Source organism: Thalassotalea insulae, from assembly GCF_030161395.1.
GTDB classification, from domain to species: domain Bacteria; phylum Pseudomonadota; class Gammaproteobacteria; order Enterobacterales; family Alteromonadaceae; genus Thalassotalea_E; species Thalassotalea_E insulae.
This window is the reverse complement of sequence record NZ_BSST01000001.1, coordinates 1555694-1671036: the sequence shown is the minus strand read 5'-3', so window position 1 is coordinate 1671036 and position 115343 is coordinate 1555694. Positions and strand designations below refer to the sequence as shown.

The window sequence follows — 115343 nt, the reverse complement described above, 5'->3', positions numbered from 1 at the left end:
TTAAACTGGGCACGCCATAGTAACGAGCTAATTTTCGTGCTTTGCTGTGGTTGGTGGTGACGCTGTCAACAAATATCAGTTTGTGATCTCTTAAGTAACGCATGGTCCAAGCCATAGGGGCATATAATTGCGTGAGCTTACTGCCCATATGATTATTAATGCCAATGGCAAAGGGAATTTCTTCAAATGATGCTTGCAGGCTGGCACGAATTGCCTGCTCGTCCATCTCGGATACTAATGCCCCTGGGCCTAATTTTTTGCCATTTTCAGCTTCCATCGGAATGTGCAAAATTATGTCTTTATGAGCCTGATTGGCTTGTTGTGCTAAGGTAGGGCCAAATGGGGTGTGAGGCAAAATGGCATAAGTTAAAGCACCGGGTAAACTAAGCGCAGCACTATCAGTTTGACGATAACCAATATCATCTATAATGATGGCAACTTTTGCATGCTCAGCATTGCAATTGGTTGAACAATATAAGATAAATAAAAAAAACAGAATGCGCAAAATGGAATAAATATTATTATTCAAATAATTTAATAGATTAGCAGCAAGTCTTTGCTAAATCGAGTAATAACTGAGCCGATAGTCAGTATATTTATCGGCACCAGAGTTTAGGGTTAACCGCCTGGCCGTTATGACGGATCTCAAAATACAAAGCAGGTTGGCTTTGTCCACCACTTTGGCCAACCAAAGCAATCGGTTCGCCAGTTTCAACCCTGTCACCAACAGACTTGAGTAACGCTTGATTATGACCATATAAGCTCATATAACCTTTGCCATGATCGACTACTGTTACTAAACCATAACCTTTGAGCCAATCGGAAAACAAAATGGTGCCGTTATGAATAGTCTTTACTTCCCGGCCAATAGGCGCGGACAGTAACACACCTTTCCATTTTAGATAATCTTGCTTACGAGAACCAAAGCTACGGCTGATCCTACCTTTTACTGGCCAGGATAGCTGGCGTTTCAGTTTGCCTAAGCCATTAAGATTCACTTCCTGTTTGCTTAAGCGGGCTATACGCTCCAACGCTTCGGTTAAATTGGCTTCTTCAGCTAATAATTTTTCCAATTGTTGTTTTGAATTGAGTAGTTGTTGGTTGAGCTCAGTAACGGTTTGTTTTCTTTGGCGACTACTCTTTTCTAATGCCAATTTTTGTTGCTGTTGTTGTTGTTGTAATTGTTCCAGCTGTTGTGCTTGTTGCTGTTGTTCATTCGTGACATCAATAATTTTTTCTATCGTTTGTTGATAATTAGTGATCTCTTTAATTCGTGCTTTGTTAAGATATTGATAATAACTAATGGTGCGTTGAACTTTTCCGGAATCTTCCTGATTTAATAACAGTTTAAGGTAGTCATGATGTCCAGTGGAATAGGCTGCTCTGAGCTGTTTCGCTAAAATATCTTCCTGTCGCTTTTGCTCTGAGGTTAATTCTTTTTTCTCTTTGGCAAGCTTGGTAATCGTCTGCTGAGTCGCAGTTAATGATTTGTTTGTTGTATTTAATGCTTTACTGGCTTTTGCTATTTCAAGTTCGTCATGTTTGAGTTGGTTAACAAGTTTTTGTCGTTTTGAGTCAACTTTTTTTATGTTAGTTTTTTGTTTGCTGATCGCCTGTTTGACTTGTTTAAGCTTATCGTCTGTGGTTTCTTGCCCGTTAACATGGCTGCTTGTAAAGATAATAACCAATAAAGATAAAATAAAAAAAACTAGCATCGGCGGCTTTTGCGCTGATGCCAGTTGTTCAGTTAAATAGCTGAAGTGATTCATTGTTATTATTGTCGAGTATTGATTGAAACCGACGGTATTATGAATCAAGCTCCATTAAATTAGAACCTGTCATTTCTTCCGGTTGTGTCATGCCCATTAAATTTAGGATAGTAGGAGAAATATCACTTAAGGCACCATTTGCTGCCGGTGTTGCCTTACGGCCAAAGTAAATTAACGGTACTGGTTCACAGGTGTGTGCTGTGTGTGCCTGACCAGATTGATTATCGACCATCTGTTCGGCATTACCATGATCTGCGGTGATTAAGCATTCACCGCCACTTTGTTTAAGTGCTTCAATAACTCTGCCTATACTGCAATCAACCGCTTCACACGCTTTGACTGCAGCGTCAAATTTACCTGTATGACCGACCATATCACCATTAGGGTAATTACAAACGATAAAGTCATAGTCACCACTGTTAATCGCATCGACTAATTTGTCAGTTAACAGGCTTGAATTCATTTCCGGTTGCAGATCATAGGTCGCCACTTGTGGTGATGGCACTAGAATACGTTGTTCGCCGTTAAAGGTGTCTTCCTTGCCGCCACTGAAGAAAAACGTGACATGGGCGTATTTTTCAGTTTCTGAAATACGAAGCTGAGTTTTGTTATGTTTTTCCAGCCATTCGCCTAAGACATTGTTTAATGGCGCTGGCGGAAAAGCACAGCTGGTATTGATGTCAGCAGCATATTCGGTCAGCATAACAAAATCTGCTAATGCAGGTCTGTGTTTACGACTAAATCCATCAAATTGATCGTTAACAAAGCCACGGGTAAACTGACGGGCACGATCTGCTCGAAAGTTCATAAAAATTAGGCTGTCACCGTCGACTATTTTAATTGCTTTTCCTTGGCTGTCAGTAATGGCTGATGCTTTGACAAACTCGTCATTCTCATCTCGCTGGTAAGCACTATGAAGGGCTGAAACCGCATCTTGATATTGAAATTCGCTGATACCGGCGGTTAGTAGGTTATAAGCTGCTTCAAGACGTTCCCAGCGTTGATCTCTGTCCATCGCGTAATAACGTCCGATAATAGAAGCGATTTGTCCGCAGCCGAGTTCAGTAAATTTTTCTTGTGCTTTTATTAGTGATGCTTCTGCACTTCTAGGTGGCGTATCACGACCATCGAGAAATGCATGTAAATAGATTTTTTTCGCTCCTCGTTGATGAGCAAGCTCGATCATCGAAAAAATGTGATCTTCGTGGCTGTGAACGCCGCCGGGTGACATTAAGCCACAAATATGCACGGCTTTGTCATTAGCTACAGCTTTATCTACGGCCTGGCATAAGGCTGGATTATGATAAAACTCCTGATCTTCAATCGCTTTGGTTATACGGGTAAAGTCCTGATAAACAATGCGTCCGGCGCCCAAGTTAACGTGACCAACTTCTGAGTTGCCCATTTGTCCATCAGGAAGACCAACCGCCATACCAGAAGTTTGAATGAGCATATTAGGATAATTAGCCGTTAAATCGTCCAACACTGGGGTGTTGGCATGATAGATAGCGTTAGCTTCTTTATTTTCACGGTAACCCCAGCCATCTAAAATAATAAGCACAGTTGGTTTTTTATTCGACATACCACTTCCAATAATAAGTTTAAGATCAAGAGTTAATAATGACCGCATTATACCAAGCCAGCTATGGAATTGCTTTAGCCTTGCTAGACAAAATTGTTCTATTGAAATAGCGAATAGCAGCTAGAGCGTAGTCTTGAGAGAAATATCGGATTTATTCTGTAAAAAACAGGGAGTGAACTGTATACTGTCGGCAAATTTTTGTTGATGTCTACTGAACTATTTATGGAACAATTTATTGAGTTTTTAGCAAACCATCCAATGTTGGCTGCGGCTTGGGTCGGTATTTTTATTGCAATAGTGGTGACCAGTATCAAAATCAAGTTATCACCTGTTAAGCAATTTAGTCCGCAGGAATTAACGTTAGCGGTCAATCGTGAGCAGGGCGTTGTTTTAGATATACGAGCTGAAAAAGAATTTAAAGCGGCGCATATTATTGACGCTATACACCTTGCAAAGGAAAAGATCGATAATAATGACTTTGCCGCCCTTGAAAAGCACAAAGATAAACCCATTATAGTCGTATGTACTGCAGGGATCACAGCGGCAAAAGTAGCCGAGCAGCTTTTTAAAGCAGGCTTTACCCAAGCAAGCTTATTAAAAGGTGGTATGAATGCATGGACTGGTGCGGGTTTACCTGTAGTAAAAAAATAACAGGCTTGTAAGTAGTAGGTCGATAATGGCAGTAGAAATTTATAGCAAGGTGACATGTGGTTTTTGTATGCGGGCAAAAATGCTGTTAAAGCAAAAAAATGTCGCATTTACAGAAATAGATATCAGTCATGATACTGAATTACGTGACAAGATGATTAAACGTAGTAATGGGGCTTTTACTGTGCCGCAAATTTTCATTGATAACCAGCATATTGGCGGTTGTGATGATTTATATGCCTTACATTATCAAAATAAATTAGATCAACTATTAATGGCATCTGCTTGATTGGTTAACCAATCATTATTGAAATAATTAAAATTAACATGCGAAACGCATAGCAATAGGAAGAAAAAAATGGCTGACGAAAACCAAAACAGCACAGAAGGTAACGCAGAACAAGCTGGACCACAATTTGCAATTCAACGTGTCTATACAAAAGATATTTCTTTTGAAACACCTAATTCACCAGCTATTTTTCAAAAAGAATGGAAGCCAGAAATTAAGTTAGACTTGGATACCCGTTCAGCTAAATTAGCCGATAATACTTATGAAGTGGTCCTAGCGTTAACTGTTACCGCAACAGTAGAAGATCAAACAGCATTTTTAGCAGAAGTACAACAAGCTGGTATCTTTACTATCGGTAATTTACCAGAAGCGCAATTAGCACATACCATCGGTGCTTTCTGTCCTTCAACGTTATTCCCGTATGCCCGTGAATCTGTGGCCAGCTTAGTGAATCGTGGTTCATTCCCACAAATTAACTTAGCACCTGTTAATTTTGATGCGCTATTTGCCTCATATGTTCAACAACGCGCTAAAGAACAGGCTGATACGCAAGCACCAGCTAGTTCAGAAACTCACTAATTTATGACTCAGCCATCGGCTAAAATTAGTGTTATCGGGGCGGGATCATATGGTACCGCCCTCGCTATTTGTTTTGCCCGCAATGGTCATAAAACCTTGCTTTGGGGACGAGAGCAAACTCATATCAATGAGATGGCAAGCTCCCGCAGTAATGAAAAATATCTGCCGGGTAGCCACTTTCCTGAATCACTAGAACTAGTCGCTGATTTAGCAAGTGCAGCTCAAGCAAGTGATAATATCTTAATCGTTGTGCCGAGCCATGCGTTTGGCGATATGCTCAATCAGATTAAACCATTTTTGCGCAAGAATGCTCGAGTTGCCTGGGCAACTAAGGGCTTAGATCCAAATACCGGTAATTTATTGCAAGATGTTGCTCGTAGTATTTTAGGTGATGATATTTCATTAGCGGTATTATCCGGGCCGACATTTGCCAAAGAAATGGCTGCTGGCTTGCCGACAGCGATTTCGTTATCCTCGACCGATGATAATTTTGTTAATGAATTATCAGATCTGCTGCACTGTGAAAAAACCTTTAGGGTTTATTCTAATAAAGACTTTATTGGCGTTCAGCTAGGAGGCGCGGTCAAAAATGTGATTGCTATAGGTGCCGGTATGGCGGATGGTATCGGATTTGGCGCCAATGCTCGAACAGCACTTATCACCAGAGGTTTGGTTGAAATGACTCGCTTAGGAGCGGCATTAAACGCTGAGCCCGCGACTTTTATGGGCATGGCTGGCTTAGGTGACTTAGTACTTACTTGTACCGATAATCAGTCGCGTAATCGTCGATTTGGATTAGCCTTAGGCCAGGGACAAAATGTCGAACAGGCAATGCAGGATATCGGCCAGGTAGTTGAAGGCTATCGGAATACTAAAGAAGTCTATATGCTGGCACAGCGGATGAGTGTGGAAATGCCAATTGTTGAGCAGGTTTATCAAGTGCTCTATTGTGGTAAAGATGCCAAAGCAGCTGCTTCAGATTTATTATCACGTGAACGTAAGTTTGAATAATAGGCTAATCAAACTTACGTCCCTCTCTATAATTATATTGAATTTTCAAATCCCAACTGACGCCAAGCTTCATAGATAAGCACGGCTGTGGCATTGGATAAGTTCATGCTGCGACTGTCTTTTAACATCGGAATACGAATTTTGTCCTGTTCGGGGATTTGCTGCCTGACTTCCTCCGGTAATCCTGCTGTTTCTGAACCAAACAATAAATAATCGCCTTGAGTGAACTCGATATTCTGATAATAATTGGTCGCTTTAGTGGTTATTGCTAGCACTCTCTTAGGTTGTTCACTTTCGACAAAGGCGTGATAATTACTGTGACGTTTAACTGCGGCAAATTCATGATAATCTAGTCCTGCCCGGCGCAGCTTTTTATCGTCCAGATCAAAGCCTAATGGCTCAATCAGATGTAATCTAAAGCCGGTGTTGGCGCATAAGCGGATAATATTGCCGGTATTAGGCGGGATTTGCGGTTGAAACAGGACAACATCTAACATTTGGTGATTCTCGCTATTGATTCTGACAAGATTATAACCTGCACTTTATATAGAGCAAAGGCTTGCTATCATTATATTAATTGCTATTTAAGGGCTATTAACTAGGAAAAGATTATCAATGGAACAAACAAAGTCCACTTATGATTTTTGGGTAAGGTGTGCAGCATTCACTGCCACTAGCGTTGCGTTTTTGCTCGTTATGCTAAAACTCTATGCCTGGCTGATGACGGATGCCAGCGCAATGTTGGCTTCTGCTACTGATTCATTATTAGACTTATTTGCGTCGGTTATGAATGTGGTGATTTTAAGGTTTGCTTTAGCTCCGGCGGATCAGGAGCATAAATTTGGACATGGTAAAGCTGAAAGTTTGGCGGGGTTAGTGCAAGCCGCTTTTGTATTAGGCTCGGCGTTATTACTGATCATAAATGGTGTTGAGCGTATTATTAGTCCGAAAGTCATTGTTCATACCGAAGTCGGTATTTGGGTGAGCATTATTGCGATTTTCTTAACGCTGGCATTAGTGATATTGCAAAAAGTGGTCATTGCCAAAACAAATTCACTAGCGATTAGTGCTGATTCCCTGCATTATCAATCGGATCTTATCTTAAATTTAGGCGTGCTGGCGGCGCTGTTCTTAAGTCAGGGCTATTGGATAAAAGCAGATGGTGTATTTACCTTATTGGTCGGTGGGCACTTGATGCTCGGCGCAGCGAAAATAATTTGGCTTAGTGTACACCACTTGATGGATCATGAATTAGCAGCCGAGGAAGTGGATAAAATTAAGGACATTATTCTTAGTCATGAAAAAGCGTTAGGTATGCATGAGTTGAGAACACGGCAAGCTGGGCATCAACGCTTTATTCAGTTTCATCTCGAGCTGGATGATAATTTATCTTTGTTAGATGCACATAGTATTGGTGAAGCGATTGAGCGAGAAATTGAACTTGCATTGGCACCTTGTGAGGTCTTTATTCATCATGATCCCTCTTCGGTTGTTGGTAGTGAGCTGAGTACTAAAGAAATTGTTTAACAGCTTAGCTATTTATTTTGAGCTAACCAGTTACTGACTTCAGTCATTACCTGATTGCGGTAGCTATCTTTTTCAAAAAACAGTTCATGATAGGCATTTTCAATCACTTTCGGTTGTTGGCAAAGTTGAGTATCAATTTGCTGTAATTGCTGGCAAAACTTATTTTGTGCCTGATTATCGACGATAGTATCTGCGCTGGCTTGCAAGATAGTGATTGGAGTGTTCAGCTGTTTTAAATCAGTAAATATCGCCTGATTCACTTTTATCGCTTGTTGTAACCAGTTGAAGGTTACACCGCCGAGCTGTAATTGTGGGTGTTTTTGGTAGAGCTCAATAAATGTTTGATACCTTATTTTAGAATGCATCAGCTGATTATCGCTAAATTGTCTGGCTTGATAATCGCCTTGCCCGAAGAAATACCAAGCTTGCTGATTAAATAAGGAATTGAAAAAATTACCTGTACCTATCACTATTTTGGCAAGCCACAGCGGTAACCCACCGCTATTAATTGCGATCATCGGTGATGACAATAAGGCACTTTTTATTGTGTCAGGATATTTTTGCATCGTTCTGATAGCAATTGCACTACCCATAGAGTGTGCCAATAATAACGGGCGACTTTTTTTGCTACAACTTATCGTAACTATTTGATTAATAAATTGATATAAATCATCAGTATAATCATCGAATTGTTCAACATGTCCCTTATGAGGGTTATTTAATAAGCGTTGAGATAACCCTTGTCCCCGATGATCTATGATGAAAATATTTATGTTATGTTGAGAGAGATCGTAGATAAGTTCCTGATATTTTAAATAGCCTTCGACCCGCCCAGGAGAGATAACTAGACATTGAGCGTCCGGGTCAGTGATAAAAGCGGCGTAGTTAATCCGGACATTATCTTTGGTTTGGAATGATGAAAATAGACCTCCCTGCCAAAATCTAGCGATCTCTTGTGCTAATTTTTCTGGTAATTGCTGCTCTTGAGTATAGGCGGTTGAATGAGTCATAAAAGAAGCGATTAAAAAAGCCAGCGACAGCAAGATAACCTGAGGTAATTTTGGCATAAAATTTGGCTTTTTATTTGGGTTAACCTGAAAGTTAATTAGTAAGTTTAGTGGGTAATTCTAAGGTAATTATTAAGCCGCCGCTATGATTATTTTCTGCGCGAATTTGCCCATGATGAAGCTCAATCGCTTGCTTGGCGATTGCTAAACCTAATCCTGTGCCGCCAGAATCTCGATCTCTGGCATCAGACACGCGATAAAAGGGGTGAAATAATAACGGTAGCTGTTGTTCTGGTACGCCAACACCACTATCGGCAATAGTTATTACAATGTTATCGTTATTCGTAGTAGCGTTAATATCGATAGTTCCTTGGCTATGTGTATACTTGATTGCATTACCTACTATGTTATTGAGTGCACTATAAAGAAGTGTTTCGTTAGCGTTGAGCATAAGTTGTTCAGGGCAATTGAGCTTAATATGAATAGACTTTTCGCTAACTAAGTAATCATTATCAGTTACTATCTTGTGTAATAATTCATTTAGCATTACTCGAGTAAACGCTAGCTGCTGAAAACTATTTTCCAGTCTGGACAGCGACAATATATTAGTGATTAATTTGTCTAATTGCGTTACTTCCTGCTCGCAACGATTTAGATGCTTATCTATTGTAGGGTTATCAGTGCTTGCTTGTTGAATCAACCCTAAAGCCATTTGTAGGCGGGTCATAGGTGAGCGTAGTTCATGGGAAACATCTGCGAGTAAACGCTGATGGGCACTGATATTGGCATCAAGCTTTTCAGCCATTTGATTAAAACTGTTCGCCATTTCACCTATTTCATCATTGCGTTTAACAGCATGGGCGACTCGGACCTGATAGTTACCATTACCTATATCGGTAGCTGCTTGTTTAATTGCTATTAATGGCTTGGTTAAGGTCCGAGCCAACAGCCAGCATAAAAGCAAACTAACAACTAATGGGATGCAATAACGTAGCCAAACAGGCAATTGCATTATTATCGAACCTATAGCTGGTGGCCTAGTTTTATGGGCGATAAAAAGCTGATAACTATGGTTATTGAGTATTATCAATTCAGGCCCGGTTAATCGAACAAAGGGAAATTGCACGGTAGTCTGATGCGTAAGTTCATTTTTATTGAGGTAATCTTTAATGCCTCTTAGGTGTCTTGTTCTATTTAAGAACACTTGCTGTGATTTAGGATCTTTAATCACGAAATCAATGTCATGAGGTGTCGGTAGCTTATTTAATAATACTTTTATATTGGTGGCTGGTCGGGTTGAAAGTCTTTGACTGGCGTAGTGAAGTTGACGTAAATCACCATGATGTATTGGGGCGATGATACTTTCTTGTTCTAATTGATTGGAGATAAAACGTGTAATAGTGATGGAAAGTAGAGTGATCAGCCAAAAAGATAAAAATAATTTGACCGCAATAGATGACAAGCGTTTTTTAATCAATTGCAACACCCTAATAGCCTTAGTCTCGACCTGACAAGAAAATATAACCAGCACCACGTACTGTTTTTAACTTATCATTATCGCTAAAAGGAGCTAGTTTGCGACGTATATTACTGACATGCATATCGATACTGCGATCAAACGGGCTTAGTTTACGTTGTAACACTTGTTCTGAGATAGTTTGTTTACTGACAATATTGCCGACATTTTCCATCAACAAAGTTAAGATTTGATATTCAGTACCGGTTAATTCAATCAGTTGCTGCTGACAAAACACCTCTCGTGTTGCGGGATTAATGGTGACGTGATTAATATCTAGCGCTGGTGTAGCATTATGCTGACTCTGGACTATATTAATTCTGCGTAGTATGGCGTTGATTCGGGCGAGCAATTCTCGATGCTGGAAAGGTTTAGCAAGGTAATCGTCAGCACCAAGGTCTAAGCCTAATACTCTATCGGCTTCATCTCCTTTTGCTGTCAGCATTAAAATGGGGGTGGTATGTTTCCCTCCTAGAGCTTTTAACACTTCAAATCCGGTAAGCCCTGGCATCATGACATCGAGTAAAATCAATGCGTAGCTGTTTTTACGTGCTAGTGTTAATCCAGATAGACCATCGTGACAACAAGATAGCTGAAAGCCTTCCTGCGATAAATATTCTGATAATAAAGTCGTGAGCTCTTTATCATCATCTATGATCAATAAATGCTTTTGTTCTGTCATGTTTATCTATTTGCCTAGTTTGCTATGTGAATAATAACGCAGATTATCGCCATTGCCTGCAACTTTACACAATATTTACACGGCTTTGCGTTTCTTTGCATTGCAGCGACTAGACTAGGAAGGGAATTTTAAGCAGGAGTAGATTAGGATGAAAAAATCAATAAAGTTATTATCAAGTATGATCTTGTTATCGACTATGGCAATGCCGGTTTCGTTTTATGCCAATGCTAATGGTTATGACGAGCAGCAAGTCGCACACTGGCGTGGTCATGGTAAAGACAAAATGCAGCACCTTGTGCGTAAGTTAAATTTAAACGTTGAGCAGCAAGTAAAAATTAAGGCGATTGTTCAGCAGCAAAAAGCTAATGGTGAAGCCAACAGAGAAACAATGCGGGCATTTAGGGACCAAATGGAAAGCCTGTTATCTGCAGCTATCTTTAATGATGATGCATTTACTAGTTTGCATAATCAATATCAGCCTCAACTAGCTGAAGCAGCATTACAAAGAGCCAAAACACACCATGCGATATTGCAGGTGTTAGACGCATCACAACAGGAAAAGTTTAAAAGGATGAAACAACGCGGTAAAACGTTATTTCATTAAGCTAAACGAGAATATTTTCGACATCTTGCTTTCTACCGGTTGACCATTAATCTTAGCTGGTAGAAAGCGCCACTTTGCCATCGCTGTACGAATTGCACTCCGGAAGAAGCTGACTTTACTTTTTTCTTCAAACTCGATATTTGCCACTCGGCCTTGAGTATCAATAATAAAATTAACCTGAACATCTAATTCTATGCCACGACGTTTTGCGGTTGACGGATATTTTGGGTCAGGAGAAGCTATGATTTTAGCCGCTTTGCGTATCGCGAGCTGAGGTTTTGCTTTTGATTGCTTAATCACAGCTGGTATGACTAATTTGGGATTTTTTAGCTTAGGTTCGCTTGGTGTGAGCGGTTTATCAATAATGACTTTGTTTATCGGTTTACTTGTTTGTTGATAAATCGGTTCATTCACTAGCTCTGCTACTTGCTGTGCATAAGGGTTTTTCATACCATGCACTTGTTGGCTGGCATCTGTGCGTTTGAAAGCAAGCTCAGAGAGCGACTCTTTCGGTTGAGTGCTTAGTAACTGCTCTGTCTGGGAAATACCTGGATTCGTCTTTTCTACTAAAGCGTCAACTTCTTTCTGTTTTTTAACTTCTATTTTACCGTGACTGGCAGTCGGAATCGCTTGAGGTTTGACAGTTTCGGTTAGGCTTTCTTCTTTTATGCTTGGTGCCGTTTGAGCTTGGGTGCTATTTATTTGCACAACATTAGACATGCTAACTGGTTGCTCTATTTCACCATTTGTGCTGACTTGCTCATTTTTCAATAATAATTTGGCAATAGAAGTTGCTGATAGGTTTTCATTATTTATCGGTTGCTGCTTGATGAACTCATTTGCCGTCTGTATAAAAGAAATATGACCAGAGCTAAGATCAATCAGTTCTTTGTTTAAATATGGCTTAATGAGAACTGCGACTACAGAAAACAGGATTAACACTGTCGCTAAAAACTTGCCGGAATCATCTGCTGACGAGCAATGCTGTTGATCGACTAAACGCACCACCCGTTGTTTTAAATCCCCTCCCGAAGCTGCCATTGCCATTGTTGGTATCGCGTGATGACGATGCTTACTGCATATAGTGGCAGTATCAGCTAGGGTTCTGGCATAAGCTATTGGAGTACCACTGACGCCCACCGCAATATCATCGCTGCAATATTCGCGCTCATTGCGCATTTGTTTTGATATCCAGCGAACACAAGGGTGAAAGAACAATAAAATTTCTACCAGAGTCTGGATAAAGTTCACTAAGTAATCGTGTCGACGAATATGTGCTAATTCATGTAAAATCAGCATATCCAGCTGAGCTGGCGTTAACCCGGATAACATAGCTACGGGTATTAAGATCACAGGTTTTATCCAGCCGAGTGCCATAGGAATTTCAGCTTTCAAAGATATTAATAGTTGTGGCGTTTTTGTTAGCCCTATTTGAGACGCTAAATGTTCTACTCTCTGGCTTAATTCTTCGCTGGCAGCAACGGTTGCTATATTAGGCAATTGATTAACATGATAGATTTCAATCAATAATTTTGCCGCAAGTAAACAGACGATAGCCAACCATAAAATAGAAACATAAGGTAACGTGTCAAAGACATCCTGGTACCAGGTGATCACTTCTTGATTGCTCAAGTTCTGAGTACTAATAATTGCAGCGATATCATTGGCAAAATAACCAATGGGCTCGGCAATCGGTTGATAAATCGCGATGAAAGTGACAATAGGTGCTACCAGGCTTGATAGCATAGCTAAGCTTGCCCAGGTGTAGCGTAGTTGAGCTTTACTATATGGTGTGATCGCCAGCAATAATTTTAACACGAGCGCAATCGCGCACCCTTGCCATAAAAAGTGGATAAGGGTTAAAGCTAAATTGTGCCATTGTGGGCTACTGATAAAGCTTTCCATCATTGTCTGCAACACTTGCTAGTGCAAATTATTCCTGCTGTTCAAGTTCATTTAATAATTGACGAATATCTGCGATTTCTTGTTTGCTTGGAGATTCATTCAATGCTCGCATTACTAAGTTAGAAGTCGAGCCGCCAAAGGCCTTACTGACTAAGTCTTTTAATAGTGATGATTGAGTATGAGTTTGACTATTAGCTGCTGCATAGACATGGGCACGGTTACTCTCATCACGGGTAACCAAGGCTTTTTCATGCATTATCTGCAAAATTTTAAGTACTGTGGTATAACCGGTTTTTTGAGTTTCGCTAACCGCATCATGTACTTGGCGTACCGTTGCTGGGCCTAGCTTCCAGAGTACATTGAGTAATGTTAACTCCGCCTCAGTAGGCTTGATACCAAGATTATCTTGAGCCATCGAAATTCCTTAATGCATGATTAAACTATTAGAATATTACGAACTTAATCGTATCTTGTGTTGTTAAAATGAGCAACTATTAATGAAAAATTTTTTTCATTAAGCTGTCATTCGTTGACGGCTGCGCAACGGGAAATTGGTAAAGATTGCATCAACGGCTAAGGCTTGACAGTGTTTAATTTCTTGAGTTCGGTCGACGGTATAAACCCACACCTTTAGGCCATGTTGGTGAGCATCTGTAATTAATGATTGATTGATAAAACTAACATCCAAGTTAAGGTAATCGCAGGCTAATTCCCGGGTAAAACTGGCAAAGTTAAAAGGAATATGAGCAATTAGGGCTCCTGTGGCGATATCTGGCAGAGCTTGTTTACATTGAGCAATAAAAACATGATTAAAAGAAGAGATGATGAATTGCTGGGAATTAAAGCTATTTTCATTAACGGCATAATCAAGGGTCTGCTCTAATACCTTGAGCTGCTGAAATAAATCGTCTGGGGTAGTTGCAGATGATTTTATTTCGATATTGACTAAACAGCGACCGCCAATAAGTTCCAGAGCTTGTGCTAAAGTTATCAGGTATTGTTCTTGCCCAATAGGCAGCTGACTGAGCTGAGCAAGGTGGAAGTCATTAAAGTGCCCCAGGTTAGCGCTTACTTTGTCGAGATAATGATCATGTAGCACAATAAAGGTTTGGCTGGCGTGATGATATTGAACGTCGAGTTCAATGCCATCCGCTTGCTGAAGAATGGCTTGTTCAAAGGCTAGCAATGAGTTTTCAGGAAACTCGCCGCTAGCACCTCGGTGAGCAATAATTAACATTATTGTTCTATCACTTCCGTTGCTTGTGATGAGTCAGTGACGTCAGCAAAGAATTCGCCAAGTCGTGTTACTGTTTCTGGCCCAGCATTAGCTGCAAACTCAATCATGTCGGGCTCAAAAGTAGCAACCACGGTAGAGCCAAGTTTAAAACGGCCCATTTCATCTCCTTTGTTAAAAGTAATAGCATCTACACCCGTTGCCGGGTATGACCAACGGAAAATATCTTTACCCGCTGGTGGCGTAATAGTACCTGCCCAGGTGGTTTCTATGCTGGCAACAATAGTAGCACCCACTAATACCATAGCAAATTTTCCGAATTCAGTATCAAAGATAGTAACCACTCGTTCATTACGGGCAAATAAATCAGGCACATTATTTGCCGTTAATGGGTTAACCGAGAACAGTTCACCTGGCACATAGATCATTTCTCTTAAAGTGGCGGCCATTGGCATATGAATGCGGTGATAGTCTTTTGGTGCCAGATAAATACATGAAAATTTGCCCCCTTGAAATGGCGCAGCTGTTGCTTCATCGCCGCCTAACAGGCTGTTTAGGCTATAGTTAAAGCCTTTTGCCTGAATCAACTGGCCGTCAACGATATCACCTTGCTGGCTAATAGCACCGTCAACCGGATAACAAAGGGTTTGAGGATTATTGTCGATAGTGCGTGCGCCATCGGCTAACTCGCGGGTAAAAAAATCGTTAAAGCTGCTAAAGTCTTCGGCGTGTTTTAGTTTTGCTTCACTCATATTGATATCATAAGCTTTGATAAACATTTTGATCGCCTTAGTGGTCAGCCATCCTGCTTTTGCGGCGGCAAATTTGCCAACTAATCGGGAAATAGCATGTTTTGGCATGATATATTGCAGAGCAATTTTAATCTTATTTATTAGCACTGAGTGTTCCTATTTATGAGTTGTTAAAACGAGAGGTTAATGTGTTTTCATTTAGGCTGTTTAAAATACGCTGAAAACTGGCTAATCGTTTTGGATGAATTTCGTTGGCTTGACCGGCGGCAATTAAGGCACAACCCGGATCATTCTGATGTTTACAATCTCTGAATTTACAGCAGCCAAGATAATCGGCAAATTCGATAAAGCCATGTGCGACCTGTTCAGGGGTTAAATGCCATAAACCGAACTCTCTGATCCCCGGAGAATCGATAAGTTCACCACCTTCAGCAAAGTGATAAAGACGAGCCACTGTTGTGGTGTGCTGTCCTAAACCTGAATTTTCTGACACTTCTTGGGTGTAAACTGATAAGTCAGGGATTAAGGAGTTAGTGAGTGTTGATTTACCAACGCCAGACTGGCCGACAAAAATACTGATATTATCTTTTAACTGTGCTTTAAGTTCATCGATGCCTGCCTGACTAAGATTGCTTACATAGATCACTTGATAGCCAATAGCACGATAGATATCTAATTGTTGCTCAATTTCTGTCGTGTTACTAGGGGTTAATAGATCGGTTTTATTCAGTACTATTAGTGGTTTGATACCAGTTTGTTCGGCGGCAACTAAATATCTGTCAATAATATCACTGTTAAATGCCGGTAATACCGATGAAACGATTAAGATCTGGCTAATATTGGCAGCGATAGGCCTGACGCCGTCGTAAACATCGGGACGTGATAATACCGACGTGCGTTCATGTACCGCTTCAATGACGCCGGAAATGCTATGTTGCGTTTCTTTGCCCTGGCGCCACAATACTTTATCGCCGCAGATCAGTGAATCGATACTTCGCCTGATATTGCAACGAAAAATCTTGCCATTATCCGCTTCAACGTCAGCATGTTGACCAAAACGGCTGATCACAGTGCCGGGCTGAGCTTCGCCTAGTTCATCGTCTTGCCAATGTATTTTTTCTGCCTTGTTTTTCAGCTTTTTTGCTTGATTTGCTTTAATGCGTCTAACTTGGCCTTTGGTCAGTTTTTTAGCTTTTGCCACGTGATGTTTTCATTTTGTCTATAGTTAAGATAAATACTTTGATAGATAAAGTATTTTAATCAGAGTGAATTCTCACGTATTATACTGACAAAATCATTTTTCATCTAATACTTGTGATGGTTTAAGCAAAACAGGTGTTAAGCAGAGTTAAGGGACAGGTATGTCTTGCAGTGAGACAAATTTAATTTGGTTAGATCTTGAAATGACAGGATTAGAGCCTGAGCATGATGTTATTCTAGAAATAGCCAGTATAGTGACAGACAGTCAATTGAATATTCTTGCTGAAGGCCCGGTGTTTGCTATTCATCAAACGGATGCTGTGCTTGATAATATGAATGAATGGTGTATTAAAACTCATGGTGAGTCTGGCTTAACACAACGTTGTCGGGAGAGCCAGGTAGACTTAGCTAGGGCGAGCGAAGCAACCATAGAGTTTTTGCAACAATATGTGCCAAAAGGTGCTTCGCCTATGTGCGGTAATAGCATAGGACAAGATCGCCGTTTTATTAATAAATACATGCCGGAATTTGAAAGGTATTTCCATTATCGCAATCTGGATGTCAGTACGGTTAAAGAATTGGCTCGTCGCTGGAAGCCTGAAGTATTGGCAAAGGTGGAAAAAAAGGGCGTTCATTTGGCACTAGATGATATCCGTGAATCGATTGCCGAATTAAAAGTATATCAAGCTCATTTTTTTAATCTTTAAGTGATTCCCGCTTTAAGACGAATTTATGACCCGTCCTAGTATGGGTCACTAAGATTAAATAAGTAATAAAAAGCGCGTTTGTGCTTTTTTTTCTGATCACTATTGATGGTCAGACCAGTTTAGTTCACAATGAATAATCTTTTCTTTGTATGGATTGATTATGAGTAATCGTTTTAGTCGTTTGATCAGTAAAGTACAGTTATTACCAAAAAGAATTCAGCCTTATGTGTTGACTAAGTTTTTTTGTTCTAAAGTAAAGTTTGCCGGGACATCAGGTATTGATATTCGTTCAATAGCTCATGATCGGGTTGAAATTAAGCTCGCGAATCGTAAAAAAGTGCAAAATCATATCGGCGGTATCCATGCGGTTGCTGCTGCTGTGTTAGCTGAATCCGCGACTGGCATTGTTTTTGGCATGAATGTGTCGGATAGCTGTTTGCCATTACTTAAGTCTATGCGTATCGATTATCAAAGAAGAATGCAAGGAAGTTTAACCGCGATTGCTAAGTTGTCTGAGCAGCAGCGTCAGCAAATTAATGAAGTAGAAAAAGGAGCAATTATAATCCCGGTGGAAATCACCGATGAAAGTGGCCAGCAACCCATTTGTTGTCAAATGGAATGGGCTTGGGTGTTGAAAAAGCGATAAATAACCTGAAGTTAAAATAATGAATATGTGATGGAGCGGATAAATCGCTTTGATTCTTGCAGCTAATTCCCTACACTGAGGCAATTAATTTAACCTAATAATGAATCTTACATTATTTTCGATAGGTCGTTATTGTCAGTATGAGTTCGTCGACTCCTTTTTATCAGCAGCTTAACTCTCGGTTTAGTGCACTCTTTTTTCTTTTTATTTTAGCATTAACATTGCTAGGCGCTTTGCTTTATTGGCAAACACAGCAATTATCCAGCGTGCTTGAACAAGACTTACCACAAGTTGCGACCGTCTACCGGCATCAGCAAAATATCTATCAAGCTCAGAAATTGTTAATAGAGCTGCGCAATAGTCAAACTGCGGGTCAATTACAGCAAGGTTACCTAGCGTTAATTAGCGAACTGGAAGCCATTCTAAAGTTGCCTTCAACCAAACAGCGTCAGTTAGCAGCAGCCAATAGCGCATTGAAAGCGCAGCGTATTACGGTTAATCGTTTGGCGGCGAATGAAAATAGAAATGCGTTATTGCGGGAAAGTACTGAGATTCAGTTACAGTTAGTGTTGGATGGATTAAAAACAAGCGAAAATGCATTAAAAGACAAGCAAGATAAGTTATATCAACAACTGGCGCAGGATAAGGTGAGTGACAGAGTCACTACGGCGCGGTTAAAAGCATACCTTGCTTTGGCACAGCAAAAAGATTTAACGATGCAAACCCGGATAGCGGTACAGCGGGTGTCTGAGTTATTTGAACAAATAACACTAGCTTATCCCTTGGTGGAGTTTGATCACGTCAGTCAGCAATTATCGGATGTGTTAACCTTGTGGCAGCAGCAATTTGAACAGATTGAGCAAGTGCCAGAGGTGGAAAAACAGCGGATTACTAATCTTATTGCCTTGCGCAATCTGTTATTTACCGAGCAAAGTATTATGGCGAAGTGGCGAGGTCATATTCGGGTCGCGCAAGAATTTCTTTTGTTACTGGAGCCAATTTCTATTGCGTTACAGCAGCAACTGAATCCTATGTCCGTTACGGCACCGCAGTCGGAAAATCTGGCAAGCGTATTTAATCGGTATTTACCGGCAAATATTTTAGTATCTCAGCGACAAGTTGAATATCTGCTAATCGCGTTGTTCATCGCTATTATTTTCTTTTTTGTCCTATTGCTGCGTCATTTGCGCTTTGGGATTAAACGTTATGATGAAGCTAATTTGTCATTATTAGAAAAGCAATTAGCTGGCTCAGATGAGTTGTTTACCAGAACTTTATTTCAGCAACAGTTAACTCAGTTATTAGCGCAGGTGACGAAACCTAAATATAGTGAGCAGGATTTTCTCCAGCTTCAGCATAAGTTTACTGAACGAGCAACGCAATTATTGGAGCAGGGGGGCGTGATATTGGCGTCCAGTGACTATGAGCTTTGTCGTCAGTTACAACCATTGTTATTTAGTGATACTGAGAAGAAGAAATCGTGGCGCTATGCGTTTACGACAACAGAGATAAAACAACTGCTGGCAGTGGCGAAACAGGCTAAAACAACTGGTGAAAAAGTAAGTGTAGCTGTGATGACATTAGCACAGCAACCTCTGCTGGTAAGCGTAAGTTACCATGAACATCATTACAGTATCTTGGTGGCAAAAAATGATGCGCAACATCAACAGGCTCAAAAGCTTGAGCAGTTACAGCAAACAATAACTCAGCAGCAACAGCAACAGCACAAGCAGTTAGTGAGTTATGCTGAGCAGCTGAGTCAGATGCTGATCCGCGCTATGCTGCAAAACCAAAGCACTTCTATTGGCAGTGGTGAGCCTTCTTTGCAAATAACTCGCCAGCTACAACGAACGCTTGACTGGTGTCATCAACTAGGTATCGAACAGCAAATAAAAACACAACAGCAGTTTCAAATAAACGATGCTTGGGTGCCTGAAGAAATATTATCAGCTATTCATAATATTGCCCAACAGGCGAATTGGCAGCGTAATAAAGTTATTTTTATTCAAGACCCGTTATTGCTTCACGGTGGGCAGTTGAAGCTCTCCTTGTTTCATCGTTTAATCGCTAGTATTGCGAAACTGTGCTTGCAGGATAAATTTAATGTCAGACTTGTGATAGAAGCTAGGCTTGTTGACAAAAATGCCGGTCAACAAAAGGTAGAGTTAGCGTTTAAACTTTATGCAGAACAAGAGAATTGCAATTTACCGGATAGCTTAAAAATTCTTGCCAGTTTAACGTCGGAACAACAAGATAATTCCCTACCTGTTAAATATTTACAAGCACTAATTAAGGCCAATCATGCGGATAATTTGCGGGTGAATGAAGCAGAAAATCAATGTGATATTCGTCTAGATTTAGCCATTGCATTGACGCAAGCGCAGCGGGGCAAGGCGGTAGAAGATACTGATTTAAAAGAGGCTAATTTTACCGTCTTTAGTCGTGAATTATTGATGGCACAGCAGTTGACTACTTTGCTTACTAAGGCTAACGGCAAGGTTGAACATATAGAAACTATTGAACACTTGGTTAAGGCGTTAACCCGTAAGCACCTTAATCGCACTCCGGTAGCTGCGGTGATTGTCACTGCTGAAGATGCTCATCAGCATTATGAAGCTATTACAAATCATTTGAATACTTTAGCTAAACCTATTCGGCCTCAGGTCATGGTATTGCAAGCTCAATATAATACTAAGTTGCACCAGCTTGGTTTGTTTGAGCACAGTGAATTAGCCATTCGTAGCGTTGATTTTGCTAAGCAATTAAAACAATTTATTCAAACTCAGCAAGCGAATAATTTAGTGGCGGCGGCGGAAGTATTTAAGCAATATCAGTTTAGCCAATCTCAAGTCGAAGTTTTAGTCGCTGCTGAACAACCACAGCAGGTGTTAATGTTAACGCGAATATTGCATTGGTTAGGTTTGCAGGTACATTTAGTCAGCCATCAACAGATGTTATTAGAACGATGGCAAAGTGGTCGGTACTTAGTTTTATTTAATCAGCTTGCTGTTGACCCTTTCGTTGAGATGACGGTAGGCAAGAAAGTCAGTCGCGGTGTTTTTAACTTAGCGATTGATGGGAAGGACAATCAACCTGCAATAAAAAAAGCAAAAGCTTTTTCTCATTGGCATGCTGCTGTTATCGATAATATATTAGATATCGATAAACTGGTTAAATTATTATCGCCTTGGTTAAAAATAACCTATCGAGAAGCCCAGATTGTAGATAACAAACAAGTTGTCACGGTAAAAAATGACGATAAATCGTTGCAGGTTTCAAAAACTCAGGTGCAATCAGTTGAAGGTGGCTCTAGTATAGAGCAAAGTGACGTCTTTGATTTGGCTCGTTATGTGCAAAATCAAGGTTCATTAGAATTGGCGGTTTTTATGCTCGATGATTATATTGAAGATATCAATCGAACGATTGTAGAGCTTGAACAAAATATAGCAGCACAAAATATTGAGCAGGCGAAGCGTGATAATCAGCAATTGGAAAAAACAGCTCGAATTATCGCGGCACAGAATATACAGCTGTTAACGAATAAGTTAACTCAGGTGCTGGCGAGCAATGCGCTTAGTGATAGCAAAGCGCTAATAGCAGAGTTAAATGTCGCCAAAGCAACCTTGATAGCGAACGTTCAGGCGATATGATGACTATTGAAAAAAAGCTACCGGATAATAAATATCTAAGCCCGTGTGTACGAAATTGCTGTTTGGATGAAAGTGATATTTGTCTTGGATGTTTTCGTCACTTGGATGAAATTACTGGTTGGCAACGCTTTACCGAGCAAGAGAGAATCGCTATTTTAGATTTGTGCCATGAAAGAAAAGTTAATCGGAATAATGAAAGTTAATCAATTATTGGACGTGTATTAATGAAAACTCAGGAGAAAACCTTTTTTGGTGAATACAGTGATCTGAAAGTTCTGATAATTGATGACAATACTTTAGTGCAAGATGCTCTTAAGCATACCTTGTATAATATGGACATTCGAGAAGTTCGCTGTGCACAAAACGCTTATTTTGGTTTGAAATTATGTAGTGAGACAAAGTTTCACATCATTATTTGTGCGTTTAACGTTAAAAGTGATAAAGATGGTTTCCATTTGCTGGAAGAACTGAAGTTTAAGGGCTATGTCACTAAAACGACCGTTTTGATATTTTTATGTACGGAAACCAAAGAATCGTTAGTTAATTCTATTATTGAATTACAACCGGATGATTTTTGGGTTAAACCTTTGCAACCGTTACGAGTACAGAAGCGGTTAGAGCACACACTGAAAATAAAGAATCAGCTGTTTAATATCTATCAGGCATTGGATCAGCGAGAATTTTCCAAAGTGATTTATTATGCCGATCGTCATCTGCTTAATAAAAAATTAGCATCATTTCATCCAAATATCCTACGAATGAAAGGCACAGCATTATTAAGTTTGCTTGAATTTCAAGAAGCGGAGAATTTTTATAAAGAGCTACTTAATACTTATAAATACTCCTGGGTCTATATCGGTTATGCCAGAGCGCTACTCAAGCAAGGTCGTATAGAAGATATTGAAGATCTGATCAAAACGTTAGTCAACAGGCCGGAAACCCGCTTTGCTACTCATGATATGCTGGCTCAGTATCATATTGAAAATGAAAAATATGATTTGGCTTATCAGGAAATTAAAAAAGCGACGGCATTAGCACCACGTAATATTGATCGTAATAAAAAATCCTGGGATCTAGCCAGGTTAAACCATGATCATCAAGGGCAGTATCAGGCGACAAAGAGCATTGCTAAGAATGCTAAGAATTCGATTCATGATTCACCTGAGTTATTGCTCAATGTCATTCGTTCTGGCATTGATTTAGCCGTGACAATTACTAATGGCGGGGCCGAGCAAATATTGCAGCAAACGGATAAATATATTCAACAACTGGAAGCTGAATATGAAGATGCGGATTTGTTTAAAGAGCAAATAAATGTTGCCAGAGCACGAGTGTTTAACGCTCGTAATGAATCAGCCAAAGCGCAGCGCATCGTTGATAATCAGGTGTCTATTCGTCCAACCGCACTAATTGAAGATAATCTGGACAAAGTCAAAGTGTATCATGAGCTTGGCATGCGAGAAGAAGCCATGCTATTACTCGAGTCAATCAAAAATCAGATTTCAGGTGACTCATTGACTAGCCAAGTGGTTAATCGCTATATTCAACAAGAAACTCAAGAACGTAGCGACATTCATTTTACGCCAAAACAATTGCATGACATGGCGGTTGAACACTTTCAGAAGCAGCGTCTACAGCCAGCATTGGAGGCGGTTTTACAGGCGATCCAACTGGCACCAACCAGCGTAAAATTCTCAATTAGCTTGTTAAAAATTCTGGTCATGTTAAAACAAAATGATGAATTTGAAGAGCAATACCTTGAAAATGCTAATAAAGCGTTAGCATTGTTTGAGCAAACAAAACTGGATGAAAAAACGCAAGGTTCAGTGGCTCAGGTCAAAGAAAAATGGCTGAGTTTAATGGCAACTACGGAGCAAGAAAATGAACACTAATATGCTTTGTCAAACTTCACTGTCTTGATAAAGCCTCAGGCATCTCGCGGTAAACCTTTTTCAACTGAGCGAATCAGTCGTCCAGATAAGCGTTGATTAACTTCTGTGATAGTGATGGCTTGCTCGGCCTGTTGTTTTTTTGATTCTTGTTGTCTCAATGCCCACTCAATATGTTCTGCTACCATTGCAGACGCAGCTGCAAGCTGGCTTTTTAAAGCGCTAACTATTTTATCCGCATAAGGTGCATTACCTAGGGCGACAGCAATATTACGTTGCCAGCATTCAAAGCCGATACGACGAATTGGTGAGCCAGCGGTACGGGTTAAATATTCTTGTTCTGTCCAGAAAAATAAGGTTAATAATTGGACATCGTCCAACTGCTGGCGTGCTTGGAAGTCCTGTTCGACGCTTAGCTGACCGTATTGGTTCCATGGGCAAATTAACTGACAGTCATCACAACCATAAATACGATTGCCGATTAAGGGCCTGAATTCTTCAGGAATTGCGCCTCTTAACTCTATTGTTAAATAAGAAATACAGCGTCTAGCATCGACAACATAAGGGGCGACAATAGCCTGCGTCGGGCATATTTTCAGACAAGCGACACAAGAACCACATTGCTCGGCTTCTGGTGTGCTGACAGGTAATGGAATGTCCACCAATAATTCGCCAAGAAAAAACCAGGAACCGGCTTTTTGGTTAATTAACAAACTATGCTTACCGACCCAGCCAAGCCCGGCTTTTTCCGCTAACGGCCGTTCGAGTATTGGCGCTGAATCAACAAAAGGGCGATAATTAAATTGTTGGCAGTAAGTTTGAATTTTGTCTCCTAACTGCTTAAGGCGCTTGCGCATCAATTTATGATAATCGCGTCCTAAAGCGTAGCGGCTGACATAAGCCTTTTCTTTATTTTTCAGCGTTTGGGCAAATTTCGCCTCTTGAGGTAAATAATCCATACGCACACTGATCACCCTGATGGTATCTGGTACTAATTCATGGGCTCTAGCACGCATTAATCCGTGTTTAGCCATGTAATCCATCTCACCGTGATAATGATTCGCTAACCAATTTGCTAATGGTTGTTCGTGTTTTGTTAAGTCAATATCGCTAAAGCCAACCTGAGAAAAACCAAGTTCTTTTCCCCAGGACTTGATTTTTTCTGCTAATTCTAGATAGTTGGTAGCTGAGGCTGTCATTAAAGGTCGAATTTAAGATGCTAGTAACAAAATTGCTGGAGAGTTTACCACAAAGAGCCTATAGCGCGACACAAGTGCTGGAGAATGAGGCTAAGATAGCCGCAAAAATTCCTATTGCGATGACCGCTTTAATGGAAAAGGCAGGAAGTGCGGTGTTTAATCTGCTTCATCATAGCTATCCACAATTGTCGTCTTTACTTGTGATCGCCGGTAAAGGTAATAATGGCGGCGACGGTTTTGTTATTGCTCGTTTAGCGGCTGAACTCGGGGTGCAAGTGACGGTTTATTTATGCTGTCAACCTGAGCAGATAAAAGGTAATGCGAAAACTGCCTTTCAACGTTTGCTCAGGTCAGATATCACTATTATGTATCAAAACGACCTTACTATTAGTCAAGAATTTCTTCAGGGCGAGCAATTTCAGCTTATTGTCGATGCAATTTTCGGTATTGGCTTTAAAGGGCAGTTAACCCCAGAAATAGCACAACTTGTCGAGCAAGTGAACCAAAGTGGGATTAATGTATTAAGTGTCGATGTACCGTCCGGTCTGAATGCAACCACCGGCGATGTTGCTAATAATGCTATTATTGCTCGGCAAACTGTGACCTTTATTGCGCCGAAGCAGGGGTTATTAACCGGTAAGGCGGCACATTACTGCGGTGAGCTCTATTTTGCTAGTTTAGGCCTGGCGGATACGTTTCAATCCGTTATTCACTCTAATGTTTATTTGCAAGGTGGTGCTAAATCGTCGCAGCTAACGTTACCTAAATTGCCACAACGCAGCGCTGTTAGTCATAAAGGTGATATAGGCCGGTTGCTTGCTATTGGCGGTGGCCAAGGCATGCCCGGAGCTATCCGTTTAGCGAGTGAAGCAGCGTTACGGTCTGGCGCTGCACTGGTTTCTGTTTGCTGTCACCGAGATAATCGGATGATAGTGATGAATGGTCGGCCCGAACTTATGCTAATTGAGAGCGATAATAGTCAACTAGTCGAACAGAAGGCTTTTCAAAAAGCCAAGGTGTTATTATGTGGTCCGGGACTTGGTCAGGACCATTGGGCACAACAAAATTTTCACCAAGTGATGGCGTCGGGTAAGATTTGTGTGTTAGATGCCGATGCATTACATTTGCTTGCCGCTGCACCCAAAAAAGATGATAACTGGGTGTTAACACCTCATCCGGGAGAAGCTGCTGCGTTGTTACAATCTAGTGTTGCAGAAGTTGAACAAGATCGCTTTACGGCCGTTAATAATATTGCCCAGCAATATGGTGGTATTTGTCTGTTAAAGGGAGCCGGCAGTTTAATTTGTGATGGTGAAAGTACGTGGATAAATACCAGTGGTAACTCAGGTATGGCTTCTGGTGGCATGGGGGATGTATTATCAGGTATAATTGCTGCTTTATTGATGCAAATGCCAAATGCAATCGATGCGGTACGTTTAGCGGTTTATTTACACGGTTTAGCCGCAGATCACGTTGCACAACACCAAGGGAAAATAGGTATGCTGGCCAGTGATTTACTTCCTTATATTTGGCAACTTTTAAATCAGGAGTCCAAAACCTAATTATGACCACATTAGCTAATAATGACATAGCACAACATTCAGACAAGAATTATCAGTTTCAGCTGGCAAATGAGCAAGCGACGGTTGATTTTGGTCGACGTATGGCTAATGCAGTAAAATCAGAACTTAATTGTGGTATTGTGGTCTACTTGAACGGAGATTTAGGCGCGGGTAAAACCACGTTGACTCGGGGGTTTGTCCAGGGCATGGGACATCAAGGCAATGTCAAAAGTCCGACTTATACTTTAGTTGAGCCTTATGAATTAGCTGAATGGCAGGTTTATCATTTTGATTTATATCGTTTAGCGGATCCTGAAGAATTAGAATTTATGGGGATCAGAGAGTATTTTCAGGGTAATTGCTGTTGTTTTATTGAATGGCCGGAAAAAGGCAATGGTCTGTTGGCAAAAGCGGATGTTATCATTAATATCTGCTATCAAGAGCAAGGACGTGTTATTGAGCTTTGTCCGCAAAGTCAATTGGGCGAACGATTGTTACAGGTGTTAAAGTAACCATAGCGTTAATAAGAGGTTGGTTTAAATGATATCGGGCGTAATTAAAAAGCTCTTAACTACCACGGTATTTACTGTACTGATACTTGGCACTTTTGCTAATGCAGCTAGTGATAATCGTATTGATGGTATTCGTGTTTGGCCTGCCCCTGAAAATACCCGCGTAGTTTTTGATTTGAAAGAGACTCCAGATTACAGCTACTTTCAGCTGTCCTCACCCAATCGTCTAGTAATCGATTTCAGTAGTACACAAAATATGGTGGCGTTAGCTGAACTTGCGAAAAAGGATCAGCGAATTTTAAAGATTCGAAAATCTAAACCCAAGGCGAAAGGCGGTACACGCCTAGTATTGGAATTAAAAGAAAAGTATAAGCTCAGTATCTTTCCATTAGCGCCTGCTGGCCAATATGGTAATCGTTTAGTGGTCGACCTATTCGATCAAAATCGTGTGGTACGAAAAGTTAATCCGCAAAGTAATAATAAGCGGGATATAGTCGTTGCAATTGTCGCTGGTCACGGCGGTGAAGATCCTGGTTCCATCGGTGCACGAGGAAGTTATGAAAAACACGTGACATTGAAAATTGCCAAAAAGCTTAAAAAACTGATTGATGCAAAAAAAGGGTTGTCGGCAGTACTGGTGAGAACAGGGGATTATTATGTCAACCATAACCGTAAAACGGTAATCGCACGTAAAAATAAAGCGGATCTTTTAGTGTCAATTCACGCCGATGCCTTTACTTCCCCTAAACCTAGTGGAGCTTCCGTGCTGGTGCAATCAAGTAGGAGAGCAAATTCCGAGTTTTCACGTTGGATAGCTAATCGTCAACGGGAATCTGAATTGCTTGGTGGTGCAGGTGAAACCATTAAAAAAACGAAAGATTTTAATCTAGCGCTTACCTTAGCGGATATGAAAAAAGAATACACTATGGCAACAAGCTATGCATTTGCCGAATACCTGTTAAGTGAACTAGGGAAAGTTACCAAACTACATAAGAAAAAGCCTGAAGGGTTAAGTCTTGCGGTATTAAAGTCTTCAGACATTCCTAGTGTCTTAATCGAAACAGGCTTCATTTCTAATCCATCAGAAGAAGAAAGACTAAATTCAAGTTCACACCAGTATAAATTAGCAGAGGCTATTTTTAAGTCTATTGATAGGTATTTCGTTTCTAATGCACCTGATGGTACGTATTACGCCTCTGTTGGATATAAAAAACACCGCGTATCGAGAGGAGAGTCACTCTCTGTTGTGGCACAACGTTACAAGGTATCGGTTGGTCAATTAAAATCCGTCAATAATTTGAAATCTAATGTTGTCCGTATCGGTCAAACCCTTAAGATCCCGAGAGCAGATTAATAATCAATGACCATAGAAATATTACCGGCCCGGCTCGCTAACCAGATTGCAGCGGGGGAAGTTGTCGAGCGTCCGGCCTCGGTGGTAAAAGAGCTGGTTGAAAATAGTTTAGATGCCGGCGCTACCGCGATTAAAATAGATATCGAAAAAGGCGGTGCTAAGCGTATTCGCATTAGTGACAATGGCTGCGGTATTGCTAAAGAAGAATTAACCTTAGCGTTAAGTCGCCACGCCACTAGCAAAATTAAAAATTTGACCGATCTCGAAGCTATTTGTTCACTGGGGTTTCGTGGTGAAGCATTAGCGAGTATTAGTTCGGTAGCCCGTCTAACTTTAACTTCAAAGACCGCAGAGCAAGAAAATGCCTGGCAAGCCTGTGCTCAGGGACGGGATATGGATGTCGTTGTGCAACCAGCAGCGCATACTAAAGGAACTACTATTGATGTTGTCGACTTATTTTTTAATACGCCGGCACGGCGCAAGTTTTTGCGTACTGAAAAAACTGAATTTAGTCATATTGAAGAAGTGATCAAGCGTATTGCGCTAGCACGCTTTGATGTTGCATTTACACTTACCCATAATCATAAAACGATCCGTCAATATCGTGTGGCAAACAGTGATAGTCAAAAAGCAAAACGAGTGGCTCAGGTTTGCGGCCAGGCATTTATCGAACATGCCATTAAGGTCGACTGTCAGCATGATGGCTTGCATTTATCTGGCTGGATTGCGCAACCTAGTTTTAGTCGTAATCAAAACGATCTTTGTTACAGCTATGTCAATGGTCGTATGATGCGGGATAAGTTGATTAATCATGCGATTCGTCAGTCTTATCAGGAAATGCTACCAAGTGATGGCTATCCGGCATTTGTGCTGTTTTTAGAACTAAATGCCAGAGAAGTGGATGTTAATGTTCATCCAGCCAAACATGAAGTTCGCTTCCATCAGGGACGCTATGTTCATGATTTTATCTATTCTGTTTGCCATCGGGCATTAATACAAACGCTGGCAATGGATACCGATGAAGCTACAGATGAACATGCAGAGGTTGAACGTGGGCAAGCTCAAACTCAGCGCACGGTCGAGCATGCTTATCAGCAAAGTCGGGACTATGTTACGAAACTGCAGCCGAGTGATAACTCCTACGGGGTTAAACAACCTACGAGCCATTATAACCAGCAGCGCACTTCGGTGGTTAACAGTGCCAGTAGTCAGGCATATCAGCAGTTAATGACGCCGCACCAAGATGCTTTGTCAGTTGAGCAGGCTTCGCCAGTACACCAAAGCGCTATAACTACTGATAGCGGTTTGCAATTTGTTGCTCCGGCTTATGCATTGTATTTTGCCGACAATCAGCCGAGGTTATTGTCGTTAGTTAAATTGAAACGTTATTTTGATCAAAAAAATATTGCCCGGCAATGGCAAAGTGGCTTAACCAGTCAACCCTTATTATTACCAGTAAAGCTTGTTTTTAGTGCGGAAGAAATTATCTTTATCGAAAATAACATCACACTGTTTAAACAAGCGGGCATTGTGGTGCAGCTGCTGGCTAATAATGCAATACAAATTCGTCAGTTTCCGGCATTACTTCGTCATCAAGATGTTAGTGCCAGCTTTAATGCACTGATAACTAAATTAATGGAATTACTGCAGGAAAATAAGACGTTAACGGATGAAAGCTGGCAGTTCGCTGTTGCTGACGTGATGAATTTAGCAGAGATTACAGAACATTCGTTCGATCAGAGTAAAATGAATGCTTTATACTATCAACTAGTGAAAGTAGAGACTGAACAAATTAATCAGCAATTACTCTTGAATTCGGTGGTTATTGACCTTACATCTGCAATACAAGCATTGAGTTGAGCTTATATGTCATCGTTTACTTCACATTCTGCTAAACAGCCACCGGTTATTTGTTTAATGGGTCCCACAGCTTCAGGGAAAACTGCGTTAGCATTTGAACTGGCAGATGCATTACCTTGTGACATTATCAGTGTTGATTCGGCATTAGTTTATCGTGATATGAATATCGGCACGGCGAAGCCTACGGCGCAAGAACTGGCAAAATATCCGCATCGTCTGATAGATATTCGAGATGCCGGTGAAAGTTATTCGGCGGCAGAGTTTTGTCAGGATGCTTTGGCTGAAATTGCTGAGATTCGTGCTCAGGGCCGCATTCCATTGCTGGTTGGCGGCACCATGATGTATTTTAAAAGCTTGATTGATGGTATTTCACCATTACCGCAAGCAGATGAAGCGGTTCGTCAGCACATCGAAACGCAGGCAAATCAGCACGGTTGGGTATGGTTGCATCAAGAATTAGCTAAGGTCGATCCGCAATCTGCTGAGCGCATCCACCCTAATGATCCTCAGCGTATTACTCGAGCGTTAGAAGTATATCGCATAACGGGTAAAACTTTATCACAATTGACTGCGATAAAAGGTGATAAGTTAGCGGGTGACGTTTTACAGTTTGCCATTGCGCCGAAAGAACGTGCAGATTTACACGATCGAATTGCGTTACGATATGAACAAATGATTGCTCAAGGTTTTGAGCAGGAAGTCGCTAAACTGGTAGAGCGTAAAGATCTACATCAGGATTTGCCGTCTATTCGTTGTGTCGGCTATCGACAAATGTGGCAATACTTGCAGGGTGAATTTGATCATAAAGAAATGATTTATAGAGGGATTTGTGCGACCCGGCAATTAGCTAAACGGCAATTGACTTGGTTACGTAACTGGCCGAATTTGCAATGGCTTGATATGGAAGATAAAAATAACTTACAACAAATTTTATCTGCGGTAAGCAAACTTTAAACATTGATGTATAATTAGTTTTATTAGATAGTAAACAATGAGTTCGTTTATTATCGTTTAAAAAGAGCACCGTAAAATCACAGTTCATTTTGAACTATTAGTTTTGACAACAATAACAAAAGGGGCCAAATAATGGCAAAGGGGCAATCGTTACAAGACCCATTTTTGAATGCTTTACGTCGTGATCGCATTCCAGTCGCAATTTATTTAGTAAATGGCATTAAGCTACAAGGACAAGTAGAGTCGTTCGATCAGTTTGTGATATTGCTGAAAAATACTGTCAGCCAGATGGTGTATAAGCACGCCATTTCAACTGTTGTCCCGGCAAGAGCGGTTAATACTGCACCTCAGCCAAATCAAGCCGGCTACAATCAACCTATGGATCAACAAGATTAATGAACTTAACTGGTATTGTATGGAGTCGCTCATTTGTTTGATAGGTATCAAGCAGGTGAGCAGGCGATACTTGTTCATATAGATTTTCCTGATGAAAATGCCCGAGAGGATTTACAAGAATTTGAAATGCTTGTTGATTCTGCGGGTATTAAATCGTTAACCGTTGTTAGTGGAAAGCGTAATACCCCTCATAGTAAGTATTTTGTTGGTAGCGGCAAGGCAGAAGAGATCGCCGATGCCGTTAAACTTTATGATGCCAACGTTATATTGTTTAATCACAGTTTATCACCGTCACAAGAAAAAAATATCGAAGCTTTGTGTGAATGCCGGGTTGTTGACCGTACTACGCTAATTTTAGATATCTTCGCGCAACGGGCCAGGACTCACGAGGGTAAATTGCAGGTTGAACTGGCACAGCTTCGGCATATTAGTACTCGATTGATCCGTGGCTGGACCCATTTAGAGCGACAAAAAGGTGGTATTGGTTTACGTGGCCCGGGGGAAACCCAGCTGGAAACTGATAGACGCTTACTACGTGAACGTATGATCAGCATTCGTAAGCGGCTAGAGAAAGTAGAAAAACAACGTCAGCAGGGGCGTCGGGCGAGAAATCGAGCGGAAATACCGACGGTTTCACTTGTGGGTTACACCAATGCTGGTAAATCTACATTGTTTAATCGTATTACAGAAGCTGACGTTTATGCTGCAGATCAACTGTTTGCCACTTTAGATCCGACATTACGCAAAATCGAAATTGCGGATGTTGGACGGGCAATACTAGCTGATACTGTTGGTTTTATTCGTCATTTACCACATGATTTAGTCGCGGCGTTTAAGGCGACGTTAACGGAAACCCGAGAAGCTGAATTATTGCTACATGTTGTCGACATTGCTGATGAAAGACGAAGTAAAAATATTGATCAGGTACAAGAAGTGTTACAAGAAATTGAAGCAGATAAAGTGCCTCAATTGCTAGTGTGTAATAAAATTGATTGTCTTGAAGATATTGAGCCTCGTATTGATCGTGATGAAGCTGGTCTGCCGATTCGGGTATGGTTATCTGCGCAACAAGGCATAGGCATTGATTTGTTGTTTCAGGCGTTAACGGAGCGGTTAGGTAAGCAAATAGTTAAGCATAGCCTGTGCATTCCTCCTAATTACGGTAAGTTACGCGGTGCTTTATACCAATTAAATTGTATTGCGGATGAGCAATATGATGAGCAAGGTAATTGTTTGTTAAAAGTAAAATTACCGGTTCGAGAATGGCAGCGATTTATTAAACAGGACGAAGCATTAATACAAGGCTTTATTGAAAGTTAACAGACTGATATATTAAGCAGATTGTTTGACTTATTATGTCAATTTTCCAATTTTTAGTTTGAATAGCGGAGAGCATCATGGCTTGGAATGAACCGGGGAAAGACGATAAAGATCCCTGGAAAAACAAAGGTGGCAAGAATCAAGGACCACCAGATTTAGATGATTTATTAAAAGACTTAAGTAATAAAGTTGGTGGCATCTTCGGCGGCAAATCATCCGGTGGTGGCAGCGGCAAAAGTTTTTCTTCAATCGGCATAGGTTTAATACTGATAGTTGCAGTGTTAGTGTATGTTTTCAGCGGCTTTTATACAGTTAAAGAAGCGGAAAAAGGCATAGTGCTGCGTTTTGGTCAATATGCAGGTACGGTTGAACCAGGCTTACGTTGGAAATGGACCTTTATTGAACGCATTATTCCGGTTGATATTCAAACCACCAGAGACTTACCAGCTGCCGGTTTTATGTTGACGCAGGATGAAAATGTGGTTCGCGTTGAGATGCAGATCCAGTATCGCGTTGTTGACCCTCGCAATTATATTTTTAGCGTTACTAATGCTGATGATAGCTTAAGCCAGTCACTTGATAGTGCATTACGCTATGTGGTTGGTCATGCCCGAATGGATGATATTTTAACCAGTGGTCGTGAAAAAGTACGTCAAGAAGTATGGACTGAACTTGAGAAAATTATCGAGCCATATAACTTAGGCTTAATTATTGTTGATGTTAACTTTAAAGATGCCAGACCGCCGGAAGAAGTAAAAGATGCCTTTGATGATGCGATTGCCGCACAAGAAGATGAAGTGCGCTTCTTACGTGAAGCAGAAGCTTATGCTCGCGGTATTGAGCCTCGAGCGCGTGGTCGAGTGAAACGTATGGAACAGGAAGCCTTAGCGTATAAACAGCAAACGGTATTGGATGCAGAGGGTGAAGTGGCACGTTTTGAAAAACTATTGCCGGAATATCAGGCTGCGCCAGACGTGACTAGGCAGCGGTTATATATATCATCTATGGAAAAAGTTTACAGTAACACCAGTAAAGTTATGATCGATGTTGAAGGTGGTAATAATATGATTTATTTGCCGCTAGATAAAATTATGGAGCAACAATCAACGGTTCAACGGAGAATGCCTCAATCGGCAACCAATACTGGTAACAGTACCAACACAACAAATACTGCACCATCCATTTCTGGTCGTTCAGATCGTTTTAACGGCGGGAGAAACTAACAAATGAAAAATTTTACTATTGCGATAGTCACCATATTATTTGTGTTAGTGGTCTCTTCAGTATTCGTTGTTTTTGAAGGGCAGCGAGGCATAGTTTTCCAGTTTTCTAAAATTAAACGGGATGATGCAGGACAAATGATAGTATTTGAACCTGGTTTGCATTTTAAAATCCCATTAATAGAATCGGTCCGTAAAATTGATGCCCGTATTCAAACCCTGGATGAGGCGCCAGATCGTTTTGTAACCTCAGAGAAAAAAGACTTAATGGTCGACTCCTATACTAAGTGGCGTATTGTTGACTTCTCTACTTATTTCTTACGAACCTCTGGCTCTATTGAAAATGCTAAAGCGTTACTGAAACAAAAAATTAATAATGGCTTACGAACTGAGTTCGGTTCTCGTACTATTAAAGAAATTGTCTCAGGTGATCGCGATGAAATCATGAGTAAAGCGTTAGATAGTGCAGCAAGTAGCCGAGAAGATCTGGGTATCGATGTTATTGATGTGCGTGTAAAAGCGATCAACTTACCACAGGAAGTGAGCAACTCGATTTATGATCGGATGCGTGCAGAGCGTACTGCGGTAGCAAAAGAGCATAGATCGCAAGGTCAGGAGCAATCTGAAATTATTCGCGCAACAATCGATGCGAAAGTGACGGTCATGTTAGCAACCGCTCAGAAACAAGCATTTGAAATTCGTGGTGAAGGGGATGCGCTAGCGGCTAAGGTCTATGCGGATGCTTACAGTAAAGATGCTGAATTTTTTAACTTTGTTAGAAGTTTAGAGGCTTACGAGAAAAGCTTTAGTTCTAAGAATGACATTATGGTAGTTAAACCTGATAGCGATTTCTTTCATTATCTAAAAGACAGTACTAAAAATAAATAATCTTTAGTACTGAACAATAAAAAGCCATGGCATTGTCATGGCTTTTGTTTTTTCTTAGGTATAATTATTATTATGAATATCGAATTACTAATGACAGCTTTGGCAATTGCTTTAATCATTGAAGGATTGATCCCGGCATTGTTTCCCAATAAGTGGCGCGCTTATGTATTAAAATTGGCGGAAGAAACGCCGCAAGCGATTCGTTCCATCGGTATTACTATTATCCTAGTTGGTGCAATCATTCTCTGGCTAATTTAACTAACGGATTAGCAAGTTGGCATAGAAAATATATGCTAAAGATTAACACGCCCTAAGCCTTTATTGATCTTTGATATTTTCAAATTGTACTAAAAAGCAGCAAATAATTGCTTGGACTCAATTTGTAATTTTGATAGAATCCCCGCCTAATTTTTTTTCCAAAATGTGAACATGGGTAAAAACGTTGTAGTTCTCGGCACTCAATGGGGTGACGAAGGTAAGGGTAAGGTCGTAGACCTACTGACAGATAAAGCTAAGTATGTGGTGCGCTATCAAGGTGGTCACAACGCTGGTCATACACTAGTTATCAATGGTGAAAAAACCGTTCTGCATTTGATCCCATCTGGGGTATTACGTGACAATGTTAAATGCTTGATAGGCAATGGCGTTGTGCTCTGTCCAAAAGCATTAATGACAGAAATTAAAATGTTAGAAGAACGCGGTGTGCCAGTTCGTCAACGTTTATTAATCAGTGACGCTTGTCCGTTAATTCTTCCTTATCATAACGCGCTAGACGTCGCGCGTGAAAAAGCTCGTGGTAATAAAGCGATAGGTACTACTGGTCGTGGTATTGGCCCGGCATATGAAGATAAGGTGGCCCGTCGTGGCTTGCGTGTTGGTGATTTAGTTAATGCTGAAACATTTGCTAGTAAATTAAAAGAAATTGTTGAGTATCATAATTTTGCATTAACGCAATACTATAAAGTTGATGCGGTTAGCTATGAAGAAGTATTGGCCGATGCCTTATCGGTTCGTGAAGTGATTATGGATATGATCGCTGATATTTCTGAGATAATTGATCAGTCGCGTAAAGCGGGTGACTCTATTATGTTTGAAGGTGCGCAAGGCACGTTATTGGACATAGATCACGGCACTTATCCATACGTTACTTCATCAAATACGACTGCTGGTGGTGTTTCTACTGGCTGTGGTTTTGGTCCTCGATACTTGGATTATATTTTAGGTATTACTAAGGCCTATACTACTCGTGTTGGTTCAGGCCCGTTTCCAACAGAACTTGATGATGAAATTGGTGAACACTTAGGCACTGTCGGTCATGAATTTGGTGCAACAACTGGACGCGAAAGACGTTGTGGTTGGTTTGATGCCGTTGCCATGCACAGAGCTGTTCAGATTAACAGTATCACTGGTTTTTGTTTAACGAAACTTGATGTTTTAGATGGCCTGAAAGAGTTAAAAATCTGTACTGGCTATCAAACTAAATCAGGTGAAGTGATCACTGTGCCGCCGACGGCTGCAGAAGGCTATGATGAGATCACTCCTGTTTATGAAACACTACCTGGTTGGAGTGATTCGACTGTTGGTGTGACATCTGTTGATGCCCTACCAGAAAATGCCAAAGCTTATATTAAGCGTATTGAACAAGTTACCGGTGTACCAGTGGATATTATCTCAACCGGACCAGATCGTAACGAAACTATTATTTTAGTGAATCCGTTTGACGAGTAGTTAATCATTCAATGTTATTGAAAAACCGCCTGTTGGCGGTTTTTTTATATTTATTTTTTGTAATTTATATTGAATACTTTGCTGATTATTTATGCAAAATAGCATGGTTTTCGCTTTTTATCAGCTGCTATCGTGTGAAAGATAGCGGCATGTTAGCCTCTTTTTTTCTTTATTTTTCATAACTTCGTTTATCTTCTGCAAAAATCAGTGTTAATGATAATGAATATTATCGACATCTATTTGCAATGCTATGCAATGGCATTGGCGCTAATGCTAGTAAAAATGCAGGGTTTAGCCGATCAAGCTGCTTGAATTAACGATAATAGTTAGGCTATTATCTAAAATAATAATAAAAAGAAATAAGCATCATTAAATATATAACCAAATTGGTATAACGCCCCTAGGACAGACTAATGACAGACTTTAAACAACAAGCGCTTGATTATCACCAGTTTCCGTTACCCGGGAAAATTAGTGTCGAACTGACCACTCCTGCTGAAACCAGTCAGGATTTATCTCTTGCCTATAGCCCTGGAGTTGCCGAACCAGTGCGAGCGATTGCGGAAAACCCTGATGATGTTTATAAATATACCGGTAAAGGTAATACCGTCGCTGTGATAACCAATGGCACCGCTATTTTGGGCTTGGGCAATCTAGGTGGGATGGCGTCTAAGCCGGTGATGGAAGGAAAAGCATTATTATTTAAGCGCTTTGCTGGTATTAATTCATTCGATATTGAAGTGAAACATAAAACCCCTGATGAGTTTATTAATACTGTGGCTAATATCGCTGATAGTTTTGGTGGTATTAACCTTGAAGATATTAAAGCGCCGGAATGTTTCGTGATAGAAAAAGCGTTAATCGAGCGTTGTAAGGTACCAGTATTTCATGATGATCAACATGGTACCGCGATTGTTACAGCAGCCGGAATGATCAATGCGCTGGAAATTCAGGGCAAAGAATTAAGACATGCTAATATCGTTTGTATGGGCGCTGGAGCAGCCGCTATTGCCTGTATGGAGCTGCTAATTAAATGTGGTGCTCAGCGTGAAAAGATTTATATGTTAGATACTAAAGGGGTGATTCATACTCGTCGTGATGACCTGAATGAGTACAAACGCTTATTTGCTAATAACACCGACAAACGAACGTTAGAGCAAGTGATTGACGGAGCAGATGTTTTTGTTGGGGTTTCCGGACCGAATTTATTGACGGCTGAGCATGTTACGATGATGGCTAATAATCCGGTAATATTCGCTTGTTCGAATCCGGACCCTGAAATCAAACCTGAAGTCGCGCTGGCAGCCAGAGATGATGTTATTATTGCCACTGGTCGTTCAGATTATCCAAACCAAGTGAATAATGTCTTATGTTTTCCATTTATTTTCCGTGGCGCATTAGACGTAAGAGCACGAACCATTAATGATGAAATGAAAGTTGCCTGCGTTCATGCGATAAGAGAATTGGCGAAAGAACCGGTGACTCAGGAAGTGGTTGATGCCAGTTGTGAGCAAGCACTTACTTTTGGTAAGGACTATATTATTCCAAAACCTATGGACTCTAGATTATGTGCTCGGGTGGCCAGAGCCGTTGCTCAGGCTGCCGTGGATTCAGGTGTTGCGGCGTTGGAAATGCCAGAAAATTATATGCAGGAATAGCTGTGGAAATGAAGGAAAAGGCACTAAAGCCTTTTCCTTTTATTGATTATTCGTCGTCGATTTCATACTGACTAAAATCAGTTACGCCATTTTCCGCTAATATTTTTCTGACACTTGCCGGTAATTTTTGCTCATTATCTTTTGCCAAATCTTGATCATCCGGTAAAGGCTGACCAGTAAAAGCATGCAGAAAAGCCTCACAAAGTAATTCACTATTAGTTGCATGTCTTAGGTTATTAACTTGTCGACGGGTCCGTTCATCGGTTAATACTTTCAAAACACGCAAAGGTATTGAAACGGTGATTTTTTTTACTTGTTCACTTTTTTTACCATGCTCGGCGTAGGGGTTTATATATTCACCATTCCACTCTGCCATGAATTACCTCTATTTATATTTTTATTCATTTATCGCATTATCAGGCTAGGCTATGATAACGCAAGGTATCAGGTATAGATTTTACTGGTTAACGCTTGCTAGTCAATAATGAATGTGTAGAAGTTTAGATGTCTAAAGTTCTTGACCCCTATATTTAAAACATTTAGACTTTTGGACGTCCAAACATCTATTTGGTTTTGGCATGATGCGATATTAACCTAATTGGAGCATATGATGGCAGCGAATAAATTATCGACTACCGCAGTAAGAGCAGGCATAAATACTGATGAACACTATGGTGCGGTAATTCCGGCTATTCATCTTTCTAGTACCTATGCGCTCAAGGGGTTTAATGAAAAACGTCAATTTGATTATTCGCGCACCGGAAACCCAACCCGTGCAACTTTTGCCAGTGCAGTTGCAGAGCTAGAACAAGGTGCTGTTGGTATTGTTACAAGTACGGGTATGTCCGCGGTTCATTTGTTATGCCAACTACTAAGCACCGAAGATACTGTCGTTATTCCACATGACTGCTATGGTGGCAGCTATCGATTGTTTACTCATTTAGCAAAACGTGGTCAATTTAAGTTAATTGTCGTCGATCAAAATGATCCTCAGGCATTAGCGGACGCATTAGCCCATCAGCCTAAATTGGTGTTAATAGAGACGCCAAGTAATCCGTTATTACGCATTGTAGATATTGCTGCTGTGACAAAAGCAAGCCAAGAGGCAGGCGCTTTGGTTGCTGTTGATAACACCTTTTTATCGCCGATATTACAACAACCGCTATTATTAGGCGCTGATATTGTTTTTCATTCCACCACTAAATTTATCAATGGTCATAGTGATGTTGTTGGTGGGGTATTAGTCACTAAAGAACAAGCTCTTGGTGAAGAGCTAGCGTGGTGGGCCAATTGTATCGGCATTACTGGTAGCGCCTTTGATAGCTATCTTGCATTACGTGGCCTGAAAACCTTGCCGGTAAGGATGAAACAACATCAGCAAAATGCAGAGGCTGTTGCGCAGTTTTTACGGGCTCATCCGGCTATTGACGCTGTTTATTACCCAGGTTTTGTTGATCATCCAAACCATGAAGTTGCGAAAAAACAACAAGCTGATTTTGGTTCTATGATGAGTTTTGAAGTTAAAGGTGGGATCGACGCAGTTAAGAAGTTATTTGATCATCTATCCTTGTTTACCTTAGCTCAATCGCTAGGTGGTGTTGAAAGCTTAATTAGTCACCCATCGACTATGACCCATGCTGGAATGGAATTGTCTGCTCAGATTGAAGCAGGGATCACTCAGTCGCTAGTGCGTATTTCTGTTGGTATCGAAGATATTGATGATATCTTAGTAGACCTTGAACAGGGATTAGTCGCCAGTCAACAAAGTTAGCTGTTAACCAGCATATTTAGTAAAGAATTCGAGAAATCATGAATCAGGTCAATGTAGTAGAGCAGTTAACTGCGGAGCGCAATCAATTAGCTAAGCAAGCGGTACATGTGCACAAATTTGGTGGCAGTAGTTTGGCAACAGCACAATGTATTGAGCGGGTCGTTGATATTATTCGTCAGCACTGCCAATTAAATGATTTAGTGGTGGTATCCGCTAATGGTGATACCACAGATGCTTTGTTTGCTACTTATCAGTTAGCGCTGGAGCGTCAGGATACCCTGACATCAGCAATCGCACAGTTATATCAAGCTCAGGTTGAGCTGATTAAAAGTTTGTTATCTGCAGCGACTGCTGAGCGTATGATTGATTACCTTAAATCAGATATTCAGCAATTGACTCATTGGCTAACATCGACACCCGAACAATATCAGGCGGATTTCCTGTCGTTTGGAGAATTATGGTCAGCACGTTTACTCTCAGCAATATTAAGTGAGCGGGTATGCCCGAGTTATTATCTCGATGCTCGTGACTTTTTAGTGATTAATAATGATCAACAATGTGTTGTTGACAACGGGATAAGCTTGGAGCAGTTTAATCAAGTTACTCAACTAGGTAAGCTCGGTGTTGTCACTGGTTATATCAGTAAAGATAGCGCAGGAAAAACTTGCACTCTGGGACGCAATGGTAGCGATTATTCAGCTACCATTATGGCATCACTTACTGGTGCGCTAAATGTCACTTTATGGACGGATGTCGATGGTATTTACAGTGCTGATCCCAGAGTTGTGCCAACAGCCCGTAAATTACATCGTTTACCGAATGGCGTAGCAAAAGAGCTAGGACGGTTAGGTAACCCGGTGTTACATGCGAAAACCTTACAGCCGTTAACCGATCATAGTACCCATTTACACGTTGCCAGCAGTTTTGATTATCAAAATACTGGTACAGAAATTGGGAAATTTGGTCAAATTGCGAAACAAGAGTTGTCGGTAACTTATTTAAATGACTTGTTACTGGCGCAATCTGAAAGCTTTTTAGGTCAACAGGGAGAGCAGGCACAGCATTTATTTGCTGCAATCTGTAGCGACACTGAGGCGGGCTATATTGTTATCTCTCAAGCACAGCAAAAAGCGGTCAGTCAGTGGTTAGCCAGTCATGATACTGAAGTGTCATTTACACCTGTAGCTATTTTGGCAACCGTTGGCCATAAAGTTGTCCATCATGGTGATGTAAAAGCGCGATTTAAGCGGGCATTAAAACATGAGCAGGTTTTTGCTATTGCTAACTCCCCGTTTCAACATAGCTTGATCGCGATTTTACCTCAGGCTTGTTCAGTTGAGCTGCTCAATCATGTTCATCATGATATGACCAAAGACGCTCGTCACATCGGGTTAGTGGTTGCGGGATTAGGCAATATTGGTGAACGCTTTTTACAATTATTACCAAAACAGCTGACGCAGATCCCGTTATTAGAAAATTTACATCTAGTTGGTTTAATTTCATCAAAGAAAGCTTTGATAAATAATGATGGTATCGAAGTTTCACAAGCATTTGCCTTATTTGAGCAAGAGGCAAAAAACTATGATCATCAATTATTAATGTCTTGGTTGTCCAATCATCCGTATGATGAATTAATCGTCGTTGATATCACTCCCAGTGAAGCATTTAGCCTGCTGTATGGAGAATTTTTCAAGCAGGGAATTCATGTTATCGGTGCGAATAAATGGGCGGCATCTTCGAGTACTGAGCATTACAATGATTTGCTGACAACGGCGCAGCAGCATAAGAGTTTATGGTTAGGGAATACTACGGTTGGTGCTGGATTACCGATTAACTATGCTATTCAAGACTTAATCAATAGTGGTGATCAAATCATCGAAATCTCCGGGATTTTTTCCGGCACCTTATCTTGGTTATTCGAAACCTATGATAACAGTGTGCCTTTCTCACAGTTACTGCTTGATGCCCTAGCGCAAGGGATCACAGAGCCGGACCCAAGAGAAGATCTTTCTGGGCGAGATGTTCAACGTAAGTTATTAATCTTGGCACGTATGGCGGGATTTGAACTGTCATTAACTGATATAGATTGTCAAAACCTGGTGCCGGAAGCATTACAGCAACTGTCAACCGAAGAGTTTTTAGCACAGGCGGCAGCGCTTGATAGTTATTTTGCCGATGCCTATTTGCAAGCCGCTGATCAAGGATGCTGCATTCGCTATATTGCAAAATTTTCGCTCCAGGATAACGGGCAGTTATGTGCTAGCGTCGGGTTAGCCGTTTTAACTGAAAATGATGCGTTTGCCAATTTAACACCCTGTGATAATGTTTTTCAAATCAGAAGCCACTGGTATCAAGATAATCCGTTACTTATTCGTGGCCCCGGTGCTGGAAGAGATGTTACGGCGGGGGGCTTGCATTCAGATCTTGTAAATATTTGTCGCCAGTTAGTACATCGTCAGCAGCAGGTGAAATTAAAAGGGATCAATACCTTATAAATTGTACTATGGTTATATATGGTTGCATGGTTATTGCTTGATAAACGCTTGAGTGTTCTTGCAATATTCATTAGCATGAAAATAATACTGTTAATAACACAATAGAGCCCGCTATTTTATGGCAAGTAAAGTTTATAGTGATACCCGCTTCACTACTCAGGTCAAGAGTTTGCTGAATAAAGTTTATGGCAGGAGTATTTTAAAGGACTCTTTTCTCGAAAGAGCGATTAGTTTTTATGATGGTCAGCCATTTAACCAAAATAAATTGGATAAACTGAAAGGGCGTATTGCAGAACTTAAAGCACACAAGGATGATGAAAAAGTTCAGCGGCAAATTGATAAAGTCGAGCGTGAATATCGCGAATTAAAGCAAGAACTGAAAGATGAAAGTAATGAGCGCAATAAACAGCTAATGGCGGTATGCCGTGAAATTATCGATTTATCTGAAGGCGTTACCTTTAATGAATCTTGCCGTAAATCCGCACAACTGCTCGGCACTATCCAGTTATTAAGTCCGACAGAAGGCAAACGGGTCGCTGAAGTTAATGAAAAGCATAAGCCCTTATACAAGGCGGTGTTATGTTTACGCCTATTGGATAAGCTTTGTCTCGATAATGCATTTACCTCCAAAGATGCTCATTTAAAAGAGTATTTGCAAGAAATTAGCGGAGAAAATTATCGGCAATGGCAAAAAGTAGATGCTGATGCATATCAGGCCTTTGTCGACAATGTCAAAATTCCGGTGGTAATGGCAGCACTTATTCAGGATATCGGTAATTTTCACCCCGAGGCTCAGAAAATTTTGGCAGGGGAAACTGGTAAGTTGGATGTACATCGCACTTTGGCAGTGGAAGAGCGTAAAGCGCTTTTACAGGTTAATTATAGAGAAACGATTAGTTTTTTAGTTGAAGGCATCGGTGCGCCAATTTATATAGGTAATTCAAAAACGGATAGAGACAAGTTTAATATTGCAGAGCATAAAAAATTAGTTTTTATTAAGCACTTGTTAAAACATGCGATTTCCCCTAAACAGGGCATTGGTAATCTATTAAAGGTGCCACAAATTTATGCTTCGATTGTTTTATCTACAAAAGCTAGTTATAACTACAAGCTATTACCTAAGGTTTATCAGGCACTAAATCAAAATGCCGAACGTGGCACTTGTAGTCAGTATGTTGTAGATGCATTAAGGGAAATTACCGGCGACTTTCCGCAAGGCTTTGGTATTGCCTTTATTCCGAAAGACAGTGACGGTAAAGCGGGAGAGCATTATGAGTATGCGATCGTTAATCAGCTTTATCCGGAGAATGTCGAGTTCCCGCTCTGTCGGACTGCAACTCGCAGCCTGACCTTTATCGGTCATGGTCAGGATATCGAAATACCACTTAGCTCAAATCTGTATCATACCGAAACGGCGAAAGCATTTTCATCGATGAGTAAAGACAGATTGAATGAGATTTTGGAAAAACTCGCATCGAATTACCAAGAGCGAAAAACCTTAGATCTGTTGCCTAGATGCTGGCATGCCGGTGATTTCTTTTCGAAAAAAGTTCATCAAAAACTGTGGAATAAAACCTAAGCAAAGCCCTAAGCGTTAATAACAGTAATGCTTGATCATTGCCGCCAGTATCTTATTTGTTTGTTGTATTTGATCATGGGACAAAAATTCATCCGGTTGATGCGCTTGGTTTATTGAACCTGGGCCTAATACTATTGTTTGACAACCCAGTTGCTTAATAAATGGCGCTTCGGTCGCATAGTTGACTGCACAGCAGCTATGGCCACTGACTTGTTCTGCCAGAGTAATCAATTCAGATGGTTGTTGTTCAAAGCTAGGGGAGCTAGGGTGTAATTCGTCAAAACTAATCCGCCCTGGGTATTTTTCTGCCAACGGTTTTATTGCTTCTGCCAGTAGCTGGATCAGCTCGTTATCCGTCATACCAGGCAAGGAGCGCATATCAAGGTCTAACTGACAATGACCACAAATGCGGTTGGCATTGTCTCCCCCGCTTATCGCGCCTAAATTTAGTGTTGGCGCACTAACATCAAAAGCTTGGTTTTGGTAATTTAATGCTAATTTTTCTTTTAAATCAATCAGCTGGCCAATAACCTGATACATGATCTCAATCGCATTCACCCCGAGGCTAGGTTTGCTTGAATGGCCTGACTGGCCTTGGACAAGGATACGGTGAGACATATGACCTTTATGCATAACAACTGGGACTAAGCTCGTTGGTTCACCAATAATTGCAACATCTGGTTTGATATCCTTACTTTCAGCAAAAAATCGTGCCCCTGCCATAGTGGTTTCTTCATCTGCGGTTGCTAGCACATATAAAGGCTTCTGTAATTTTTCTCTCTCTAGCTGTTTACTTACCTGTAAAATAAAAGCAAAGAAACCTTTCATATCACAGGTACCTAAGCCAAAAAATTTATTTTCTTTTTCTACAACCGTTAATGGATCTGAATGCCAGCGGTTTTCATCAAATGGCACGGTATCACTGTGACCCGCAAGTAATAGCCCTCCTTCACCTGAGCCAATTTTTGCCAGCATATTAAATTTGTTACGTGTACCCGGTACAGGCTGAATGCTAATAGTAAAGCCGAGCTCACTAAACCAGCTGGCGAGTAATTCTATGATTGCCTGATTTCCCTGATCCCAACTTTTATGAGTTGAGCTGATCGAAGGACTGGCAATTAACTGGCTGAGTGATTCAGTAAAGTTTGGTAAGTTAGTCATTAGCATGCCTATAAAAAATAATTATAGGTAGTTATGCTAATTTGTTGCATATCTACCCATTCGGTGTTAAATTCCTGTTCATAGTGTAATCAAGCTGAAATGATCTGGCTATGAATTTTATATTCTAACTTACATTTTAAGCTGATATCCCTTGTTATACTTGGTTAGTGCGGTTAGTTTTTTGCGCTTTTTATATAACTTTTTTTCTGACAGTTATAAAAGCATTAATCAGGTGGTTACGAGGTTTTTATGTGAATAGAATTGCAAAATAGGTAGATATTAAATGAAAGTAGCGGTTATTGGCGCAAGTGGTTATGTTGGAGCAGAGCTTATTGCTTTGCTGAATGCGCACGATCAGATATCCGTGGAGCATTTGGTCGTTTCTGAGCATAGCAGCTCGGCAGGTATGAGCTTTTCAGAGCTTCATCCTAAATATCTGGGTCTTTGTGATTTACCTATCGTGCCATTCACCAATAGCTGGTTACAACAAGCGGCACCTCAGTTAGATGCGGTATTTTTTGCTACTCCTCATGAATTTAGTGCGGATTGGGCGCATGCTTTTATTGAATTAGGCGTCAAAGTCTTTGATCTTTCAGGTGGCTTTCGCTTGAAACAGGAGAGTGATTATCCTGAATATTATGGCTTTGAACACCAACATCTGGATACATTAGCAAGCGCAGTATATGGACTTGCAGAATGGCAGCATCAGGATATTGCCCAAGCTTCAATAGTGGCAGTGCCAGGCTGTTACCCAACGGCGAGCTTATTGGCGTTAAAACCGATAACGGCTAATCAGTTGCACGTTAAAGGCTCGTTAATTGTGGTGAATGGCATAAGCGGTGTTAGTGGAGCTGGCAGAAAAGCATTGTTAGCTACTAGTTTTAATGAAGTAAGTTTAACGCCATACAATATTTTACAACACAGACATCAGCCGGAGATTAGCCAGGAAGCGGGGGCGCAAGTGATTTTTAATCCTCATCTCGCGCCTTATAAAAGAGGCCTGCTTGCTACTGTAACCTTACAACTTAAAACGGGTGTTAGCTCTGAGCAAATCGACCAGGCCTTTATTCAAGCGTATCAGGATGCCCCTTTAGTGCGTTTATCTGCCAGCTGGCCGAAAATTGATAACGTCGCATATACGCCATTTGCCGATATTCACTGGCAATTTGATAGTGACAAACATGTGTTAGTGATCAGTTGTGCGATTGATAATTTACTCAAAGGGGCAGCTGCACAGGCGGTGCAATGTGCCAATATTAGTTTAGGTCTGGCAAGCCATTACAGTTTAGTGACTCCGATAAAGGGGGGCGCGATATGATTAACTTAGCTAAAAAGCCACCATTAGTGATCAAAATAGGTGGGGCAATACTTGAAAATGTATCGGCGCTTGATGCCTTGTTAGCTGTGCTTAAATCGATTAAAGATCAGGCGATAGTATTAGTACATGGCGGTGGTTGTGTGGTTGACGAAATGCTAGCGCAGGCTGGTTTTTCTACCGAAAAACAACATGGCTTGCGGGTAACGCCAAAAGAGCAAATGCCGATCATTGCTGGCGCACTAGCAGGCACGGTCAATAAAGCGATTGTGGCATCAGCCACTAGTTTAGGTTTATCAGCCGTTGGTTTATCACTAAATGATGGTGATATGGTGACTTGCTACTTAAGTGAAAAGGGCTTAGGGCAGGTTGGCGAGCCGAAAGCCCATAGTAGTAAATTACTTGATACATTGTTAAAAGCACAATTTTTACCGGTAATTTCTTCCATTGGTGCATTGGAAAATGGTGAGCTAGTTAATGTTAACGCTGATGATGCGGCTGTGGTTATTTGTCAGCTGCTTAATGCAGAATTGTTACTTTTAACTGACGTCAACGGGGTTAAAGGAGAATCTGGTGATTATATTCATTCGCTAGATCAAGTATTAGCTCAGCAGTTAATTGCTAAAGGTATTATTGCTGGCGGGATGACAGCGAAAGTTAATGCGGCGCTTTATGCGGCAAATCAATTACGACGAAGTATCGCGGTGGCCAGTTGGCAATCACCAGAGCAAATTATTAGTCTGCTTAATGGTGACAACATTGGCACCCGCATTCAGCCTACTACTCGTCATAGTTAAAACTGTAGTGGCTTAGGGTTAGATTTACTAAGGTTATCTCTAAGCGCTGCGCTACATTTTAATTATCCAGAGTAATGATACCCATTTTAGTTACTAACAGTCCGCTAGCTTGCTAGTGGCAAGGATCAGACAATGTCATTACCAACAGATAAATTAAATCACTTTGTCGCTGACCACCAGCTGACAAAACAACAACTTTTAAGCTTGATCGATCTAGCGATCACGATTAAACAAAATCCTGCCAGCTACCGTCAGGCATTAGCGGGAAAATCTATTGCTATGGTGTTTGAAAAACCTTCGCTGCGTACTCATGTCAGTTTTGATATGGGGATCGCTAAGCTTGGCGGTCATGCACTGTATTTAGGTCAGCAAAATGGCAAACTTGGTGAGCGAGAGCGGGTATGTGACTATGCTAAAAACCTCTCTTGTTATGCCGATGCAATTGTTGCCCGGGTCTTTAACAATAGTGCAATTGAACAGCTCACTCAACATGCCACTGTGCCAGTAGTGAACGCCTTATGTGATTTATATCATCCGTGTCAGGCGCTCGCTGATTTCGTTACCTTAACTGAGCAATTTACCGACTTATCGCAAGTGAAACTCGCCTATGTTGGTGATGGCAATAATGTTGCTAATTCTTTGATGTTAATGGCGGCGACTTTAGGGGTAGATTTTACTTTAGTTTGCCCTGACGGCTACCAACCCAAGCAGACGGTGCTTGATCAAGCATTGACGTTAGCTCAAGCCGGAGGTGGGCAATTGACGATCACGTCAGATATCAATGCGCTAGGCTTTCAAAACGCCATCTATACTGATACTTGGATATCTATGGGGGATGAAAATGCCAAAGATAAACAACAGGTGCAAGCGACTTTTAAACCGTATCAGGTTAATCATCAATTAATGGCTGCATCCGGAGCCGATATCGTGATGCATTGCCAGCCAGCGCATCTGGAAGAAGAAATTACCACTGCATTATTTGATGATGAAGCAAAGTCGGTGGTGTTTCAGCAGGCTGAAAACAGAATGTGGGCGCAGGCAGCAGTATTAGTTTCCTTATTAGCAAACTAAGTGAATAAATAACTTTATAGGCTGAGTGTTAACTTGGTCGTGAATTAGAATTTAATGAATTTTATAGGTAAATAACATGGCTATAGCAGCAAAAAAACAAGTGAAAAAAGTAGTGTTAGCGTATTCAGGCGGTTTGGATACTTCGGCGATTATTCCTTGGTTAAAAGAAAACTATGATGGTTGTGAAGTAGTCGCTTTCTGTGCCGACGTTGGTCAAGGGGAAGCTGAGCTAGAAGGTATTAAAGAAAAAGCGATTTCATCTGGTGCGTCTGAGTGTCATGTCGTCGATTTAAAAGAAGAGTTTGTTCAGGATTATATTTATCCAATTTTAAAAACCGGGGCTGTCTATGAAGGACAATATTTATTAGGTACTTCAATGGCGCGTCCGGTGATCGCTAAAGCACATGTTGAAGTGGCGTTAAAAGTGGGGGCTGATGCGGTATGCCACGGTTGCACGGGTAAAGGTAATGATCAAGTGCGTTTTGAGTCATGTTTTGCGGCACTAGCGCCTGAATTAACGGTGATCGCACCGTGGCGGGAATGGGATATGGTCTCGCGTGAAGACTTACTCGCCTACCTTGCTGAGCGTGATATTCCATGCGCAGCATCGCTCACTAAAATTTATAGCCGTGATGCTAATGCCTGGCATATTTCCCACGAAGGGGGTGAGTTAGAAGATCCCTGGTGTGAGCCGTCAAAAGAAGTCTGGACCATGACAGTGGATCCTATGGATGCCCCCGATACTCCGGAAACGGTTGAACTCAGTTTTGATAAAGGCGAATTAGTTGCGGTGGATGGTCAGCAGTTGTCTGCTTATCAGGCGTTAATGTATTTAAATGAGAAAGCAGCGGCACATGGTGTTGGTCGTATTGATATCGTTGAAAACCGTTTAGTGGGTATGAAATCACGGGGGTGTTATGAAACACCGGGTGGCACGGTATTAATGGCGGCATATAAAGGCTTGGAAACATTAATATTGGATAAAGAATCATTGAAGTTTCGTGAGTCGGTTGGTTTAGAGTTTTCTCATGTTATATATGACGGTCGCTGGTTTACTCCGCTGGCAAAAGCGCAGTTGGCAGCAGCGGCATCATTTGCCGAGCAGGTGACTGGTGATGTAGTGGTGAAAATGTATAAAGGTAGCGCAACCGTGACTCAACGTCGTTCACCTAATAGTCTATATTCAGAAGAGTTTGCCACGTTTGGTGCTGATGATGTTTACGACCAAAAACATGCGGAAGGATTTATTCGTCTGTTTAGTTTATCGAGTAGAATCACGGCGCTTTCGCAAAAAAGTACTCAACAAGACAATTAAGGTAAAACATTATGGCGTTATGGGGCGGACGGTTTAAAGAAAAAGCCAGTGTGCAATTTAAGAAATTTAATGATTCTTTGCCGGTAGACTACCGTATGGCGGTGCAAGATATTGTTGGTTCAATTGCTTGGGCGCAGGCGATTCATGAAGTGGGCATTTTAACGGCTGATGAGCTAGCACGTTTAACTACGGCATTAAATGAGTTGAAAGCATCAGTTGAGCAGAATCCTAAACAAATACTGGCATCCGATGCGGAAGATATTCATAGCTGGGTAGAGATTCAGCTGATTGAAAAAACAGGTGACTTAGGTAAAAAGCTCCATACCGGACGTAGCCGAAACGATCAGGTAGCGACTGATTTGAAGCTTTGGTGTAAAGAATCAGGCGGTGATTTACTGTTCGCTTTGGTGAATTTGCAGCAGGCGATGATGAATTTGGCTGAGCGGGAAAAAAATACAGTCTTGCCTGGTTATACCCATTTGCAGCGGGCGCAACCGGTAACGTTTGGTCACTGGTGTCTAGCTTACGTGGAAATGTTTAACCGTGATATTGGGCGGTTAAAAGACGCGCTTTATCGTTTAGATGTTTCGCCATTAGGTTCTGGTGCCTTAGCTGGCACTGCTTATCCTATTGATCGTAACGCCTTGGCGCATCGTTTGGGTTTTAGAACTGCAACCATGAACAGCCTAGATGCGGTATCAGACCGTGATCATGTCATTGAACTGTTGGCGGCTGCCAGTATATCTATGATGCATTTATCGCGCTTTGCCGAAGATCTGATTTTTTATAACTCAGGTGAAGCTGGCTTTGTTGAAATGAGCGATTTGGTGAGTTCAGGTTCATCGTTAATGCCGCAAAAGAAAAACCCTGATGCCTGTGAATTAATTCGCGGTAAAGCTGGACGGGTATTTGGTTCTTTAACCGGGATGTTAACCACGATGAAAGCGTTGGCACTCGCCTATAACAAAGATATGCAGGAAGATAAGGAAGGTCTGTTTGATGCACTGGAAACATGGCAGGAATGCATGGAAATGGCGGTATTAGTGGCGGATGGTTTAAAAGTTAATCGCTCTCGCACCTTGGCGGCAGCGCAGCAAGGCTATGCTAATGCAACCGAATTGGCGGATTATCTGGTCAGTAAAGATATTCCATTTCGTGAAGCGCATCATATTGTCGGCGAAGTCGTATTGGCTGCGATTGATAAAGCTTGTCCGTTAGAAGATTTAACCTTGACCCAATTACAGGAATTTAGTGAAAAAATAGAGCAGGATGTTTATCAGCACCTTTCGATTGAATCTACGTTGGATAAGCGGGAGGCCTTGGGAGGGACATCGCGCAACCAAGTAGAAAAAGCACTGGCGAGTATTCAGTCAGGTAATGAAGAAATACTGAATGAACAAGTGGTAGGGGCGCCGGGTAAGCAGCAAATTCAGGTGGCGTTAAAACAGGTCAAGCAGCGCTTAGATGCTCAGCGTGCAGCCGCTATGTCGGTGCGTCGTGCCCGGATGTCAGACGTTGATAAAATTTATCAGCAAGTTAACTATTGGGCGGATAAAGGCGAAATTTTACCTCGTAGCCGTGACAATATTATTCATGACATTCAAAACTTTGTTGTTGCAGAGCTCGATGGTCAAGTGGTTGGCTGTGCGTCTTTGTATATCTACCAAACCGGTTTAGCGGAAATTCGTTCTGTGGTAATTGAGCAGCAAGCGCAAAATCAGGGACAAGGGCAAGCGTTAGTACAGTATTTGTTGGAATTTGCACATCAAATGGAATTAGAGCAGATCATTGTTTTAACTTACATTCCACAATACTTTGCCAAACTGGGCTTTAGCCTGATTGATAAAAATTCGCTGGCAGAAAATATCATTGAAGACAGCGAACCCAGCCCAGGGAAAGATCCTGCTGACGAAGTGGCGATGCAATATCTTTTGGCTCAGAAGCAGTAATGACGGAATAGTTAATAGCTAATGAATAACAGTGATCAAAATTATGTAAAGTGGTTTAGAAATGCCGCGCCTTATATCAATGCTCATCGCGGAAAAACTGTGGTGTTAATGTTTGGCGGTGAAGCGGTGTTACATCCAAACTTTGCCAATATTATTCATGATATATCTTTACTGCGCAGTCTTGGCGTCAAATTAGTGATAGTGCATGGTGCACGGCCACAAATAGAAGACCGCATTGCAGGACGTGGTATTGAGCGGCATATTGAAAATAATATTCGCATTACTGATGCTGAAACTTTAGTGGCGGTAAAAGATGCTACAGGTTCGCTGCGTCTGCATATTGAAGCATTATTAACTACTGGATTAGTCAATTCACCGATGCATGGGTCGCAAATTCGCGTCAGCACCGGAAATTTTGTTATTGCTAAGCCAATGGGTGTACGTGATGGTATTGATTACAAGTATACCGGCTCTGTCAGAAGAGTTGATGCTGCCGGTATTAATATGCAGCTTGATTACGGCTCGATTGTACTATTATCACCGATCGGTTATTCACCAACTGGCGAAGTGTTTAATCTGGCGTTAGAAGATGTAGCTACCCAAACAGCAATAGCACTTAAAGCAGATAAATTGATCGCCTTAACTGAAGACGATGGTTTAATTGATGAGGACGGACAATTGATCCGTAGCTGTAGCGTTCGGACGGTAAAAACCTTATTGGATGAGAAAGACTGCCATGTTCGTCAGTTGTTATTGCGCTCTATTATTCAAAGTGGTGAAAATGGTGTTGAACGTTGCCACTGTGTCAGTTATCAAAGTGATACCGCATTATTGCAGGAATTATTTACCCGTGATGGTGCCGGCACCTTAATCGCTAAAGATCATAAAGAACAAGTTGCGGTCGCGACCATAGATGATGTTGCCGGTATCTTGGAATTGATCCAGCCGCTGGAAGAGGAAGGTGTCCTGGTGAAGCGTTCGCGCGAATTACTGGAAGTGGAAATTGACCGTTTTACCGTGATCAAAAAAGAAGACGTAATTATTGCCTGTGCCGCACTATATCCTTATCCGGAAGCACACAGTGGTGAAGTGGCCTGTGTTGTGATCCATCCGGATTACCGCAATGGTAACCGTGGTGAACGCTTGATTGCGGCAATTGAAGCAAAAGCAAAACAGTTAGGGCTAACAAATGTTTTCGTGCTGACAACAGTCAGTGGTCACTGGTTTATCGAACAAGGCTTTGTCGAACAGTCAATCGATAAGTTACCGGAAAGCAAAAAACAGATGTATAATTTTCAGCGCAAATCTAAGATCTTCATTAAACAACTTTAGGGGGTGTTGGGCTTTATTAAACAGCCCCTCAAAGGCATATCAATAGTTCACTATTTATTCTCCAGTAAAAAGCGCAATAATGTAAATTTTTTGTAACATTGCTGCGCGATAATGCCATTCGGTTTAATCTTGATGCTAAATAGTTATTAGCTAACCAAGTCTGACTTACTTTCTGTTGCCCTAACTTATTACTCATAGTTTGCCGTAATGATTATTTGGCGTAACGCAGGGAAGCTAGGAAAGTTCTATAGCGCAGCGCATTATTATGGCCAGGTTTGTTACTGCTAACACATAGCAGATTGACTGATCCAGTTGCCCGCTATCCCTGCATTTTTACCAGCCTATGGTTGTGTTGTTAGTAAAGTGTAATATTTCAGTATAAAACTTGTATTTTTTGCCGAAATAAGATGCAATGGCCGCCTAATAAAAAAACATAATGAGTAATAGAAAGATGTCGTCCCTAAGAGCTGTTATCCGGGTTTGCAACGCTTTATTGTTGCTGGCAAATGGATCTGCCTTAGCCGAAGAAATGTTTACTCGTCATTCAGGTAATGAATTTCAGCTGTCACTGGCACCTGAAATTGGCACTTTAGATAATTTTTTTTATCAAGCCAATAATAAGCAAAGTACTAATTATCTTGCACTTAAAACCGAAGTCGAGTTGCAATTTCAGGCGGAACAACAACTGCTGGCTCTTGATAGTAAGTTTCATCACCTAAAATATCAGCAGTTTTCACAAGATAATCATACAGACTATTCGCTAGCGCCGAGCTATCAATACAAATTTGCGGTAAATAAGGCGTTTTTTATTGAAAGTGAGCTAAATGTTAATTATGAAGCAAGAGGCACTGGCTTATCGTTAGGTAAAGCAAGCTCATTAACCGTTGGAGATAGCAAAGAACAACGACAAATAACCGCGGGGTTGTTATATGGGCAAAAAGATTCCATCGCGAAATTAATCTTAGCGCTAGGGCTCAATGACAGTCGTTATCAGACTCGGCGAGCGACTACCCAGGTTCTTGACTACCAGACACAGTTTGTGCGTAGTAGCTTTGACTATTTATTATCAGATTATTCCTATTTAGCGACAGAGCTGGCTTATCAAGATCTCACTTTTGACCACAATCCATTGCAGGATAAAGATAAATTGACGGCGTTAGTGGGAATTAAATGGCAGACAACAGCGGCAACTCGGCTCGCTGCTTTAATTGGCTATCAACAAGTGAAGTTTGCGCAATCAAACTTTAAAGATGATAGCGCGCTCAAGTGGCAGCTTGATTGGCAGTGGCATCCGGTCGAGCAAATCAAATTTCTACTGCAATCTAAAAGGGATTTTCAGGAAGCGAATCGACTAACCGATAGTTATCGCTTAATCGATGCACACCGTATAGATGTCCAGTATCGTTTTAATCGTTCTTTGGCTGGTTCAATCGCACTGGCGTTAAATCAGGAAGAAATTGTGTACCAAACGAGTGCCACTGAAGAAGAGTATTTTAAGGCTGAAGCACAGTTAGATTATCAGCGTTTGGATTGGCTGGCTTTTTATCTACGCTATGTTGTTTCTAACTTAGATGCACAACAATCTACGCTGGATTATCAGCGCAGTAGTGTTTCTATTGGTTTTAGTGTTACTATCTGACAATAACTGGATAATAAATATGCAATTTATTCTTGCGTTACTGATTGTTTGCTGTAGTTGCCTGGTTCAGGCTTCAGATTATCGCTTGGGTGCTGGCGATGAAGTAGCCATTTCAGTTTATGGCGAGCCTGATCTCAGTATCAATGTCAAAATCAGTAAATCTGGCGTGATAACCTTTCCATTTTTGGATGACATAAATGTACTTGGGTTATCAACAAAAGCATTAGCTGAAAAAATCAGAGCTGGCTTGCTCGAGGATTATCTAGTTGATCCGCAAGTGACAGTGTCTATTGTGGAATATCGGCCATTTTTTATTCATGGCCAGGTTAACCGTCCTGGTGGCTATCCTTATCAGGATGATTTGACCTTAGATAAAGCGATTGCGCTGGCTGGTGGGTTGGCGAGCCGGGCATCAAAAAGCGAATGGAAAATCACAAGGAAAGTTGATGGTAAAAACAAGGTAATTCAAGGGGTTGTGATGACGCAGATATTGCCTGACGATATAATTGAAATAGAGCAAAGTTTCTTTTGAACGAAAACAATAAGTTACAGCAGACAGCAACTTCTGAAGAAGTCGTTTTAAAGGAGGTATTAAGTCCGCTGTGGGATCGACGATGGAAAATAATATTACTGACACTGCTAATTACCTTAGTTGTGGCTGTTTATGCGTCGTTATTAAAGTCCTCATATCGTGCCAGTGCGATATTACAGATTGGCAGCCACAAGCCAACGAATACCTTATCGATTAAAGATGCATTTAATGAGTCGACGGCTAGCTGGGAACAGATCAAGACCCAGTATGAGCTGCTACGTTCGAGAAAGTTTGCTGAACGAGTGGTGACCCGTTTAAATTTAACCGCTCATCCGGATTTTAATTCCGGTAAATATCAAGAATCGCTGATGTTTTGGCGTAATAAATCAGATGATAAGGAAACTCCTTCGTTTAATAAGGTGGTTGAACATTTTCAACGACAGTTAACTATCTCGCCAATTGTAGATACCGAATTAGTTAAAATCAGTTTCACTTCTTATGATGCGGAATTAGCCAGTAGAGTTGCAAATCAAATTGGCCAAACTTATCTGCAGTATCAGGATGAAATACATCGAGCGTCAAAAGAGTCTGCTTCCCAGTGGCTAGTGGATCAACTGGAAGAGTTAGGGAAAAAACTTGAAGCGTCAGAACAGGCATTGCAGACGTTTAGGGAGCAGGAAGGGATAGTCGAAGTTAAAGGTATTGCTGGTTTAATTGAATCTGAGCTAACTGAACTTACTTCTTCGGCGTTAAAGGCATCGAAAGCAGTAGATGACTTGAAAGTGACATACCAGTATATTCAAAAAAATCGTGGTAATAATACGCAATTAGCTGAGCTTCAAGAAATTAACCATAACCCAAGTTATATTCAGCTGCGTCGTTCAGAAGAACAGCTGGAAAGAAAAATCGACGAACTATCACAGCGTTATGGTCCTAAACACCCGAAAAGGACATCTGCTGAAGCTGAGTTAAGCTCTTTAAGACAAAATATTGTTAAACAAGTAAATGAACAGATATTCGCGATTGAAAAAGCGTACTTTTCGTCACTGGAAAAGGTGAAAGCCATTAGCACGCGTCTTAACGAAACAAAAACCGAATACTTACGTATCAGCCGACTAAATAATAAGTTCTCGCAATTACAGCGGGAAGTGGAAACTAACAAAGAGCTCTATAATAACTATTTGATCCGTCTGAAAGAAACGGATGCGATGGGGAATTATAAGTCGAATTTCTATGTGCGTTTTATTGATAAAGCGATCACGCCTAAAGCTCCGGTTGCGCCAAACAAGCGCTTGATGGTGCTGATGAGTTTTGTCTTGTCTGCGGTGCTATTATCTTTGATTATCATTGTTAGAGAGTTGGTGATGGATACCTTAAATTCACGCCGTAAGCTGGATAATTTTCAAGAAGCGGATATTCTCGCAGTATTGCCTAAGTTTAAAACCACTAAATCTCGCTGCGATAACTATCAAACAGATAATCGCTTTATCGAAGCAATTCGCTCGTTAAGAACCTCACTGTTATTAGGGCAGAGTAAAAAACCGCCGCAGGTCATCGCGATCACTTCTTCTGTACCCAATGAAGGCAAATCGACGGTTGCTTTGGAGCTAGCGCGCTCATTCGGTGAAATGGAGAAGGTACTATTAATCGAAGCAGACATGCGTCATCCAACCTTATATAAGACTTTAAAGGTAGATAAATTTCGCCCTGGTTTATCAAATCTACTGGCAAAAACTCATCAAATTAATGAATGTATTGTTCGTGATAAGCAGGTTAGACTGGATATTCTAACCTCCGGGATCACGCCTGCTAATCCATTGGCTTTTCTCTCGATGAAACGCTTTAATATGCTGATTAAAGTGTTTAGTAATTTTTATGATCGCATTATTATTGAAACACCACCGGTCAATGCGGTTAGCGATGCCGTCATTATTTCACGTTCAGTTGATAGCGTGCTATATGTTGTTCACGGTACTAAAACCAAAAGAGAGCATATTACTTCTGGCCTTCGTTTGCTCAATCAAGTGGATGCACCAGTTAGTGGCGTTGTGGTTAATCAAAGTGAAAATGTTGACAATGAAAAATATCACAATAAGTATTACCTCGACACCAGCAACATTATTAAACTCCCCGTGCGTAAGCATGGCTAAAGAACGGCGATTGATACCCATAATCTGTTTTTTCTATTACAATATGGCAAATTTTTTCTGATTGTCGCCATGAACACACCGCAAGCATTACAACTGAATCCCGAGAACAGTTTTTCTATTAGCAGTTCTTGTCCGGCATTTTATTCCCCAAGTTCTATTGAAGAATTAGCAAATATTGCAAAAGCAATGGATAAGCCGTTCTATGTTTTAGGGGCTGGCACTAATACCTTGTTTGTCAATAACGTAACTCCCGCGATTATTCATCCGAATTTTCATGGTATTGAAGTTAAGGACTGTGGCGATAGGGTGTTAGTCTCCGGACAGAGCGCGGAAAACTGGCACGAGTTTGTGCAATTTTGTCTGAATCGTGGCTATTATGGCATAGAGAACTTAGCGCTGATCCCCGGTAGTATTGGTGCTGCGCCCGTGCAAAATATTGGCGCTTATGGGGTTGAACTGGCAGACGTTCTCGATAGTGTGAGCTGGTTTGAATTTAGCAGTCAAACATTGCGCCATTTTACTAATGAGCAATGTCACTTTGGTTACCGTGATAGCATTTTTAAGCACGCCTTGTTTGGCAAGGGCATTATTGTTTCGGTAACGTTATCGTTGAGTAAAACATGGCAGCCAAAACTGAGCTATCAGGGACTGGCACAACTCGGTGCTGATGCAAGCGCAGAGCAGGTTTTTAATCAGGTGGTGCAATTGCGTCAGTCAAAATTGCCAGATCCCAAAGAATTACCTAATGCCGGCAGCTTTTTTAAAAATCCTGTTGTAGATGAGGACGTTTTTAATACTTTGCAGCAAAGCTACCCCGATATGCCGTATTATCCGCAGCGAAATCATCAGGTGAAGCTCGCGGCAGGCTGGTTGATTGATCAGTGTGGTTTAAAAGGTTATAGACAAGGTAATGTTGGTGTCCATCAACATCAGGCATTAGTGTTAGTAAACTATGGGCAGGCAAGTGGTAGGGAACTCTATCAATTAGCGCAATATGTTCAGCAGCAAGTGAAGCAAAAATTTGCCATTTGCTTAGAACCGGAAGTGCGCCTGTTAGATAGTGCTGGTCTGATTCATTTAACTGAAGTTAATAATTGATACCGTATGGCTAATTCAGTAAAAGAACAACTTATTAAGCAACTGGCAACGGGTCAGTTTGTTTCAGGTGAGCTTTTTGGCAAAGAACTTGGAATTAGTCGGGCGGCTGTCTCTAAGCATATAGCCGGTTTAAGCGATATTGGTATTGATGTATACCGAGTTACAGGTAAAGGCTATCGTTTAGCATCTCCGCTATCCTTGCTTGATAAAGCTAAAATACTCTCGCAGCTAGCGTTAAATGATTATGCCAGTAAGTTAGAAGTGCATACCTTAATCGATTCTACCAACAGTTACCTCATGCGTCGTATCCCTAATCAGGTCAAGCAGGGGCAAGTGATTATTGCGGAACATCAAAGTGCTGGGCGTGGACGACGTGGGCGACAGTGGGTATCACCATTTGGCTCTCATATTTATATGTCGATGTATTGGTATTTAGAGCAAGGAATGACCGCCGCAATGGGCCTAAGTGTCGTGACAGCGTTAGCGGTGAGTGATGCGATTAGTCATTTATATGATATCGACGTCGAACTTAAGTGGCCAAATGATATTTATCTCAATGGTGTTAAGCTGGCGGGAATTTTAATTGATCTCGAAGGGCAGGCACTGGAACCTTGTCATAGTGTTATCGGTATTGGCTTAAATATTGAAATGCCCAAAGATGTCGCACAGAACATCGACCAGCCGTGGACAGATTTGCAGTCCCATAGTGATATCGCTGTTGATCGTAATCGGCTATGCGGTGAAATCATTAAGTGCTTAAATCGGCGATTGGAAGTGCATAAACTCCATGGTATCGCAACGATGGTGGACGACTGGCTTGCACAAGATCTCTATTTAAACAAGCCAGTCAAGTTGATCACTGGTGATAAAGAAACACTTGGTGTATGTCGTGGCATAAATAATCATGGCGCATTATTGTTGGAAGCTGATGGCGATATTAAGCCTGTTTATGGCGGCGAAGTCAGTTTAAGGGCTCGTTAATGAAACTATTATTCGATATTGGTAATACTCGTACTAAATATGTGTTGCTTAATGATGGCGAATTATCTGATATTCATTATCTGGACACTTCAATGATTAGTGCAAACTGGTTATCGGAACATTTTGCTGATATCACTGAATGCGCAGTGGCCAATGTTTCGCAAGATATAGTGAGTCAAACTATTGTTAGCTGGTGTCAGCAACAAAGTATTGGCTGTCAGGTGTTAGAAACAGAAAAGCAAAATTTTGGTATTCGTTGTGCTTATAGTGAACCGAGCCGTTTAGGGGTTGACCGCTGGTTAGTGTTAGTCGGTGCTCGCCAACTGTTTGCTCAGCAAAACTGTTTGATTGTAGATGCCGGGACAGCAACTACGGTGGATTTATTAACTGCCAATGGTGAACATAAAGGCGGTTGGATACTGCCGGGCATCAAATTACTGTTTGATAGTCTTTTAAAAAATACCGAAAAAATTGCCGCACAAGCTGAATTAATCGACGAGGTTACTTTCGCGGATAATACTTCTGATGCGGTTAATCAAGCCTCGTGGGCGGCAACGCTTGGTCTTATTAATAGTGCAAAACAACTGAGTCATGATCAATACAGTATTGAGCTCAATCAATTAACGGTTATCTTAACTGGAGGTAATGCCAGACAGTTGTCTCAACTCTATCTGGGGGAAGTTAAACTGGTTGATAAGCTATTGTTTGTTGGTATGCAGGCATATTGTTAACGAGAATAACTGGCTTTTGTTCATTGTTTGCATAAAAAATCGTCAAACAGTAAAAAACATTTATTTTTTTAGTTTTTTTTATTGCAAGGGGCAAAACATTACTCTAGAATTCGCACCACTTAATGCAGTGCCGACTTAGCTCAGTTGGTAGAGCAACTGACTTGTAATCAGTAGGTCGCCAGTTCGACTCCGGCAGTCGGCACCATTAATACACTACTAGCATAGGCTAGTTGTGTTAAAAAATTTGGAGGGGTTCCCGAGTGGCCAAAGGGATCAGACTGTAAATCTGACGGCTCCGCCTTCGGTGGTTCGAATCCACCTCCCTCCACCATTTTTTAGAGAGATATTCTGATAGAATATGCGGACGTCGTATAGTGGTAATACCTTAGCCTTCCAAGCTAAAGCTGCGGGTTCGATTCCCGCCGTCCGCTCCATCTTTACGTCGTGCTGATATAGCTCAGTTGGTAGAGCGCACCCTTGGTAAGGGTGAGGTCGGCAGTTCAAATCTGCCTATCAGCACCACTTCTTGTATGCTATCTGATATCATTAACTTTTTATAAATTATTACATTTGTTAACACCCTAGAGGTATTTAAAAATGGCTAAAGAAAAATTTGAGCGTTCGAAACCGCATGTAAACGTAGGTACTATCGGACACGTTGACCACGGTAAGACTACGTTAACAGCTGCTATCTCTGCGGTATTAACAAAAACTCACGGTGGTGATGTACGCGATTTCGCACAAATCGATAATGCTCCAGAAGAGCGTGAGCGTGGTATTACTATCAATACTTCTCATATCGAATATGACACAGCAACACGTCACTATGCACACGTAGATTGCCCGGGTCACGCGGATTACATCAAAAACATGATCACAGGTGCGGCTCAAATGGACGGCGCTATCTTAGTAGTAGCGGCGACAGATGGTCCAATGCCACAAACACGTGAGCACATCTTATTGTCTCGTCAGGTAGGTGTACCTTACATCATCGTATTCTTAAACAAATGCGACATGGTAGATGACGAAGAGTTATTAGAATTAGTAGAAATGGAAGTACGTGAATTACTTTCAGAATACGAATTCCCAGGTGATGACTTACCAATTATCCAAGGTTCAGCATTAGGTGCATTGAACGGCGAAGCGCAATGGGAAGAGAAAATCATTGAGTTAGCAGACCAATTAGACTCTTACATTCCAGAGCCAGAGCGTGCGATTGACGGTGCATTCATTATGCCAATCGAAGACGTATTCTCAATCTCAGGTCGTGGTACAGTAGTAACAGGTCGTGTTGAGCGTGGTATCATCAAAGTAGGTGATGAAGTAGAAATCGTTGGTATTCGTGAGACACAAAAGTCAACTTGTACTGGTGTAGAAATGTTCCGTAAATTGCTTGACGAAGGTCGTGCAGGTGAGAACTGTGGTATTCTTTTACGTGGTCTTAAGCGTGAAGACGTAGAACGTGGTCAAGTATTGGCACAACCTGGTTCAATCACACCACACACGAAGTTCGAATCAGAAGTTTACGTATTATCTAAAGATGAAGGTGGTCGTCATACACCATTCTTCAAAGGCTACCGTCCACAGTTCTACTTCCGTACAACTGACATCACAGGTGCAGTAGAGTTACCTGAAGGTGTAGAAATGGTAATGCCAGGCGACAACTTGAAGTTTGTTGTCGAGCTAATCAACCCGGTTGCGATGGACGAAGGTTTACGCTTCGCGATTCGTGAAGGTGGTCGTACAGTAGGTGCTGGTGTTGTATCTAAAATCATCGACTAATTGATGATTAGATAGAATATCTACACTGAATGAAAAAGGCGCTTAGGCGCCTTTTTTGCTATCTGTAACTTGCGTAAGTTCTATCACTAGCCCTAAATGAAGCATCGCCTAGTATCGGTAGTTAGATAACATTGAAACGTTTAAAAGGATGCTTCGGTATCCTTTTTTGTTATCTACAGTTTGTTAACGCATAGCTAGCGTTTAGCTCTATTCTCGTTTTCCACACAGCCAGGTTATATTGTAATAAGTTAATTCTATTGATAAGGTACAAGAATTATTAAAGGGAATTATCGTGGTGTCTGTTTTTAAATCTTTGATTTGGCATAACCCGAAATGCTCGATAATAAGCTGTTATATGCTTAAAGTTCACAATGAAATATTGTGCTAAATGCAAAAGTAAAGTTGTTGTAAAAGACGTTGATTACTCCGCGGATATAAATGAAAGCATTTACCGTTGCCTTTGTCCTGTTTGTGGTAATAGTCTCTCGCATTTGAAAATTGGACGTATTATTGGCTTGGTATTTTTAGTATGAGTATTACTATTTGTTTTTCGGAATTATTAGGAAATATATTAATTAGCATATAAGTTGAATGCATATAATAAGCAAATGAATCAGGAAATTACAGATGGCTCGCGCTTCGTGCATTATAGCCAAACTGCATTTTCCGCTTAACATAGCGTTATACGGTTATCAAACATGGAAGTAGATTATGAAAAATAAGTTTACGGTTATTGTATTTTCTTTTTTATTCACGTTTTCTTTGAAGGGATTTGCATTTGATAATAGCCCAACAATAGTAGCTCAGGTTTTGGGAGATACAATATATGTTACTGATCTAGAAATAGATATGAGGTTATTAAAAGAGTATAAGCTGTCTTATCCTGATTTATCAGAAGAGGATGTTCTTGATAAAATGAGAGAGAATAAATTAACCTCAATCATTTGGAAGCGAATTATCCAAAAATTATCAAAAGAACATGAGTTGGAACCAACGGCTGAAGAAGTAGAAAGTTTTACTAAAGCCATTCATCGTTTCAGTTCAAACTCTTCATCTGAGAAATTAACTCCAGAAATGAAAGAAGCTTCACTCAAGGTAAATAGAAAACTCGTTAAAACATACAAAATTAGCAAGTATCTTTATGAAACGTATGGTGGCACAGTTATTTTCCAACAGGGAAACCCTCAAGAACCTGTAGGTGCGTATCGTAAACTTTTAGAAGAGTATCAAGCTCAAGGATACTTTAAAATATATAACCCAAAATATGAAAAGGCTTTCTGGGAGTACTACTTGCGTGAACATCCAATGGTTACTCCAGAGGATAAAGTCGATTTTTCTAAACCATGGTGGGAAAAAGCAAGAGATAAATAGTGTGTAAAACCATACAAGATGTTTAAGCGCAGGACTGTTAAAGTTTGACTCGGTTTCGCTTCGCTACACATTTTAGCCAATCATTAGCAGCCCCTTAACAGGGCTAGATGAACTCCCCAAATTATCAATTTTCTTACTTTGAATTATCTTTCCGACAGCCTTTATTCTTGCTTTGGTCGCATGGGGGCATGCGGTCTATTTTATTTACAAGGCGTTGGCGGGGATTCATAAGAAAGGCAAGAAGACTGGGGCTTTTTTACCCCGCTCAGGTGAGGTAAAAAAGCCCCACTTATTCATTTGAAACTATTGGTCACCCATTATTGTACTAGTTTACTTCCATACTACAGGGGCAAATGCCTGTTATAAGATGATTATGAAACAGGCATGGAGTTTGCTTTTATTGTCATTAATCTGCAACAACCTATTTAATATAAAATAGACCGAATTCAAAAAAGATTATAAGGGAGATTAAATATGTCAGGGAATAATACCGGTCGTAGAGCCGATCCGTTTAGACCATTATTAATTGATTCACTTGAGCAAACAGGAAATAGCCATAGTCAGGATTGGGCTAATCGTTTGAGATCGGAACATTCTATAGAAAAGGGCAAGTTGGAGGGCCCTAAGGGTGGTATAACACCTGAAATGCTGGTGCAACAACATGGGAAATTAAGAAAAGTTAATGAGGTCAATACGCCTTGGGCTGATAACCTTAAGATCAAGCGAGACGGCCGCTTCACCACTCACACGTCGGGGGCTGCATTTACTGATTTTGTCCGCCAAACCCGAGATGACCTGACTACTTTGGCATCAACCTCTTCTGGTCAAGATATCTTTAACAAAATTAAAACCGCTCCCAAGCATTCGGTGGCCATTCAGGATGCAGGTACCTCCCCTGGGTTACGAGAATCCAGTAGAACTCTTGACCTAACAAATTCAGTATATGATCCATTACATATCCCTGGTTTTTCTAAACCGTTAATGTATCACGGTAAAGGTTCTTCCGCAGAGGTCGCGCATCATACCGATTTTCAGAAGCGAACCTCTGGGATTGATGGTGTTACTACTCCCAATGCAGTGGGGTTGGGGCATGAGTTAATTCATGCCGCCCACGCCGTGCAGGGCCGAAGGATGGCCGAAGACCAAACACAGTCAGTACGCCCAGAAGAGCGGGAAACTGTTGGTAAAACGGACGGCAGCCGTGGCTATGGGGGACATCCCACTGAAAACAGTATTCGCAAGGATTTAAATGAGCAGGTCTATAACGATTCAGGTAAAGTAGGGAAAATTGCCATGCGCAAGAAATACGGCGGGCAAAATCTGTGATTAGGCCCATTGCTATTGGCACATGATTCTATCATTCGCTATAAAAGCAGTAATAACTACTGAGAAAGAGGCTGTAGTAAAAGTCGGTATGTATCGTTCAATATATTTAATTCTCTTTGGGGACCATACGCATTAACTCATCAAGGTCTTGTTTTTAGAAATAAGGTCTTGGTCAGTATCTCTGTTTTCGTTGTTATAGTATGTACCATGCATATAATTGAGCCGTCTCTAGTAACACTTAATAAAACCATTAAGGTGCGCCAGCAAAGACAAGCTGGCTGGACAGCCACACTCCAGTTGCTTTGTGTTGTCGCTGCACTTTAAAATAACATAAAGCAACCTACGTATTGTCTGCCTATTATGAGGGCGTTAGATATAAAAGGATGGTTAGTCGTGAACGGCAAGTATTTTAATATGGTTTTATTACTCCTTGCATTTTTCCTTACTAATGCAATGTCATATTTTTTGGGTGAAAATAACAAAGACACCTCTATTACTCATGCAATCACCCATACTAAAATTATCACTATTACAAATTTAACTGATACTCTGGGTTATGTTTCTGATGGTGAATCGCATGAAAATATGGAAGTTCTTGAACATTATGATATTAAAGATTTGCGTTATTACATAGTAAAGCTCAATGGTGTTAAAACTTTAGCGCTGCACGCGATGTAAATAGAACAAGTTGTTTAAGCGCGGGACTGTTAACGTTTGGCTCATTTCCGTTTCGCTATATTTTAGCCAACAATTTTTATTGCCTCTTAATGAGGCTAGGCAGCAGTCACAGTATGCGTAAAACAGATAAGAAAGTTGATAATAAACTTAGACTTGTATTAACGGATGTGTGTGAAACTGCATTAAAGGAAATTAACGGCTTTCAATGGTTAACTCACTTAGTCAATTATTCAAACTTTCCACAAAGTTTAAAAGTTGTATGTGTTTTCGATACCAATGATCACCTTGCAACTTTTATCGCCAGTAGTAATAAAAATTTGTTTACTTCTCTCATTGAGAGCAAGCTAAACGAAATTGATATTAAATTGAAAAATGTGGCAGCTCAACTTTTATATGACACTGAAGAGAATTGTGCAAAGTTCCATAATGGAAATTGGGCTAACCGCTTGGGGTAAATACTAACCATACAAGCAAATTAACGTATGGGCTAATAACGCTTGGTTTTTGTTCCATCCTCGTTTACTTTAACCAACTATATTTGTCCATTATTTGGGCATCAGCAGTATAATCATTTATCAAAACAAGGAGAGTTACATGAAAATTCAATTACACAATCAAATCTTTCCCATTGCAGGTTTATTCTTTGGACTATTAGCTACATTATTTGGCCTTCACATGTCGTCTGCAATCGAATCAACTCCTACATTAATGGGTATGGTTTCTGCTGTATGGTGTGCAGTTTCTGCGAGTATTATCGGTGGCAGAGGTAATAAAGACTCAGCATAGTAAATACTGCTAACAAGGCCATTATGGATGAGGCGTCTAAAGCTTGGCTGGCGTTCATTCTTCGTTAATTTTAGCCAAGTATTTATACGCCCGAGATAGCGGCGTTATAACCTACGGAGAGTATTGTGATAAATAAAGGAAGTTGTTTATGTAATCAAGTTCAATATGAAATAGATGGTGAATTTGAAGATGTACTCAATTGTCACTGTAGTATGTGTCGTAAATTACACGCATCGGCATTTCGCACAAGAGCAAAAATAAAGACGCAGAGCTGGAAAACTATACAGGGTGAAAAATTCATTAAGTTTTATGAATCATCACCGGGTGAGCATAAAGGCTTTTGCTCTGAGTGCGGCTCTAGTTTATTTACAAAGTTTGATGCAGACCCAAATATACTGGGCTTTCCTTTTGGCACTTTAGATACCGATCCTAAAGTAAAACCTACCCGTCATGTTTATGTTGGTAGTAAAGCTGAGTGGCATGAAATTACAGATAATTTACCTCAACAACAAGAGTTTGAGTAAGTATAACAAGTTCTCAAAAGAAAAAATTACCGTTGGCTCGCGCTTTGCGCATGATAGCCAACGTTAGTTTCTTTTAAGCAAGCGCTATATTTTCAAAAGATCTTAATACTGGATTTAGAGTTAGATCACGTTTTTATACCTACCGATAAACCCAAAGTGACGGGTGAACTTTTAATTTCTATGGAACTTGAGGAAAGTGTTCGTCGGGATCATAAGGGGCTGGGTACTTCAAATCGTCGATTTGCTTTTTCGAATGGAATGCTAGAAATACTATATCTACGTGATCGTGAAGAGGCTATTAACGGCCCGGCAATTGTTGCGTTATGTTCTAGGAGAGTTTAGTGATTCATAAAGGACGTTGTCATCGCCAAGCAATAAGGTTTGAAGTAGAGGCTCCAGAAATAATCTAAGCTGATTATTGCAATTGCTCAATCTGCTCCAAATCTGGATTTCTTCATATGATAGTGCAGCTAAGTAAATTTAAATTATTAAGTGGCAAAGAAATGCTTTTAACTTATACATTTAATCCAGGTGTTGCTAAGCATACGTTTTGCATAAAAATGTGGGGTAAAACCATTTTATACACCTCGTTCAAATCCTGATGGTATTGATATTAATGTAAACTGTCTGGACACCGAGAATTTGTCAGTCAATATTACTGAGTTTGATGGTAAAAGTTGGGAACAGAATGGACATAAAAGTAAGGAGATATAATAAGTACAGTCACAATTACCACTTCGTGGCCTGTGCTGCGAGCGTTATAACATAAGATCAGGTGTCTAGAGGTTCTATTAATGAAAGTAAAACGAATAATTTCAAACATTGCAGCATCCAATCCGGGTGATGGCAAAATATTCTATGAGTCTATATTTGGTCTAAAGCTTGTGATGGATCACGGATGGATTAAGACCTATAGCTCAGGTGAAGAAATGACTACACAAATTAGTGTGGCATCAGAGGGAGGCTCAGGGACTCCTGTGCCAGACTTGTCCATAGAAGTTGATGATCTTGATACCGTACTAAAAAGGCTCAAGTCTGAAAATATTCCAATTCAATACGGTCCAGTATCAGAACCTTGGGGAGTACGCAGGTTTTATGTTCGTGACCCATTTGGCAAGCTAATCAATGTACTTCAACATCAGTAACGGCATTGAAAGTATTTAACATGTAAAAATATTCTGAGTAAAGAAAGCATGAAATACACCGTTATTTAGGGGTGGTCGCTGTGATAAACCATGCACTAGATGGTGCCCAAATGGTACCATCGTCACGTTTATACTTACAAATAACATCAGCTAATTCGCGTTCAACTTGTGCTTTTAATCGTTGTCCTTCTTCTTCAGCAAGACGAATAACTTCACCGGCTGGGCCAATTTCAAGAGCAAACTGAATGGCTTCATCCAAGTCACGACCAATACAAATATCTGAATCAAAACGTTCAAATTGAATATTCTCAAACCCTACGGCTTTTAGCATATCACTGACCATATCTGGTCCCGCCATTGAAAAAGGACCCGGGCCACAATGAACAGCATCCGTTTCATCATGAGAAATAACCGGTACGATGTTTTTTACACACAGCTCTGCATCATGTAACCAAGGGTTAGCCTCTCTTTTGCGCCAAACTACCTGAGTGAATTTTCCGCCGGGTTTTAATGAGCGGCGAATATTTTTCATCGCTAAACTGGGCATATTAAAGAACATGGTACCAAAGCGAGCAAAGGCTTGATCATAAGGACCAGCTAAGTCATCAACTTCAACATCTGCAACAAAAAAGTGTGTGTTGGTTAGAGATTCTTGCTGTGCGGCAAGTTTACATTGTTCAATAAAGTTAATAGCGCAATCAACGCCGCTAGCCATACCTTCTTTACCAACTAACTTAGCGATACGGATTGTACAATCACCAAAGCCACAGCCAACATCTAAAATTTTTGCACCAACTGGCGGTGGATGCCGCTCAAATACTTGTTCACTAATAGCCGCATAGCCTTCTACAAACAGGTATTTAAATCGGGTAAATTTGTCAAACAATACGGTATTCCATGCTTCTATTACTACTTCGTTAGCCATGGTGCCCCCCTTTATTGATTGAAATTGCAATGTTGCGGAAATCGGTTAATTCAAGTGTAGACTAATTATTCGATCTTTAAACGTGGTTTTAACTGTGACAATATAATTCTAATAAATAACCGTAACTTGTAAGAGTTTTACTTATTATCATTCACCTGATCTTAATGGAGGATGCTAAAATGAGTGTTGCATTTAATTCGTAGGACTTTGGTCAAGCGGGGTAAACATGACGATATAATGGTCTGGGATTAGATAATTACAGACTTCAGAGTAAACGCGATAACGAACGGTACCGTTGAATTTGGTCCTGATGTTTACCTCCATTGAAACGTAATTACCTTTACTTTTATCAAAAGATTCAATAACTAATTCCCATTGGGCTGCAACTACTTTTTGGTAATCTTCATCTGGGTAGGCTGTTATCCACCAGCTATTTTTATCAGGTACCTCCGCAAGTGACCAACCAATATCTTTTTTAAACTGTTCGTTTATAAATGTGATTTTGTGGTTCAAAGTTTGGCTGTCATTTTTTACTATGGCTGCGCCAAAAGGAAGTTTGTTTAGATATTCTTCAGCAGTGAAAGTAACGGGCATCAACAATGAAATCCTTGGGTTGTTCATTATTACTTATACATCAGAATATCAAATTATTCGAACGGTTAGTGAAATATTGCATTTTCTAAGAAGGTAAAGCTGCTTTAGAGTTTAATGTTTGTGTTCTGTTTATTTCTTGATGTTGAAATTAAGAAATAAATAGGCACTTAATCCTGAGAATTAAGCGCCTTTTTGAAAATAATTTTAGGCAAAAATTATTCTATTCTTCTTCCGTAGTTTCTACGGCTTGATCTTGTTCATTTTCTTGGTTTGTTTGGTGGTTTTCACCACCACATTGACCACAACAACCCATAATATAGTCCAGTTAGTGAATGTTAAATCATCATACTGCGTTAGCGATATTAGGTATTGATCAAGATCAGTTAACTGGCTTTATTAGGAATTATTTGGATTTCAACGCGGCGGTTTAACGCGCGGTTTGTTACCGTATTATTGTCAACAATTGGCATTTTTTCGCCAAAACCAGACACTTTTAAGCGCGTATCTTGCACTGTTTTGCTGACAAGGTAATGCTTGACGCTTTGAGCTCGTTTTGTTGATAAGGTTTGATTATATTGTTCACTGCCTGTGTTATCCGTATGACCTTCAATGCTCAGTAGCGTTTTATCAAATTTAATTAAGACCTTAGCGACATCGTCTAGCGTTTGATGAAATCCAGGGGAAATATACGCTTGGTCTGTTGCAAAGGTAATATTTGATGGCATCACTAAGCGAATGTTGTCACCTTCACGAATGACGTCGATTCCCGAGCCAGATAATTCTTCGCGAAAGGCTTGTTCTTGTTTATCCATATAATCACCAATGGCTGCACCGGCGATTGCACCAATTGCCGCTCCCCAGACTAAGCGTTTATCTTTATGGTTACTGGTAGATTTCCCTAAAATAGCGCCGGCAACAGCACCAATAGCAGCGCCTTTTTGCGTGTTTGTTGAGGCACAACCGGAGAAGATAAGCGCACATGACATAGCGCAAACTAACGATTTTTTTAATAACATAATGACTCCAATATCGGAAAAGAAAAATTAAAAAAGAGAGTATATACTAAGCGAAGTTTATCTTAATAAGATCTTATAAATATCCCTTGAGTAATCTGTTTTCATCAGTATAATAGCCCCTCACTTCTCGTGTTAGTCTTAATTTTCCCAAACAAACTAAGAATCACCCGACAAGTGCAACCAAATTTTGGTTAAATTGATAAAGGGGTATAGTTCCAATTGGTAGAACAGCGGTCTCCAAAACCGACGGTTGGGAGTTCGAATCTCTCTACCCCTGCCATATTTTATTATAAATATCCTGGATATTTATAATTAGAGTGCGCGTTGAGCAAATGAGTTGTCTACGATAGACAGGTAATTACAGGTTTAGAATTATGAATGCAAGTACAGAAAACCAGCCAAGTGGTTCTCTAGATTCTTTAAAGTGGGGGCTCGCTATTCTTTTACTAGCGGGTGCTGTGGTTGGTAATTATATTTATGCCGAACAGTCAGTGTTGTTAAGAGCTGTTGGTGTTGTGATTGCTGTGATTGTTGCTGGTTTAGTTGCCGGGCAAACAGAAAAAGGCCGCACTGCAATTAACTTTGCTAAAGAAGCTAGAACAGAAACCCGTAAGGTTGTTTGGCCAACTAGGCAAGAAGCTGTACAAACAACTATGATTGTTTTAGCCGCCACATTCATTATGTCATTAGTCATGTGGGGCTTAGATTCAATATTATTTGAACTTGTTGGTTTCATTACTGGATTAAAGGTTTAATATGTCTGAAGAAAACTCAATCACTGACGGCGATTCAGCCCAAGAAAATAAACCTAAGTTACGTTGGTATGTTGTACAAGCGTTTTCTGGTTATGAAGCGCGCGTACAAAAAACATTAATTGAGCATATTGAAATTCACGGCTTACAAGATAAATTTGGTCAAATTCTTGTGCCGACTGAAGAAGTGGTAGAAATGCGCGCTGGTCAAAAGCGTAAAAGTGCACGTAAATTTTTCCCTGGCTATGTATTAGTTGAAATGGCGATGGATGAAGAAGCATGGCACTTAGTGAAAAGTGTCCCACGTGTTTTAGGCTTTATCGGTGGTACAAGTGATCGTCCTGCGCCTATTACGCAAAAAGAAGCTGATCGCATTTTACAGCGTTTAGAAGATGGTGATAAACCGAAACCTAAAACATTGTTTGAGCCAGGTGAAGTGGTTCGTGTTATTGACGGTCCATTTGCCGACTTTAACGGTGTAGTTGAAGAGTTAGATTACGAGAAAAACCGCATCAAAGTTTCTGTGCTTATTTTTGGTCGCTCAACACCTGTTGATTTAGAGTTTGGTCAGGTAGAAAAAGGCTAAATCTCGTTATACCGAATTTAACGCAAGTTTAAATTGACTGGTATTTTATAAAAAGCGAAAGATTCATTCTTTCGCTTTTTTTATGGACAGAAATGACGGTATAAAGCGATCAGATGGATGTGAAAGAGAACATGTCTACATGGATTTAAACGATAGAGTGAAGTTGGTAACAGAACCGAGGAAGTACGGCCTAGGACAAACGCTAAGTATCGGCATCTTTGTGGGGAATATCGTTAGCTTGCGAATGGAATTAAAGCTGATGTATATAAAATTAAGAAAAATCTTGAATCGGTTGCGCTGATTAATATATAATCCGCTGCCGATTTTTTTTGATTCAGTGAAACTGGGTAATAAAAAAATCGTTTTTTAATCCACGGGGAGCTCACCTAACAGGTTTTATGCTTTTAATAGCAGGGCGTTTGCACCCAAATATAGGAATTTTTAAAGATGGCTAAGAAAGTCCAAGCTTTAATTAAGCTACAAGTTGCTGCTGGTGCAGCAAATCCGTCACCACCAGTTGGTCCTGCATTAGGTCAACACGGTGTGAACATCATGGAATTCTGTAAAGCGTTTAACGCGAAAACTGATTCTTTAGACAAAGGCGCTCCAGTACCAGTAGTTATTACTGTATACAATGACCGTTCTTTCACGTTCGAAACTAAGACTCCACCTGCTTCTTACTTGCTTAAGAAGGCGGCTGGTATCAAGTCAGGTTCAGGTCGTCCTAACACTGAAAAAGTGGGTACTGTTACACGTGCTCAACTTGAAGAAATTGTTAAGATGAAAGAACCAGATTTAACAGCAGGCGATATGGATGCTGGCGTTAACACTATTGCGGGTTCTGCTCGTTCAATGGGCTTAGTGGTAGAGGGTTAATCAATGGCTAAATTATCAAAGCGTGCTCGTCTAATCCGTGAAAAAGTAGACGTATTAAAAGATTATGAAATCAACGAAGCATTAGCGCTTTTAAAAGAATTAGCAACAGCTAAATTCCGTGAAAGTGTTGATGTTGCTGTAAACCTTGGCATTGATGCTCGTAAATCAGATCAAAACGTTCGTGGCGCAACAGTATTACCAAATGGTACTGGTCGTGATGTACGCGTTGCTGTATTTACTCAAGGCGCTAACGCTGATAAAGCGAAAGAAGCTGGTGCTGACGTTGTCGGTATGGAAGATTTAGCAGAGCAAGTGAAGAAAGGCGAAATGGACTTTGACGTTGTTATCGCTACTCCTGATGCTATGCGTGTTGTTGGTCAGTTAGGTCAAATTTTAGGCCCACGTGGTTTAATGCCTAACCCTAAAGTTGGCACGGTAACTCCAGATGTAGTTACTGCGGTTAACAATGCTAAAGCGGGTCAAATTCGCTATCGCAACGACAAAAACGGTATCATCCATACAACTATTGGTAAGGCTGATTTCGACGACGCTAAGTTGAAAGAAAACTTAGAAGCATTATTAGAAGCGCTTAAGAAAGCTAAGCCTGCGAATGCTAAAGGTCAATTCATTAAGAAAATTTCAGTATCAACAACTATGGGCGCTGGTGTATCAGTAGACCAAAGTAGTTTGACACTTTAATTTTTATTGTGAAACACTCGCTTTGAGTGCTTTACTTTGGCGAAATTGTAAACTATAATTTCGCCCCTTAAATTTTGGTAGGTGTTGCTTTAGACAAAATTTATTTTTGAGTTAAAGCAACCCCGTCAAAGACCGTAGGTGTATTTATTTCTTCTGATTTAAATACTTAATATTTCCTACGTAGATGGTGATTACCCAGTATTTCCTTAATTCTGGTCCTCGCCGTAACGGCCTAAAATAGCAAAAGCTGTTTTAGGGATAGTAAATGCCGGAATTTCCGGTTGAACCAGGAGTAAAAGCCAATGGCTATCAATCTTGATGACAAAAAAGCAATTGTTGCTGAAGTTCAAGAAGCTGCCACTGGCGCTCAGTCAGCTGTAGTCGCGGATTCTCGCGGTGTAACAGTTGAAGCAATTACTACTTTGCGTAAACAAGCTCGTGAAAACGGTGTATGGATGAAGGTTGTCCGTAACACATTAGCACGTCGCGCATTAGAAGGTACTGACTTTGAATGTGTTTCTGAAACACTAGTTGGTCCATCATTAATTGCATTTTCAAACGAGCACCCAGGTGCAGCAGCGCGTTTATTCACAGACTTCGCTAAAACTAACGAAGACTTCGAATTAAAAGCAGCCGCATTTGAAGGTAACGCTGTAGACGTAAATATGTTAGCTAAGCTACCTACTTACGACGAAGCAATTGCACGTTTAATGAGCGCTATGAAAGAAGCATCAGCAGGCAAACTTGCCCGCACACTTGCTGCAGTACGCGATCAGAAAGAGCAAGAAGCTGCTTAATTGTTGGACTAATATATTACCAACGCACGCTTTTTGTATTTATAGTTATTAAAAACAATCAGTTGATTGTTTATTGAAACAGGAAATTTAAAATGTCTATTTCTAAAGACGATATCCTAAATGCTATTGCTGAAATGTCAGTAATGGACGTAGTTGAATTAGTAGAAGCAATGGAAGAGAAGTTCGGCGTATCTGCTGCAGCTGCTGTTGCTGTAGCTGGCGGTGACGCTGGTGGTTCTGCTGAAGAGCAAACTGAATTTGACGTAATCTTAACTGGTTTCGGCGATAAGAAAGTTGCAGTAATCAAAGCAGTTCGTGGCGCTACAGGTTTAGGCCTTAAAGAAGCTAAAGAATTAGTTGAATCAGCTCCTAAAGCACTTAAAGAAGGTATTGATAAAGCTGAAGCTGAAGAACTTAAGAAGTCTCTTGAAGAAGCAGGTGCTTCTGTTGAGATCAAATAATCTGTTTAATAACAGATTATTTGCCTGAAAAAGGCAATGGCTGGTGATTTAAACGTCACCGGCCTTTTTGCGCTAAAGAATAACGTTTTTTTAAAAGCTGTACTAAAGAGGTTTTTTTTTAAACGAAAACAGTGCATTATTTGATACTTACGATTAAAGTATCACTGCAATACCCTGTCTGATACCAATTGGATTAGATAAGTGGTCATATTATGAACGCATATTGACTAGTTATTTACTCCAATTGGTATTTTTAGGCAGATTCGGCCATAACCAGCAAGCTGAGGAACCCCATGGTTTACTCTTACTCTGAAAAGAAACGAATTCGAAAGGACTTTGGTAAAAGTGTACAAGTAATGGATTATCCATTCTTGCTATCTATCCAGCTCGAATCTTTCCGTAAGTTTATTGATATTGATCCGACAGGTGAAACAGGCTTAGAAGCCGCGTTTCGTTCTATTTTTCCAATTAAAGCCTACTCAGGTAGTTCAGAATTACAATATGTGAGCTATCGGTTAGGTGAGCCATTATTTGATGTCAAAGAATGTCAAATTCGTGGTGTGACTTATTCAGCTCCGCTTCGCGTTAAATTGCGTTTAGTTATTTATGATAAAGAAGCGCCAGCGGGCACAGTAAAAGATATCAAAGAACAAGAAGTTTACATGGGTGAAATCCCATTAATGACAGACAATGGTACGTTTGTTATTAATGGTACTGAGCGTGTCATTGTTTCACAATTGCACCGTTCACCAGGTGTGTTCTTCGATCATGATAAAGGGAAAACACACTCTTCTGGTAAAGTATTGTATAACGCACGCGTTATTCCTTACCGTGGTTCATGGTTAGATTTCGAATTTGATCCTAAAGATAACTTGTTTGTTCGTATTGACCGTCGTCGTAAATTACCTGCGTCGATTATCTTACGTGCGTTAGAGTATTCAACAGAAGAAATTTTAGCGATTTTCTACGATAACACATCGTTTGAAATCAAAGGTGACAAGTTAGTAATGGAACTTGTGCCTGAGCGTTTACGTGGTGAAACAGCAACGTTTGATATTAAGATGCCAAATGGCGATGTCTTGGTTGAGCAAGGTCGTCGTATTACTGCACGCCACATTCGTACTTTATCAAAAGAAAATGTTAGCGAGTTAGAAGTACCAGCAGAATATATTGTTGGTAAAGTGCTATCAAAAGCTTATGTTGACGAGTCAACAGGTGAAGTGATTGCGGAAGCAAATGCTGAGTTAACCTTAGAGTTATTAGCTGAATTGAGCCAAGCAGGTCATAAAGTGTTATCAACACTTTATATGAACGAGTTTGATGTCGGTTCATATATGTCTGATACTTTACGTATCGATAGCTCAACTAACCGCTTAGAGGCATTAGTAGAAATTTATCGTATGATGCGCCCAGGTGAGCCACCAACGAAAGATGCTGCTGAAACGTTGTTTGCTAATCTATTCTTTTCATTAGAGCGTTACGACCTTTCAACTGTAGGTCGTATGAAGTTTAATCGTCGTGTTGGCCGTGACGAAGAAACAGGCGAAGGCACTTTGTCACAAGATGACATTATTGCAGTAATGAAAACTCTTATCGGCATTCGTGATGGTAAGGGTGAAGTGGATGATATTGACCACTTAGGTAACCGTCGTATCCGTAGTGTTGGTGAAATGGCTGAAAACCAATTCCGTGTTGGTTTAGTACGTGTAGAGCGTGCGGTGCGTGAACGTTTATCATTAGGTGATCTTGATGCGGTAATGCCACAAGATTTAATCAATGCTAAGCCGATTTCAGCTGCGGTTAAAGAATTCTTTGGTTCATCACAACTTTCACAGTTTATGGATCAAAACAACCCGTTATCAGAAGTAACGCATAAGCGTCGTATCTCAGCGTTAGGCCCAGGTGGTTTGACTCGTGAACGTGCTGGTTTCGAAGTACGTGACGTACATCCAACTCACTATGGACGTGTTTGTCCAATCGAAACGCCTGAAGGTCCAAACATCGGTTTGATCAACTCGTTGTCTTGTTATGCCCGCACTAACGACTTTGGTTTCTTAGAAACGCCATATCGTCGTGTTGTTGATGGTCAGGTAACTGATGAAGTTGATTACTTATCAGCAATTGAAGAAGGTAACTTTGTTATCGCACAAACAAGCGCTGAAGTAGATGAAAACGGTAAATTAGTCGAAGGTTTGGTTAACTGTCGTCATAAAAACGAATTTACTTTAATGGCGTCTGATCAAGTGCAATATATGGATGTTTCGCCACAACAAATCGTATCAGTGGCGGCATCACTTATTCCATTCTTAGAACATGATGATGCTAACCGTGCCTTGATGGGATCGAACATGCAACGTCAAGCCGTTCCTACCTTAAAAGTGGACAAGCCACTTGTTGGTACCGGGATGGAGAAAATTGTTGCCGTAGATTCAGGGGTAACAGCAGTTGCTAAACGTGGCGGTGTTGTTAGCTATGTTGACGCATCACGTATCGTTGTAAAAGTAAATGATAATGAAATGCACGCGGGTGAAGCGGGTATTGATATTTATAACTTAACGAAGTACACACGTTCTAACCAAAACACTTGTATTAACCAACGTCCTACCTGTCGTTTAGGTGAGCCAGTAGTACGTGGTGATGTATTAGCTGATGGTCCTTCTACAGATATGGGTGAATTGGCGCTTGGTCAAAACATGCGTATTGCGTTCATGCCGTGGAATGGATACAACTTTGAGGATTCAATGTTGTTATCTGAGCGTGTTGCTCAAGAAGACCGTTTTACCACTATTCATATCCAAGAGTTAAGTTGTATTGCGCGTGATACTAAATTAGGTAGTGAAGAAATTACTTCAGATATTCCTAATGTTGGTGAGTCTGCGTTAAGCAAACTTGATGAATCTGGTGTTGTATATATCGGTGCCGAAGTTAACGGTGGTGATATCTTAGTGGGTAAAGTTACTCCTAAAGGTGAAACACAATTAACACCAGAAGAAAAACTATTACGTGCGATTTTCGGTGAGAAAGCCGCAGATGTGAAAGATAGCTCATTACGTGTACCTAACTCAGTGTCTGGTACTATTATCGATGTGCAAATCTTCACTCGCGATGGTGTTGAAAAAGATAAGCGTGCATTAGAAATTGAAGAAATGCAGCTGAAAGAAGTGAAGAAAGATTTAGGTGACGAGTTTGCCATCTTAGAAGACGGTATTTATGCTCGTGCTAAGAAACTTCTTTTATCAGCAGGCCTAAACGATTCTGACTTAAATAGCATGTCACGTGATAAGTGGTTAGTTCAAAACTTATCTGACGAAGGTCAGCAAGGCGAATTAGAGCAAATCGCTGAACAATACGACACTATCAAAGCCGATTTCGATAAGAAGTATGAAATCAAGCGTCGTAAGATCACTCAAGGTGATGATTTAGCACCAGGCGTACTTAAGATTGTTAAAGTTTACTTAGCTGTTAAACGTCGCATCCAGCCGGGTGATAAGATGGCGGGTCGTCATGGTAACAAGGGTGTTATCTCAAATGTTGTGCCTGTTGAAGATATGCCGTATGACGAAAACGGTGTACCAGTAGATATCGTACTTAACCCATTGGGTGTACCGTCGCGGATGAACATCGGTCAGATCCTAGAAACTCATTTAGGTATGGCGGCACGTGGTATTGGTGAGAAAATTAACCGTATGCTCGAAGAGCAACGTGAACTTGCCAAGTTACGTGAATTCTTAAAAGACGTCTATAAGTTAGGTGATTCACGTCAGCAAGTGGATATTGACAGTTTTTCTGATGATGAAGTATTGCGCTTAGCTGATAACTTACGTGCGGGTTTACCAATTGCCACACCAGTATTTGATGGTGCTAGCGAAAAAGAAATCAAAGATCTGTTCAAATTAGCGGATATGCCAGAAAGCGGCCAGTTTGTCTTAACTGATGGTCGTACTGGTCGTAAGTTTGAGCGCCCGGTAACGGTAGGTTACATGTATATGCTGAAACTGAATCACTTAGTTGATGACAAAATGCATGCCCGTTCTACTGGTTCTTATAGTCTGGTTACTCAGCAACCACTAGGTGGTAAAGCACAGTTTGGTGGTCAGCGTTTCGGTGAGATGGAAGTATGGGCACTTGAAGCATACGGTGCCGCGTATACCTTACAAGAAATGCTAACAGTGAAGTCGGATGACGTGAATGGTCGTACTAAGATGTATAAAAACTTAGTCGACGGCGATCACCGTATGGAGCCAGGTATTCCAGAATCATTCAATGTATTACTGAAAGAGATCCGCTCATTAGGTATTAACATTGAGTTAGATCAGGAATAAGCCAGAGCTTCGTAGCTGAACGTATCAGTACATGGAGAAGAGCGAAAACGCTCTTCTCCGAAGGTTAACTCCGACAGGAGACAGAGTGTGAAAGATTTACTTAAGTTTCTTAAGCAACAAAATCAAACAGAAGAATTCGATGGTATTCGCATCGGATTAGCATCACCGGACATGATTCGTTCATGGTCATTTGGTGAAGTAAAAAAACCTGAAACCATTAACTATCGTACTTTTAAGCCAGAGCGTGACGGTCTATTCTGTGCGCGTATCTTTGGCCCGGTTAAAGATTACGAATGTCTTTGTGGTAAGTATAAGCGCCTTAAGCATCGTGGTGTTATTTGTGAAAAATGTGGTGTAGAAGTTACATTAACTAAAGTTCGCCGTGACCGTATGGGTCATATTGAACTAGCAAGTCCGGTCGCCCATATTTGGTTCTTAAAATCATTACCATCACGTATTGGTTTACTACTTGATATGACGTTACGTGATATTGAGCGTGTACTTTATTTTGAATCTTATGTTGTTACTGAACCAGGTATGACAACATTAGAAAAGAGCCAGATTTTAACGGAAGAAGAATATCTTGATGCGTTAGAAGAGCATGGCGATGAATTCGATGCCTTAATGGGTGCTGAAGCAGTACTTGCATTGTTACAACAAATCGATTTAGACGCTGAAGTCGCGCAAATGCGTGAAGAGCTTCCAGAAATAGGTTCTGAGACTAAGCGTAAGAAGATCACTAAACGTTTAAAATTAATGGAAGCGTTTGCTCAGTCAGGCAACAAACCTGAGTGGATGATCATGTCGGTTCTGCCGATCTTACCACCTGATTTACGTCCGTTAGTACCACTAGACGGTGGACGTTTTGCGACCTCTGATTTGAATGATTTATATCGTCGTGTAATCAACCGTAATAACCGTTTGAAACGTTTATTAGATCTAGTTGCACCTGATATTATCGTACGTAACGAAAAACGTATGTTACAAGAGTCAGTCGATGCGTTATTAGATAATGGTCGTCGTGGTCGTGCCATCACTGGTTCGAACAAACGTCCATTAAAATCACTTGCTGATATGATCAAAGGTAAGCAAGGTCGTTTCCGTCAAAACTTACTTGGTAAGCGTGTTGACTATTCAGGCCGTTCTGTAATTACCGTTGGTCCTACTTTACGTCTACATCAGTGTGGTCTTCCTAAAAAGATGGCACTTGAATTGTTTAAACCATTTATCTACGGTAAGTTAGAAGCGCGTGGTTTAGCGACAACGATTAAAGCGGCGAAAAAACTAGTAGAGCGTGAAGGCGCAGAAGTATGGGATGTATTAGACGAAGTAATTCGTGAACATCCAGTGATGCTTAACCGTGCACCTACACTTCATAGATTGGGTATCCAGGCGTTTGAACCTGTATTGATTGAAGGTAAAGCGATTCATTTGCATCCATTAGTTTGTGCGGCGTATAACGCTGACTTCGATGGTGACCAAATGGCGGTACACGTACCGTTAACATTAGAAGCACAGCTTGAAGCCCGTGCGTTAATGATGTCAACCAACAACGTGTTATCACCGGCAAACGGTGACCCGATTATCGTTCCTTCACAGGATGTTGTTTTAGGTCTTTATTACTTAACTCGTGATCGTGTTAACGGTTTAGGTGAAGGTATGATCTTTGCCGATACTAAAGAGGCAGAGAAAGCATATCGCACAGGTGCGGCAGAATTACATGCCCGCGTTAAAATTCGTATCACTGAACATATACGTAATGAAGAAGGTGAGTTAGTACCTCATACTGAATTACGTGATACTACTGTTGGTCGTGCTATTTTATGGCAAGTTTGTCCTAAAGGCTTACCTTATGAATTAATTGATCAACCATTAGGTAAAAAACCTATTTCTCGTTTGATCAACCATGCATATCGTAACTTAGGTCTTAAAGATACTGTTATCTTTGCTGACCATATTATGTATACAGGTTTCCATTACGCGATGATCGCTGGTGCGTCAGTTGGTATCGATGATATGGTTATTCCAGATGCGAAATACACCATTATCGAAGCGGCAGAGGCCGAAGTTGAAGAAATTCAGGAGCAGTTTGACCAAGGTCTTGTAACTGCTGGTGAAAAATACAATAAAGTTATCGATATTTGGTCGTCTGCTAACGAAAAAGTATCGAAAGCGATGATGGATAACTTGTCAAAAGAGCAAGTTAAAAACCGTGACGGCGAAATGGAAGAACAAGATTCTTTCAACTCTATCTATATGATGGCTGACTCGGGGGCTCGTGGTAGTGCTGCTCAGATCCGTCAGCTAGCGGGTATGCGTGGCTTGATGGCAAAACCTGATGGTTCAATCATCGAAACACCTATTACCGCGAACTTCCGTGAAGGTTTGAACGTATTACAATACTTCATCTCAACTCACGGTGCGCGTAAAGGTCTTGCCGATACGGCACTTAAAACAGCGAACTCAGGTTACTTAACTCGTCGTCTAGTTGACGTTGCACAAGACTTAGTCGTGACAGAACATGACTGTGGTACTGAAGAAGGTATCTTAATGACACCTCTTATTGAAGGTGGTGACGTTGTTGAACCTTTACGTGAGCGTGTATTAGGTCGTGTAGTATGTGACGATGTGTTAATCCCTGGTTCAGAACAGGTATTATTACCACGTAACACTTTAATTGATGAAGCTTTGTGTGATCTTTTAGAAGAACATTCAGTAGACCAAGTTAAAGTACGTTCGATTATTACTTGTGAAACAGATTTTGGTATTTGTGCTCACTGTTACGGTCGTGATTTGGCGCGTGGTCATATGATCAACCAAGGTGAAGCGATTGGGGTTGTGGCAGCACAGTCTATCGGTGAACCAGGTACTCAGCTTACCATGCGTACCTTCCACATCGGTGGTGCAGCATCTCGTGCTTCAGCTGAAAACTCTGTACAAGTGAAAAACACGGGTACCTTGAAGTTACAAAACGCTAAGTTCGTTAATAACTCTGAAGGTAAAATCGTTATTACTTCACGTTCATCTGAATTAACGGTTATTGATGAACTAGGTCGTGAGAAAGAGCGCTATAAAGTGCCTTACGGTTCTGTATTAACTAAGAAAGACGGTGAAGCGATCGAGTCTGGTGAAACAGTAGCAAACTGGGATCCACATACTCACCCAATTATTACTGAGGTTGCTGGTAAGATTAAGTTCGTCGACTTAATCGAAGGCTTAACCATGACGCGCCAAACAGATGAATTGACTGGTTTATCAAGCATTGTTGTTACTGATGCTAGCCAACGTAGTTCAGCTGGTAAAGAAATGCGCCCAATGGTTAAATTGATCGATGCCAAAGGTAATGACGTGATGATTGCTGGTACCGATATTCCGGCCCAATACTTCTTACCAGGTAACGCGATTGTTAACTTGGAAGATGGTTCAGAAGTTGCTATCGGTGATGCGTTAGCACGTATTCCACAAGAATCTTCGAAAACTCGTGATATTACCGGTGGTCTGCCGCGTGTTGCTGACTTATTTGAAGCTCGTAAGCCGAAAGAGCCTGCAATTCTTGCTGAGAAGACTGGTATCATTGGTTTCGGTAAAGAAACTAAAGGTAAGCGTCGTTTATTAATCACTCAACCGAGTGGTGAAGTTTACGAAGAGATGATCCCGAAATGGCGTCAGCTTAACGTGTTTGAAGGTGAATCAGTGCAAAAAGGTGAGGTTATTGCCGATGGTCCTGAATCACCACATGATATCTTGCGTTTACGTGGTGTTGCACCAGTTGCAAACTACATCGTTAACGAAGTACAAGACGTTTATCGCTTACAAGGTGTAAAAATCAACGATAAGCATATTGAAGTTATCGTACGTCAAATGATCCGTAAGTGTGAAATATTAGACGCAGGTGATTCATCATTCCTGAAAGGGGAACAAGTAGAAGTAGCACGCGTTAATATTGAAAACCGTGAACTGGAAGCGGCAGGTAAGCAACCAGCTGAATATGAAATGCAAATGATGGGTATTACTAAAGCATCACTTGCTACTGAATCATTTATTTCAGCGGCGTCGTTCCAGGAAACCACACGTGTGTTAACTGAAGCAGCTGTTGGCGGTAAGAAAGATACCTTACGTGGCTTGAAAGAGAACGTTATTGTGGGTCGCTTAATTCCAGCAGGTACTGGTTATGCGTATCACCAAGAGCGTGCTCGTCAACGTAACGCGGAAGTGGAAGAAGAAGTAACAGTATCCGCTGATGAAGCAGCACAAGCATTGACCGATGCGTTAAATGCTGATTTAAGCGCTGATTCTGACGGTTCTGCGACGGATATCTAAATAATTGGCAAATTAACCTGTCTATTGTGGACTAAAACTTGACAGGTTAAAGCTTGACCATTAGAATTCCGCGACCTTATATTCTGTACTTGATGTACTTAGAGTAAAAGGTCGCGGTTTTTCACGTTTATAAGCAGGTAAATTTGGCAAACTTAGTCAGTATAATTTACCTAATGTTTTAATTAATCAGGAGCTATAATGGCAACTATTAACCAATTGGTACGTAAACCACGTGTCAAGCAGGTGCAAAAGAGTAACGTTCCTGCGTTACAGGCTTGCCCTCAGCGTCGTGGCGTATGTACTCGTGTGTATACAACTACACCTAAAAAACCTAACTCAGCATTACGTAAAGTTGCTCGTGTTCGTTTAACTAACGGCTACGAAGTAACTTCATACATTGGTGGTGAAGGTCACAACTTACAAGAGCATAGCGTAATCTTAATCCGTGGTGGTCGTGTTAAAGACTTACCTGGTGTACGTTATCATACTGTTCGTGGCGCACTTGATTGTTCAGGTGTTAACGATCGTAGACAAGGCCGTTCTAAATACGGTGCGAAGCGCCCTAAATCTTAACGGTTTCCGTAAAGTAAGGCCAAATTAATAAATTAACAATTTTGGGTAATCCCTGAATTAAACGGAGATATCAAGATGCCAAGAAGACGCGTCGTTGGGCAACGTAAAATATTGCCAGATCCTAAGTTCCATAACGAACTATTAGCAAAATTCATCAACATCCTTATGGTTGATGGTAAAAAATCTACTGCAGAAAAAATTGTATACGGTGCATTAGACATTTTAACTGAGAAAAACTCTGAAAAAACTCACTTAGAGCTTTTTGAAGAAGCGTTAGACAACATTCGCCCACAAGTAGAGGTTAAATCTCGTCGTGTTGGTGGTTCTACGTATCAAGTACCAGTTGAAGTTCGTCCAGTTCGTCGTAATGCACTAGCCATGCGTTGGTTAGTTGAAGCAGCTCGTAAACGTGGTGAAAAATCAATGGCTCAACGCCTTGCTAACGAAATGCTAGATGCATCAGATAGCAAAGGTTCAGCGGTTAAGAAGCGTGAAGACGTTCACCGTATGGCCGAAGCGAACAAAGCGTTCGCACACTATCGCTGGTAATCACGATAGTAAAATGAATGGCGTAGTTATCGATCATAAAACGGTAACTACGCTTTTCTACTCTATAGCTTAAATAATCAAGCTATAGTCAAATGTATTTATCAGTGAATCTATTTGACTATAACTATACTGTACAAAGGAATATTGAGTGGCTCGTACAACACCTATTGAGCGTTATCGTAATATTGGCATCTGCGCACATGTAGATGCGGGTAAAACGACGACAACTGAACGTGTATTATTTTATACTGGTCTTTCCCATAAGATTGGTGAAGTACATGATGGTGCAGCTACCATGGATTGGATGGAACAAGAACAAGAACGTGGTATTACCATAACTTCCGCGGCAACGACTTGTTTTTGGAAGGGAATGGACGCTCAATTTGACGATCATCGTATTAATATCATCGACACCCCAGGTCACGTAGATTTTACCATTGAAGTTGAGCGTTCATTGCGTGTACTTGATGGTGCAGTGCTTGTGCTTTGCGCATCGAGTGGCGTGCAACCGCAAACCGAAACCGTTTGGCGTCAAATGGAAAAATATGCGGTTCCACGAATAGTTTTTGTTAATAAAATGGATAGAACCGGTGCCAACTTTCTCAATGTTGTAGAACAAATGAAAGAACGGTTAGGTGCTAATGCGGTACCTATTCAGTTACCTATAGGTGCAGAAGAAGAATTTTCAGGTGTCGTCGATTTAATTAAGATGAAAGCCATCAACTGGAACGAAGCTGATCAAGGTATGACTTTTAGCTACGAAGATATTCCAGCCGATATGCAAGATCTTGCTGATGAATGGCGAGAAAACTTAGTATCAGAAGCTGCCGAAGCTAATGATGAGTTGATGGATAAATATCTTGAAGAAGGTGATCTCACCGAAGACGAAATTAAGGCTGCCTTGCGTCAGCGTACATTAAGTAACGAAATTATTTTGAGTACTTGTGGCTCTGCTTTTAAGAATAAAGGCGTACAAGCTGTTTTAGATAGTGTTATTGAGTACCTCCCTTCACCAAAAGACGTGCCGGCTATTACTGGTATCAGTAATGATAAAGCTGAAACAGAGGTGAGTCGTGAAGCCGATGATAAGGCCCCATTTTCAGCTTTAGCCTTTAAAATTGCATCTGATTCTTTTGTTGGCACATTGACTTTTTTCCGTGTCTATTCAGGTGTTGTTAAAACGGGAGATATGGTTTTTAACCCACTTAAAGGCAAAAAAGAGCGTTTAGGTCGTATTGTGCAAATGCATTCTAATGATCGTAAAGAGATTAAAGAAGTGCACGCCGGCGATATTGCTGCGGCCATTGGCTTGAAAGATGTTACTACTGGGGAAACCTTATGTGATCCAAGTCATGTCATTACTTTAGATAAAATGGAATTTCCTGAACCGGTAATTTCTGTAGCGGTTGAGCCAAAAACACAGGTTGACCAAGATAAGTTAACTAATGCGTTAACTAGGCTAGCCGCGGAAGATCCTTCATTTCATGTGGTAACTGATGAAGAAACTGGGCAAACGATTATATCGGGTATGGGTGAGCTACACTTAGATATCATTACTGATCGAATGATGCGTGAATACAAAGTGGATTGTAATGTCGGTAATCCACAAGTCTCTTATAGAGAAACCATCACTAAGTCTGCGCAAGTTGAAGGCAAATTTGAACGTCAAATGGGCACTAAAGGTCAGTATGGACATGTTTGTTTAACAATGGAACCTGCCGGTGAAGGTGAAGGTTTTGTTTTTGTTAACGATATTATCGATAGTGGCGAAGTGCCAAAAGAATACTTCACTGCTATTGAAAAAGGCTTTCAAGAACAGATGGATTCCGGTGTATTGGCGTCATACCCAATGCTAGATATAAAAGTTACGCTAACAGGGGGCTCATTTCATGAGACAGATTCTAATGAGATCGCCTTTAAAGTTGCTGCTTCTATGGGATTTAGAAATGGGGTAATGGCTGCGTCACCAGTGTTGCTAGAGCCTGTTATGAAAGTTGAAGTGACAACACCTGAAGAAAATATGGGTGATGTAGTTGGAGATTTAAACCGACGTCGTGGCATGATTGATGGCATGGATGAGGGGCCAAGCAATACTAAAATTGTAAATGCTACAGTGCCTTTGTCTGAAATGTTCGGTTATGCGACTGAGTTAAGAAGTGCGACCCAAGGTCGAGCGTCATACTCAATGGAATTTAAGCAATACAATGAAACGCCAAAAGCTGTAGCTGATTCTATTATTGAAGGGCGCGGCGGCTCAGTTATTTAATTAACTAGCCGATGTAAGAAATTTTGAATTCGTGCAATAGTGCATGTATTCAATTGTAAACAAACTCCCAGTGAGTTTGTAATTAAGACAAAGACTGAATTGATGTTTTGACAAGGTAAGCACCCTTATCTAGAATTAACTGTTTAATTTTTGTCTTTTTAACTCTCGCTGAGAGAATAAATTTTAATATTAATTTTACTATCTGTTTAAGGTAATTGAAAAATGGCTAAAGAAAAATTTGAACGTTCGAAACCGCATGTAAACGTAGGTACTATCGGACACGTTGACCACGGTAAGACTACGTTAACAGCTGCTATCTCTGCGGTATTAACAAAAACTCACGGTGGTGATGTACGCGATTTCGCACAAATCGATAATGCTCCAGAAGAGCGTGAGCGTGGTATTACTATCAATACTTCTCACATCGAATATGACACAGCAACACGTCACTATGCACACGTAGATTGCCCGGGTCACGCGGATTACATCAAAAACATGATCACAGGTGCGGCTCAAATGGACGGCGCTATCTTAGTAGTAGCGGCGACAGATGGTCCAATGCCACAAACACGTGAGCACATCTTATTGTCTCGTCAGGTTGGTGTACCTTACATCATCGTATTCTTAAACAAATGCGACATGGTAGATGACGAAGAGTTATTAGAATTAGTAGAAATGGAAGTACGTGAATTACTTTCAGAATACGAATTCCCAGGTGATGACTTACCAATTATCCAAGGTTCAGCATTAGGTGCATTGAACGGCGAAGCGCAATGGGAAGAGAAAATCATTGAGTTAGCAGACCAATTAGACTCTTACATTCCAGAGCCAGAGCGTGCGATTGACGGTGCATTCATCATGCCAATCGAAGACGTATTCTCAATCTCAGGTCGTGGTACAGTAGTAACAGGTCGTGTTGAGCGTGGTATCATCAAAGTAGGTGATGAAGTAGAAATCGTTGGTATTCGTGAGACACAAAAGTCAACTTGTACTGGTGTAGAAATGTTCCGTAAATTGCTTGACGAAGGTCGTGCAGGTGAGAACTGTGGTATTCTTTTACGTGGTCTTAAGCGTGAAGACGTAGAACGTGGTCAAGTATTGGCACAACCTGGTTCAATCACACCACACACGAAGTTCGAATCAGAAGTTTACGTATTATCTAAAGATGAAGGTGGTCGTCATACACCATTCTTCAAAGGCTACCGTCCACAGTTCTACTTCCGTACAACTGACATCACAGGTGCAGTAGAGTTACCTGAAGGTGTAGAAATGGTAATGCCAGGCGACAACTTGAAGTTTGTTGTCGAGCTAATCAACCCGGTTGCGATGGACGAAGGTTTACGCTTCGCGATTCGTGAAGGTGGTCGTACAGTAGGTGCTGGTGTTGTATCTAAAATCATCGACTAATTGATGATTAGATAGAATATCTACACTGAATGAAAAAGGCGCTTAGGCGCCTTTTTTGTTATCTGTAACTTGCGTAAGTTCTATTACTAGCCCTAAATGAAGCATCAACTAGTATCGGTAGTTAGATAACATTGAGACGTTTAAAAGATGCTTCGGTATCCTTTTTTGTTTGTACGATAGGTTCGAAGAGTATCAGTGACGAACATTGGTATATAGGTACAGTGTCGCACCGTTGTAGCGGCTACTATTGAGAGTTTGAGTTCATATTAAAACGTCAGAAAGCGCAGCCAACGGCTGCTCTTTTTTACAAAATAGAAAAATAGCTAGATGATCTGGTATAAATGAAATAATTAGCTACAAGAGGTTAGCTTTTAAGTGAAGGTTATTATTGTTGCTACCCCAGTTAGATATTTTAATCTATCTTAGCTAAACTTTCAGCGTTCGCACCACCAGCAATGGCTGCATTAATGGCACTTTCTTGGCTTAGCCCCGCTTCGATAGCACTATCTACAATAACTTTATTATGCTTACTGTCGCTAGAGTGTATTGCTTGAGTGACAACTTCAGAACTATTATCAGGAAATAAGTTAATTGCTTGCATGACAAAACTAGCAATTTTGTCTGGCATGGCTTTTATTGCGCCAGTAATAATTGCTAAATAACTTTCTGGATAACTTTCTAGCGTATTATCAACTACAGATTGTGACATCACAGGTTCAGTTTGAATCGCAACTCTGATAATATTTTCTATATCGGCAGGATTGTTTTGTATGGCGATATTAACAATTTCTTGTGCATAGGCTGGTTCCGCTTCAATGGCGATGGCAATTATTTCTGCAGGTTCGGCAACATTAGCAGCTAATACACTTTCAATGACTTCGCATGCCAGTACAGGTTCAGCATTCATCGCGCCTATCATGATTTCTTGATATTGACTTGGATAACGTTCGAGAGCGACTTTAAGTACTAAGTCTACTTGTTCAGGATAACGTTTAAGAATAGAACTAACGCTACGTTCGAGTGAAATTTGTTGTTTAACTTGTTGGTTTAAAATTCTGGCGATTAACTCTTCCTGTTTAAATTTGGCGAAATCCTTCGCATATACACCGGTAGTTAGACCGCAAAGTAGCAACAAAACAATTAACTTCTTCATTGTTTATGTTCTCTACGTGTTAATTTATTAGTAATTTAGCTTAATAAATTGTAATTGTTGTTATTTTAAACAAACCACTATAGGTTAAAATGAATGTGATATCCCCTGTTCTTTTATACAGAAAATACCTCATATACCTATAGATTAGTGTATAAAACAGGCCGAAAGTTCAATTAATAGTCAAACAGTCAAAAAGATCAAAAAAGTAGTTGCACAACGTAGAAAAATCCCTAAAATGCGCATCCACTTCTCAGGGACAGCCCAGAGGAGTGTTTTGATAAGTTTAGTTATCGAATTTGATAGGTAAACGGGTCAGATAAGTTAAGAAAAAGTGCTGCGGCGAAAAAGCTAAAGAAATTTTCAAAAACTTGTTGACATCAAAACTGAGTTGCGTAGAATGCGCATCTCGCTTCGGGCAAGGCTTCTAGCCAAATCGAAGTGTCGGAGTTAAACGAATGCGATTTAACTTCAGTTATCTCTTCTTTATACAGAAAAGATAACGTTCTTTAACAATTAGTTATCATGCAATTTGTGTGAGCACTCACATGAGATTGATTCGACAGCTACTTAGGTAGCAACAATAATCTCAGTGAAGATGTTCATACAAAACAATTATTACCTTCGGGTAGTAAGTAAGTTTTATTTGTACAGAATTCATTGAGTCGAGAGCTTGTCTCTCACAAACGATTTTTTAATTGAAGAGTTTGATCATGGCTCAGATTGAACGCTGGCGGCAGGCTTAACACATGCAAGTCGAGCGGAAACGAGAAGTACTTGTACTTCGGCGTCGAGCGGCGGACGGGTGAGTAATGCTTGGGAATATGCCTTAAGGTGGGGGACAACAGTTGGAAACGACTGCTAATACCGCATAATGTCTACGGACCAAAGAGGGGGACCTTCGGGCCTCTTGCCTTTAGATTAGCCCAAGTGAGATTAGCTAGATGGTGGGGTAATGGCCTACCATGGCGACGATCTCTAGCTGGTTTGAGAGGATGATCAGCCACACTGGGACTGAGACACGGCCCAGACTCCTACGGGAGGCAGCAGTGGGGAATATTGCACAATGGGGGAAACCCTGATGCAGCCATGCCGCGTGTGTGAAGAAGGCCTTCGGGTTGTAAAGCACTTTCAGTCGTGAGGAAAGGTGTAAGGTTAATACCTTTGCACTGTGACGTTAGCGACAGAAGAAGCACCGGCTAACTCCGTGCCAGCAGCCGCGGTAATACGGAGGGTGCGAGCGTTAATCGGAATTACTGGGCGTAAAGCGTGCGTAGGCGGTTAGTTAAGTCAGATGTGAAATCCCGGGGCTCAACCTCGGAACTGCATTTGAAACTGGCTAACTAGAGTATTGTAGAGGGTGGTGGAATTTCCAGTGTAGCGGTGAAATGCGTAGAGATTGGAAGGAACATCAGTGGCGAAGGCGGCCACCTGGACAAATACTGACGCTGAGGCACGAAAGCGTGGGGAGCAAACAGGATTAGATACCCTGGTAGTCCACGCCGTAAACGATGTCAACTAGCTGTCTGTGTTCTTGAAACGTGGGTAGCGTAGCTAACGCGCTAAGTTGACCGCCTGGGGAGTACGGCCGCAAGGTTAAAACTCAAATGAATTGACGGGGGCCCGCACAAGCGGTGGAGCATGTGGTTTAATTCGATGCAACGCGAAGAACCTTACCATCCCTTGACATCCAGCGAATTTTCTAGAGATAGATTAGTGCCTTCGGGAACGCTGAGACAGGTGCTGCATGGCTGTCGTCAGCTCGTGTTGTGAAATGTTGGGTTAAGTCCCGCAACGAGCGCAACCCCTATCCTTATTTGCCAGCGCGTAATGGCGGGAACTTTAAGGAGACTGCCGGTGATAAACCGGAGGAAGGTGGGGACGACGTCAAGTCATCATGGCCCTTACGGGATGGGCTACACACGTGCTACAATGGCGTATACAGAGTGCTGCAAGACCGCGAGGTGGAGCGAATCACTTAAAGTACGTCGTAGTCCGGATTGGAGTCTGCAACTCGACTCCATGAAGTCGGAATCGCTAGTAATCGCAAATCAGAATGTTGCGGTGAATACGTTCCCGGGCCTTGTACACACCGCCCGTCACACCATGGGAGTGGGATGCAAAAGAAGTAGTTAGTCTAACCTTCGGGAGGGCGATTACCACTTTGTGTTTCATGACTGGGGTGAAGTCGTAACAAGGTAACCCTAGGGGAACCTGGGGTTGGATCACCTCCTTATCTTGAACGAATTAACTTGTGTTGAGTGTTCACACACATTGTATGATAACGAAAGTAGAAGAAGTAACCCTTTACTAATTAAGTAAAAAGAGGGGCTATAGCTCAGCTGGGAGAGCGCCTGCCTTGCACGCAGGAGGTCAGCAGTTCGATCCTGCTTAGCTCCACCACTTATTTTTACCATTAGTATTGTAGCTCGAATAAAGAGCGCACCCCGCCACGTGTTATTAGCGGTGAGGTCGGCCTGTTTTTTTCAAGTCTGCCCAGACCTAGCATAGGTAAAGGTGAACTTTGACGATTAAAGGTCTGTAGCTCAGCTGGTTAGAGCGCACCCCTGATAAGGGTGAGGTCGGCAGTTCAAGTCTGCCCAGACCTACCACTTCTTCAAGGAACGAAAGGCCAAACTTAACGTATCATTTGATGATGATTTAAGTTTGGTTTTTTAAACCAAGTTTTTAGCCGAATGCGTGCTAATTACTACTTCTTTAACAATCTGGAAAGCTGATATATATCCCGATAAATGTTGGTGTCGCGCCAATATTTATCACCGATAATCCTTTCTCCTCGACCTATGTTGAGAAGGAAAGATTATCAACCGATAGTTGAAAGACTATCAAATTCTTATTCAAGATACTCTATTGAGTACGTGAAAATGTCAGGCTTTACAATTGCTGGGGTTTAGTCACCCTGGCGTACCAAACTATTTGGGGTTGTATGGTTAAGTGACTAAGCGTATGTGGTGGATGCCTTGGCAGTTAGAGGCGATGAAGGACGTGTTAATCTGCGATAAGCTGTGTTAAGCCGATAAAAGGCGTTATAGGCACAGATTTCCGAATGGGGAAACCCAGTTGCATAAGCAACTATTCTTTGGTGAATACATAGCCAAAGAAGGCGAACCGGGAGAACTGAAACATCTAAGTACCCCGAGGAAAAGAAATCAACCGAGATTTCCTTAGTAGCGGCGAGCGAACGGGAATTAGCCCTTAAGCGTGTGGGCGTTAGTGGAACAGTCTGGAAAGGCTGGCGATACAGGGTGATAGCCCCGTACACGAAAGCAAACACAACGTGAAAACGAGTAGGACGGAGCACGTGAAACTTTGTCTGAACATGGGGGGACCATCCTCCAAGGCTAAATACTCCTAACTGACCGATAGTGAACCAGTACCGTGAGGGAAAGGCGAAAAGAACCCCTGTGAGGGGAGTGAAATAGAACCTGAAACCGCATACGTACAAGCAGTGGAAGCCTTCGGGTGACTGCGTACCTTTTGTATAATGGGTCAGCGACTTATATTCTGTAGCAAGGTTAACCGATTAGGGGAGCCGTAGCGAAAGCGAGTGTTAACTGCGCGTTTAGTTGCAGGGTATAGACCCGAAACCCGGCGATCTACCCATGGGCAGGTTGAAGGTTGAGTAACATCAACTGGAGGACCGAACACACGTATGTTGAAAAATGCGGTGATGACCTGTGGGTCGGAGTGAAAGGCTAATCAAGCCGGGAGATAGCTGGTTCTCCCCGAAATCTATTTAGGTAGAGCCTCGCACGAATACCATTGGGGGTAGAGCACTGTTAAGGCTAGGGGGTCATCCCGACTTACCAACCCTTTGCAAACTCCGAATACCAATGAGTACTATGCGGGAGACACACTACGGGTGCTAACGTCCGTTGTGAAGAGGGAAACAACCCAGACCGCCAGCTAAGGTCCCAAAGTCATAGTTAAGTGGGAAACGATGTGGAAAGGCCCAGACAGCTAGGAGGTTGGCTTAGAAGCAGCCACCCTTTAAAGAAAGCGTAATAGCTCACTAGTCGAGTCGGTCTGCGCGGAAGATGTAACGGGGCTAAACTATGCACCGAAGCTGCGGATTTAATCTTAGGATTAAGTGGTAGGGGAGCGTTCTGTAAGCCGTTGAAGGTGAGTTGTAAAGCTTGCTGGAGGTATCAGAAGTGCGAATGCTGACATGAGTAACGATAAGGGGAGTGAAAAACTCCCCCGCCGAAAGACCAAGGTTTCCTGTCCCATGTTAATCAGGGCAGGGTAAGTCGGCCCCTAAGGCGAGGCGGAAACGCGTAGTCGATGGGAAACAGATTAATATTTCTGTACTTCTATATATTGCGAAGGAGGGACGGAGCAGGCTAGGCAGGCATGGCGTTGGTAGTCCATGTGAAAGTGTGTAGGTTGAGAGTTTAGGCAAATCCGGACTCTTAAGACTGAGACACGAGACGAGTTTCTACGGAAACGAAGCTGTTGATGCCATACTTCCAGGAAAAGCTTCTAAGCATCAGATATATAGGAACCGTACCCCAAACCGACACAGGTGGTTAGGTAGAGAATACTAAGGCGCTTGAGAGAACTCGGGTGAAGGAACTAGGCAAAATAGTACCGTAACTTCGGGAGAAGGTACGCTGTTGCTGGTGATGGGACTTGCTCCCTAAGCTGGTGACAGTCGAAGTAACCAGGTGGCTGGAACTGTTTATTAAAAACACAGCACTGTGCAAAATCGAAAGATGACGTATACGGTGTGACGCCTGCCCGGTGCCGGAAGGTTAATTGATTGGGTTAGCTCTGCGAAGCTCATGATCGAAGCCCCGGTAAACGGCGGCCGTAACTATAACGGTCCTAAGGTAGCGAAATTCCTTGTCGGGTAAGTTCCGACCTGCACGAATGGCGTAATCATGGCCACACTGTCTCCACCCGAGACTCAGTGAAATTGAAATTGCGGTTAAGATGCCGTATACCCGCGGCTAGACGGAAAGACCCCGTGAACCTTTACTATAGCTTGACAGTGAACATTGCTCCTACATGTGTAGGATAGGTGGGAGGCTTTGAAACCGCGTCGCTAGATGTGGTGGAGCCAACCTTGAAATACCACCCTTGTATGCGTGATGTTCTAACCTAGGGCCCTTATCGGGCTTGGGGACACTGTCTGGTGGGTAGTTTGACTGGGGCGGTCTCCTCCCAAAGAGTAACGGAGGAGCACGAAGGTTGGCTAAGTACGGTCGGACATCGTACGGTTAGTGCAATGGCATAAGCCAGCTTAACTGCGAGACAGACACGTCGAGCAGGTGCGAAAGCAGGTCATAGTGATCCGGTGGTTCTGTATGGAAGGGCCATCGCTCAACGGATAAAAGGTACTCCGGGGATAACAGGCTGATACCGCCCAAGAGTTCATATCGACGGCGGTGTTTGGCACCTCGATGTCGGCTCATCACATCCTGGGGCTGAAGTCGGTCCCAAGGGTATGGCTGTTCGCCATTTAAAGTGGTACGCGAGCTGGGTTTAGAACGTCGTGAGACAGTTCGGTCCCTATCTGCCGTGGGCGTTTGAGAATTGAAGAGGGCTGCTCCTAGTACGAGAGGACCGGAGTGGACGAACCACTGGTGTTCGGGTTGTCATGCCAATGGCATTGCCCGGTAGCTACGTTCGGAACTGATAACCGCTGAAAGCATCTAAGCGGGAAGCAGGCTTTGAGATGAGTTCTCACTGGAGCTTTAAGCTCCCTAAAGGGTCGTTGGAGACTACAACGTTGATAGGTCAGGTGTGTAAGGGTTGTGAGGCCTTGAGCTAACTGATACTAATTGCCCGTGAGGCTTAACCATACAACACCCAAGTGGTTTGATTGTATGAAGACTGATAAAAAACATCACGTACTCAGAATTGAATAAGAAGATTGAAACAGCTTTCCAAGATTGGTTAATTGAGCGAGAGCTTGATTAACGCCAGTTTATGTCTAGCGACAATAGCGTTGTGGCACCACCTGATCCCATGCCGAACTCAGAAGTGAAACGCAACTGCGCCGATGGTAGTGTGGGAGTTCCCATGTGAGAGTAGGTCATCGCTAGACTTCTATTGCTAAGCCCAGTCTTAAGACTGGGCTTTTTTCTGCTAAAGATTAGTTAATTAAATCAGTTATTTAATCTTTATCAGTTTTTGTCTGATGACAATAGCGTTGTGGCACCACCTGATCCCATGCCGAACTCAGAAGTGAAACATAACTGCGCCGATGGTAGTGTGGGAGTTCCCATGTGAGAGTAGGTCATTATCAGACACCTTTTCTAAAGCCCTTGTCCTAGCGACAAGGGCTTTTTTTGTTTATGCTAGCGCCAACTTAACTGAAGGTTAAAAGAAATGTGGAAAACAGATTTATCTTGGCAAGTAGCGAAGCTAAGAGCAGATTATCTCAATACGATTCGTTCTTTCTTTTTAGAAAAAAACGTAGTGGAGGTAGAGACTCCATTGCTTTCTCAAGGAACGGTAACAGATGTTCATCTTGAAGCGTTTGATAGTCGCTATGATTTTTTATCAAGTAAATGCGAGGGTACCCATTTATTTTTACAAACGTCACCTGAATTTGCCATGAAACGTTTATTAGCATCGGGTTATGGTTCCATTTATCAGATTTGCAAAGCGTTTAGATACGAAGAGGCGGGACGTTTTCATAACCCTGAATTTACCATGTTAGAGTGGTACCGTATTGGCTTTGATCACTTTCATTTAATGGAAGAAGTCTCAGAACTTTTACAGCAGGTTTTGGCTTGTAAACCAGCATCAAAAATAAGCTATCAACAAGCATTTCAACAATATTTGAACATTGATCCGTTAGACACATCGTTATCAGAGCTCAAGCAGCTGATGACTGAGCAAAATATTTTAGGTGATTGGATAGCTGAAGAAACAGATCATGATGTTTTATTACAAGTATTATTTTCTGAATGCATTGAACCGAAAATTGGACAACAAACCCCTTGCTTTGTTTATCATTATCCAAGCTCTCAAAGCGCATTGGCGAAGATTTCTGCGCTCGATAATAGGGTAGCGGAAAGGTTTGAATGTTACTTTAAAGGTGTGGAGCTGGCAAATGGGTTCAACGAATTAACCGATGCCTGCGAACAAGTTGAGCGCTTTGAAAAAGATAACCAGCATCGTCGCAAGTTAGGTAAAGCTGAAAAGCCCATAGATAATCGCTTTATTGCTGCGCTAACTGAAGGACTTCCGCAATGTTCAGGTGTAGCTTTAGGAGTCGATAGATTATTAATGTTAGCACTTGAAACAAACACTATAGCTGAGACCATGACGTTTAACATAGATAAAGCATAATTTTCATTTTGTGATATTATATCAATTGTGATAATATCTCATTATTAACCAGTAAATTGATTATTCCCCAGCGCAAGGATTTAATGTGTTAGATCGTATAGGCATTACAGCAACCTCTTTATGTGCATTACATTGCATCTTATTGCCTATTATTTTACCTGCGCTACCTCTGTTAGGCGTGAGTTTTTTGGCTGATCATACTTGGGAACACGTATTTTTAATTGTTACGGCGATATTAGGCTCGGTTGCTATGTTTTCAGGCTTTAAACGTTATCACAAAAAATTATACCCTTTCTATCTCTTGCTTTTAGGGGTAGCTATTTATTGGATCAAGCATGATTTCTCCGAATCGTTACAGCCCTTTTTTATTATTGTTGGTGCGGCCTTAATAGTGACTGCACATATGATCAATATTAAGTTGTGTAATAGCTGTAAGCAGTGCACCGAACATCAATGTACTAGTTAATTGTTCTAATTATTGATATCTAAATCTTTTAATTTTCGGGTTAAGGTATTTCTGCCCCATCCTAATTTTTTGGCAGCATCTTGTTTATGTCCTTTGGTATTAGCCAGTGCACATTTGATCAAAATTTCCTCAAATTGTGGTAAGGCTTTATCTATAATCCCTTGATTACCTTGTGCTAGCTCTTCATTAGCCCAACGCTGAAGCAATGCCTGCCAGTTTTGCTCGCTATCGCTGACTATCGGAGCCGCTTCTGTTAATTCTCCTGGTAAATCATCGAGGTGAATTTCTTTACCGCTAGCCATTACGGTTAAGAAGCGACAAATATTTTCCAATTGTCGAACATTGCCTGGCCAGTCACATTGCGTTAAATACTCTAATGTGGTTTTTTCAAGGGTTTTCGGTTCAACACTTAATTCTTCGGCTGCTTGCTGTAAAAAGTGATTAGCGAGTTGTTGAATATCTTCTTTACGCTCTCTTAAACTCGGTATATGGATGCGAATGACATTAAGTCGATGAAATAAATCTTCCCTAAAATCACCACTAGCAACTTTATCTTCTAAATTTTGGTGGGTTGCAGCTATGATCCTGACATCTACTTGGATTGGTGAATGACCGCCGACCCGATAGAATTGACCATCTGCTAGCACCCTCAACAGTCGCGTTTGAATATCGAGTGGCATGTCCCCGATTTCATCTAAGAACAAGGTGCCATTATGGGCTTGTTCGAAGCGTCCTTGACGAACCGTATTGGCACCAGTAAACGCTCCTTTTTCGTGTCCAAACAATTCAGATTCTATTAAGTCTTTTGGTATGGCCGCCATGTTTAGTGGAATAAATGGCTGTTTTACCCTAGGGCTGTGCATGTGTAATGCATGGGCGACTAATTCTTTACCTGTGCCGGACTCTCCATTGATTAATACACTAATACTCGAGCGGGAAAGCCGGCCTATTGCTCTGAATACCTCCTGCATTGCAGGAGCTTCACCAATGATACCTACCGCTGCCGGACTAGTTTGCTGGTCTTTGGTTTTTGCTTTGAGTTCGTGAGCATGGTTTAACGCACGTTTTGTTAATGCAAGTGCTTCGTCGATATCAAACGGCTTAGGTAAATACTCAAATGCCCCTCCCTGATAAGCATTAACTGCGCTATCAAGATCTGAATGAGCGGTCATAATGATGACAGGGATAGCAGGGAAGCGACTATTAATATCATTTAGCAGCGACATGCCATCGATATTTGGCATCCGGATATCAGAAATAATGACCTCAGGTTGGCTGTGATCTAAAGCAATAAGCAGGTTTTCTGCACTATCAAATGAAGCTGAGCTGATATTGGCATTAGAAAATGCTTTTTCAAGTACCCAGCGAATTGAACTGTCATCATCGACAACCCAAACTTGTTCAGTGATCATGATGCTGCCTCTTGCGTAATTGGTAATAAAATAATGAACTCGGTGTGTCCTGGCTGACTAACACAGGAAAGCTTTCCTTGATGCTGGTTAACTAAAGTTTGTGAAATTGAAAGCCCTAAACCAGTGCCATTGGCTCTGCCTGAAACCATAGGGTAGAACAGGGTGTCTTGTAGTTTTTCCGGGATCCCTGGGCCATTATCAATGATGCTGATTTGAGCAGCCAGTTTGATTTTTTTACCGTTGATAGTTTTATTACTGGCAGCGCGAGTTTTCAGAATAATTTGGCCATCACTGCCTATGACCTGAATAGCATTGTTAATAATATTTAGGATAGCCTGATGGATTTTATCTTCATCAAAGCAAATATCAGGTAATGAAGGATCATAGTCTTTGATGATTTCACTTTGCTGTGGGTTATTGAAACTTACCAGTTGTGCGACTTTCTCTAATACGATGTGGATATTCTGAGTGGCCATTTTAGGCACCTGATTTGGTCCAAGTAGCCGATCAACTAGATTGGTTAACCTATCTGCTTGCTCGATGATCATTTGCGTATATTCTTGCTGTTCTTCATTTAGCTCACGGTTTAATAGTTGAGCTGCACCACGCAATCCGCCGAGAGGATTTTTAATTTCATGTGCCAAGCCACGAATAAGGTCGCGGGCTGATTCCCATTGCTGTTGTTGAAAGGCTTCAGCACTAATTTGTTTTTGCTGATCGATTTGCTTAAATTCCAGCAAAATATGAGGGTTTTTATCAAAAACAACGGAAGAGGCTGTAATTTCTACAGTAATTTTTCTGCGATCAAAAAACTCCAGAATAACGTCACTGTCGCTGAACTCTTGTCCTGAAGTTAACAATTGCTTTAACCGTTTATCACTTATTGGGTTATTAAAGAAGATGGTATTAAGCGTACTGCCTTTTAGTTTATTGATACTTTTGATCAATAAGGCTTCAGCAGCAGGGTTCGCGTATTGAACTGTTAGTTCGCTGTTAAGCACGATCACAGCCGTTACCATTTGATTGGGTAAATTTTGCTGATAATAAAGCTTATTTTTTGGCATCTGGTTATTTGAACTATACATACTATCTCTATGCACCAATATAGTGCAACTGATGTTTCAGTGTAATGCGTTAAATGATTATTTGCACCTTTTAAATGCTTAGTAAGCCTTATTTTACGGAAGCTCGGTGCATATAAAAGATGATGGGATCAGACGATGCAATAACCTTGCCTTTTTCATCAACTAATTCCATTTTTACCTGATGTTCTCCGCGGTCTACATTGCGTAGTACGAACATGGAATGAGGCTGAGGAATATCGTAGGGGGTGTTATCTAGCAGTAGCTTTACTTTAAGGCCTTGTTTAAAAACTGGCTTAATGCGGCCGGAGACATAGACAGAGCCGGTATTATCTCTTATCGTCGCCTGATGAGCTGGCTGGGTGATTTCAACGTCGTATTTTTCTTCGATGACTTTTGGATTGATGTCTAGAATTGATGTATCTATTGATGATGACATCTGGTTGGATTCTTTTACGTCGACTTCTTCGGCACCAGGTTTCGGACTGTCAGAATAAACTAAAACACCGTCTGCGTTACGCCAAACGTATATTTTAGTCGATGTTGCTGATACTGGTACAGAAAGTACGAGTGCCAACAGCATTAAAATTATCATTCTTAACGAAGTCAAATAACTACCTCTTTACGTAGATATACTTATAATCTATCCAATATATTGTTATTTAGCCACAAAAAAAGCCCACCTAAGTGAGCTTTTTTTTTAATCAATTATTTTTTATGATTAAATGCTGTAGTACATATCAAATTCAACTGGGTGAGTGGTCGAGTTTAATAACTCAACTTCATCACGTTTAAGACCTATGTATGCTTCGATCATATCGGCATCCATAACACCGCCAGCCATTAAGAATTCTTTATCTGCTTCTAAAGCATTTAACGCTTCTTCAAGTGAAGAAGCTACTTGTGGAATAGCTAACGCTTCTTCTGCTGGTAAGTCATAAAGATCTTTGTCCATTGCATCGCCAGGGTGGATCTTATTTTTGATACCGTCAAGGCCAGCCATTAACATTGCAGAGAATGCTAAGTAAGGGTTAGCTGATGGATCAGGGAAACGTACTTCAATACGCGTTGCCTTAGGAGTAGGTACAATTGGAATACGAATAGATGCACTACGGTTACGGGCAGAATACGCAAGCATAACAGGCGCTTCAAAACCAGGAACTAAACGCTTGTACGAGTTGGTTGAAGCATTGGTGAATGCATTTAATGCTTTAGCATGTTTGATAATACCACCGATGTAGTAAAGCGCAGTTTCAGATAAACCGCCGTACTTATCACCAGAGAATAAGTTAACACCATCTTTTGCTAAAGATTGGTGAACATGCATACCCGTGCCGTTATCACCAACTAATGGTTTCGGCATAAATGTAGCGGTTTTCCCATAAGCGTGAGCAACGTTATGGACAACATACTTATAAATCTGTACTTCATCTGCTTTTTTCACCATGGTATTAAAGCGACAAGCGATCTCATTTTGACCCGCTGTAGCAACCTCATGGTGATGTGCTTCAACTACTAAGCCCATTTCTTCCATGACTAAACACATGGCAGAACGTAAGTCTTGTGATGAATCAACCGGCGCTACTGGGAAGTAACCGCCTTTAACACCAGGACGGTGACCAGTATTGCCGCCTTCATATTCTGTGCCTGAATTCCATTTTGCTTCTTTATCATCGATGCTGTACATAGAACCAGACATATCGGTGTGGAAACGTACGTCATCAAACACGAAAAACTCTGGTTCTGGACCAATTAAAACGGTATCAGCAATGCCTGTAGAGCGCATGTATTCTTCTGCGCGATGTGCGACAGAACGTGGGTCACGACTATAACCTTGCATAGTAGCAGGCTCGACGATGTCACAACGAATGTTTAAGGTCACTTCTTCTGTGAATGGGTCTAATACAGCAGTTTCAGCGTCAGGCATTAATACCATGTCTGACTCATTAATGCCTTTCCAACCAGCAATTGAAGAACCATCGAACATTTTACCTTCTTCGAAAAAGTCTTCGTCAATCTGATGATAAGGAAGCGACACATGTTGTTCTTTACCTTTTGAATCAGTGAAACGTAAATCAACGAATTTTACATCGTTTTCTTTGATCATATCTAAAACTGCTTGTGACATTGAGCGTCTCCAGTGAAGTTATCGTGTATATTAAAATCAGTTGTTTGCTTTTAAGCTAAATTCGTGCCAAGCATTAATTTCTTTAAAATCAATAACATTTATTCTTGTTAGTGCTTTGGTTGCACCAATATGGGTCGTTGTGTGTTCCGGTTTGGTGCAGTGAGAGTTTAGTGCACTCACTTTGATTATGCCAGTAGGAAAAATAAGCAATCCACTAGTATTTTATTTGTCGCTATGTCTGGCGTTCTCCTGTACAATACGCGCCCAATTATTAGGCCTTAAGAGCATATGCCCGTGTTAGAGAAATTACGTAATATCGCGATTATCGCGCATGTTGACCATGGTAAAACTACATTAGTCGATAAGTTATTAGACCAGTCAGGGACTTTAGATTCAAGAACTGATCTGGAAGAAAGAGTTATGGACTCTAATGATATCGAAAAAGAGCGTGGTATTACTATCTTAGCTAAAAATACTGCAATTAGCTGGAATGATTACCGAGTGAATATCGTCGATACTCCTGGGCATGCCGATTTTGGTGGTGAAGTTGAACGTGTTATGTCAATGGTTGATTCCGTGCTATTGATCGTTGATGCCCAAGAAGGGCCGATGCCGCAAACGCGTTTTGTTACGCAAAAAGCATTTGCTCAAGGTTTAAAACCTATTGTAGTGATCAATAAAATCGATAAACCAGGTGCACGTCCTGAATGGGTAATGGATCAAGTATTTGATTTATTTGATAACTTAGGAGCAACAGACGAGCAGTTAGACTTTCAAGTTGTCTATGCGTCGGCCATAAATGGCTGGGCATCGTTAGAAGAAGGCGAAATTGGTGCTGATATGACGCCGTTATTCCAAACTATCGTTGATCAAGTTCCACCACCAAATGCGGATCCGGATGGTGCATTTCAAATGCAGATCTCGCAATTGGATTATAGCTCTTATTTAGGTGTTATCGGTGTCGGGCGAGTGACTCGTGGTACTGTGAAGCCTAATCAACAGGTTACAGTGCAAGGTTCTCGAGGCAAAATTCATAATGGTAAAGTCGGTAAGGTTTTTGGTTACTTAGGACTTGAACGTCATGAAGTTGAACAAGCTGAAGCCGGGGATATCATTGCGATCACAGGTTTAGGTGAACTAAAAATATCTGACACTATCTGTTGTCCTAGTGAAGTAGAGCCATTACCTGCATTATCGGTAGATGAGCCAACAGTGACTATGACTTTCCAGGTTAATACTTCACCGTTTTCTGGGCAAGAAGGTAAATATGTTACCTCACGTAATATTAAAGATCGTTTAGATAAAGAATTGATTCATAACGTGGCATTACGTGTTGAGCAATTAGATGATCCAGATAAATTTAAAGTTTCTGGTCGCGGTGAGCTTCACTTAGGCATCTTGATTGAAAACATGCGTCGAGAAGGCTATGAGCTTGCGGTATCACGTCCTGAAGTTATTATGAAGGAAGAGGACGGGCAGCTGTTAGAGCCGTATGAAACCGTCACTATTGATGTTGAAGAAGAACATCAAGGCTCTATTATGGAAAAAATGGGGTTACGTAAAGCTGAGTTAACGGATATGGCACCAGATGGTAAAGGCCGTATTCGTATGGACTTTATTATGCCAAGCCGTGGTTTGATCGGTTTCCAGACTGAATTTATGACTTTAACTTCAGGTTCAGGTCTTATCTATCATACATTTTTTGAATATGGTCCGCATAAAGGTGGCGAAATTGGTCAACGTATTAATGGTGTTCTGATTGCCAATGCAACAGGTAAAGCATTAACTAATGCCTTGTTTAACTTGCAAGAACGCGGACGATTAATGATCGGCCACGGTGTTGAAGTTTATGAAGGTATGGTGATAGGTATTCATAGCCGAGATAACGACTTAACGGTAAACGCATTAAAAGGTAAGCAACTGACCAACGTTCGTGCTTCAGGCACTGATGACGCGCAAGTACTTACGCCACCGATTCAAATGACGTTGGAGCAAGCGTTAGAATTTATTGATGATGATGAATTAGTGGAAGTTACGCCAGAAAATATTCGTATCCGTAAAAAGTGGTTGAAAGAGTCAGATCGTAAGCGCGAAAGTCGTTCTGTGAAAAAATAAGCTATTCGCTTTTTATATATTCAATGCCGTAGTAAGTTTTTACTACGGCATTTTTTATGGCTTTTCGTCAGTCTTGCTCAAGACTGACAACGTACAAACTATAGCTACTATCAACAGTTCCCGTGTAAGACATGTCTCAAAGTCATGTCAGATTTAAGTTGATATCTATTCAGCCTTCGCTCAATGAACTTAATTATATCTATGATATTTATAGTTTTTATTTAATAGAGAACATTCGCTAAAAGTTAGAGGGCTAATGTTGCTCAATATCTAAACTGGCTGAATATTAAATGCTTGCTACACTTTATAGGCAGTTGAGATAGGCCTGTGTCACTTGCTCTGAATCATTTGAGCTTAGGTACTTAAGGCGAATGTGGAGTGGGTACCATGGATAAAAGGAAAGTAAACCGGCTGAATACATTATTTGAAAAAATGGTGTCGGATGATGCCAATATAAATGAACGTCGGGAATTAGATCAGCTCTATCAAGAATATATTAATGATGGGCGTGACCATCCACGTAGAAAATCATTAAATGATTCTTTTAGAAAAATAGCAATGAATTAAAAATCTGGACCAATAATAATAATTAAATAAAGGGAATTGAAGGATGTCGCCTGAACAATTACGAACTCTTCAAAAGTTAAGTCATATGTTTGAAGAAGGGCTCGCTGGGCCTAAAGAAATTAAGTTGTTATCTGAATTATTAGCAACGATAAATCATCATAAAGACTTTTTAGAAGAACAAAATATTCAGTGTCTTAATAAAATAATGGAACCGTTTTAGCCTTAAAAATTTATCAAGATAAAAAAGGTTAGCTTTGATCATCACAGCTAACCTTTTTTGTTTTATTAGCCGGATGTTTTGAGTGAATCAATAAAGAGCTGTGAGTTACTGATTGCTTTATTCATTTCATTTATCAAGACATTAATATCTTGCTTTAACCCTTGATATTCACCTTTTAATGCACCAATCGCTTGAGCATTTAAATTATGTTTCAAAAATAAGGTGTTATCTTTTAACGTTGCTAATATTGGCGGCATTTTATCAGCGGCTTTATGCATTGCTTTGAGTAAAGTGTTATAACGTCCTTGCGTGCTGATCAACTTGCTTTGACTTTGCCGTTTTAAACTGGCACTGGAATATTGAGTGATTTCTTCTTGCCACTCATCAAATAATGCCTGAGCAACATCTTCGATGGCTGAAATCCTGTCGTTTACTTCTTCAGCTGCTTGTAAACTCGCCTGATAATGCGTTTCACTTTGCTGATAGTGGCTTTGTAAGTCGCCACCGTCAAAATTGATAAGTGTAGTCAGTTGCTCAAGTGCACTTTTAAATTCTTGCTTTGCTTCTTGTTGTGAATCACTCGCTTTTTCGACCCGGTCAATTAAGATATCGCGTTTGTGAAGACCCACTTTTTCCATTGCCGAATAATAGGCAGATTGACAACCGATAGTGCTAAGCAGCAATATCGCTAGCCCTGTGCTAAGCCATTTATTTTGCTGCGCCTTCATGATTAATCCGAGCTTTTATACCGAGCGGCATCAATAATGGACCAGACATGAAAAATAAAGCCTGGGAGCGCCATAAAAAATAAAATGCCTGTCGCTGCCAGCGCGTAGTTAACCCAGGTTAACAGGAAAAAGATAATTGCTGCTAGCACTCTCCCTTGAACCAACTGTCCTAAACCAGCAACAAAAAAACTACAAATTGCTGCAAGTACATTACCACCTGAACCTTGTCCTGACATAAAAACTCCTGTTGAATAAAAAATCACTATAGGCTTATCTTACCTATTCATAATATACTGTAAAGATAAGATCTTAACTATAAATGATTATGAAGTTTATCGATAAAGTATTTGTCCATCAGACATGGGATATTTTAAAACAATTTGGTTCGTTTTTTGTTAAACGAATGTCTGCGGAACAAGTGCATGTCAGTGCCGGTTATTTATCTTATGTCACGTTAATGTCGTTGGTACCTATGTTGGTAGTGATGCTTTCAGTGATGACAGCGTTTCCTATTTTTGCTGAAATTAAGGAAACGATAGAAGGTTTTGTTTATCAAAATTTTATCCCAGCATCTGGTGATGTCGTCAAAGAACATATTACGAGTTTTGTTAATAATGCGTCGAAAATGTCGGCCATTGCCATTACGTTTTTATTCTTGTTTGCCTTATTGCTGATATCGGCCATTGATAAAACACTGAATAAAATTTGGCAAGTGAATAAAAAGAGAAAAGTAGTTACTGCGTTTTCCATGTATTGGATGGTGCTGACTCTGGGACCTGTTCTGGTTGGCAGCAGTATTGCTGCCACCACTTATATCGCGAAGTTGATGTCATTTGAGCAGTATGACTTATTTGGAATTGCCAATGTTTTAGTGCGTTTATTACCTCTTTTGGCCTCTATTGGGGCATTTATTATTTTGTATTTAGTGGTGCCCAATAAAGATGTTAATTTTAAATGTGCACTTTTTGGCGCTATTTTGGCTGCAGTATTATTTGAAATTGCGAAAAAAGGTTTTGCCTTCTATGTCACTCAGCTACCGTCATATCAGGCTATTTACGGGGCATTGGCCAGTATTCCTATTTTATTCTTATGGGTATATTTATCCTGGTTAGTGGTATTATTTGGGGCACTGTTCACGGTCTGCTTAGAAGATTTCCTCACCCAAAGGAGTCATGATGTCTCGTAATCTCTTTCCTAAAATTAGCACTTATAAAGAGCAGTGGCTTGAAGTGGATAATATCCATAGCCTTTATATCGAACAATCAGGTAATCCGGATGGTATTCCTGTGCTCTATTTGCACGGTGGTCCAGGTGGTGGTTCAAGTGAGAATCATCGACGTTATTTCGATCCTGATAAGTATCGCATTATTATTTTTGACCAACGAGGTTGTGGTAAATCTACCCCTTCGCCATCTATAAAACAAAATACTACAGAAGAATTAATTAAAGATATTGAAGCGATTCGTAGTCATTTAAAGATAGATAAATGGCTCATTGCTGGCGGTTCCTGGGGCACCACTTTGGCGATGTTATACGGCATCGCTTTTCCGCAAACTGTGTTGGGATTTATTTTACGTGGCGTTTTTTTAGCGACTCAAACTGAATATGACTGGCTTTATAAAGCCGATGGAGCTGCAAAGTTTTTTCCAGAATATTATCAAGAGTTTTTAATGCCGCTGGCAGAAAAAGATAAACAAGAACCTTTAGCGGGTTATCAGAAAATTTTTGCTTGTGATAATGAAGTGGCAAAGATAGCAGCCAGTAAAGCCTGGTATTTATGGGAACTACGTTTATCCACGATAGAGCATCAGCATATCGGTAGTGCACAAATTGAAGATCCTCATCAGGCCCATTGCATGGCGCAGTTATCACATTATTATTTCTATCATCAGAGTTTTATTGCGGAAGATTTTATCATTAACCATATTGATAACATTAAGGATATTCCGGCAATTATCATTCATGGCCGTTACGATATGGTGTGCCAATTAAACAATGCTTATCGGTTAACTAATGCTTGGCAAAATGCCAGCTTGCAGATATTACCTCAAGCGGGTCATAGTGGCTTTGAGCGTCAAACGATAGATGCGTTGTGTAAAGCAACGGAAGTGATGGCTAATTTTTTACGAGAGAATAAAAAATGATCGCATTAATTCAGCGTGTGACGAGTGCCAGCGTTGAAGTAGAGCAGCAAGTTGTCGGTAAAATTAATCAAGGGCTATTGGTTTTATTAGCGATAGAACCCGATGATAACGAGCAAAAAGCTAAACGTTTGGCGGAACGGGTTGCGGGCTATCGTGTCTTTGAAGATAGTGATGGTAAGATGAATCTTAATGTGAAGCAGGTCGTCGGTGATATTTTGGTTGTTTCTCAGTTTACCTTAGCCGCAGATACGACTAGAGGAATGCGGCCAAGTTTTACCAGTGCAGCGGCTCCAGCGTTAAGTGAATCGCTATATCAATATTTCTGTCAGCAATTAAGACATTCGGGCTTTAAAGTGCCGACTGGGATTTTTGGAGCTGATATGAAAGTGAGTTTAGTCAATGATGGCCCGGTAACCTTTAGTCTAACGATTTGAACATTAGGCTTTGCCATACTGCCATAGTTGTTGCCAACGGGTAAATTGATGCGGTCTGAGTGATGATAGTTCGCGGCTTGGTCGATGAGCCTGACTATAGATGTGGACAATTACATTGCGGTACTGTGGAACAATAAAGTAGCGCATCTGTCGTCTCGACGTTATTTTGCCGAGATAACTTAGCGCTTTATTAAGTTGGGTTTCGCTCAAATCAACCAAATTAATGGAGAGCCAAGCGTGTAGTGGCAGTTGTTGTAACAGTTGATGAATTAATTGCAGTGATATCATTTCGTTTTGATTATTCTGGTAGATATCAAATATAAGCCAGTCGGTATCTAGCCCATTTTGCTGAGATAACCAGGCGCTAGCATCTTGACATTGAAAAGAGCAATTGATTTGCTCGGGGTTAAAATATTGCTGAAAGCATTGTATGACTTGCAGGCTGCTTTCGACACTGGTTAACTGACATTGTGGTAGCAGTTGATTGGTGAATTTTAAAAGATTGCCACCACCGAGGCCAAATTCGATAATTTTTTCAGGTTGAATAAATAACAGTGGCAAGGTGATGAAATACTGGTGAGGTAAGGTCAGACGTGCTGGTTTGCGTTTAAGCATAATGCTTTGTACTACATCGCTAAAGCACAGGAAGCGATAGTGATAACTTTCTTTAATTGTTATCTCTTCCTGTTCCTTAATTAGATAGATTATTTTGCTAGCTTGTATGTGACGATCTAATTTCATTAACTATCAACTAATTGATAAAGAAGTAGTAATAAAATTAAGCATAGACAATGATTGAATGTAGAGCACCTAAAACTAAAGAAGAATTTCAACAGTATTATCAGTTGCGCTGGCAATTACTGCGTAAGCCTTGGCAACAGCCAGAAGGAAGTGAGCAAGATCAATGGGAAAGCCAGTCGATACATAGAGCTGTATTTGAGCAGCAGCAGATTGTTGCCGTTGGCCGTTTGCATTTTATTAATCAGTATCAGGCGCAAATACGTTATATGGCAGTTAGTGATGCTGCATTAGGTAAAGGTTATGGCAAACTGTTAATTAACGCTTTGGAATATCAGGCGCAGCTTCGCGGGGCAAGAAAAATCACTCTGGAAGCGCGGGAAATTTCCGTAGGCTTTTATCAGCACCACAATTACCTTGTATTGGCCAAATCTCATCTGTTGTTTCAGCAAATTAAACACTTCACTATGGAAAAAACACTGTCACCTTTAGCTAGTCATCTGGGTGAGCAGGCTAGGCTATTACAAAATACTTGGCATAGCACTATTCCAATGAGTAAGGCAATGAACATTGCTATTAGTTATTATGATGGCAGTAAGCTGGCGACTCATTGTGAGCCGTTATTCAATAAGAACCTGCACAATACCATGTTCGCTGGCAGTATTTATACCTTGGCAACGCTAACCGGCTGGGGCTGGGTTTATTTGCAACTGGCAAATAATCATTGTCAGGGAGATATTGTATTAGCTGATGCATCGATTAAATATATTGCTCCTGTTGCAGGCGTTGCCAGCGGCCAAACAAATAATGAAGTTGCCAGCGGCGAGTGTGCTCCATTACTTAAACAGCAAAAAGCTCGCTTTAACGTCGAAGTCAATATTTACTCCGGCGATAAAGTTGCAGCAAAATTTACCGGTAAATATGTGGTGATCCCTAAAGATGAATAATTACAAACAGTATATATACGCATTACTAATGTTACTAACCAGCTATTCTTTATACGCTAACGATGAACTGAATAATGTGCTGGATAGTTACCATCAAGCGGCGGCGGCGGCTGATTTTAAGCAGTATTTTGCTTTATTAGCAGATGAAGGAGTGTTTCTCGGAACCGATGCTAGCGAACGCTGGAGCAAAAAAGAATTCGCTCAATATGTTAAGCCATATTTTAATCAGGGAAAAGGTTGGAAATATGTTAGTACTGAGCGCAACTTTTCACCGATAGCAGGCACTAATTTAGTATTTTTTGATGAGCTGCTACACAATGATCATTATGGCCAGTGTCGAGGCTCAGGCGTATTGCGTTTGAAAAACAACCAGTGGCAAATTTTGCAGTATAACTTATCGGTAATGGTGCCGAATGAGGTATCAAGTGAAGTGGTGTCAGTGATCAGAAATGTTGAAAAGGCTAACTAATGGCTTCTTCCGTTGCTATTGTAGGCTGTGGCTGGTTAGGGCAGGCGTTAGCTAAAGACTTAGTGAAAGAGCAGATAGAAGTGGTGGCAACCACTCAATCGCCGGAAAAATTAGCTATGTTAGCTAAACTTGGCGTGCAGGCCAAATTGTTCTCTTTGCCTTTATTACAAGAGCCTGATCAACAAGATTTAGTCTTTAATTGTCATACCTTAGTGATCGCGATCCCGCCAATGATCAGACAAGGTAAGCAAGATTATGCTGACAAAATTGCTCAGCTTGTTAACGGTGCAGAACGAGGTAACGTCAGTAAAATTATTCTAATCAGTACTACTGCAGTCTATGATGGTTATAGCGGTAGAGTGACAGAAGAGCTCCCCTTAAAAAGAGAGTTAGCTAAAGTTGATTTGTTAGCGCGAGCTGAACAACAGGTATTAGGCTTTAGTGGTGTTAGTGTTGTACTGCGTTGTGCCGGCTTAGTGGGAGAAGATCGCCATCCGGGCCGATTTTTTGCCAATAACCGGGTATTAAAGGCGCCAGGTGCCAGTGTTAATTTGGTTCATCAGGTTGATGTGGTTGCCATCTTACGTTTGTTCATTGAGACAGAGCACAGCGGTATTTTTAATGCGGTAGGTGATACTAATATCACCAAAAAACAGTTCTATCAGGCTGCAGCACAAGCGTTAAATTTACCTTTGCCGACATTTGAGATAAACAGTAAGGACGATTCAAGCCGTAAAGTCGTTGGTGACAAGTTAATCAAGCTATTGAATTATCAATATCGTTATGGCGATTTAGTGAGCTGGTTGTCAAAGTAGCTCGCGGTAGTTTTCAGCGATTAGGGTTATTTGTCTGGTTCAACCAATAAAGAAAAGCTATCTCGGCAGATAATAGTGGCATAACTACCTTTTTCCAGTTTTTGCCCATCACTCAGTGCGTTCCAGCGGGTGCCCTGATAACTGACTTTCCCTGGATGACTACCAGGACCAATACGCTCTATTACTTTGACTTTCTTACCATAGTTGGTTAATTCCTGATGAAGATTGTTGCCCGCTTGATCGCGTAGAAAAAACTTTTTACTAAAAAAGTATAAAATAGCCAGCAAGATAATCACAAAGATGCACCAAGCGGATAAGGCGATTTGCCAAGTGAGCAGTAATTGCTGCTGGACGCCAATTGCCACAAGTAATGAGGCGATACCAATATTTAATAAAATGCCGCTAGCAATAAATATTTCAAGACATGAAAAGAGCAATGCCAGCACGATCCAAGTTTCAAAATATAATAGATATTCCACTGATAACTCCTTGGTAGTCTACAGTATAGAATCTTATTTGTTCGCATTGTTACGCTAGTTATTAGCATAGCATAAAGTAAACAAAACGTTTCTTAACTGTAACTTTTACGTTATCAGCGGAGCATTCCATTATTGAAATTTTGTTGCTAGATCTCTATGTTCCAGCTTGGTAGCCAGTGGTCGTAGAATCCCTTCGGCGATGATAGCGGCATACAGTATGATCAATAAATTTACTGCAAACGCAGGATAAAAAATTTCATTGCTGGTCACTGCTTCATTACTTGAGAAAATCGCAATTGTACCTATCAATGCCGCTATTAAAGCCGCACCGTAAATAAAAGAGACTTGTTTTTTTAATATAATGGATAAAAACTCACTAGCGGGAGAGTGGTTAATGTCATTGGTAAACAAATAACCTAATCCGGTAATAGATTTAACCAAACCATGTGAACCAAAGGCGATAACAGTTGATGAATAAGTAAATAATACTAAAAACAGAACGCCATAAAAATCGGCGAACATGCCTAGATCGCCTCCTAACAGAACTAACATTAAAATTGCGCCACACACTACGATTAAGGCTAATAAACTTTGCATAATATTTTTCCTTTTCCAATTAACATCTGGGTTTGAAGAAACAGGAAATAATTCTTGTGGTGAAATATCAAATGCTGCCGCTAAGGCTAATTGTGTTTCAGCTGAACTGTTACCATCTTTTTCTGCTCGCTGGACTGTGCGTAAACTTAAGCCCGACGCTTTGGCTAACAGCTCTTGCGACCAGCCATTATTTTTTCGAAAATGTTTGACCCGTTCAGGTGATAAATTTGCACTTAGTTTTTGCAAAGGAGACTCCAAAATTACTTGCTTGTTTCGCTGGAAAATATCGCTGAAGTGATTTTTTTTAGCGAGAAAATCGTTACGTCATTATAGCGTCATTGTTATGACAGGCTATAGATTTATTGGCTTGTAGCTTTATAGGTGTCGCCGTCTTTTGCCATCATTGCTATCAGGATATTACTTATAAGGATGTAGGTATTTAGTTTTTCTCTAGAATCAGAAAATTGGTCATACACCCTGTAAATAAAAAGCCGGCTAGTGCCGGCTTTAATGTATTGGTAAAACAACTTGGCGTTAATTGAGACGCCATTAACTTAAAGTGATAAGTTGTTTAAAATATTGTCTTCTACTAAGTTAGCTAACGTGACCTTAAGTTTAGGTGTGCGCGCCATTTCACGTTTGATGGCGAAATTGGCTTCTTCGTTACGCGCCCAACTACGACGAGCGATACCATTGTTAACATCAAACAATAACATCGACTTTAATCGGCGTTCTGCGGCACTTGAGCCATCAAGTAACATCCCGAAACCACCATTAATTACTTCACCCCAACCGACGCCGCCGCCATTGTGGATTGATACCCAGGTTGCGCCGCGGAAGCTATCACCAATGACGTTATGAATTGCCATATCGGCAGTAAAACGGCTACCGTCGTAGATGTTTGAGGTTTCGCGAAATGGTGAATCGGTACCTGAAACATCGTGGTGGTCTCGGCCTAATACTACTGGGCCTATTTCACCTGCGTTAATGGCATCGTTAAATGCTTTCGCTATTTCCATACGCCCTTGGGCATCGGCATAAAGGATACGCGCTTGTGAACCAACCACTAATTTGTTTTGCTTAGCGTCTTTAATCCAGGTGATGTTGTCCTGCATTTGTTGTTGAATTTCTTCAGGCGACTCTTCCATAATTTTGCTTAGCACTTTTGCGGCAATAGCGTCAGTTTTGTCTAAGTCTTCCGGGTTACTTGAGGTACATACCCAGCGGAATGGGCCAAAACCGTAATCAAAACACATAGGGCCTAAGATATCTTGTACGTAAGATGGGTATTTAAAGTCAATACCGTTTTCCGCCATAACATCACCACCGGCGCGAGATGCTTCTAATAGAAACGCATTACCATAATCAAAGAAGTAAGTACCACGCGCTGCATGCTTGTTAACTGCAGTTGCGTGACGTCTTAATGTTGCTTGTACTTTCTCTTTGAATAGCTCTGGCGCTTCTCGTATTAAGCGGTTTGACTCTTCATAGCTAATATCAACAGGGTAGTAACCGCCTGACCAAGGGTTGTGCAATGAGGTTTGGTCTGAACCTAAGTGAACAAAGATTTCTTCGTTATAAAAGGTTTCCCAAACGTCGACTACGTTACCAATATAGGCAATAGAGACTACTTCTTCATTTGCTTGGGCTATTCTAACACGGGTAACTAAGTCATCCATGTTATCAATAAGTTCGTCAACCCAGCCTTGTTGATGGCGTTTAGTGGCTGCTTTCGGGTTCACTTCGGCACAAACGGTAATACAGTTTGCTATGTTACCGGCTTTTGGTTGTGCGCCACTCATACCGCCTAAGCCTGCGGTAAGGAAAATTTTACCATTAGGCGTTTCACCCTTATTCAACACCTTACGAAATGCATTCATTACGGTAATTGTTGTGCCATGCACGATCCCTTGTGGTCCAATATACATAAATGAACCTGCGGTCATTTGGCCGTATTGAGTTACCCCTAGCGCATTAAACTTCTCCCAGTCATCTGGCTGAGAGTAGTTCGGGATCATCATACCGTTAGTCACTACCACGCGTGGTGCGTCTTCAGATGATGGGAATAAGCCCATCGGATGACCAGAATAAAGGTGTAGTGTTTGGTCACTTTCCATCTCGCTTAAATACTTCATTGCTAATAAGTATTGTGCCCAGTTTTGGAATACTGCACCGTTACCACCATAGGTGATAAGTTCTTCCGGATGTTGGGCAACGGCTGGATCTAAGTTGTTGTCGATCATCAGCATAATCGCGGCAGCTTGCTGACATTTTGCTGGGTAGTCAGCAATTGACCGAGCCTTCATGTCATAGTTTGGCTTGAAACGGTACATGTAAATGCGGCCAAAATCTTTGAGTTCTTGGGCAAATTCAGTCGCCAACTCTTTGTGCCATTCTGCTGGGAAGTAACGCAGGGCGTTTCTCACTGCTAACTGTTTTTCTTCGGCTGAAAGAATATCTTTACGCTTAGGCGCGCGGTTAGCATCAACAGGGTAGGGTTTCGCTGGTGGTAACTCGCTCGGGATACCTTGTTTGATTGTTTCTTCAAAGCTCATGGCTGTTTTTTGAAAATTCATGGTAACTCCCTATTACTTTTCTAAGCTAACGGTAAAGGCTTGTGATTTTACTAATGCGATTAATGCATCAATATCTGGCTTTAATAGTCGGTCTTGTTCAAGCTTATCGACTTTCGCTCTAATAATGTCGAAGTTGTGCTCTATGATATCTGAGCATTTATTTGGGCGTCTAAAATCAATCGCCTGCGCAGCGTACATTAGCTCAATCGCCATAATCTTCTCTAGGTTACCTAAGATTTGATTGAACTTGCGACTTGAAATGCTGCCCATAGAAACATGATCTTCTTGACCCATTGACGTTGGCACACTGTCTGCTGACGGAGGAAAACACAGTGATTTGTTTTCGGTTACTAAGGCTGCTGTTGCGTATTGCGGGATCATCATGCCAGAATTTAGACCACCAGAGCTGGTTAATAGTCGAGGTAAACCATGTAAACCTTCTAATAATAAGTAACAGCGACGGTCTGAAATATTCCCCAGTTCTGCAACAGCAATCGACGCATAGTCAAGCACCATGGCTAATGGTTGGCCGTGAAAGCTGCCGCCAGAAATTGCTTCTTCATCACTGATAACAATTGGGTTATCTGTGACCGAATTCATTTCAATTTCTGCTAATTCTAACAGGTGGTTATAGGCATTACGTGATGCGCCATGAACTTGTGGAATACAACGTAATGAATATGGATCTTGAACGCGATCACAATCGGTATGCGCTGCCATATTTTCAGAATCTTTGAAAAAACCTCGCATCCGAGTCGCCACTTCAATACAGCCGGCGAATGGGCGAGTGGCATGGAGCTCCTCTCTAAATGGTGAGCTGCTGCCTTGCATACCTTCAATACTCATGGCGCCAGCTAAATCTGCTAAATCTAACAAGTAGCGCATCTTAGTTAAGCCAGTGATAGCGTGCGACAAGATAAACTGGGTACCGTTAATTAGTGCTAAGCCTTCTTTAGCGTGTAATTCCATGGGCGCTAAACCATGTTCTTTTAAAGCTTGCGCCGCAGGTACTGTGTTATTTCCATGCCCCTCGTCATTTTGCCAAAACTCACCTTCACCGAGAAGCGGTAAAAATAAATGAGCTAGTGGTGCTAAATCACCAGATGCGCCGACAGAACCTTGCTCAGGTACTACAGGGATAAGATCAAGTTCAATAAAGGCTAACATTCTTTCAACTGTTTCCAGACGAATGCCGGAGAAGCCTTGGCTCAATGCATGCACTTTAGTGATCAACATTAATTTTGAAATTGCTTTAGCGATCGGCTCGCCAACACCAACGGCATGGGTGATAAGGAGGTTTTTCTGCAGTAAATTAGTTTCTTCTGGAGTGATCTGAGTATCACATAACGGACCAAAGCCCGTATTGATACCATATACCGCTTGATCAGAAGCTGCCATTTTTTCCACTCTTTGGCGGCTGGTGTTAATTTT

The 115343-nt window shown here is 41.1% G+C and carries 99 protein-coding genes, 7 tRNA genes and 4 rRNA genes (2 of these 110 running past the window's edge); 80 read left to right on the top strand and 30 right to left on the bottom strand.

From position 1 onward, the window contains the following. From QQK06_RS07650 to gpmM, 3 genes are all read right to left on the bottom strand, one after another. Window positions 1-529, bottom strand: the 5' portion of a protein-coding gene (locus tag QQK06_RS07650; protein ID WP_284244064.1) for a divergent polysaccharide deacetylase family protein. 242 nt of this gene lie to the left of the window's left edge; only the first 529 of its 771 coding nucleotides appear in the window; its start codon is at window positions 527-529; its stop codon lies beyond the left edge, outside the window. Window positions 530-596: 67 nt separating this feature from the next. Further along, on the bottom strand, window positions 597-1769 hold the full coding sequence (locus tag QQK06_RS07645; RefSeq protein ID WP_284244063.1) for a murein hydrolase activator EnvC family protein: 1173 nt from the start codon (window positions 1767-1769) through the stop codon (window positions 597-599). A 37-nt stretch (window positions 1770-1806) separates the two neighbouring features. Further along, entirely contained in the window at window positions 1807-3351 is a 1545-nt protein-coding gene (gene gpmM / locus QQK06_RS07640; RefSeq protein WP_284244062.1) for a 2,3-bisphosphoglycerate-independent phosphoglycerate mutase, read from the bottom strand. Between the two features lie 222 nt (window positions 3352-3573). On the opposite strand from gpmM, the gene QQK06_RS07635 reads away from it, so the two are divergent. The 4 genes from QQK06_RS07635 (at window position 3574) to gpsA (ending at window position 5878) form a co-directional block, all read left to right on the top strand. Next, entirely contained in the window at window positions 3574-4002 is a 429-nt protein-coding gene (locus QQK06_RS07635; RefSeq protein ID WP_284244061.1) for a rhodanese-like domain-containing protein, read from the top strand. A gap of 22 nt (window positions 4003-4024) precedes the next feature. Continuing rightward, window positions 4025-4288: a glutaredoxin 3 gene (gene grxC, locus QQK06_RS07630; RefSeq protein ID WP_284246595.1), complete on the top strand. Its 264-nt coding sequence runs from the start codon at window positions 4025-4027 to the stop codon at window positions 4286-4288. Between the two features lie 69 nt (window positions 4289-4357). Continuing rightward, entirely contained in the window at window positions 4358-4867 is a 510-nt protein-coding gene (gene secB / locus QQK06_RS07625; protein ID WP_284244060.1) for a protein-export chaperone SecB, read from the top strand. Window positions 4868-4870: 3 nt separating this feature from the next. Then, complete coding sequence (gpsA, locus tag QQK06_RS07620; RefSeq protein WP_284244059.1) at window positions 4871-5878, top strand: NAD(P)H-dependent glycerol-3-phosphate dehydrogenase; 1008 nt, start codon at window positions 4871-4873, stop codon at window positions 5876-5878. A 32-nt stretch (window positions 5879-5910) separates the two neighbouring features. Here the strand turns inward: gpsA and trmL are convergent, their stop codons facing one another. Continuing rightward, a complete protein-coding gene (gene trmL / locus QQK06_RS07615) occupies window positions 5911-6375 on the bottom strand; it encodes a tRNA (uridine(34)/cytosine(34)/5-carboxymethylaminomethyluridine(34)-2'-O)-methyltransferase TrmL (protein WP_284244058.1) in 465 nt (154 codons plus the stop codon). Between the two features lie 118 nt (window positions 6376-6493). Here trmL and QQK06_RS07610 point away from each other — a divergent pair, with 118 nt between their 5' ends. Further along, window positions 6494-7405: a cation diffusion facilitator family transporter gene (locus tag QQK06_RS07610; protein ID WP_284244057.1), complete on the top strand. Its 912-nt coding sequence runs from the start codon at window positions 6494-6496 to the stop codon at window positions 7403-7405. An 8-nt stretch (window positions 7406-7413) separates the two neighbouring features. Here the strand turns inward: QQK06_RS07610 and QQK06_RS07605 are convergent, their stop codons facing one another. Genes QQK06_RS07605 through QQK06_RS07595 form a run of 3 tightly spaced genes read right to left on the bottom strand, consistent with a single transcriptional unit; the run spans window position 7414 to window position 10610 of the window. After that, complete coding sequence (locus QQK06_RS07605) at window positions 7414-8472, bottom strand: alpha/beta fold hydrolase (protein ID WP_284244056.1); 1059 nt, start codon at window positions 8470-8472, stop codon at window positions 7414-7416. Between the two features lie 34 nt (window positions 8473-8506). Next, on the bottom strand, window positions 8507-9889 hold the full coding sequence (locus QQK06_RS07600) for an ATP-binding protein (RefSeq protein ID WP_284244055.1): 1383 nt from the start codon (window positions 9887-9889) through the stop codon (window positions 8507-8509). A gap of 19 nt (window positions 9890-9908) precedes the next feature. After that, window positions 9909-10610 (bottom strand): response regulator transcription factor, encoded by a 702-nt coding sequence (locus QQK06_RS07595; protein ID WP_284244054.1) that lies wholly within the window; start codon window positions 10608-10610, stop codon window positions 9909-9911. A gap of 148 nt (window positions 10611-10758) precedes the next feature. Here QQK06_RS07595 and QQK06_RS07590 point away from each other — a divergent pair, with 148 nt between their 5' ends. Further along, window positions 10759-11214, top strand: coding sequence for a Spy/CpxP family protein refolding chaperone (locus tag QQK06_RS07590; protein WP_284244053.1), 456 nt, complete (start codon window positions 10759-10761; stop codon window positions 11212-11214). On the opposite strand, the gene QQK06_RS07585 is transcribed toward QQK06_RS07590, so the two are convergent. From QQK06_RS07585 to rsgA, 5 genes are all read right to left on the bottom strand, one after another. Beyond that, the gene (locus QQK06_RS07585; RefSeq protein WP_284244052.1) at window positions 11203-13122 is read right to left on the bottom strand and encodes a M56 family metallopeptidase; all 1920 of its coding nucleotides are present in this window, start codon (window positions 13120-13122) and stop codon (window positions 11203-11205) included. The genes QQK06_RS07590 and QQK06_RS07585 overlap by 12 nt on opposite strands. Window positions 13123-13147: 25 nt before the next feature. Next, entirely contained in the window at window positions 13148-13534 is a 387-nt protein-coding gene (locus QQK06_RS07580; RefSeq protein ID WP_284244051.1) for a BlaI/MecI/CopY family transcriptional regulator, read from the bottom strand. A 99-nt stretch (window positions 13535-13633) separates the two neighbouring features. Beyond that, window positions 13634-14356, bottom strand: a complete 723-nt coding sequence (locus QQK06_RS07575) for a glycerophosphodiester phosphodiesterase (protein WP_284244050.1) — start codon at window positions 14354-14356, stop codon at window positions 13634-13636. Continuing rightward, window positions 14356-15252: an archaetidylserine decarboxylase gene (asd, locus tag QQK06_RS07570; protein ID WP_284244049.1), complete on the bottom strand. Its 897-nt coding sequence runs from the start codon at window positions 15250-15252 to the stop codon at window positions 14356-14358. The genes QQK06_RS07575 and asd overlap by 1 nt, the downstream gene beginning before the upstream one ends. Before the next feature lie 13 nt (window positions 15253-15265). Next, window positions 15266-16306: a small ribosomal subunit biogenesis GTPase RsgA gene (rsgA, locus tag QQK06_RS07565; protein ID WP_284244048.1), complete on the bottom strand. Its 1041-nt coding sequence runs from the start codon at window positions 16304-16306 to the stop codon at window positions 15266-15268. A gap of 160 nt (window positions 16307-16466) precedes the next feature. Here rsgA and orn point away from each other — a divergent pair, with 160 nt between their 5' ends. The 5 genes from orn (at window position 16467) to QQK06_RS07540 (ending at window position 23200) form a co-directional block, all read left to right on the top strand. After that, a complete protein-coding gene (orn, locus tag QQK06_RS07560; RefSeq protein ID WP_284244047.1) occupies window positions 16467-17012 on the top strand; it encodes an oligoribonuclease in 546 nt (181 codons plus the stop codon). A gap of 160 nt (window positions 17013-17172) precedes the next feature. After that, window positions 17173-17658, top strand: coding sequence for a DUF4442 domain-containing protein (locus QQK06_RS07555; RefSeq protein WP_284244046.1), 486 nt, complete (start codon window positions 17173-17175; stop codon window positions 17656-17658). 140 nt (window positions 17659-17798) lie between these two features. Next, the gene (locus tag QQK06_RS07550) at window positions 17799-21308 is read left to right on the top strand and encodes a hypothetical protein (RefSeq protein ID WP_284244045.1); all 3510 of its coding nucleotides are present in this window, start codon (window positions 17799-17801) and stop codon (window positions 21306-21308) included. After that, complete coding sequence (locus tag QQK06_RS07545; RefSeq protein ID WP_284244044.1) at window positions 21305-21511, top strand: DUF1289 domain-containing protein; 207 nt, start codon at window positions 21305-21307, stop codon at window positions 21509-21511. The genes QQK06_RS07550 and QQK06_RS07545 overlap by 4 nt, the downstream gene beginning before the upstream one ends. A gap of 21 nt (window positions 21512-21532) precedes the next feature. Continuing rightward, a complete protein-coding gene (locus tag QQK06_RS07540; protein WP_284244043.1) occupies window positions 21533-23200 on the top strand; it encodes a response regulator in 1668 nt (555 codons plus the stop codon). 35 nt (window positions 23201-23235) lie between these two features. Here the strand turns inward: QQK06_RS07540 and queG are convergent, their stop codons facing one another. Then, window positions 23236-24396 carry a tRNA epoxyqueuosine(34) reductase QueG gene (queG, locus tag QQK06_RS07535; protein WP_284244042.1) on the bottom strand — a complete coding sequence of 387 codons (1161 nt, stop codon included), beginning with the start codon at window positions 24394-24396 and terminating at the stop codon, window positions 23236-23238. Between the two features lie 17 nt (window positions 24397-24413). Here queG and QQK06_RS07530 point away from each other — a divergent pair, with 17 nt between their 5' ends. The 12 genes from QQK06_RS07530 to QQK06_RS07475 all read left to right on the top strand — a co-directional run bounded on the left by QQK06_RS07530 (window position 24414) and on the right by QQK06_RS07475 (window position 37848). Then, window positions 24414-25958, top strand: coding sequence for an NAD(P)H-hydrate dehydratase (locus QQK06_RS07530; RefSeq protein ID WP_284244041.1), 1545 nt, complete (start codon window positions 24414-24416; stop codon window positions 25956-25958). 2 nt (window positions 25959-25960) lie between these two features. Further along, complete coding sequence (tsaE, locus tag QQK06_RS07525) at window positions 25961-26470, top strand: tRNA (adenosine(37)-N6)-threonylcarbamoyltransferase complex ATPase subunit type 1 TsaE (RefSeq protein ID WP_284244040.1); 510 nt, start codon at window positions 25961-25963, stop codon at window positions 26468-26470. A gap of 28 nt (window positions 26471-26498) precedes the next feature. Beyond that, a complete protein-coding gene (locus QQK06_RS07520) occupies window positions 26499-27824 on the top strand; it encodes an N-acetylmuramoyl-L-alanine amidase (RefSeq protein ID WP_284244039.1) in 1326 nt (441 codons plus the stop codon). 6 nt (window positions 27825-27830) lie between these two features. Continuing rightward, the gene (gene mutL / locus QQK06_RS07515; RefSeq protein WP_284244038.1) at window positions 27831-29684 is read left to right on the top strand and encodes a DNA mismatch repair endonuclease MutL; all 1854 of its coding nucleotides are present in this window, start codon (window positions 27831-27833) and stop codon (window positions 29682-29684) included. A gap of 6 nt (window positions 29685-29690) precedes the next feature. Further along, window positions 29691-30638 (top strand): tRNA (adenosine(37)-N6)-dimethylallyltransferase MiaA, encoded by a 948-nt coding sequence (miaA, locus tag QQK06_RS07510; protein ID WP_284244037.1) that lies wholly within the window; start codon window positions 29691-29693, stop codon window positions 30636-30638. A gap of 132 nt (window positions 30639-30770) precedes the next feature. Beyond that, window positions 30771-31034, top strand: a complete 264-nt coding sequence (gene hfq, locus QQK06_RS07505) for an RNA chaperone Hfq (RefSeq protein WP_284244036.1) — start codon at window positions 30771-30773, stop codon at window positions 31032-31034. A gap of 33 nt (window positions 31035-31067) precedes the next feature. After that, a complete protein-coding gene (hflX, locus tag QQK06_RS07500; protein WP_284244035.1) occupies window positions 31068-32354 on the top strand; it encodes a ribosome rescue GTPase HflX in 1287 nt (428 codons plus the stop codon). Between the two features lie 77 nt (window positions 32355-32431). Next, window positions 32432-33577 (top strand): FtsH protease activity modulator HflK, encoded by a 1146-nt coding sequence (hflK, locus tag QQK06_RS07495; protein WP_284244034.1) that lies wholly within the window; start codon window positions 32432-32434, stop codon window positions 33575-33577. Between the two features lie 3 nt (window positions 33578-33580). Continuing rightward, window positions 33581-34462: a protease modulator HflC gene (hflC, locus tag QQK06_RS07490; RefSeq protein ID WP_284244033.1), complete on the top strand. Its 882-nt coding sequence runs from the start codon at window positions 33581-33583 to the stop codon at window positions 34460-34462. Window positions 34463-34534: 72 nt separating this feature from the next. Beyond that, a complete protein-coding gene (locus QQK06_RS07485) occupies window positions 34535-34720 on the top strand; it encodes a DUF2065 domain-containing protein (protein ID WP_284244032.1) in 186 nt (61 codons plus the stop codon). Window positions 34721-34891: 171 nt separating this feature from the next. Continuing rightward, window positions 34892-36190, top strand: coding sequence for an adenylosuccinate synthase (locus QQK06_RS07480; protein WP_284244031.1), 1299 nt, complete (start codon window positions 34892-34894; stop codon window positions 36188-36190). Between the two features lie 413 nt (window positions 36191-36603). After that, window positions 36604-37848, top strand: a complete 1245-nt coding sequence (locus tag QQK06_RS07475; protein WP_284244030.1) for a malic enzyme-like NAD(P)-binding protein — start codon at window positions 36604-36606, stop codon at window positions 37846-37848. Window positions 37849-37894: 46 nt separating this feature from the next. Here the strand turns inward: QQK06_RS07475 and metJ are convergent, their stop codons facing one another. Beyond that, complete coding sequence (gene metJ, locus QQK06_RS07470; RefSeq protein WP_284244029.1) at window positions 37895-38224, bottom strand: met regulon transcriptional regulator MetJ; 330 nt, start codon at window positions 38222-38224, stop codon at window positions 37895-37897. Between the two features lie 234 nt (window positions 38225-38458). On the opposite strand from metJ, the gene metB reads away from it, so the two are divergent. From metB to QQK06_RS07455, 3 genes are all read left to right on the top strand, one after another. Further along, window positions 38459-39619 (top strand): cystathionine gamma-synthase, encoded by a 1161-nt coding sequence (gene metB / locus QQK06_RS07465; RefSeq protein ID WP_284244028.1) that lies wholly within the window; start codon window positions 38459-38461, stop codon window positions 39617-39619. 38 nt (window positions 39620-39657) lie between these two features. Next, window positions 39658-42114 carry a bifunctional aspartate kinase/homoserine dehydrogenase II gene (gene metL / locus QQK06_RS07460; RefSeq protein WP_284244027.1) on the top strand — a complete coding sequence of 819 codons (2457 nt, stop codon included), beginning with the start codon at window positions 39658-39660 and terminating at the stop codon, window positions 42112-42114. Between the two features lie 118 nt (window positions 42115-42232). After that, window positions 42233-43693: a hypothetical protein gene (locus tag QQK06_RS07455; RefSeq protein WP_284244026.1), complete on the top strand. Its 1461-nt coding sequence runs from the start codon at window positions 42233-42235 to the stop codon at window positions 43691-43693. Window positions 43694-43708: 15 nt separating this feature from the next. Here the strand turns inward: QQK06_RS07455 and argE are convergent, their stop codons facing one another. Beyond that, window positions 43709-44854, bottom strand: coding sequence for an acetylornithine deacetylase (gene argE, locus QQK06_RS07450; RefSeq protein ID WP_284244025.1), 1146 nt, complete (start codon window positions 44852-44854; stop codon window positions 43709-43711). A gap of 283 nt (window positions 44855-45137) precedes the next feature. Between argE and argC the strand changes: the two genes are divergently transcribed. From argC to QQK06_RS07330, 24 genes are all read left to right on the top strand, one after another. Then, complete coding sequence (gene argC / locus QQK06_RS07445; protein ID WP_284244024.1) at window positions 45138-46172, top strand: N-acetyl-gamma-glutamyl-phosphate reductase; 1035 nt, start codon at window positions 45138-45140, stop codon at window positions 46170-46172. Further along, window positions 46169-46966, top strand: a complete 798-nt coding sequence (gene argB, locus QQK06_RS07440; RefSeq protein WP_284244023.1) for an acetylglutamate kinase — start codon at window positions 46169-46171, stop codon at window positions 46964-46966. Before argC ends, argB begins: the two co-directional genes overlap by 4 nt. A 132-nt stretch (window positions 46967-47098) precedes the next feature. Next, window positions 47099-48037: an ornithine carbamoyltransferase gene (locus tag QQK06_RS07435; RefSeq protein WP_284244022.1), complete on the top strand. Its 939-nt coding sequence runs from the start codon at window positions 47099-47101 to the stop codon at window positions 48035-48037. Between the two features lie 76 nt (window positions 48038-48113). Continuing rightward, window positions 48114-49352: an argininosuccinate synthase gene (locus QQK06_RS07430; protein WP_284244021.1), complete on the top strand. Its 1239-nt coding sequence runs from the start codon at window positions 48114-48116 to the stop codon at window positions 49350-49352. 11 nt (window positions 49353-49363) lie between these two features. Then, on the top strand, window positions 49364-51301 hold the full coding sequence (gene argH, locus QQK06_RS07425) for an argininosuccinate lyase (RefSeq protein ID WP_284244020.1): 1938 nt from the start codon (window positions 49364-49366) through the stop codon (window positions 51299-51301). A gap of 21 nt (window positions 51302-51322) precedes the next feature. Then, window positions 51323-52633: an amino-acid N-acetyltransferase gene (gene argA, locus QQK06_RS07420; protein ID WP_284244019.1), complete on the top strand. Its 1311-nt coding sequence runs from the start codon at window positions 51323-51325 to the stop codon at window positions 52631-52633. Window positions 52634-53084: 451 nt separating this feature from the next. Continuing rightward, a complete protein-coding gene (locus tag QQK06_RS07415) occupies window positions 53085-54272 on the top strand; it encodes an outer membrane beta-barrel protein (RefSeq protein WP_284244018.1) in 1188 nt (395 codons plus the stop codon). A gap of 19 nt (window positions 54273-54291) precedes the next feature. Then, window positions 54292-54804: a polysaccharide biosynthesis/export family protein gene (locus tag QQK06_RS07410; protein WP_284244017.1), complete on the top strand. Its 513-nt coding sequence runs from the start codon at window positions 54292-54294 to the stop codon at window positions 54802-54804. Further along, the gene (locus tag QQK06_RS07405) at window positions 54801-56954 is read left to right on the top strand and encodes a GumC family protein (RefSeq protein WP_284244016.1); all 2154 of its coding nucleotides are present in this window, start codon (window positions 54801-54803) and stop codon (window positions 56952-56954) included. Before QQK06_RS07410 ends, QQK06_RS07405 begins: the two co-directional genes overlap by 4 nt. A gap of 69 nt (window positions 56955-57023) precedes the next feature. Next, window positions 57024-58052, top strand: coding sequence for a UDP-N-acetylmuramate dehydrogenase (gene murB, locus QQK06_RS07400; protein WP_284244015.1), 1029 nt, complete (start codon window positions 57024-57026; stop codon window positions 58050-58052). Window positions 58053-58058: 6 nt separating this feature from the next. Further along, complete coding sequence (birA, locus tag QQK06_RS07395; RefSeq protein WP_284244014.1) at window positions 58059-59033, top strand: bifunctional biotin--[acetyl-CoA-carboxylase] ligase/biotin operon repressor BirA; 975 nt, start codon at window positions 58059-58061, stop codon at window positions 59031-59033. Continuing rightward, the gene (locus tag QQK06_RS07390; RefSeq protein ID WP_284244013.1) at window positions 59033-59764 is read left to right on the top strand and encodes a type III pantothenate kinase; all 732 of its coding nucleotides are present in this window, start codon (window positions 59033-59035) and stop codon (window positions 59762-59764) included. The genes birA and QQK06_RS07390 overlap by 1 nt, the downstream gene beginning before the upstream one ends. A gap of 129 nt (window positions 59765-59893) precedes the next feature. After that, a tRNA-Thr gene (locus tag QQK06_RS07385) sits at window positions 59894-59969 on the top strand. Window positions 59970-60010: 41 nt separating this feature from the next. After that, a tRNA-Tyr gene (locus tag QQK06_RS07380) sits at window positions 60011-60095 on the top strand. A 29-nt stretch (window positions 60096-60124) separates the two neighbouring features. Beyond that, window positions 60125-60198: transfer RNA gene (locus tag QQK06_RS07375), tRNA-Gly, on the top strand. Between the two features lie 12 nt (window positions 60199-60210). Beyond that, window positions 60211-60286 (top strand) — tRNA-Thr (locus tag QQK06_RS07370). 75 nt (window positions 60287-60361) lie between these two features. Beyond that, on the top strand, window positions 60362-61546 hold the full coding sequence (tuf, locus tag QQK06_RS07365; protein ID WP_284243992.1) for an elongation factor Tu: 1185 nt from the start codon (window positions 60362-60364) through the stop codon (window positions 61544-61546). 711 nt (window positions 61547-62257) lie between these two features. Further along, a complete protein-coding gene (locus QQK06_RS07360; protein WP_284244012.1) occupies window positions 62258-62917 on the top strand; it encodes a SurA N-terminal domain-containing protein in 660 nt (219 codons plus the stop codon). A 474-nt stretch (window positions 62918-63391) separates the two neighbouring features. After that, a complete protein-coding gene (locus QQK06_RS07355; RefSeq protein WP_284244011.1) occupies window positions 63392-64243 on the top strand; it encodes a M91 family zinc metallopeptidase in 852 nt (283 codons plus the stop codon). A gap of 414 nt (window positions 64244-64657) precedes the next feature. Next, window positions 64658-64921, top strand: a complete 264-nt coding sequence (locus QQK06_RS07350; protein ID WP_284244010.1) for a hypothetical protein — start codon at window positions 64658-64660, stop codon at window positions 64919-64921. A 113-nt stretch (window positions 64922-65034) separates the two neighbouring features. After that, window positions 65035-65376 (top strand): Fis family transcriptional regulator, encoded by a 342-nt coding sequence (locus tag QQK06_RS07345; protein WP_284244009.1) that lies wholly within the window; start codon window positions 65035-65037, stop codon window positions 65374-65376. Between the two features lie 139 nt (window positions 65377-65515). Further along, window positions 65516-65707 carry a hypothetical protein gene (locus tag QQK06_RS07340; RefSeq protein WP_284244008.1) on the top strand — a complete coding sequence of 64 codons (192 nt, stop codon included), beginning with the start codon at window positions 65516-65518 and terminating at the stop codon, window positions 65705-65707. A gap of 125 nt (window positions 65708-65832) precedes the next feature. Then, window positions 65833-66231, top strand: a complete 399-nt coding sequence (locus tag QQK06_RS07335) for a GFA family protein (RefSeq protein WP_284244007.1) — start codon at window positions 65833-65835, stop codon at window positions 66229-66231. A 794-nt stretch (window positions 66232-67025) separates the two neighbouring features. Continuing rightward, on the top strand, window positions 67026-67376 hold the full coding sequence (locus QQK06_RS07330) for a VOC family protein (RefSeq protein ID WP_284244006.1): 351 nt from the start codon (window positions 67026-67028) through the stop codon (window positions 67374-67376). A 61-nt stretch (window positions 67377-67437) separates the two neighbouring features. On the opposite strand, the gene QQK06_RS07325 is transcribed toward QQK06_RS07330, so the two are convergent. From QQK06_RS07325 to QQK06_RS07315, 3 genes are all read right to left on the bottom strand, one after another. After that, entirely contained in the window at window positions 67438-68301 is an 864-nt protein-coding gene (locus tag QQK06_RS07325) for a class I SAM-dependent methyltransferase (RefSeq protein ID WP_284244005.1), read from the bottom strand. A gap of 192 nt (window positions 68302-68493) precedes the next feature. Beyond that, complete coding sequence (locus tag QQK06_RS07320) at window positions 68494-68901, bottom strand: PAS domain-containing protein (protein WP_284244004.1); 408 nt, start codon at window positions 68899-68901, stop codon at window positions 68494-68496. Window positions 68902-69278: 377 nt separating this feature from the next. After that, window positions 69279-69911 carry a YiaD family glycine zipper/OmpA-like lipoprotein gene (locus tag QQK06_RS07315; protein ID WP_284244003.1) on the bottom strand — a complete coding sequence of 211 codons (633 nt, stop codon included), beginning with the start codon at window positions 69909-69911 and terminating at the stop codon, window positions 69279-69281. A 203-nt stretch (window positions 69912-70114) separates the two neighbouring features. Between QQK06_RS07315 and QQK06_RS07310 the strand changes: the two genes are divergently transcribed. The 13 genes from QQK06_RS07310 to tuf (QQK06_RS07250) all read left to right on the top strand — a co-directional run bounded on the left by QQK06_RS07310 (window position 70115) and on the right by tuf (QQK06_RS07250) (window position 87519). After that, a tRNA-Trp gene (locus QQK06_RS07310) sits at window positions 70115-70191 on the top strand. A 94-nt stretch (window positions 70192-70285) separates the two neighbouring features. Then, a complete protein-coding gene (secE, locus tag QQK06_RS07305; protein WP_284244002.1) occupies window positions 70286-70666 on the top strand; it encodes a preprotein translocase subunit SecE in 381 nt (126 codons plus the stop codon). 1 nt (window position 70667) lies between these two features. Next, window positions 70668-71249, top strand: a complete 582-nt coding sequence (gene nusG / locus QQK06_RS07300) for a transcription termination/antitermination protein NusG (RefSeq protein ID WP_284244001.1) — start codon at window positions 70668-70670, stop codon at window positions 71247-71249. Window positions 71250-71696: 447 nt separating this feature from the next. Beyond that, complete coding sequence (rplK, locus tag QQK06_RS07295) at window positions 71697-72125, top strand: 50S ribosomal protein L11 (protein ID WP_284244000.1); 429 nt, start codon at window positions 71697-71699, stop codon at window positions 72123-72125. A gap of 3 nt (window positions 72126-72128) precedes the next feature. Next, entirely contained in the window at window positions 72129-72824 is a 696-nt protein-coding gene (gene rplA / locus QQK06_RS07290) for a 50S ribosomal protein L1 (protein ID WP_284243999.1), read from the top strand. Between the two features lie 302 nt (window positions 72825-73126). Beyond that, window positions 73127-73621 (top strand): 50S ribosomal protein L10, encoded by a 495-nt coding sequence (gene rplJ, locus QQK06_RS07285; RefSeq protein WP_284243998.1) that lies wholly within the window; start codon window positions 73127-73129, stop codon window positions 73619-73621. Between the two features lie 92 nt (window positions 73622-73713). Beyond that, window positions 73714-74082, top strand: coding sequence for a 50S ribosomal protein L7/L12 (rplL, locus tag QQK06_RS07280; RefSeq protein WP_284243997.1), 369 nt, complete (start codon window positions 73714-73716; stop codon window positions 74080-74082). 293 nt (window positions 74083-74375) lie between these two features. Beyond that, a complete protein-coding gene (gene rpoB / locus QQK06_RS07275; protein ID WP_284243996.1) occupies window positions 74376-78404 on the top strand; it encodes a DNA-directed RNA polymerase subunit beta in 4029 nt (1342 codons plus the stop codon). 87 nt (window positions 78405-78491) lie between these two features. Further along, entirely contained in the window at window positions 78492-82724 is a 4233-nt protein-coding gene (gene rpoC / locus QQK06_RS07270; RefSeq protein WP_284243995.1) for a DNA-directed RNA polymerase subunit beta', read from the top strand. 198 nt (window positions 82725-82922) lie between these two features. Then, the gene (gene rpsL, locus QQK06_RS07265; protein ID WP_284243994.1) at window positions 82923-83297 is read left to right on the top strand and encodes a 30S ribosomal protein S12; all 375 of its coding nucleotides are present in this window, start codon (window positions 82923-82925) and stop codon (window positions 83295-83297) included. A 75-nt stretch (window positions 83298-83372) separates the two neighbouring features. Continuing rightward, entirely contained in the window at window positions 83373-83846 is a 474-nt protein-coding gene (rpsG, locus tag QQK06_RS07260) for a 30S ribosomal protein S7 (protein ID WP_184426790.1), read from the top strand. 148 nt (window positions 83847-83994) lie between these two features. Further along, window positions 83995-86112, top strand: a complete 2118-nt coding sequence (gene fusA, locus QQK06_RS07255) for an elongation factor G (RefSeq protein WP_284243993.1) — start codon at window positions 83995-83997, stop codon at window positions 86110-86112. Window positions 86113-86334: 222 nt separating this feature from the next. Beyond that, window positions 86335-87519 (top strand): elongation factor Tu, encoded by a 1185-nt coding sequence (gene tuf / locus QQK06_RS07250; protein WP_284243992.1) that lies wholly within the window; start codon window positions 86335-86337, stop codon window positions 87517-87519. Window positions 87520-87931: 412 nt separating this feature from the next. Here tuf (QQK06_RS07250) and QQK06_RS07245 read toward each other — a convergent pair whose 3' ends face one another. Beyond that, the gene (locus tag QQK06_RS07245) at window positions 87932-88672 is read right to left on the bottom strand and encodes a hypothetical protein (protein WP_284243991.1); all 741 of its coding nucleotides are present in this window, start codon (window positions 88670-88672) and stop codon (window positions 87932-87934) included. A gap of 692 nt (window positions 88673-89364) precedes the next feature. On the opposite strand from QQK06_RS07245, the gene QQK06_RS07240 reads away from it, so the two are divergent. The 8 genes from QQK06_RS07240 to QQK06_RS07205 all read left to right on the top strand — a co-directional run bounded on the left by QQK06_RS07240 (window position 89365) and on the right by QQK06_RS07205 (window position 96461). After that, window positions 89365-90905 (top strand): 16S ribosomal RNA (locus tag QQK06_RS07240). A gap of 91 nt (window positions 90906-90996) precedes the next feature. Continuing rightward, window positions 90997-91072, top strand: a tRNA-Ala gene (locus tag QQK06_RS07235). 132 nt (window positions 91073-91204) lie between these two features. After that, window positions 91205-91281 (top strand) — tRNA-Ile (locus tag QQK06_RS07230). A gap of 337 nt (window positions 91282-91618) precedes the next feature. Next, window positions 91619-94497: ribosomal RNA gene (locus QQK06_RS07225) — 23S ribosomal RNA — on the top strand. A 130-nt stretch (window positions 94498-94627) separates the two neighbouring features. Next, window positions 94628-94742 (top strand): 5S ribosomal RNA (gene rrf / locus QQK06_RS07220). Window positions 94743-94831: 89 nt separating this feature from the next. Next, window positions 94832-94946 (top strand): 5S ribosomal RNA (rrf, locus tag QQK06_RS07215). Together the 16S, 23S and 5S rRNA genes with 2 tRNA genes alongside form the textbook arrangement of a ribosomal RNA operon. A gap of 80 nt (window positions 94947-95026) precedes the next feature. After that, window positions 95027-95995 carry an elongation factor P--(R)-beta-lysine ligase gene (epmA, locus tag QQK06_RS07210; protein WP_284243990.1) on the top strand — a complete coding sequence of 323 codons (969 nt, stop codon included), beginning with the start codon at window positions 95027-95029 and terminating at the stop codon, window positions 95993-95995. Between the two features lie 85 nt (window positions 95996-96080). Then, window positions 96081-96461, top strand: coding sequence for a MerC domain-containing protein (locus tag QQK06_RS07205; protein WP_284243989.1), 381 nt, complete (start codon window positions 96081-96083; stop codon window positions 96459-96461). Between the two features lie 5 nt (window positions 96462-96466). On the opposite strand, the gene glnG is transcribed toward QQK06_RS07205, so the two are convergent. From glnG to glnA, 4 genes are all read right to left on the bottom strand, one after another. Further along, a complete protein-coding gene (gene glnG, locus QQK06_RS07200; RefSeq protein WP_284243988.1) occupies window positions 96467-97873 on the bottom strand; it encodes a nitrogen regulation protein NR(I) in 1407 nt (468 codons plus the stop codon). Beyond that, the gene (glnL, locus tag QQK06_RS07195) at window positions 97870-98958 is read right to left on the bottom strand and encodes a nitrogen regulation protein NR(II) (protein WP_284243987.1); all 1089 of its coding nucleotides are present in this window, start codon (window positions 98956-98958) and stop codon (window positions 97870-97872) included. Before glnL ends, glnG begins: the two co-directional genes overlap by 4 nt. Window positions 98959-99046: 88 nt before the next feature. Next, the gene (locus tag QQK06_RS07190; protein WP_284243986.1) at window positions 99047-99565 is read right to left on the bottom strand and encodes a DUF4124 domain-containing protein; all 519 of its coding nucleotides are present in this window, start codon (window positions 99563-99565) and stop codon (window positions 99047-99049) included. A 111-nt stretch (window positions 99566-99676) separates the two neighbouring features. Further along, a complete protein-coding gene (gene glnA, locus QQK06_RS07185; protein ID WP_284243985.1) occupies window positions 99677-101083 on the bottom strand; it encodes a glutamate--ammonia ligase in 1407 nt (468 codons plus the stop codon). Between the two features lie 294 nt (window positions 101084-101377). Between glnA and typA the strand changes: the two genes are divergently transcribed. From typA to QQK06_RS07170, 3 genes are all read left to right on the top strand, one after another. Then, window positions 101378-103198 carry a translational GTPase TypA gene (gene typA, locus QQK06_RS07180; protein ID WP_284243984.1) on the top strand — a complete coding sequence of 607 codons (1821 nt, stop codon included), beginning with the start codon at window positions 101378-101380 and terminating at the stop codon, window positions 103196-103198. A gap of 387 nt (window positions 103199-103585) precedes the next feature. Next, on the top strand, window positions 103586-103765 hold the full coding sequence (locus tag QQK06_RS07175; protein ID WP_284243983.1) for a hypothetical protein: 180 nt from the start codon (window positions 103586-103588) through the stop codon (window positions 103763-103765). Window positions 103766-103808: 43 nt separating this feature from the next. Continuing rightward, on the top strand, window positions 103809-103985 hold the full coding sequence (locus QQK06_RS07170) for a hypothetical protein (RefSeq protein WP_284243982.1): 177 nt from the start codon (window positions 103809-103811) through the stop codon (window positions 103983-103985). A gap of 65 nt (window positions 103986-104050) precedes the next feature. On the opposite strand, the gene QQK06_RS07165 is transcribed toward QQK06_RS07170, so the two are convergent. Continuing rightward, entirely contained in the window at window positions 104051-104713 is a 663-nt protein-coding gene (locus QQK06_RS07165) for a DUF2959 domain-containing protein (RefSeq protein WP_284243981.1), read from the bottom strand. 2 nt (window positions 104714-104715) lie between these two features. Beyond that, window positions 104716-104949 (bottom strand): hypothetical protein, encoded by a 234-nt coding sequence (locus QQK06_RS07160; protein WP_284243980.1) that lies wholly within the window; start codon window positions 104947-104949, stop codon window positions 104716-104718. A gap of 83 nt (window positions 104950-105032) precedes the next feature. On the opposite strand from QQK06_RS07160, the gene QQK06_RS07155 reads away from it, so the two are divergent. The 3 genes from QQK06_RS07155 to dtd are packed head-to-tail and all read left to right on the top strand — an operon-like array spanning window position 105033 to window position 107291. Then, the gene (locus QQK06_RS07155; RefSeq protein ID WP_284243979.1) at window positions 105033-105899 is read left to right on the top strand and encodes a virulence factor BrkB family protein; all 867 of its coding nucleotides are present in this window, start codon (window positions 105033-105035) and stop codon (window positions 105897-105899) included. Next, window positions 105889-106857 carry a prolyl aminopeptidase gene (gene pip / locus QQK06_RS07150; protein WP_284243978.1) on the top strand — a complete coding sequence of 323 codons (969 nt, stop codon included), beginning with the start codon at window positions 105889-105891 and terminating at the stop codon, window positions 106855-106857. The genes QQK06_RS07155 and pip overlap by 11 nt, the downstream gene beginning before the upstream one ends. Then, the gene (dtd, locus tag QQK06_RS07145; protein ID WP_284243977.1) at window positions 106854-107291 is read left to right on the top strand and encodes a D-aminoacyl-tRNA deacylase; all 438 of its coding nucleotides are present in this window, start codon (window positions 106854-106856) and stop codon (window positions 107289-107291) included. The genes pip and dtd overlap by 4 nt, the downstream gene beginning before the upstream one ends. A 3-nt stretch (window positions 107292-107294) precedes the next feature. On the opposite strand, the gene QQK06_RS07140 is transcribed toward dtd, so the two are convergent. Further along, entirely contained in the window at window positions 107295-108032 is a 738-nt protein-coding gene (locus tag QQK06_RS07140) for a class I SAM-dependent methyltransferase (protein WP_284243976.1), read from the bottom strand. A 50-nt stretch (window positions 108033-108082) separates the two neighbouring features. Between QQK06_RS07140 and QQK06_RS07135 the strand changes: the two genes are divergently transcribed. From QQK06_RS07135 to QQK06_RS07125, 3 genes are read left to right on the top strand one after another with little or no spacing between them, the layout of a single operon-like run. Next, complete coding sequence (locus tag QQK06_RS07135; RefSeq protein ID WP_284243975.1) at window positions 108083-108976, top strand: bifunctional GNAT family N-acetyltransferase/hotdog fold thioesterase; 894 nt, start codon at window positions 108083-108085, stop codon at window positions 108974-108976. Beyond that, complete coding sequence (locus QQK06_RS07130) at window positions 108969-109445, top strand: nuclear transport factor 2 family protein (RefSeq protein ID WP_284243974.1); 477 nt, start codon at window positions 108969-108971, stop codon at window positions 109443-109445. Before QQK06_RS07135 ends, QQK06_RS07130 begins: the two co-directional genes overlap by 8 nt. Continuing rightward, a complete protein-coding gene (locus tag QQK06_RS07125) occupies window positions 109445-110260 on the top strand; it encodes an NAD(P)H-binding protein (protein ID WP_284243973.1) in 816 nt (271 codons plus the stop codon). The genes QQK06_RS07130 and QQK06_RS07125 overlap by 1 nt, the downstream gene beginning before the upstream one ends. Before the next feature lie 26 nt (window positions 110261-110286). Here the strand turns inward: QQK06_RS07125 and QQK06_RS07120 are convergent, their stop codons facing one another. The 4 genes from QQK06_RS07120 to hutH all read right to left on the bottom strand — a co-directional run. After that, window positions 110287-110739 carry an NfeD family protein gene (locus QQK06_RS07120; protein ID WP_284243972.1) on the bottom strand — a complete coding sequence of 151 codons (453 nt, stop codon included), beginning with the start codon at window positions 110737-110739 and terminating at the stop codon, window positions 110287-110289. A 129-nt stretch (window positions 110740-110868) separates the two neighbouring features. Beyond that, a complete protein-coding gene (locus tag QQK06_RS07115) occupies window positions 110869-111582 on the bottom strand; it encodes a helix-turn-helix domain-containing protein (protein WP_284243971.1) in 714 nt (237 codons plus the stop codon). Between the two features lie 308 nt (window positions 111583-111890). Beyond that, the gene (gene hutU / locus QQK06_RS07110) at window positions 111891-113891 is read right to left on the bottom strand and encodes a urocanate hydratase (RefSeq protein ID WP_431313657.1); all 2001 of its coding nucleotides are present in this window, start codon (window positions 113889-113891) and stop codon (window positions 111891-111893) included. Window positions 113892-113924: 33 nt separating this feature from the next. Beyond that, on the bottom strand, window positions 113925-115343 hold the 3' portion of the coding sequence (gene hutH, locus QQK06_RS07105; RefSeq protein WP_284243969.1) for a histidine ammonia-lyase. 99 nt of this gene lie beyond the right edge of the window; 1419 of the gene's 1518 nt are visible here — the last part of the coding sequence; the start codon falls outside the window, past its right edge; its stop codon occupies window positions 113925-113927.

What these genes read in the sequence shown, in the direction of transcription:
- QQK06_RS07645 (WP_284244063.1), bottom strand. Translation starts at nt 1,769, where the DNA reads ATGAATCACTTCAGCTATTTAACTGAACAACTGGCATCAGCGCAAAAG.
- gpmM (WP_284244062.1), bottom strand. Translation starts at nt 3,351, where the DNA reads ATGTCGAATAAAAAACCAACTGTGCTTATTATTTTAGATGGCTGGGGT.
- QQK06_RS07635 (WP_284244061.1), top strand. Translation starts at nt 3,574, where the DNA reads ATGGAACAATTTATTGAGTTTTTAGCAAACCATCCAATGTTGGCTGCG.
- secB (WP_284244060.1), top strand. Translation starts at nt 4,358, where the DNA reads ATGGCTGACGAAAACCAAAACAGCACAGAAGGTAACGCAGAACAAGCT.
- gpsA (WP_284244059.1), top strand. Translation starts at nt 4,871, where the DNA reads ATGACTCAGCCATCGGCTAAAATTAGTGTTATCGGGGCGGGATCATAT.
- trmL (WP_284244058.1), bottom strand. Translation starts at nt 6,375, where the DNA reads ATGTTAGATGTTGTCCTGTTTCAACCGCAAATCCCGCCTAATACCGGC.
- QQK06_RS07610 (WP_284244057.1), top strand. Translation starts at nt 6,494, where the DNA reads ATGGAACAAACAAAGTCCACTTATGATTTTTGGGTAAGGTGTGCAGCA.
- QQK06_RS07605 (WP_284244056.1), bottom strand. Translation starts at nt 8,472, where the DNA reads ATGCCAAAATTACCTCAGGTTATCTTGCTGTCGCTGGCTTTTTTAATC.
- QQK06_RS07595 (WP_284244054.1), bottom strand. Translation starts at nt 10,610, where the DNA reads ATGACAGAACAAAAGCATTTATTGATCATAGATGATGATAAAGAGCTC.
- QQK06_RS07590 (WP_284244053.1), top strand. Translation starts at nt 10,759, where the DNA reads ATGAAAAAATCAATAAAGTTATTATCAAGTATGATCTTGTTATCGACT.
- QQK06_RS07585 (WP_284244052.1), bottom strand. Translation starts at nt 13,122, where the DNA reads ATGATGGAAAGCTTTATCAGTAGCCCACAATGGCACAATTTAGCTTTA.
- QQK06_RS07580 (WP_284244051.1), bottom strand. Translation starts at nt 13,534, where the DNA reads ATGGCTCAAGATAATCTTGGTATCAAGCCTACTGAGGCGGAGTTAACA.
- QQK06_RS07575 (WP_284244050.1), bottom strand. Translation starts at nt 14,356, where the DNA reads ATGTTAATTATTGCTCACCGAGGTGCTAGCGGCGAGTTTCCTGAAAAC.
- orn (WP_284244047.1), top strand. Translation starts at nt 16,467, where the DNA reads ATGTCTTGCAGTGAGACAAATTTAATTTGGTTAGATCTTGAAATGACA.
- QQK06_RS07555 (WP_284244046.1), top strand. Translation starts at nt 17,173, where the DNA reads ATGAGTAATCGTTTTAGTCGTTTGATCAGTAAAGTACAGTTATTACCA.
- QQK06_RS07550 (WP_284244045.1), top strand. Translation starts at nt 17,799, where the DNA reads ATGAGTTCGTCGACTCCTTTTTATCAGCAGCTTAACTCTCGGTTTAGT.
- QQK06_RS07545 (WP_284244044.1), top strand. Translation starts at nt 21,305, where the DNA reads ATGATGACTATTGAAAAAAAGCTACCGGATAATAAATATCTAAGCCCG.
- QQK06_RS07540 (WP_284244043.1), top strand. Translation starts at nt 21,533, where the DNA reads ATGAAAACTCAGGAGAAAACCTTTTTTGGTGAATACAGTGATCTGAAA.
- queG (WP_284244042.1), bottom strand. Translation starts at nt 24,396, where the DNA reads ATGACAGCCTCAGCTACCAACTATCTAGAATTAGCAGAAAAAATCAAG.
- QQK06_RS07530 (WP_284244041.1), top strand. Translation starts at nt 24,414, where the DNA reads ATGCTAGTAACAAAATTGCTGGAGAGTTTACCACAAAGAGCCTATAGC.
- tsaE (WP_284244040.1), top strand. Translation starts at nt 25,961, where the DNA reads ATGACCACATTAGCTAATAATGACATAGCACAACATTCAGACAAGAAT.
- QQK06_RS07520 (WP_284244039.1), top strand. Translation starts at nt 26,499, where the DNA reads ATGATATCGGGCGTAATTAAAAAGCTCTTAACTACCACGGTATTTACT.
- mutL (WP_284244038.1), top strand. Translation starts at nt 27,831, where the DNA reads ATGACCATAGAAATATTACCGGCCCGGCTCGCTAACCAGATTGCAGCG.
- miaA (WP_284244037.1), top strand. Translation starts at nt 29,691, where the DNA reads ATGTCATCGTTTACTTCACATTCTGCTAAACAGCCACCGGTTATTTGT.
- hfq (WP_284244036.1), top strand. Translation starts at nt 30,771, where the DNA reads ATGGCAAAGGGGCAATCGTTACAAGACCCATTTTTGAATGCTTTACGT.
- hflK (WP_284244034.1), top strand. Translation starts at nt 32,432, where the DNA reads ATGGCTTGGAATGAACCGGGGAAAGACGATAAAGATCCCTGGAAAAAC.
- hflC (WP_284244033.1), top strand. Translation starts at nt 33,581, where the DNA reads ATGAAAAATTTTACTATTGCGATAGTCACCATATTATTTGTGTTAGTG.
- QQK06_RS07485 (WP_284244032.1), top strand. Translation starts at nt 34,535, where the DNA reads ATGAATATCGAATTACTAATGACAGCTTTGGCAATTGCTTTAATCATT.
- QQK06_RS07480 (WP_284244031.1), top strand. Translation starts at nt 34,892, where the DNA reads ATGGGTAAAAACGTTGTAGTTCTCGGCACTCAATGGGGTGACGAAGGT.
- QQK06_RS07475 (WP_284244030.1), top strand. Translation starts at nt 36,604, where the DNA reads ATGACAGACTTTAAACAACAAGCGCTTGATTATCACCAGTTTCCGTTA.
- metJ (WP_284244029.1), bottom strand. Translation starts at nt 38,224, where the DNA reads ATGGCAGAGTGGAATGGTGAATATATAAACCCCTACGCCGAGCATGGT.
- metB (WP_284244028.1), top strand. Translation starts at nt 38,459, where the DNA reads ATGGCAGCGAATAAATTATCGACTACCGCAGTAAGAGCAGGCATAAAT.
- metL (WP_284244027.1), top strand. Translation starts at nt 39,658, where the DNA reads ATGAATCAGGTCAATGTAGTAGAGCAGTTAACTGCGGAGCGCAATCAA.
- QQK06_RS07455 (WP_284244026.1), top strand. Translation starts at nt 42,233, where the DNA reads ATGGCAAGTAAAGTTTATAGTGATACCCGCTTCACTACTCAGGTCAAG.
- argE (WP_284244025.1), bottom strand. Translation starts at nt 44,854, where the DNA reads ATGACTAACTTACCAAACTTTACTGAATCACTCAGCCAGTTAATTGCC.
- argC (WP_284244024.1), top strand. Translation starts at nt 45,138, where the DNA reads ATGAAAGTAGCGGTTATTGGCGCAAGTGGTTATGTTGGAGCAGAGCTT.
- argB (WP_284244023.1), top strand. Translation starts at nt 46,169, where the DNA reads ATGATTAACTTAGCTAAAAAGCCACCATTAGTGATCAAAATAGGTGGG.
- QQK06_RS07435 (WP_284244022.1), top strand. Translation starts at nt 47,099, where the DNA reads ATGTCATTACCAACAGATAAATTAAATCACTTTGTCGCTGACCACCAG.
- QQK06_RS07430 (WP_284244021.1), top strand. Translation starts at nt 48,114, where the DNA reads ATGGCTATAGCAGCAAAAAAACAAGTGAAAAAAGTAGTGTTAGCGTAT.
- argH (WP_284244020.1), top strand. Translation starts at nt 49,364, where the DNA reads ATGGCGTTATGGGGCGGACGGTTTAAAGAAAAAGCCAGTGTGCAATTT.
- argA (WP_284244019.1), top strand. Translation starts at nt 51,323, where the DNA reads ATGAATAACAGTGATCAAAATTATGTAAAGTGGTTTAGAAATGCCGCG.
- QQK06_RS07415 (WP_284244018.1), top strand. Translation starts at nt 53,085, where the DNA reads ATGTCGTCCCTAAGAGCTGTTATCCGGGTTTGCAACGCTTTATTGTTG.
- QQK06_RS07410 (WP_284244017.1), top strand. Translation starts at nt 54,292, where the DNA reads ATGCAATTTATTCTTGCGTTACTGATTGTTTGCTGTAGTTGCCTGGTT.
- murB (WP_284244015.1), top strand. Translation starts at nt 57,024, where the DNA reads ATGAACACACCGCAAGCATTACAACTGAATCCCGAGAACAGTTTTTCT.
- birA (WP_284244014.1), top strand. Translation starts at nt 58,059, where the DNA reads ATGGCTAATTCAGTAAAAGAACAACTTATTAAGCAACTGGCAACGGGT.
- QQK06_RS07390 (WP_284244013.1), top strand. Translation starts at nt 59,033, where the DNA reads ATGAAACTATTATTCGATATTGGTAATACTCGTACTAAATATGTGTTG.
- tuf (WP_284243992.1), top strand. Translation starts at nt 60,362, where the DNA reads ATGGCTAAAGAAAAATTTGAGCGTTCGAAACCGCATGTAAACGTAGGT.
- QQK06_RS07360 (WP_284244012.1), top strand. Translation starts at nt 62,258, where the DNA reads ATGAAAAATAAGTTTACGGTTATTGTATTTTCTTTTTTATTCACGTTT.
- QQK06_RS07355 (WP_284244011.1), top strand. Translation starts at nt 63,392, where the DNA reads ATGTCAGGGAATAATACCGGTCGTAGAGCCGATCCGTTTAGACCATTA.
- QQK06_RS07350 (WP_284244010.1), top strand. Translation starts at nt 64,658, where the DNA reads ATGGTTTTATTACTCCTTGCATTTTTCCTTACTAATGCAATGTCATAT.
- QQK06_RS07345 (WP_284244009.1), top strand. Translation starts at nt 65,035, where the DNA reads ATGCGTAAAACAGATAAGAAAGTTGATAATAAACTTAGACTTGTATTA.
- QQK06_RS07340 (WP_284244008.1), top strand. Translation starts at nt 65,516, where the DNA reads ATGAAAATTCAATTACACAATCAAATCTTTCCCATTGCAGGTTTATTC.
- QQK06_RS07330 (WP_284244006.1), top strand. Translation starts at nt 67,026, where the DNA reads ATGAAAGTAAAACGAATAATTTCAAACATTGCAGCATCCAATCCGGGT.
- QQK06_RS07325 (WP_284244005.1), bottom strand. Translation starts at nt 68,301, where the DNA reads ATGGCTAACGAAGTAGTAATAGAAGCATGGAATACCGTATTGTTTGAC.
- QQK06_RS07315 (WP_284244003.1), bottom strand. Translation starts at nt 69,911, where the DNA reads ATGTTATTAAAAAAATCGTTAGTTTGCGCTATGTCATGTGCGCTTATC.
- secE (WP_284244002.1), top strand. Translation starts at nt 70,286, where the DNA reads ATGAATGCAAGTACAGAAAACCAGCCAAGTGGTTCTCTAGATTCTTTA.
- nusG (WP_284244001.1), top strand. Translation starts at nt 70,668, where the DNA reads ATGTCTGAAGAAAACTCAATCACTGACGGCGATTCAGCCCAAGAAAAT.
- rplK (WP_284244000.1), top strand. Translation starts at nt 71,697, where the DNA reads ATGGCTAAGAAAGTCCAAGCTTTAATTAAGCTACAAGTTGCTGCTGGT.
- rplA (WP_284243999.1), top strand. Translation starts at nt 72,129, where the DNA reads ATGGCTAAATTATCAAAGCGTGCTCGTCTAATCCGTGAAAAAGTAGAC.
- rplJ (WP_284243998.1), top strand. Translation starts at nt 73,127, where the DNA reads ATGGCTATCAATCTTGATGACAAAAAAGCAATTGTTGCTGAAGTTCAA.
- rplL (WP_284243997.1), top strand. Translation starts at nt 73,714, where the DNA reads ATGTCTATTTCTAAAGACGATATCCTAAATGCTATTGCTGAAATGTCA.
- rpoB (WP_284243996.1), top strand. Translation starts at nt 74,376, where the DNA reads ATGGTTTACTCTTACTCTGAAAAGAAACGAATTCGAAAGGACTTTGGT.
- rpsL (WP_284243994.1), top strand. Translation starts at nt 82,923, where the DNA reads ATGGCAACTATTAACCAATTGGTACGTAAACCACGTGTCAAGCAGGTG.
- rpsG (WP_184426790.1), top strand. Translation starts at nt 83,373, where the DNA reads ATGCCAAGAAGACGCGTCGTTGGGCAACGTAAAATATTGCCAGATCCT.
- tuf (WP_284243992.1), top strand. Translation starts at nt 86,335, where the DNA reads ATGGCTAAAGAAAAATTTGAACGTTCGAAACCGCATGTAAACGTAGGT.
- QQK06_RS07245 (WP_284243991.1), bottom strand. Translation starts at nt 88,672, where the DNA reads ATGAAGAAGTTAATTGTTTTGTTGCTACTTTGCGGTCTAACTACCGGT.
- epmA (WP_284243990.1), top strand. Translation starts at nt 95,027, where the DNA reads ATGTGGAAAACAGATTTATCTTGGCAAGTAGCGAAGCTAAGAGCAGAT.
- glnG (WP_284243988.1), bottom strand. Translation starts at nt 97,873, where the DNA reads ATGATCACTGAACAAGTTTGGGTTGTCGATGATGACAGTTCAATTCGC.
- glnL (WP_284243987.1), bottom strand. Translation starts at nt 98,958, where the DNA reads ATGTATAGTTCAAATAACCAGATGCCAAAAAATAAGCTTTATTATCAG.
- glnA (WP_284243985.1), bottom strand. Translation starts at nt 101,083, where the DNA reads ATGTCACAAGCAGTTTTAGATATGATCAAAGAAAACGATGTAAAATTC.
- QQK06_RS07175 (WP_284243983.1), top strand. Translation starts at nt 103,586, where the DNA reads ATGGATAAAAGGAAAGTAAACCGGCTGAATACATTATTTGAAAAAATG.
- QQK06_RS07170 (WP_284243982.1), top strand. Translation starts at nt 103,809, where the DNA reads ATGTCGCCTGAACAATTACGAACTCTTCAAAAGTTAAGTCATATGTTT.
- QQK06_RS07165 (WP_284243981.1), bottom strand. Translation starts at nt 104,713, where the DNA reads ATGAAGGCGCAGCAAAATAAATGGCTTAGCACAGGGCTAGCGATATTG.
- QQK06_RS07160 (WP_284243980.1), bottom strand. Translation starts at nt 104,949, where the DNA reads ATGTCAGGACAAGGTTCAGGTGGTAATGTACTTGCAGCAATTTGTAGT.
- QQK06_RS07155 (WP_284243979.1), top strand. Translation starts at nt 105,033, where the DNA reads ATGATTATGAAGTTTATCGATAAAGTATTTGTCCATCAGACATGGGAT.
- pip (WP_284243978.1), top strand. Translation starts at nt 105,889, where the DNA reads ATGTCTCGTAATCTCTTTCCTAAAATTAGCACTTATAAAGAGCAGTGG.
- dtd (WP_284243977.1), top strand. Translation starts at nt 106,854, where the DNA reads ATGATCGCATTAATTCAGCGTGTGACGAGTGCCAGCGTTGAAGTAGAG.
- QQK06_RS07140 (WP_284243976.1), bottom strand. Translation starts at nt 108,032, where the DNA reads ATGAAATTAGATCGTCACATACAAGCTAGCAAAATAATCTATCTAATT.
- QQK06_RS07135 (WP_284243975.1), top strand. Translation starts at nt 108,083, where the DNA reads ATGATTGAATGTAGAGCACCTAAAACTAAAGAAGAATTTCAACAGTAT.
- QQK06_RS07130 (WP_284243974.1), top strand. Translation starts at nt 108,969, where the DNA reads ATGAATAATTACAAACAGTATATATACGCATTACTAATGTTACTAACC.
- QQK06_RS07125 (WP_284243973.1), top strand. Translation starts at nt 109,445, where the DNA reads ATGGCTTCTTCCGTTGCTATTGTAGGCTGTGGCTGGTTAGGGCAGGCG.
- hutU (WP_431313657.1), bottom strand. Translation starts at nt 113,891, where the DNA reads ATGAGCTTTGAAGAAACAATCAAACAAGGTATCCCGAGCGAGTTACCA.